At 41.4% G+C, this 115,343-nt stretch carries 121 protein-coding genes, 1 pseudogene and 3 riboswitches (2 of these 125 only partly in view); of the genes and pseudogenes, 91 read left to right on the plus strand and 31 right to left on the minus strand.

Annotated features, from left to right (window positions below):
• Positions 1-340, plus strand: the 3' portion of a protein-coding gene (locus tag ACUXV2_RS08440; RefSeq protein ID WP_446246566.1) for a DinB family protein. It extends 173 nt beyond the left edge of the window; the window shows 340 of its 513 coding nt (coding positions 174-513); its start codon lies beyond the left edge, outside the window; the stop codon is at positions 338-340.
• A 128-nt stretch (positions 341-468) separates the two neighbouring features.
• Here ACUXV2_RS08440 and ACUXV2_RS08445 read toward each other — a convergent pair whose 3' ends face one another.
• Positions 469-945 carry a hypothetical protein gene (locus ACUXV2_RS08445; protein ID WP_446246567.1) on the minus strand — a complete coding sequence of 159 codons (477 nt, stop codon included), beginning with the start codon at positions 943-945 and terminating at the stop codon, positions 469-471.
• Positions 946-1,216: 271 nt separating this feature from the next.
• Here ACUXV2_RS08445 and ACUXV2_RS08450 point away from each other — a divergent pair, with 271 nt between their 5' ends.
• On the plus strand, positions 1,217-2,221 hold the full coding sequence (locus ACUXV2_RS08450; RefSeq protein ID WP_446247026.1) for a helix-turn-helix domain-containing protein: 1,005 nt from the start codon (positions 1,217-1,219) through the stop codon (positions 2,219-2,221).
• 82 nt (positions 2,222-2,303) lie between these two features.
• On the opposite strand, the gene ACUXV2_RS08455 is transcribed toward ACUXV2_RS08450, so the two are convergent.
• The gene (locus tag ACUXV2_RS08455) at positions 2,304-2,621 is read right to left on the minus strand and encodes a hypothetical protein (protein WP_446246568.1); all 318 of its coding nucleotides are present in this window, start codon (positions 2,619-2,621) and stop codon (positions 2,304-2,306) included.
• A gap of 400 nt (positions 2,622-3,021) precedes the next feature.
• On the opposite strand from ACUXV2_RS08455, the gene ACUXV2_RS08460 reads away from it, so the two are divergent.
• From ACUXV2_RS08460 to ACUXV2_RS08485, 6 genes are all read left to right on the plus strand, one after another.
• Positions 3,022-3,690: a Type 1 glutamine amidotransferase-like domain-containing protein gene (locus tag ACUXV2_RS08460; protein ID WP_446246569.1), complete on the plus strand. Its 669-nt coding sequence runs from the start codon at positions 3,022-3,024 to the stop codon at positions 3,688-3,690.
• 40 nt (positions 3,691-3,730) lie between these two features.
• On the plus strand, positions 3,731-4,414 hold the full coding sequence (locus tag ACUXV2_RS08465; protein ID WP_446246570.1) for a copper homeostasis protein CutC: 684 nt from the start codon (positions 3,731-3,733) through the stop codon (positions 4,412-4,414).
• A 748-nt stretch (positions 4,415-5,162) separates the two neighbouring features.
• Positions 5,163-5,357, plus strand: coding sequence for a helix-turn-helix transcriptional regulator (locus ACUXV2_RS08470; protein WP_446246571.1), 195 nt, complete (start codon positions 5,163-5,165; stop codon positions 5,355-5,357).
• Positions 5,358-5,360: 3 nt separating this feature from the next.
• A complete protein-coding gene (locus tag ACUXV2_RS08475; protein WP_446246572.1) occupies positions 5,361-5,795 on the plus strand; it encodes a hypothetical protein in 435 nt (144 codons plus the stop codon).
• A 509-nt stretch (positions 5,796-6,304) separates the two neighbouring features.
• Positions 6,305-6,652 (plus strand): VOC family protein, encoded by a 348-nt coding sequence (locus ACUXV2_RS08480; protein WP_446247027.1) that lies wholly within the window; start codon positions 6,305-6,307, stop codon positions 6,650-6,652.
• A 193-nt stretch (positions 6,653-6,845) separates the two neighbouring features.
• The gene (locus ACUXV2_RS08485) at positions 6,846-7,277 is read left to right on the plus strand and encodes a VOC family protein (RefSeq protein ID WP_446246573.1); all 432 of its coding nucleotides are present in this window, start codon (positions 6,846-6,848) and stop codon (positions 7,275-7,277) included.
• Positions 7,278-7,527: 250 nt separating this feature from the next.
• Here ACUXV2_RS08485 and ACUXV2_RS08490 read toward each other — a convergent pair whose 3' ends face one another.
• A complete protein-coding gene (locus ACUXV2_RS08490; protein WP_446246574.1) occupies positions 7,528-9,048 on the minus strand; it encodes a glycine betaine uptake BCCT transporter in 1,521 nt (506 codons plus the stop codon).
• A 536-nt stretch (positions 9,049-9,584) separates the two neighbouring features.
• Here ACUXV2_RS08490 and ACUXV2_RS08495 point away from each other — a divergent pair.
• Positions 9,585-10,364, plus strand: a complete 780-nt coding sequence (locus tag ACUXV2_RS08495; protein ID WP_446246575.1) for an alpha/beta fold hydrolase — start codon at positions 9,585-9,587, stop codon at positions 10,362-10,364.
• Positions 10,365-10,518: 154 nt separating this feature from the next.
• Positions 10,519-11,046 (plus strand): DinB family protein, encoded by a 528-nt coding sequence (locus ACUXV2_RS08500; RefSeq protein ID WP_446246576.1) that lies wholly within the window; start codon positions 10,519-10,521, stop codon positions 11,044-11,046.
• A gap of 111 nt (positions 11,047-11,157) precedes the next feature.
• Here ACUXV2_RS08500 and ACUXV2_RS08505 read toward each other — a convergent pair whose 3' ends face one another.
• Together ACUXV2_RS08505 and thiC are read right to left on the minus strand one after the other, a co-directional pair.
• Positions 11,158-11,325, minus strand: a complete 168-nt coding sequence (locus ACUXV2_RS08505) for a serine protease (protein ID WP_446246577.1) — start codon at positions 11,323-11,325, stop codon at positions 11,158-11,160.
• Between the two features lie 21 nt (positions 11,326-11,346).
• Positions 11,347-13,131 carry a phosphomethylpyrimidine synthase ThiC gene (gene thiC, locus ACUXV2_RS08510; RefSeq protein WP_446246578.1) on the minus strand — a complete coding sequence of 595 codons (1,785 nt, stop codon included), beginning with the start codon at positions 13,129-13,131 and terminating at the stop codon, positions 11,347-11,349.
• 149 nt (positions 13,132-13,280) lie between these two features.
• Positions 13,281-13,395, minus strand: a riboswitch (TPP riboswitch).
• Between the two features lie 342 nt (positions 13,396-13,737).
• Here thiC and ACUXV2_RS08515 point away from each other — a divergent pair.
• Positions 13,738-14,607 carry an AraC family transcriptional regulator gene (locus ACUXV2_RS08515; RefSeq protein ID WP_446246579.1) on the plus strand — a complete coding sequence of 290 codons (870 nt, stop codon included), beginning with the start codon at positions 13,738-13,740 and terminating at the stop codon, positions 14,605-14,607.
• Positions 14,608-14,757: 150 nt separating this feature from the next.
• Here the strand turns inward: ACUXV2_RS08515 and ACUXV2_RS08520 are convergent, their stop codons facing one another.
• Entirely contained in the window at positions 14,758-15,642 is an 885-nt protein-coding gene (locus tag ACUXV2_RS08520) for an STAS domain-containing protein (RefSeq protein ID WP_446246580.1), read from the minus strand.
• Between the two features lie 450 nt (positions 15,643-16,092).
• On the minus strand, positions 16,093-16,419 hold the full coding sequence (locus ACUXV2_RS08525; protein ID WP_446246581.1) for an antibiotic biosynthesis monooxygenase family protein: 327 nt from the start codon (positions 16,417-16,419) through the stop codon (positions 16,093-16,095).
• 249 nt (positions 16,420-16,668) lie between these two features.
• Between ACUXV2_RS08525 and ACUXV2_RS08530 the strand changes: the two genes are divergently transcribed.
• The 18 genes from ACUXV2_RS08530 (at position 16,669) to ACUXV2_RS08615 (ending at position 38,152) form a co-directional block, all read left to right on the plus strand.
• On the plus strand, positions 16,669-17,199 hold the full coding sequence (locus tag ACUXV2_RS08530) for a GNAT family N-acetyltransferase (protein WP_446246582.1): 531 nt from the start codon (positions 16,669-16,671) through the stop codon (positions 17,197-17,199).
• A gap of 670 nt (positions 17,200-17,869) precedes the next feature.
• Complete coding sequence (locus tag ACUXV2_RS08535) at positions 17,870-18,787, plus strand: proline dehydrogenase family protein (protein ID WP_446246583.1); 918 nt, start codon at positions 17,870-17,872, stop codon at positions 18,785-18,787.
• 39 nt (positions 18,788-18,826) lie between these two features.
• Positions 18,827-20,458, plus strand: coding sequence for an L-glutamate gamma-semialdehyde dehydrogenase (gene pruA, locus ACUXV2_RS08540; RefSeq protein ID WP_446246584.1), 1,632 nt, complete (start codon positions 18,827-18,829; stop codon positions 20,456-20,458).
• A gap of 128 nt (positions 20,459-20,586) precedes the next feature.
• A complete protein-coding gene (locus ACUXV2_RS08545; protein ID WP_446246585.1) occupies positions 20,587-21,858 on the plus strand; it encodes a PucR family transcriptional regulator in 1,272 nt (423 codons plus the stop codon).
• A 564-nt stretch (positions 21,859-22,422) separates the two neighbouring features.
• Positions 22,423-22,944, plus strand: a complete 522-nt coding sequence (locus ACUXV2_RS08550) for an MgtC/SapB family protein (RefSeq protein WP_446246586.1) — start codon at positions 22,423-22,425, stop codon at positions 22,942-22,944.
• Positions 22,945-23,366: 422 nt separating this feature from the next.
• Positions 23,367-23,804, plus strand: a complete 438-nt coding sequence (locus tag ACUXV2_RS08555; protein ID WP_446246587.1) for an NUDIX hydrolase — start codon at positions 23,367-23,369, stop codon at positions 23,802-23,804.
• A gap of 4 nt (positions 23,805-23,808) precedes the next feature.
• Entirely contained in the window at positions 23,809-24,321 is a 513-nt protein-coding gene (locus ACUXV2_RS08560) for a nucleoside deaminase (protein WP_446246588.1), read from the plus strand.
• 68 nt (positions 24,322-24,389) lie between these two features.
• Positions 24,390-24,719: a MazG nucleotide pyrophosphohydrolase domain-containing protein gene (locus ACUXV2_RS08565; RefSeq protein WP_446246589.1), complete on the plus strand. Its 330-nt coding sequence runs from the start codon at positions 24,390-24,392 to the stop codon at positions 24,717-24,719.
• Between the two features lie 11 nt (positions 24,720-24,730).
• On the plus strand, positions 24,731-26,626 hold the full coding sequence (locus ACUXV2_RS08570) for a S9 family peptidase (protein ID WP_446246590.1): 1,896 nt from the start codon (positions 24,731-24,733) through the stop codon (positions 26,624-26,626).
• 515 nt (positions 26,627-27,141) lie between these two features.
• Positions 27,142-27,918 carry a 6-carboxyhexanoate--CoA ligase gene (gene bioW, locus ACUXV2_RS08575; protein WP_446246591.1) on the plus strand — a complete coding sequence of 259 codons (777 nt, stop codon included), beginning with the start codon at positions 27,142-27,144 and terminating at the stop codon, positions 27,916-27,918.
• Positions 27,905-28,033, plus strand: coding sequence for a hypothetical protein (locus tag ACUXV2_RS08580; protein ID WP_446246592.1), 129 nt, complete (start codon positions 27,905-27,907; stop codon positions 28,031-28,033). Before bioW ends, ACUXV2_RS08580 begins: the two co-directional genes overlap by 14 nt.
• On the plus strand, positions 28,023-29,192 hold the full coding sequence (bioF, locus tag ACUXV2_RS08585; RefSeq protein WP_446247028.1) for an 8-amino-7-oxononanoate synthase: 1,170 nt from the start codon (positions 28,023-28,025) through the stop codon (positions 29,190-29,192). The genes ACUXV2_RS08580 and bioF overlap by 11 nt, the downstream gene beginning before the upstream one ends.
• Positions 29,193-29,304: 112 nt before the next feature.
• Positions 29,305-30,495 carry a cytochrome P450 gene (locus ACUXV2_RS08590; protein WP_446246593.1) on the plus strand — a complete coding sequence of 397 codons (1,191 nt, stop codon included), beginning with the start codon at positions 29,305-29,307 and terminating at the stop codon, positions 30,493-30,495.
• A 658-nt stretch (positions 30,496-31,153) separates the two neighbouring features.
• The gene (locus tag ACUXV2_RS08595) at positions 31,154-31,417 is read left to right on the plus strand and encodes a heterocycloanthracin/sonorensin family bacteriocin (protein ID WP_446246594.1); all 264 of its coding nucleotides are present in this window, start codon (positions 31,154-31,156) and stop codon (positions 31,415-31,417) included.
• 148 nt (positions 31,418-31,565) lie between these two features.
• Positions 31,566-33,476 carry a putative thiazole-containing bacteriocin maturation protein gene (locus ACUXV2_RS08600; RefSeq protein WP_446246595.1) on the plus strand — a complete coding sequence of 637 codons (1,911 nt, stop codon included), beginning with the start codon at positions 31,566-31,568 and terminating at the stop codon, positions 33,474-33,476.
• The gene (locus ACUXV2_RS08605; RefSeq protein ID WP_446246596.1) at positions 33,473-35,419 is read left to right on the plus strand and encodes a TOMM precursor leader peptide-binding protein; all 1,947 of its coding nucleotides are present in this window, start codon (positions 33,473-33,475) and stop codon (positions 35,417-35,419) included. The genes ACUXV2_RS08600 and ACUXV2_RS08605 overlap by 4 nt, the downstream gene beginning before the upstream one ends.
• Positions 35,420-35,440: 21 nt before the next feature.
• Positions 35,441-37,009, plus strand: a complete 1,569-nt coding sequence (locus ACUXV2_RS08610) for a SagB family peptide dehydrogenase (protein WP_446246597.1) — start codon at positions 35,441-35,443, stop codon at positions 37,007-37,009.
• Positions 37,010-37,633: 624 nt separating this feature from the next.
• Positions 37,634-38,152 carry a GNAT family N-acetyltransferase gene (locus tag ACUXV2_RS08615; RefSeq protein WP_446246598.1) on the plus strand — a complete coding sequence of 173 codons (519 nt, stop codon included), beginning with the start codon at positions 37,634-37,636 and terminating at the stop codon, positions 38,150-38,152.
• 291 nt (positions 38,153-38,443) lie between these two features.
• Here ACUXV2_RS08615 and ACUXV2_RS08620 read toward each other — a convergent pair whose 3' ends face one another.
• Positions 38,444-41,476 carry an efflux RND transporter permease subunit gene (locus ACUXV2_RS08620; protein ID WP_446246599.1) on the minus strand — a complete coding sequence of 1,011 codons (3,033 nt, stop codon included), beginning with the start codon at positions 41,474-41,476 and terminating at the stop codon, positions 38,444-38,446.
• Positions 41,477-42,294: 818 nt separating this feature from the next.
• Between ACUXV2_RS08620 and ACUXV2_RS08625 the strand changes: the two genes are divergently transcribed.
• The 4 genes from ACUXV2_RS08625 (at position 42,295) to ACUXV2_RS08640 (ending at position 45,267) form a co-directional block, all read left to right on the plus strand.
• On the plus strand, positions 42,295-42,834 hold the full coding sequence (locus tag ACUXV2_RS08625) for a sigma-70 family RNA polymerase sigma factor (RefSeq protein ID WP_446246600.1): 540 nt from the start codon (positions 42,295-42,297) through the stop codon (positions 42,832-42,834).
• On the plus strand, positions 42,827-44,242 hold the full coding sequence (locus ACUXV2_RS08630; protein ID WP_446246601.1) for a DUF4179 domain-containing protein: 1,416 nt from the start codon (positions 42,827-42,829) through the stop codon (positions 44,240-44,242). Before ACUXV2_RS08625 ends, ACUXV2_RS08630 begins: the two co-directional genes overlap by 8 nt.
• Positions 44,243-44,439: 197 nt before the next feature.
• Positions 44,440-44,790 (plus strand): VOC family protein, encoded by a 351-nt coding sequence (locus ACUXV2_RS08635; RefSeq protein WP_446246602.1) that lies wholly within the window; start codon positions 44,440-44,442, stop codon positions 44,788-44,790.
• A 48-nt stretch (positions 44,791-44,838) separates the two neighbouring features.
• Entirely contained in the window at positions 44,839-45,267 is a 429-nt protein-coding gene (locus ACUXV2_RS08640; protein ID WP_446246603.1) for a hypothetical protein, read from the plus strand.
• A 558-nt stretch (positions 45,268-45,825) separates the two neighbouring features.
• Here ACUXV2_RS08640 and ACUXV2_RS08645 read toward each other — a convergent pair.
• Positions 45,826-45,972: a hypothetical protein gene (locus tag ACUXV2_RS08645; protein ID WP_446246604.1), complete on the minus strand. Its 147-nt coding sequence runs from the start codon at positions 45,970-45,972 to the stop codon at positions 45,826-45,828.
• Between the two features lie 118 nt (positions 45,973-46,090).
• Between ACUXV2_RS08645 and ACUXV2_RS08650 the strand changes: the two genes are divergently transcribed.
• Both ACUXV2_RS08650 and ACUXV2_RS08655 read left to right on the plus strand, forming a co-directional pair.
• Positions 46,091-47,092, plus strand: a complete 1,002-nt coding sequence (locus tag ACUXV2_RS08650; protein WP_446247029.1) for a S66 family peptidase — start codon at positions 46,091-46,093, stop codon at positions 47,090-47,092.
• 152 nt (positions 47,093-47,244) lie between these two features.
• Positions 47,245-47,649, plus strand: coding sequence for a hypothetical protein (locus tag ACUXV2_RS08655; RefSeq protein ID WP_446246605.1), 405 nt, complete (start codon positions 47,245-47,247; stop codon positions 47,647-47,649).
• A 765-nt stretch (positions 47,650-48,414) separates the two neighbouring features.
• Here the strand turns inward: ACUXV2_RS08655 and ACUXV2_RS08660 are convergent.
• Entirely contained in the window at positions 48,415-48,597 is a 183-nt protein-coding gene (locus ACUXV2_RS08660) for a hypothetical protein (RefSeq protein WP_446246606.1), read from the minus strand.
• Between the two features lie 982 nt (positions 48,598-49,579).
• On the opposite strand from ACUXV2_RS08660, the gene ACUXV2_RS08665 reads away from it, so the two are divergent.
• The 16 genes and pseudogenes from ACUXV2_RS08665 to ACUXV2_RS08740 all read left to right on the plus strand — a co-directional run bounded on the left by ACUXV2_RS08665 (position 49,580) and on the right by ACUXV2_RS08740 (position 67,634).
• On the plus strand, positions 49,580-50,185 hold the full coding sequence (locus ACUXV2_RS08665) for a YdcF family protein (RefSeq protein ID WP_446246607.1): 606 nt from the start codon (positions 49,580-49,582) through the stop codon (positions 50,183-50,185).
• A 44-nt stretch (positions 50,186-50,229) separates the two neighbouring features.
• Positions 50,230-51,144: a GNAT family N-acetyltransferase gene (locus ACUXV2_RS08670; protein WP_446246608.1), complete on the plus strand. Its 915-nt coding sequence runs from the start codon at positions 50,230-50,232 to the stop codon at positions 51,142-51,144.
• A 294-nt stretch (positions 51,145-51,438) separates the two neighbouring features.
• Complete coding sequence (locus tag ACUXV2_RS08675) at positions 51,439-52,434, plus strand: aminoglycoside phosphotransferase family protein (RefSeq protein WP_446246609.1); 996 nt, start codon at positions 51,439-51,441, stop codon at positions 52,432-52,434.
• A gap of 136 nt (positions 52,435-52,570) precedes the next feature.
• Positions 52,571-53,401 carry a GNAT family N-acetyltransferase gene (locus tag ACUXV2_RS08680; protein ID WP_446246610.1) on the plus strand — a complete coding sequence of 277 codons (831 nt, stop codon included), beginning with the start codon at positions 52,571-52,573 and terminating at the stop codon, positions 53,399-53,401.
• Positions 53,402-53,499: 98 nt separating this feature from the next.
• Positions 53,500-54,252 (plus strand): NUDIX hydrolase, encoded by a 753-nt coding sequence (locus ACUXV2_RS08685; protein ID WP_446246611.1) that lies wholly within the window; start codon positions 53,500-53,502, stop codon positions 54,250-54,252.
• A 75-nt stretch (positions 54,253-54,327) separates the two neighbouring features.
• Positions 54,328-54,864: a DinB family protein gene (locus ACUXV2_RS08690; RefSeq protein WP_446246612.1), complete on the plus strand. Its 537-nt coding sequence runs from the start codon at positions 54,328-54,330 to the stop codon at positions 54,862-54,864.
• Between the two features lie 523 nt (positions 54,865-55,387).
• The gene (locus ACUXV2_RS08695) at positions 55,388-56,560 is read left to right on the plus strand and encodes a processed acidic surface protein (RefSeq protein WP_446246613.1); all 1,173 of its coding nucleotides are present in this window, start codon (positions 55,388-55,390) and stop codon (positions 56,558-56,560) included.
• A 6-nt stretch (positions 56,561-56,566) separates the two neighbouring features.
• Positions 56,567-57,190 carry a class D sortase gene (locus ACUXV2_RS08700; protein WP_446246614.1) on the plus strand — a complete coding sequence of 208 codons (624 nt, stop codon included), beginning with the start codon at positions 56,567-56,569 and terminating at the stop codon, positions 57,188-57,190.
• Between the two features lie 869 nt (positions 57,191-58,059).
• Positions 58,060-58,953: an alpha/beta hydrolase gene (locus ACUXV2_RS08705; RefSeq protein WP_446246615.1), complete on the plus strand. Its 894-nt coding sequence runs from the start codon at positions 58,060-58,062 to the stop codon at positions 58,951-58,953.
• Between the two features lie 179 nt (positions 58,954-59,132).
• A complete protein-coding gene (locus ACUXV2_RS08710) occupies positions 59,133-60,029 on the plus strand; it encodes a phytoene/squalene synthase family protein (RefSeq protein ID WP_446246616.1) in 897 nt (298 codons plus the stop codon).
• The gene (locus ACUXV2_RS08715; protein ID WP_446246617.1) at positions 60,019-61,515 is read left to right on the plus strand and encodes a phytoene desaturase family protein; all 1,497 of its coding nucleotides are present in this window, start codon (positions 60,019-60,021) and stop codon (positions 61,513-61,515) included. The genes ACUXV2_RS08710 and ACUXV2_RS08715 overlap by 11 nt, the downstream gene beginning before the upstream one ends.
• The gene (locus ACUXV2_RS08720) at positions 61,508-62,899 is read left to right on the plus strand and encodes an aldehyde dehydrogenase family protein (RefSeq protein ID WP_446246618.1); all 1,392 of its coding nucleotides are present in this window, start codon (positions 61,508-61,510) and stop codon (positions 62,897-62,899) included. Before ACUXV2_RS08715 ends, ACUXV2_RS08720 begins: the two co-directional genes overlap by 8 nt.
• A gap of 78 nt (positions 62,900-62,977) precedes the next feature.
• Positions 62,978-64,504, plus strand: a complete 1,527-nt coding sequence (locus ACUXV2_RS08725) for a phytoene desaturase family protein (RefSeq protein ID WP_446246619.1) — start codon at positions 62,978-62,980, stop codon at positions 64,502-64,504.
• Positions 64,505-64,654: 150 nt separating this feature from the next.
• Positions 64,655-65,761 carry a glycosyltransferase family 2 protein gene (locus ACUXV2_RS08730; RefSeq protein WP_446246620.1) on the plus strand — a complete coding sequence of 369 codons (1,107 nt, stop codon included), beginning with the start codon at positions 64,655-64,657 and terminating at the stop codon, positions 65,759-65,761.
• 250 nt (positions 65,762-66,011) lie between these two features.
• Positions 66,012-66,655: pseudogene (locus tag ACUXV2_RS08735) on the plus strand (HAD family hydrolase).
• Between the two features lie 220 nt (positions 66,656-66,875).
• Positions 66,876-67,634, plus strand: a complete 759-nt coding sequence (locus ACUXV2_RS08740) for a serine hydrolase (protein WP_446246621.1) — start codon at positions 66,876-66,878, stop codon at positions 67,632-67,634.
• 374 nt (positions 67,635-68,008) lie between these two features.
• Here ACUXV2_RS08740 and ACUXV2_RS08745 read toward each other — a convergent pair whose 3' ends face one another.
• Both ACUXV2_RS08745 and ACUXV2_RS08750 read right to left on the minus strand, forming a co-directional pair.
• A complete protein-coding gene (locus ACUXV2_RS08745; protein WP_446246622.1) occupies positions 68,009-68,731 on the minus strand; it encodes an alpha/beta hydrolase in 723 nt (240 codons plus the stop codon).
• A gap of 311 nt (positions 68,732-69,042) precedes the next feature.
• Positions 69,043-69,498 (minus strand): DinB family protein, encoded by a 456-nt coding sequence (locus ACUXV2_RS08750; RefSeq protein ID WP_446246623.1) that lies wholly within the window; start codon positions 69,496-69,498, stop codon positions 69,043-69,045.
• Positions 69,499-69,730: 232 nt separating this feature from the next.
• Here ACUXV2_RS08750 and ACUXV2_RS08755 point away from each other — a divergent pair, with 232 nt between their 5' ends.
• Positions 69,731-69,853 (plus strand): hypothetical protein, encoded by a 123-nt coding sequence (locus ACUXV2_RS08755; RefSeq protein ID WP_446246624.1) that lies wholly within the window; start codon positions 69,731-69,733, stop codon positions 69,851-69,853.
• A 340-nt stretch (positions 69,854-70,193) separates the two neighbouring features.
• On the opposite strand, the gene ACUXV2_RS08760 is transcribed toward ACUXV2_RS08755, so the two are convergent.
• Positions 70,194-70,871: a DUF421 domain-containing protein gene (locus ACUXV2_RS08760; RefSeq protein WP_446246625.1), complete on the minus strand. Its 678-nt coding sequence runs from the start codon at positions 70,869-70,871 to the stop codon at positions 70,194-70,196.
• A 546-nt stretch (positions 70,872-71,417) separates the two neighbouring features.
• Here ACUXV2_RS08760 and ACUXV2_RS08765 point away from each other — a divergent pair.
• The 3 genes from ACUXV2_RS08765 (at position 71,418) to ACUXV2_RS08775 (ending at position 73,981) form a co-directional block, all read left to right on the plus strand.
• Positions 71,418-72,827, plus strand: coding sequence for a sodium:solute symporter family protein (locus tag ACUXV2_RS08765; protein WP_446246626.1), 1,410 nt, complete (start codon positions 71,418-71,420; stop codon positions 72,825-72,827).
• A 580-nt stretch (positions 72,828-73,407) separates the two neighbouring features.
• A complete protein-coding gene (locus ACUXV2_RS08770) occupies positions 73,408-73,587 on the plus strand; it encodes a hypothetical protein (RefSeq protein WP_446246627.1) in 180 nt (59 codons plus the stop codon).
• 181 nt (positions 73,588-73,768) lie between these two features.
• Positions 73,769-73,981: a hypothetical protein gene (locus ACUXV2_RS08775; RefSeq protein WP_446246628.1), complete on the plus strand. Its 213-nt coding sequence runs from the start codon at positions 73,769-73,771 to the stop codon at positions 73,979-73,981.
• A gap of 208 nt (positions 73,982-74,189) precedes the next feature.
• Here ACUXV2_RS08775 and ACUXV2_RS08780 read toward each other — a convergent pair whose 3' ends face one another.
• A complete protein-coding gene (locus ACUXV2_RS08780; RefSeq protein WP_446246629.1) occupies positions 74,190-74,702 on the minus strand; it encodes a DUF3189 family protein in 513 nt (170 codons plus the stop codon).
• Positions 74,703-75,045: 343 nt separating this feature from the next.
• Between ACUXV2_RS08780 and ACUXV2_RS08785 the strand changes: the two genes are divergently transcribed.
• The 8 genes from ACUXV2_RS08785 to ACUXV2_RS08820 all read left to right on the plus strand — a co-directional run bounded on the left by ACUXV2_RS08785 (position 75,046) and on the right by ACUXV2_RS08820 (position 79,283).
• Positions 75,046-75,420 (plus strand): DUF2089 family protein, encoded by a 375-nt coding sequence (locus ACUXV2_RS08785; RefSeq protein ID WP_446246630.1) that lies wholly within the window; start codon positions 75,046-75,048, stop codon positions 75,418-75,420.
• The gene (locus ACUXV2_RS08790) at positions 75,417-75,800 is read left to right on the plus strand and encodes an SHOCT-like domain-containing protein (RefSeq protein ID WP_446246631.1); all 384 of its coding nucleotides are present in this window, start codon (positions 75,417-75,419) and stop codon (positions 75,798-75,800) included. Before ACUXV2_RS08785 ends, ACUXV2_RS08790 begins: the two co-directional genes overlap by 4 nt.
• A gap of 3 nt (positions 75,801-75,803) precedes the next feature.
• Positions 75,804-76,076, plus strand: coding sequence for a hypothetical protein (locus ACUXV2_RS08795; protein ID WP_446246632.1), 273 nt, complete (start codon positions 75,804-75,806; stop codon positions 76,074-76,076).
• Positions 76,077-76,279: 203 nt separating this feature from the next.
• Positions 76,280-76,630, plus strand: a complete 351-nt coding sequence (locus tag ACUXV2_RS08800) for a YciI family protein (protein ID WP_446246633.1) — start codon at positions 76,280-76,282, stop codon at positions 76,628-76,630.
• Positions 76,631-76,781: 151 nt separating this feature from the next.
• Positions 76,782-77,699 (plus strand): Nif3-like dinuclear metal center hexameric protein, encoded by a 918-nt coding sequence (locus tag ACUXV2_RS08805; protein ID WP_446246634.1) that lies wholly within the window; start codon positions 76,782-76,784, stop codon positions 77,697-77,699.
• 103 nt (positions 77,700-77,802) lie between these two features.
• Positions 77,803-78,060 (plus strand): hypothetical protein, encoded by a 258-nt coding sequence (locus ACUXV2_RS08810; RefSeq protein WP_446246635.1) that lies wholly within the window; start codon positions 77,803-77,805, stop codon positions 78,058-78,060.
• A complete protein-coding gene (locus ACUXV2_RS08815; RefSeq protein WP_446246636.1) occupies positions 78,057-78,239 on the plus strand; it encodes a PspC domain-containing protein in 183 nt (60 codons plus the stop codon). The genes ACUXV2_RS08810 and ACUXV2_RS08815 overlap by 4 nt, the downstream gene beginning before the upstream one ends.
• Before the next feature lie 108 nt (positions 78,240-78,347).
• The gene (locus ACUXV2_RS08820; RefSeq protein WP_446246637.1) at positions 78,348-79,283 is read left to right on the plus strand and encodes a zinc-dependent alcohol dehydrogenase; all 936 of its coding nucleotides are present in this window, start codon (positions 78,348-78,350) and stop codon (positions 79,281-79,283) included.
• 166 nt (positions 79,284-79,449) lie between these two features.
• On the opposite strand, the gene ACUXV2_RS08825 is transcribed toward ACUXV2_RS08820, so the two are convergent.
• The 3 genes from ACUXV2_RS08825 to ACUXV2_RS08835 form a co-directional block, all read right to left on the minus strand.
• Positions 79,450-80,604, minus strand: a complete 1,155-nt coding sequence (locus ACUXV2_RS08825; RefSeq protein WP_446246638.1) for a cation:proton antiporter — start codon at positions 80,602-80,604, stop codon at positions 79,450-79,452.
• Between the two features lie 183 nt (positions 80,605-80,787).
• Positions 80,788-81,102, minus strand: coding sequence for a DMT family transporter (locus ACUXV2_RS08830; RefSeq protein WP_446246639.1), 315 nt, complete (start codon positions 81,100-81,102; stop codon positions 80,788-80,790).
• Complete coding sequence (locus ACUXV2_RS08835) at positions 81,102-81,443, minus strand: DMT family transporter (protein ID WP_446246640.1); 342 nt, start codon at positions 81,441-81,443, stop codon at positions 81,102-81,104. Before ACUXV2_RS08835 ends, ACUXV2_RS08830 begins: the two co-directional genes overlap by 1 nt.
• Positions 81,444-81,514: 71 nt before the next feature.
• A riboswitch (guanidine-I (ykkC/yxkD leader) is annotated at positions 81,515-81,614 on the minus strand.
• 636 nt (positions 81,615-82,250) lie between these two features.
• Here ACUXV2_RS08835 and ACUXV2_RS08840 point away from each other — a divergent pair.
• Positions 82,251-82,814 (plus strand): GNAT family N-acetyltransferase, encoded by a 564-nt coding sequence (locus ACUXV2_RS08840; RefSeq protein ID WP_446246641.1) that lies wholly within the window; start codon positions 82,251-82,253, stop codon positions 82,812-82,814.
• 385 nt (positions 82,815-83,199) lie between these two features.
• Here the strand turns inward: ACUXV2_RS08840 and ACUXV2_RS08845 are convergent, their stop codons facing one another.
• Entirely contained in the window at positions 83,200-84,123 is a 924-nt protein-coding gene (locus ACUXV2_RS08845; RefSeq protein WP_446246642.1) for a DMT family transporter, read from the minus strand.
• Positions 84,124-84,347: 224 nt separating this feature from the next.
• On the opposite strand from ACUXV2_RS08845, the gene ACUXV2_RS08850 reads away from it, so the two are divergent.
• From ACUXV2_RS08850 to ACUXV2_RS08860, 3 genes are all read left to right on the plus strand, one after another.
• Complete coding sequence (locus tag ACUXV2_RS08850; RefSeq protein WP_446246643.1) at positions 84,348-84,824, plus strand: Lrp/AsnC family transcriptional regulator; 477 nt, start codon at positions 84,348-84,350, stop codon at positions 84,822-84,824.
• 135 nt (positions 84,825-84,959) lie between these two features.
• On the plus strand, positions 84,960-85,229 hold the full coding sequence (locus ACUXV2_RS08855; RefSeq protein WP_446247030.1) for an autorepressor SdpR family transcription factor: 270 nt from the start codon (positions 84,960-84,962) through the stop codon (positions 85,227-85,229).
• A complete protein-coding gene (locus ACUXV2_RS08860; RefSeq protein ID WP_446246644.1) occupies positions 85,226-85,837 on the plus strand; it encodes a hypothetical protein in 612 nt (203 codons plus the stop codon). The genes ACUXV2_RS08855 and ACUXV2_RS08860 overlap by 4 nt, the downstream gene beginning before the upstream one ends.
• A gap of 312 nt (positions 85,838-86,149) precedes the next feature.
• On the opposite strand, the gene ACUXV2_RS08865 is transcribed toward ACUXV2_RS08860, so the two are convergent.
• A complete protein-coding gene (locus tag ACUXV2_RS08865) occupies positions 86,150-86,773 on the minus strand; it encodes a class I SAM-dependent methyltransferase (RefSeq protein ID WP_446246645.1) in 624 nt (207 codons plus the stop codon).
• Positions 86,774-86,894: 121 nt separating this feature from the next.
• Here ACUXV2_RS08865 and ACUXV2_RS08870 point away from each other — a divergent pair, with 121 nt between their 5' ends.
• The 11 genes from ACUXV2_RS08870 (at position 86,895) to ACUXV2_RS08920 (ending at position 95,092) form a co-directional block, all read left to right on the plus strand.
• Positions 86,895-87,794, plus strand: a complete 900-nt coding sequence (locus ACUXV2_RS08870; RefSeq protein ID WP_446246646.1) for a LysR family transcriptional regulator — start codon at positions 86,895-86,897, stop codon at positions 87,792-87,794.
• Between the two features lie 284 nt (positions 87,795-88,078).
• A complete protein-coding gene (locus tag ACUXV2_RS08875; protein WP_446246647.1) occupies positions 88,079-88,282 on the plus strand; it encodes a helix-turn-helix transcriptional regulator in 204 nt (67 codons plus the stop codon).
• Positions 88,279-88,656, plus strand: coding sequence for a permease (locus tag ACUXV2_RS08880; RefSeq protein WP_446246648.1), 378 nt, complete (start codon positions 88,279-88,281; stop codon positions 88,654-88,656). Before ACUXV2_RS08875 ends, ACUXV2_RS08880 begins: the two co-directional genes overlap by 4 nt.
• A gap of 409 nt (positions 88,657-89,065) precedes the next feature.
• Positions 89,066-90,142, plus strand: coding sequence for a 23S rRNA (adenine(2503)-C(2))-methyltransferase RlmN (gene rlmN, locus ACUXV2_RS08885; protein ID WP_446246649.1), 1,077 nt, complete (start codon positions 89,066-89,068; stop codon positions 90,140-90,142).
• 194 nt (positions 90,143-90,336) lie between these two features.
• Positions 90,337-90,813, plus strand: coding sequence for a DUF2975 domain-containing protein (locus ACUXV2_RS08890; protein WP_446246650.1), 477 nt, complete (start codon positions 90,337-90,339; stop codon positions 90,811-90,813).
• 15 nt (positions 90,814-90,828) lie between these two features.
• Positions 90,829-91,035 carry a helix-turn-helix domain-containing protein gene (locus tag ACUXV2_RS08895; RefSeq protein WP_446246651.1) on the plus strand — a complete coding sequence of 69 codons (207 nt, stop codon included), beginning with the start codon at positions 90,829-90,831 and terminating at the stop codon, positions 91,033-91,035.
• A gap of 9 nt (positions 91,036-91,044) precedes the next feature.
• Positions 91,045-91,731: an HAD family hydrolase gene (locus ACUXV2_RS08900; protein WP_446246652.1), complete on the plus strand. Its 687-nt coding sequence runs from the start codon at positions 91,045-91,047 to the stop codon at positions 91,729-91,731.
• A 24-nt stretch (positions 91,732-91,755) separates the two neighbouring features.
• Positions 91,756-92,241, plus strand: a complete 486-nt coding sequence (locus ACUXV2_RS08905) for a hypothetical protein (protein WP_446246653.1) — start codon at positions 91,756-91,758, stop codon at positions 92,239-92,241.
• Positions 92,242-92,861: 620 nt separating this feature from the next.
• A complete protein-coding gene (locus tag ACUXV2_RS08910; RefSeq protein WP_446247031.1) occupies positions 92,862-94,151 on the plus strand; it encodes an NAD(FAD)-utilizing dehydrogenase in 1,290 nt (429 codons plus the stop codon).
• A gap of 83 nt (positions 94,152-94,234) precedes the next feature.
• Positions 94,235-94,825 (plus strand): kinase, encoded by a 591-nt coding sequence (locus ACUXV2_RS08915; RefSeq protein ID WP_446246654.1) that lies wholly within the window; start codon positions 94,235-94,237, stop codon positions 94,823-94,825.
• Positions 94,826-94,843: 18 nt separating this feature from the next.
• Positions 94,844-95,092: a hypothetical protein gene (locus tag ACUXV2_RS08920; RefSeq protein WP_446246655.1), complete on the plus strand. Its 249-nt coding sequence runs from the start codon at positions 94,844-94,846 to the stop codon at positions 95,090-95,092.
• Between the two features lie 82 nt (positions 95,093-95,174).
• Here ACUXV2_RS08920 and ACUXV2_RS08925 read toward each other — a convergent pair whose 3' ends face one another.
• Both ACUXV2_RS08925 and ACUXV2_RS08930 read right to left on the minus strand, forming a co-directional pair.
• A complete protein-coding gene (locus ACUXV2_RS08925) occupies positions 95,175-95,603 on the minus strand; it encodes a GNAT family N-acetyltransferase (RefSeq protein ID WP_446246656.1) in 429 nt (142 codons plus the stop codon).
• Between the two features lie 64 nt (positions 95,604-95,667).
• Complete coding sequence (locus tag ACUXV2_RS08930) at positions 95,668-96,084, minus strand: VOC family protein (protein WP_446246657.1); 417 nt, start codon at positions 96,082-96,084, stop codon at positions 95,668-95,670.
• Between the two features lie 91 nt (positions 96,085-96,175).
• Between ACUXV2_RS08930 and ACUXV2_RS08935 the strand changes: the two genes are divergently transcribed.
• Positions 96,176-96,826, plus strand: a complete 651-nt coding sequence (locus ACUXV2_RS08935) for an RNA polymerase sigma factor (RefSeq protein ID WP_446246658.1) — start codon at positions 96,176-96,178, stop codon at positions 96,824-96,826.
• Between the two features lie 272 nt (positions 96,827-97,098).
• Here the strand turns inward: ACUXV2_RS08935 and ACUXV2_RS08940 are convergent, their stop codons facing one another.
• Positions 97,099-97,368 carry a hypothetical protein gene (locus ACUXV2_RS08940; RefSeq protein WP_446246659.1) on the minus strand — a complete coding sequence of 90 codons (270 nt, stop codon included), beginning with the start codon at positions 97,366-97,368 and terminating at the stop codon, positions 97,099-97,101.
• Positions 97,369-97,564: 196 nt separating this feature from the next.
• Between ACUXV2_RS08940 and ACUXV2_RS08945 the strand changes: the two genes are divergently transcribed.
• The 3 genes from ACUXV2_RS08945 (at position 97,565) to ACUXV2_RS08955 (ending at position 99,423) form a co-directional block, all read left to right on the plus strand.
• Positions 97,565-98,455: a diacylglycerol/lipid kinase family protein gene (locus ACUXV2_RS08945; protein WP_446246660.1), complete on the plus strand. Its 891-nt coding sequence runs from the start codon at positions 97,565-97,567 to the stop codon at positions 98,453-98,455.
• 112 nt (positions 98,456-98,567) lie between these two features.
• Positions 98,568-98,753 carry a hypothetical protein gene (locus tag ACUXV2_RS08950; protein ID WP_446246661.1) on the plus strand — a complete coding sequence of 62 codons (186 nt, stop codon included), beginning with the start codon at positions 98,568-98,570 and terminating at the stop codon, positions 98,751-98,753.
• 97 nt (positions 98,754-98,850) lie between these two features.
• Entirely contained in the window at positions 98,851-99,423 is a 573-nt protein-coding gene (locus tag ACUXV2_RS08955; protein WP_446246662.1) for a sugar O-acetyltransferase, read from the plus strand.
• A gap of 82 nt (positions 99,424-99,505) precedes the next feature.
• Here the strand turns inward: ACUXV2_RS08955 and ACUXV2_RS08960 are convergent, their stop codons facing one another.
• Positions 99,506-100,138: a glycosyltransferase gene (locus ACUXV2_RS08960; protein WP_446246663.1), complete on the minus strand. Its 633-nt coding sequence runs from the start codon at positions 100,136-100,138 to the stop codon at positions 99,506-99,508.
• Positions 100,139-100,231: 93 nt separating this feature from the next.
• Between ACUXV2_RS08960 and ACUXV2_RS08965 the strand changes: the two genes are divergently transcribed.
• Positions 100,232-100,513, plus strand: a complete 282-nt coding sequence (locus ACUXV2_RS08965; protein ID WP_446246664.1) for a hypothetical protein — start codon at positions 100,232-100,234, stop codon at positions 100,511-100,513.
• A gap of 338 nt (positions 100,514-100,851) precedes the next feature.
• On the opposite strand, the gene crcB (ACUXV2_RS08970) is transcribed toward ACUXV2_RS08965, so the two are convergent.
• Both crcB (ACUXV2_RS08970) and crcB (ACUXV2_RS08975) read right to left on the minus strand, forming a co-directional pair.
• The gene (crcB, locus tag ACUXV2_RS08970) at positions 100,852-101,211 is read right to left on the minus strand and encodes a fluoride efflux transporter CrcB (RefSeq protein WP_446246665.1); all 360 of its coding nucleotides are present in this window, start codon (positions 101,209-101,211) and stop codon (positions 100,852-100,854) included.
• Positions 101,211-101,621, minus strand: coding sequence for a fluoride efflux transporter CrcB (crcB, locus tag ACUXV2_RS08975; protein WP_446246666.1), 411 nt, complete (start codon positions 101,619-101,621; stop codon positions 101,211-101,213). Before crcB (ACUXV2_RS08975) ends, crcB (ACUXV2_RS08970) begins: the two co-directional genes overlap by 1 nt.
• A 106-nt stretch (positions 101,622-101,727) precedes the next feature.
• Between crcB (ACUXV2_RS08975) and mgtE the strand changes: the two genes are divergently transcribed.
• Positions 101,728-103,086: a magnesium transporter gene (gene mgtE, locus ACUXV2_RS08980; RefSeq protein WP_446246667.1), complete on the plus strand. Its 1,359-nt coding sequence runs from the start codon at positions 101,728-101,730 to the stop codon at positions 103,084-103,086.
• A 47-nt stretch (positions 103,087-103,133) separates the two neighbouring features.
• On the opposite strand, the gene ACUXV2_RS08985 is transcribed toward mgtE, so the two are convergent.
• Positions 103,134-103,373 (minus strand): hypothetical protein, encoded by a 240-nt coding sequence (locus tag ACUXV2_RS08985; RefSeq protein ID WP_446246668.1) that lies wholly within the window; start codon positions 103,371-103,373, stop codon positions 103,134-103,136.
• Positions 103,374-103,600: 227 nt separating this feature from the next.
• On the opposite strand from ACUXV2_RS08985, the gene ACUXV2_RS08990 reads away from it, so the two are divergent.
• From ACUXV2_RS08990 to ACUXV2_RS09005, 4 genes are all read left to right on the plus strand, one after another.
• Entirely contained in the window at positions 103,601-103,957 is a 357-nt protein-coding gene (locus tag ACUXV2_RS08990) for a hypothetical protein (RefSeq protein ID WP_446246669.1), read from the plus strand.
• Between the two features lie 26 nt (positions 103,958-103,983).
• Positions 103,984-104,478, plus strand: a complete 495-nt coding sequence (locus ACUXV2_RS08995) for a DUF1648 domain-containing protein (protein ID WP_446246670.1) — start codon at positions 103,984-103,986, stop codon at positions 104,476-104,478.
• Positions 104,479-104,725: 247 nt separating this feature from the next.
• Complete coding sequence (gene spoIIP, locus ACUXV2_RS09000; protein ID WP_446246671.1) at positions 104,726-105,886, plus strand: stage II sporulation protein P; 1,161 nt, start codon at positions 104,726-104,728, stop codon at positions 105,884-105,886.
• Between the two features lie 298 nt (positions 105,887-106,184).
• Positions 106,185-106,511 (plus strand): four-helix bundle copper-binding protein, encoded by a 327-nt coding sequence (locus ACUXV2_RS09005; RefSeq protein WP_446246672.1) that lies wholly within the window; start codon positions 106,185-106,187, stop codon positions 106,509-106,511.
• A 34-nt stretch (positions 106,512-106,545) separates the two neighbouring features.
• Here ACUXV2_RS09005 and ACUXV2_RS09010 read toward each other — a convergent pair whose 3' ends face one another.
• Positions 106,546-106,767, minus strand: coding sequence for a Fur-regulated basic protein FbpA (locus ACUXV2_RS09010; RefSeq protein WP_446246673.1), 222 nt, complete (start codon positions 106,765-106,767; stop codon positions 106,546-106,548).
• Between the two features lie 111 nt (positions 106,768-106,878).
• Positions 106,879-106,989: riboswitch (SAM riboswitch) on the minus strand.
• 343 nt (positions 106,990-107,332) lie between these two features.
• Between ACUXV2_RS09010 and ACUXV2_RS09015 the strand changes: the two genes are divergently transcribed.
• The gene (locus ACUXV2_RS09015; RefSeq protein WP_446246674.1) at positions 107,333-108,724 is read left to right on the plus strand and encodes a protoporphyrinogen oxidase; all 1,392 of its coding nucleotides are present in this window, start codon (positions 107,333-107,335) and stop codon (positions 108,722-108,724) included.
• Positions 108,725-108,907: 183 nt separating this feature from the next.
• The gene (locus ACUXV2_RS09020) at positions 108,908-109,378 is read left to right on the plus strand and encodes a YndM family protein (RefSeq protein ID WP_446246675.1); all 471 of its coding nucleotides are present in this window, start codon (positions 108,908-108,910) and stop codon (positions 109,376-109,378) included.
• A gap of 79 nt (positions 109,379-109,457) precedes the next feature.
• Here the strand turns inward: ACUXV2_RS09020 and ACUXV2_RS09025 are convergent, their stop codons facing one another.
• From ACUXV2_RS09025 to ACUXV2_RS09040, 4 genes are all read right to left on the minus strand, one after another.
• Positions 109,458-110,297 (minus strand): dimethylarginine dimethylaminohydrolase family protein, encoded by an 840-nt coding sequence (locus ACUXV2_RS09025; RefSeq protein ID WP_446246676.1) that lies wholly within the window; start codon positions 110,295-110,297, stop codon positions 109,458-109,460.
• Positions 110,298-110,365: 68 nt separating this feature from the next.
• Positions 110,366-111,745 (minus strand): amino acid permease, encoded by a 1,380-nt coding sequence (locus ACUXV2_RS09030; protein ID WP_446246677.1) that lies wholly within the window; start codon positions 111,743-111,745, stop codon positions 110,366-110,368.
• Between the two features lie 31 nt (positions 111,746-111,776).
• Positions 111,777-113,021 carry an MFS transporter gene (locus ACUXV2_RS09035; protein WP_446246678.1) on the minus strand — a complete coding sequence of 415 codons (1,245 nt, stop codon included), beginning with the start codon at positions 113,019-113,021 and terminating at the stop codon, positions 111,777-111,779.
• Positions 113,022-113,142: 121 nt separating this feature from the next.
• Positions 113,143-114,807 carry a ribonuclease J gene (locus ACUXV2_RS09040; RefSeq protein WP_446246679.1) on the minus strand — a complete coding sequence of 555 codons (1,665 nt, stop codon included), beginning with the start codon at positions 114,805-114,807 and terminating at the stop codon, positions 113,143-113,145.
• 273 nt (positions 114,808-115,080) lie between these two features.
• Here ACUXV2_RS09040 and ACUXV2_RS09045 point away from each other — a divergent pair, with 273 nt between their 5' ends.
• Positions 115,081-115,343, plus strand: the 5' portion of a protein-coding gene (locus ACUXV2_RS09045; protein ID WP_446247032.1) for a hemolysin family protein. The gene runs 1,033 nt beyond the window's last position; the window shows 263 of its 1,296 coding nt (coding positions 1-263); the start codon lies at positions 115,081-115,083; its stop codon lies off the right edge, out of view.

Genomic DNA, 115,343 nt, shown 5'->3' on the forward strand with positions numbered 1-115,343 from the left:
CATAGCAGCAATAGAAAAGGGATTTCAAATTGAGATTTTTGATGGCAGAACTCCGAATCAACAAGAGCTGGCTGAATGGGGAGATCCATATAGTCTTGGTGATAAGGGGAGAAAGAACATCAAAGGAAACTCCTTAGATTTTTACATCACTAAACTTGCAGAGGTACGGCAAAGAACGTTACAAGAATTTGCGAAACTCGATGATAGATGGTTGTACGAAAATAGATTATGGGATAATCATCAATCTAATCATTATTTTATTTGGTTCCACGTCTTTGAAGATGAAATTAATCATCGAGGTCAAATAAGACTTATTAGAAAAATGTTGTCAGTTAGATAAAGCGTGGTGGGGGTCTGACCCCCACCACGCTTTAGCGTACAGGGGGACAGAACCTAGTTCTCTCCCTTAATCAATCAACGATTAACTTCCTTCTTCAATGAAGGGGACTCAAAGCCAGTTAATGGTCATTAATGAGCTTCTCTTTGGGGTTTAAACACTTTCTCCTGCCACAGTTGATACATATAGATGATCAACGCAAAACCGACCATCATAGCAACAATCGCTATTGTAGGCAAAGTCGATTCACTCGAAACAATCCCCATCCGTTGCCATACCGGGTAAACGAGGTACATAAATAACCCGTCCAAAAGGATATTGACAATCAAATACCTCCAAAATTTCCTAAAAGTAAAGTGGAATATCCAGATAACGATAACGAAATATGCTCCATACACCCAGGGAACGGGGACGACTTTATCCCACCCGAACAGACTGGAATCTGCCTCATTCCACCATCCGTAATAGTAAGCTGCTTGATATGCCAAGGTATGAATAACGATCATAAATAGAGCGACCGGCATGTACTTGCGTATAATATCCATTTTCAGAAAAAACAAGGACGCCAAAGGCAATATCAAAAGTGACCAGAGAATAATCTGTTTCATGTCGTTAATCCCCCATATTTGTTTTATATGTAGTGTAACTCCCAGTTCATATATTTATCCGATAAAAGTACTGTCTCCCTCGAAACTAACACTTTAGTCGGAGGTCCAGACCTCGGTATTGAAGTCTACTCCGGTCTACTCCACCTTTTTGGGTCTTCAATAGCTGCTTGAGTCTTTTTTTACTTAACTCAAGCATCACTTGATAGGAAAAACAGTCCCCGGCACCTACACTTGATTTATACTAATGAAAGAGGTGATGGGTTTGTTTGATATGAAGAAAGTTGGGAAGGTAATAGCTGGGTTAAGGAAGGAAAAGAAGATTACCCAAATGGCGCTTGCGGATCATATGGGGGTCAGTTTTCAGGCGGTAAGTAACTGGGAGAGAGGGGAAACGATGCCGGATATCTCCAAGCTGCCCGATCTTGCCAGGGTATTGGATGTGAGCATTGATGAGATTTTGTCTAATGCCAAAGGGACACAGTTGGTTAAGAGTCTGGTTGAAGACGAGGTGAAAATGAAGGTCACATCAGTGGATAAGGAAGAACTTTTACAAGCGGCTCCGATTATTACGCAGGATCAAGCAGATATGGTGTATCGGAACCTGGATGGTGAACTGTCATCGAAGGAGCTTTCATTGATTGTTCCATATATAGGCCAAGACTTGATTGATCGTTTAGCAGAGGATGAGTTTGATAAGAACGGATTAAAAGGGCTGACGGCTATCGCTCCTTATATCGGCCAGGAAAAAATCGATTCGCTGGCGGAAAAAGAAGCCGAAAAAAATGATTTTTCAGCTATGGCTGTCGTTGCACCTTTCATAAGTCAGGAGATCATCGACAAATGTGCTTTGAGGGAACTTGAATCTAATGGACTTGCAGGTTTAGCTGCATTGGCACCATTTATCAGTCCTGAAGTGGTAGATGAATGTGCCCGGAAGGAATTTGAGCGATCTAGTGGAGAAGGGTTGTCTCCTTTAGTACCCTTCATTAGCCAAGGGGTCATTGATGAGATTGCAGTTGAGGAATTTAAACGGAAAGGGCTGGGAGCTTTATCGGCCATGGCCCATTCGATAAGTGCGGTTGTACTAACGGAATGTGCACAGAAAAGCTACGGTGAAAAGGGAATTCAATCGCTTTTACCTGTTGCCCCTTTTATTGATAAAGTCCTTTTGAATAAACTCGCTTTGGATGCTTTAAATAAGAAGGGACTCGGTGAGATCAGTCCTGTCATGCCGTTTATTGATTCGAAACTGTTTCAGGGTTCTTTTAGTAAATAACTAGTGATTTTGTTGGGGGCCTTCTCGATTTAATGAGGAGGCTTCTTTTTCGTGAAATAGTTTTAGGGGGACAGACATCCCCCTAAAACCTATGGATATTCGTAATCTGCGTAATCGGCACGCCGGCCATTGGAAGCAGCAGCTGCAGTTCATCCGATATGACACTGATATAATCGGCACCCTCGCGGAATCCATACCGTTCTTTTATATTGATGTCGAAGTTGCATTTGACCTGCAGGGCGATATCGCCTTCCCGGTCGAACGGGGGAGAGACGGTTTGGACGTCGAATCTATTGCCATTTTTGCTAAAAGAATTGATGGTTTTGATTGCTTTTGGTTTATAGTTTTTGACGGCTTTGGGTGTATAGGAAAAGGTCACCCAGCCGGTTGCATTAATCATGATGAACACATCCTATTTTATTGAAAGGTATTCTAGAAGTATAGCAAAAGAGTGGGGACGTGGATAGGGATGGAATTGGGAAGCACTGGGACGGCTCTCTCTGGATTCGGAAGCAAAGGAGCTGTCTACTCGTTTCAAGTTCCTTCCTCAATTAACCATGTAAAACCAACGGATTTAAAATTAATCTAAATTGCACGAAATTAATTTGTAACAATAATTAATGTTAAAAGAAATCATTCAACTAAATGGGCCGTTGATGCAAGAAGGATTAACGGCCCCTTTAGTTGAATTCCTTATCGAACGAACAGGAAAGATTACTATAATAAAGGAAATTCAATTTTGCTTTCTTATAAATATAAAAAATGATGACAATTAAACACAACCACAAGGAGATGAAGCCATGAAATTTCTACTCACATCTGCAGGCGTAAATAATAAAAGTATTCATGACGCGTTGCTTGACATGCTTGACAAGCCGATTGCCGAATCCACCGCCCTGTGCATCCCCACCGCGATGTACGGACACCCTAGGGTCGGCCCCGGCGTCAGAACTTGGGAGTTCATTAGCGGCAAATCCGAGAATCCCATGGTCGACCTGGGCTGGAAGTCGGTTGGCGTGCTGGAGCTCACTGCGCTGCCAAGTATTGACGAAGACCGATGGATTCCGCTGGTCAGGGAGACGGACGTCCTGCTGGTATCTGGTGGCGACGCCTTGTATCTAAGTTACTGGATGAAGCAATCGGGAATGGCAGAGCTTTTGCCGTCTCTGCAAGCAGTCTATGTGGGAATTAGCGCCGGGAGTATGGTGATGGCCCCTAACATCGGGGAATTCTTCGTTGGCTGGACTCCACCCGGCGGAGGCGATGACGCGTTGGGACTGGTCGATTTCTCCATCTTTCCTCACTTGGATCACGAGATGCTGCCACATAATACGATGGCCGCCGCAGAGAAATGGGCAGCCGGGATGCAGGGGCCGGCGTATGCGGTTGATGATCAAACCGCCATCAAAGTGATGGACAGAGAGGTCAAAGTGATCTCCGAAGGGAATTGGAAGCTGTTTTCGCCTTGAGGTAATTCTGTCGCAGCAGCATATAAGAAAGGTTGATACTATGTTCATAGAATTTATTGCGACAACGTTAGAAGATGCTGTATTAATTGAACAATCAGGGGCAGATTTGATTGAGCTGGTATCCGCTTTATCAGAGGGCGGCTTAACACCAAGTCATTCTTTGATCGAAGCTGTAGTTAACCGTGTAAGCATTCCAGTCAATGTGATGGTAAGGCCTCATAGCCAATCTTTTTGTTACTCTTATGACGACTTATTGATCATGAAAAATGATATAAACATAATCCGTTCATTAGGTGCAAATGGTGTTGTACTGGGAGTGTTGAATGAGAAACATGAAGTCAACCAACATATGCTTGAAGAGTTATTGATGGAATGCAGTGGAATGGAGGTTACATTTCATCGAGCAATCGATTGTTCAATCAATCCCGTTCAGGCGGCTAAAACATTAGCCCAATACAAAGAAATAACAACGATTTTGACTTCTGGTGGAAATGGTGAATTTTCCAGTCGCTTGCAAACCATTCAGCAAATGAAAACTGTATGCAAGCATATTTCAATTTTGGTTGGAAGTGGATTAAATGCAAGCAATATTCGTTCTGTTCATTCAACAGTAAATACAGGATATTATCATTTTGGTACAGCTGTGCGAAAAAATCATAGCCCGATCGAAGGAATTCATCTGGAAAAAGCGAAAGAAATTGTTCAACTATTAAAAGGTCAATAAGCTTAATGGCAACAGAAATGCGAGAAGCAGCATAAGAAGAGTAGAGGGGGACGGTTCCCGCTCTACTTTTCTCATTTTTATAAAAAGATGAACCACATCCTCTGAAAAACCTTACTAGACTGTTTGATTTACAAGTATAAAGTAGGATAAGAACTGTCCCAGGTTTACCAAATACCCTCACTATTAAAAATACATTCCACTTTCTGCGTTTACGTTCCACTTTTGAAAAATACGATCCACTTTTCGGATTTACGTTCCACATTTTTAAAATACATTCCACTTTTCCCGTTTATCAACCAACTTGTCGAAAAATCGTTGGAGATTGGGACAGATACATTTGGATAGAATTCGGACGCTTCCACTCAAACTTCTAAAAAGTGAACTACCTCATAAAAAACTACACAGCCCGGCTGTGTCCAACGTTTCTATTTAAAAAGTAGAATAAGTACCGTCCCCAGTAAACGGTTATGATAAACCAGGAATAAATGTGGCGATTATGAAGCAGAATTTGATTTAGATTCCCCACTTTTTTCTTATTCAGCCAGTTAAAACTCAAAAGTAAAATCACGAAAAAACGCGTCCCCAAGCGTTTTTTCTTTTGCCTGCAAATTGGACGGTGATTCCCCTCCTAACCGTTAAAATAGGAACATATAAAGCTTATCCTGTTTAAAATACATGACAATATGTAAAATATAATTGACATATCATAATATTCTGAATAGTATTAATTTAGGAGGAGTTGAATTTTTTGAAAAACAGAAAAATGAAGATTGCACGAGTTGAAGCGGATGTGTCTCAAGAAAAGTTAGCAAGTATCGTTGGAGTCACTAGGCAGACCATTAATCTAATCGAAGCTGGAAACTATAACCCGAGTCTGAAATTATGTACGGCCATATGTAAAGCCTTAAATAAAACCTTAAATGATTTATTCTGGGAGGAATGACAGATGAGTGCTGAAAAGATTGTAAAGGAAACAAAAGTAACCATTGGTGTATCTTTACTTGTTAGCATGGCTTTATTTATCACTTGGTTCATTTTCGAAATAGCGGAATTCTCATTCACTAACAACAAAGCCCTGTTAGCCTTATCGCTTATTCCTTTTAGTACAGCTATAGCTTCTTCTCTTAAACTTATGAAGATAAAAAAGAATCCTAAAGTGATTGTATCCGAGACGGATGAGAGACTGGTAGCCGAGAAAAATGAAGCAGATGCGAAAGCATTGAAGCTGCTTCAAGGGGTTTTGTTCTTATCGTATTTGGGATACACATTTATCATTCCGGAGGACACTTTCAAATCGATCGGGTGGTGGATAACGTTAGGTATTCTGCTTTTATCACTGTTCACTCCATTGATGTTTCGCCATATCACGAAAGAAACATGACAAAAGGATAAACATCAGAGGTTGGAGACAACGTGTGATGAATAAACTGGTTCCTAACAACCTGAAACGAATAAGGACACAATCAAACCGAATTTTTCCTTGTGATCGATCAGATGTAAACACTTGAAGAGGGGTGGAGGGCAAATGACTAGTGGTATGTTTTTACTCCTTATTGTATTGACTACAGTTATTATTTTAAGAAGAAAAAAGAAATAAAGAGGTGCCAGAATTCATCCAACGCTGATGGATTAGAAGGGGGAGCCTGGCACTTTATTTTATTCAAAGACAGAGTGGGCACGCGTGTTGTGGGGCCAGACCCCCGGTGCGGTGAAGCTTTAACGTACTGGGAGTCATGCCCGAAGTGCTAACGGACTGTTCGTTGAAGAAGGACTTTATCTCAATTATCAACAAATACTTATTGACTGATTACATGCGCAGAAGGAATATGTCTTTATTTCTTGAATTTCTAATTTAAACGAAAAATTTAAAAAAGGAGTGAGCTTAGTATGATGATAAAAGGTTTTGGAGGAATATTTTGGAGGACAAAAAACCTGGAAGCAGTAAAGAAATGGTACAGTGAAGTGTTAAAGATTGAAATTGAAGGTTGGAATGGGACTGTTATTCAACCCCAATCAGGAAATGAGACTATTTTTTCCTTCTTTACTGAAGACGATCCTTACTTCCCCACAGAACAGCAAGTGATGTTAAATTTCCAAGTTCATAATTTGGACGAGACGATTGAGCATTTTGAACGGATTGGAGTATCCCTTGTAAAGGAGAAAGAGGTTAGTGAATTTGGTGCGTTTGTTTGGATTAAAGATCCTGAAGGCAGATTGATTGAGCTTTGGGAGAAATAATTGGAGGCGATAGCTGTGGATCGGGAACCTGGTATTCAACTAACGAAAAATTGTGAGTGATCAATTATGTTTTCGTTGACGAACGTACGTTCTGTGATGTAGAGTGTATTTATAGGTAATAATGACGGTGGTTTCTGCACTTGGGAATTACTTAGTATTGAAAGAAGAATCAGAACTAAGGAGCTGTTGAAGGATGTCAATGAGTTTGAACCCGTATTTGATTTTTGACGGTAACACAAGAGAAGTAGTCCATTTTTACGAGAAAGCTCTAGGCGGTAAAGTGATGGGAATCATGACGTTTGGAGATATGCCGGCTGACCCGAATCATCCGTTGACGGATGATATGAAAGATCGCATAATGCATGCACACTTGCAAGTCGGCAACGCAGATCTCATGTTCAGCGATACTTTTCCAGGCATGCCTTATCAGCCAGGGAATACGATTCATATTGCCCTCCACCCTAAAGAAGAGGCTGAAGCCAGAGAAATATTCGCCGCTTTGGAAGACGGGGGACAGGTCATTATGCCCCTTCAGAAGACGGATTGGAGCCCTTTGTACGGGCAAGTAACGGACAAATTCGGCGTTACTTTCCAAGTGAATGTTCCAGGAGAGCAACCGCAGTAATAGCCAACAGATTTCCTCTCTCCAACAAACAAAGCCTCTGTTCGAATATAGACAGGAGGCTTAAAAGCAAATGTTGTGTCTAACGAAACAAGTAAATCACACGAGGTCAATGTACAGATGCAGGGCATTTATGATTTAACATAGATAAATAGAGACTCAACCCTATCTTTAGTCAACCAAGTTCCTTTTAAGACCGAGGGGATTTTCCCACAAAAAAAGACCTGCCCCTTTTCCGGGACAGGTCTTTTCCTTAGCCTACCTTTTTATCCTTTTCATTCGATTTCCAATGGTTCATTTGGAAATCGTATTCTTTTCCTAGCTGTTTGACCAATCCATAGCACATGACCAACACGACGAATGTAAGCGGAAGTGCACTTACGATGATGGCTGTCTGCAGTCCGGCCAGTCCACCAGATGCCATCAGAACAAGTGTGGATGCGACCAGGATGATTCCCCATATCACTTTCACACGGTTAGGAGGGTTCAATTTCCCGCCTGTTGTGAGCATTCCAAGAACAAAGGTTGCGGAGTCGGCTGATGTGACGAAAAAGGTCGTGATAAGTGCCACAGTCAATACCGATAGAATCGCGCCGAACGGAAGATGTTGATAAACAAAGAATAGAGCCGTCTCTAGGCTTTGTCCTGAAACATCCAAGCCCTTCGCCATCTCGAGGTTGATTCCCGTTCCGCCGAATACTGTGAACCATAAGGCACAGACAACCGATGGCACAAGTAAAACCGCGATCGTGAACTCACGGATGGTACGTCCTTTGGACACACGTGCAATGAACATCCCAACGAAAGGAGTCCAGGAAATCCACCAAGCCCAATAGAACACAGTCCAGCCTTGGGTCCACGCTGCTTCATCCGCATTGAAAGGAGACAAGCGCAAGCCCATCTGAACGACATTTTGCAAATAGCTGCCCATGGTAGTGGTAAACATATTCATCAAGAATAACGTTGGACCAAGTATGAGCATGGCAATAAACAATATGACAGCCAACGACATATTGATATTACTTAATAACTTGATTCCTTTCGAAATGCCTGTAGTTGCTGAAACAATGAAAAGTACAGTGATGATCATCATGATGATGAACTGGACGAAAAAGTTGTTTGGAATTCCGATCAGATATTCCAGTCCAGCATTGATCTGTTGAGATCCCAATCCTAATGATGCCGCAACGCCGAATAATGTCGCAAACACGGCGACAACATCAATTGTCTTACCGATTGGGCCTTTCACTTTTTCACCAATTACAGGATGAAGAGTCGCACTCATCAATCCAGGCGCCCCTCTGTTAAACTTCTGATAGGCCAGTGCCAATGCGACGATGGCATAAATCGCCCAGGCATGCAGTCCCCAGTGAAGCCAGGTATATCGCATTCCCATAATTCCCGATTGTGCCGTCCCGCCTTCTCCTGCAGGTGGCGAGGAAAAATGAGAGATTGGTTCAGAGACACCGTAAAATAACAAACCGATTCCCATTCCAGCCGAAAATAGCATCGCGAACCAAGTCGGTCTGCTGAATTCGGGTTGTGAATCTTGTTTCCCTAATTTGATTTTTCCATATTTACTGAAAATCATAAACGCGGCGAATATGAGGAAAAATGTGGCGACCAGCTGATAAAACCAGCCGAATTTCTCAAGTACGAATCCTTTTGCTACTTCCATTGCAGATCCCAATTGTTCAGGTATCAATACCCCTATCAGGACGAAAACCATTGCAATGCCTACCGAGATCCTAAAAACGGACCTGTCCATTTGCATCAATCCTTTACTACTTTAATAGATAATCCTTAGTACATAGTACAAATATCCATTAAACCATAAATTGAAAAATTAGAAAAAGAGCTGTGGCTTTCATATTTCGTCAAATTTCGCGGTATTCAACATAGAGAACAGTTCATCCTTGTTAGCTATACAATTACTAGGGGATGGTGGTGAATGCTCCTAGATCCATTACTTTGAAGCTCAACGCAAATAGAAAAATAGTAATTAAATGACTCTATTTAACATTACCCCTTAATATATTTCTTAGTATTAACTGGTTGGCAAGGTATCGTGAACAGACAAATTAATTGGATAGAGAATATCATCATTTGTTTTCTAATATTCCTGGTTATTATGTTTATCAATTGGTCAAACAAACCCATATGAATGGAAGAAATAGAAGGAGATTTATTGGTAATGTAGAAATTGATATTTATGTACTTTAATGTTTGTAGTGGCAGTATATTGATTGAAATGTTGACAGTTGCTTATTGGTGAAATTCATCGATTTTTTGAGGGGAAAGGTGATATATATGAAAACAACCCAGTCAAAAGACGGCACAACCTTGGCGTACGATGTCTACGGTAATGGTCCATCGCTCATTTACATAACGGGAGCAAGCTGCCATCGCTCATTTAAGCCCATAGTGCGAGATGCCGAAATATTTGCCACTGAATTCACTGTTTACAATTACGACCGTCGTGGACGAGGTGATAGTGGTAACACACTGCCTTATACGGTAGAACGTGAAATTGAAGATATCGAAGCCATGATTGATGCAGCAGGGGGAACGGCGCATTTGTATGGTCATTCTTCTGGTGCTGTGATTGCACTTGAGGCAGCTCTTAGACTAGGCAGCAAAGTGAAAAAAGTAATTATGTATGATGCGCCATATGTACATGACGAGAAAGAAAAAGCCGAATACAAACAATTAAGCAAAAAAATACACAAACTTCTCGATAACGGGAAAAATGGAGAAGCAATGCTTACCTTTTTGAAGGGTATTGGGATGCCCAAAGTATTTGTATTATTGTTGCCGTTACTTCCCGGCTGGAGAACTACGAAAGCTCTAGCTCCAACCCTTGCTTATGATATTACTCTAACTCAGGATATGCCACCTGTTGAACGAGCTACACAAATTTCCATACCTATGCAAATAATCGTTGGTGAAAAAAGTCCGGCCTCAATAAACAATGTCGGTCGCCAACTAACAAAGGCAATTCCAAACGCAAAGTTTGTACAACTTGCAAATCAAGACCACATGGTTGACGGGAAAACCCTGTTGCCAATACTTACGAGCTTTTTCAAGTAATAATGTCTTAACAATTACTTGGAAGTATGGGGACGGTTCTCTTGCTTCGGAAGCACAAGAACCGTCCCTATGCTTCTTTGATTGCTTAGGGAATTACGAGATGATTAAGATGTTAAAGTGCAGAAGTGAACGACATACAAAAGGGGGAGAAGCTATGCTGAGTAAACCAAAGGCAAACGAGTACGCTCCATACTATATGGAATACGTGAACAATGTACAAGAAGGAGATCTGTTGCATATTCTAGATGTTCAACTAAAGGAAACTATGCATTTGTTAAAAGATTTAAGCGAGGAAAAGGCCCAGTTTCAGTATGCTCCGGGAAAGTGGACAATCAAGGAAGTCATGGGCCACATAACCGATACGGAGCGCATTATGTGCTACCGCCTTCTCTGTATTGGCAGAGGAGAACAGGAGATGCTGCCAGGATATCATGATGATGAATATGTGAGAAGGGGCAATTTTAATCGACTCTCCCTATCGGAGCTTTTACATCATCAATCTCTTGTCCGTCAAAACACCATTCTACTTCTAAGCAGTATGGATGAAGAAGCACTGCTCCGACGTGGAAAAGCAAATGGATCCGAAATGACAGCCCGAGCTATTGCGTACATTATTGCCGGGCATGAGATCCATCATCGAACGTTGTTGATGGATCGGTATCTGAGTTCCGATAAAGGTTAGTGTAGACGCATCTTTAATATAGCAAATTAAACACCTTGCCCCAACTAAATAATTGAGGCAAGGTTTCTTATGAAATCTCTTAGCTTTACTTCTAATGAGGACTTTTATTTATTAATAATATAAAACATCAACTTTATTACACTTGATACATTTTTCATGATGTTGATTTCCTTTAAAATGATGATCACAATTTTGCTGGATCTCTTTTAACTTTTTCTCCAAAATAGCAAGGTGAGTTTTGAGTTGATTAATTTCCTCTTCATTTTTTTCGACCTTCACCCTAATAGCCCCCTAAGAAAGTTACTGATATATGTTGCCGCCAGTTCGCTTAAACTGCTCAGCTTTTTCCTTCATACCTGCTTCAATCGCTTCCTTTGTATCAAGTTTGTTTTCTTTTGCATAATTACGAATATCTTGAGAGATTCGCATACTGCAAAATTTAGGACCGCACATCGAACAGAAATGCGCTGTTTTTGCCCCTTCCGCAGGTAAAGTTTCATCATGATATTCGATTGCACGTTCAGGGTCTAAAGATAAGTTAAACTGATCCCTCCAACGGAATTCAAAGCGGGCTTTTGATAAGGCATCATCTCTCTTGTGGGCCCCGGGATGTCCTTTTGCCAAATCAGCAGCATGTGCAGCAATTTTATACGTGACAACCCCTACACGGACGTCATCTCTGTTCGGTAAACCTAAATGTTCTTTTGGTGTGACATAACAAAGCATCGCTGTCCCATACCAGCCAATCATTGCAGCTCCAATAGCAGATGTAATGTGATCATAACCAGGAGCAATATCAGTCGTAAGAGGTCCGAGTGTGTAGAATGGAGCTTCCTGACATACTTCCAGTTGTTTATCCATATTTTCTTTAATCATGTGCATCGGTACGTGCCCCGGACCCTCAATCATCACCTGTACATCATGCTCCCACGCAATTTTTGTCAGCTCTCCAAGAGTCTCTAATTCTGCAAACTGCGCTTCATCGTTTGCATCTGCAATAGATCCGGGACGCAAACCATCTCCTAGAGAAAATGCAATATCATACGATTTCATGATTTCGCAGATTTCTTCAAAGTGAGTATATAAGAAACTTTCTTTATGGTGGTGCAGACACCACTGTGCCATGATGGACCCACCGCGGGATACAATACCTGTCAAACGTTTAGCTGTTAACGGGACATATCGCAAAAGAACACCAGCATGAATGGTGAAGTAATCAACACCTTGCTCTGCCTGTTCAATTAAGGTATCACGGTAAACCTCCCAGGTAAGATCTTCAGCAATACCATTTACTTTTTCAAGCGCCTGATAAATCGGGACAGTGCCGACAGGAACCGCAGAGTTACGAATAATCCATTCGCGTGTTGTGTGGATATTTTTCCCTGTTGATAGATCCATAATATTATCTGCACCCCAGCGCGTGGCCCAAGTCATTTTTTCAACCTCTTCTTCGATAGAAGATGAAACCGCAGAGTTGCCAATATTCGCATTGATTTTTACATGAAAGTTACGGCCTATGATCATGGGCTCTGATTCTGGATGGTTGATATTAGAAGGAATAATTGCCCGACCTTTTGCAATTTCATCCCGAACGAATTCAGCTTTCATATTTTCTCTAATGGCGATAAATTCCATTTCCGGGGTGATGATTCCTTTTCTTGCATAATGAAGCTGTGTAACATTTTTCCCATTCTGGGCCCGTAGCGGTTTCCGCTTTAAACCAGGAAACACGTTATGATTCGTGCGAGGATCGTTTTCATCTTTATACCCATTATCCTCAGGCTTGATTTCACGGCCATCATATTCCTCCACATCGCCGCGTTCTTGAATCCATGATCTGCGAAGGGTAGGAAGACCTTTTGTAATATCGACATCATAATCTGGGTCTGTGTAAGGTCCGCTGGTGTCATACACGCGTACTGGAGGATTTTCCTCTTCTCCGAACGTACCGGTTGTCGGGCTTAATCCGATTTCACGCATTGGAACCTTAATGTCAGGTCTAGATCCTGTTACATATACTTTTTTGCTGCCTGAAAAATTAGACATAATGGAAATGTTTTGTTCGTTTAGTGAAGTTGAAGACATGGACATAATTTCTCCTTTTTTTGAATGTAAGGACAAGATATAGAACACAACAAGTGGAAAGCTAATAAAAGCTAATGAAGTACATAAAAAAGCCGGTGTCCAATAAATAATTGGACCCGGCTAATATGTATACAGAAGTAGTATGACTATCATGACGCTGCTAACTTCCCCACGCTGGTATGAACCAGATCAGGTCCCAAGAGTCAAGAAACTTCAACGTGTTTCTCTCTCAGCCCAACTTATTGGACTCCCCTAGTTATTTCTATTCAATTTGATATCAGTATACATGAGACTTCATTAAGATAAAAGGAAAAATTGGAAAATGAGACTAAGGGATGAGCTGGGGAAAAGGGGCACATGAGATTAGTTTCTTCATTAATCAGGCCGCTTTCTTGAGATTAAAAACCGCCTGGTTATTGGCGTTGGACCGATTTATTGAAAAAATTTGATCAAACATGTTCTAAATGAATGTCTTCTAAATAAGAACCTTGTTACACTAAAGCTATCCATTCGTAAATATGTGAATCGAACCTGCCACAACAAAGCATAAATTGACAGGATACGTTTTTTAATAGTTGCTAAGATGACAATAAGGAGTTGAAGGCCATGGCATGGGTGGAGTCAATACAAAAGGCAATTGAGTACATGGAAAATCATTTATTGGAAGATTTGGCGATTGACAGTATTGCTAAACAAGCCAATGTGTCACCGTTTCATTTTCAGAGAACATTTGCCGTTTTGACAGAAATGACGGTTGGTGACTATATAAGAAGACGGCGGTTAACATTGGCCGGAGAAGAATTGCTGGCAACAGATGCGAAGATCATTGACCTTGCCTATAAATATGGCTATGACACTCCCGAGGCTTTCTCCAAGGCTTTCCGCAGACAGCACGGGGTTTCTCCAAGTGAGGCGCGAAAGTATAAGAGGAAACTGCAATCCTATAACCGCCTGATCATCCAGGTAACTTTGAAAGGGGCAGAACCAATGAAGTATAGTGTAGTCGAGAAGAATGCGTTTCAAATCGTCGGGATTAAGCGGGAATTTGCTTGTGTGGCAGAGGAAGAAAACGTAGTAGGCATCCCGGAACTTTGGGAAGAGGTCAATCAAAATGGAACAACCGATAGGCTGTTTCAATTGAATGACGGGACAGTAAAAGGAGTATTGGGTGTGTGTGGAGAAGTCAGTGATGAGCAAAAACAGGCGAATGTGTTTGATTATTGGGTGGCCACTTCTTACGCTGGGAAGGTGCCAGAAGGGATGATGAGCTTAGAAATCCCTGCTTCCAAGTGGGCGGTTTTTGAAGTGCATGGACCAATGCCTGCTGCGATGCAACAAGCGTGGAAACGAATTTTCTCCGAATGGTTCCCTTCCACTGGGTATGAGCATGCGGGTACACCGGAATTTGAATTATATACGGATGAGGATCCCAATAGTCCGGATTTATACTCGGAGATTTGGATCCCGATTAAATAAGTTCATTATGTGTATACGGTCTTTGGCAAACGGGCGCTTTTCTGTAATAAGGAAAGCGTCTTTCTTCATGAATGGGCCATTTAATGGAAGACTCTATTACTTAAGAAGCAGCAAACTAAAGTAATTGATATAAAGAAAGGCTGTCGAGACTTACTCGACAGCCTGAAAGCGAAAATAATCCTCGCTCTTAACCTCTATTCTCTTTCTCGACTTATTCAATGCTTTTGCAAGAGTAGACGTGGTGGAGATGTTGTCAAATGCAATCCCTAATTGAACCGCTGTTTGTGCAATTTCGGGACGGATTCCGGAAAGGGTGCACTTCACACCGATCAAACCAAGACTGTCAATGATTTGGAAGAGCTGGTGGGCAACCATGGTGTCCACCATGATAACACCGGATAAATCGATGAATAAATGTTCGACGTTCTTTTCCGCACACTCAGCCAACGTATTTTCAAGAATATATTTTGCTCTTCCCGTATCAATATCCCCAATCAGGGGCAGGACGCCTGTTTTTTCATCTATAAGTATGATAGGAGAACTCAGTTCCTTGATCATTTCCTGCTGAGCACCAAGACGCCTTTGTGAGTACTCATAATTTTCTTCAGCAAATTTAGAGATAACGAGACTGAACGTCTGAATGATCAACTCACTTAAAAACTCGATTTCCTCTGGAGAAAACCTATTTTGATGTTCACGGGTGAAATCTTTTACAATCTCCAAGTATTGATCCTGGGTTCTGAAAAATTCCCTCAGTATATAATGTATGGGGGTTTGTAAATGTTCTTCATCTTTGGCGATTTGCTCGATCCAATTTTCGAAGTTCAGAAGCGTATCCTGTCCCACATCCTTAAAAAGGACACAAAATTGTTCGTGGAATTCGTGGTTTTGTCGCTTTAAGGTTTGGATTACCTTTGGATCCTGAGAATTATACACCCCAGTTGGATCACTTTTGTCTAATGATTCATACCAGCTCTCCGTCAGCTGCCAAGTTCGTTCAGTCATATACTCATAAAAATCTTTCGATACCTGCATGATAAGCCTACTTTCTATTAAACAAGATAAGGTGAATATTCCCACTATTTTCACTGATATCATATCAGCCTGCAACCATATTCTTGATACAATTGCTAATATGATAAATGTACTATGACCTTGTAAAAAAGTAAAAGGAAAAGTTGAACAAAAGATGTACAAGGGAAATAGGATTTATTTACATCTAATGACTTAATCATTTCCCGCGTTAAGTTGTTACATTATGAGTAACAACTAAAGGGGGGGTTAAATGTTTCATACTAGTAAAGATAAGAATCATTACTACATATTCCATTATAGTGGGTGATAGCTGAAGATCAGTCGAGAGTAACGGCTATTACCTTCTTCAATAAAGGTTTGTCAAATATGAGAAACTTTGACTGAGTTCACCCTTACTCAAACCGTGCGAAAAAAGGCTTCATGTTTAATCGAAGCTTTTTTTGAACAGTTTTACAATGAGTGGTAATCGTGATCTACTTTGCAAATTCGAGTTATGTATGCCGAGTACCAATCCTTTTTTCCTTTTACTTGAGCCTTTTGGTGTGACAAATTATTCTTCCATTGTTTAATAGATTCTAGCGAATCCCAGTACGAAACAGTTATTCCAAATCCATCTTGATCTCTTGAGCTTTCCACTCCTAAGAATCCACTTTGTTTAGAAGCGAGCTCAACCATTAGATCAGCTGTACGGTTGTAACCTTTAGCATCTTTTTCAGTTCTTCGAGAAGTAAAAATAACAGCATAATAAGGTGGGGAAGGTGTCTGTGCAAAAGACATATGATAACCTCCAACTATTTGTATATTTAGAATTTTATCATAAAATATAAAACTACCAGTAAGGGGTGAACGGTTTAACTGACAGAGATCCATGTCCCACGGTGGCAAACGTTCTACACTTGCTACAGTTATAATAAAATCATATACCGCCTTTACCATGAAAAAGCAGGTAAGAACCGTCCCCGATTAACAAGAGCATTGCTCAAAATCAATAAATTTGGAATAATAATGATTAAAAAAGGAGGGCCTATGAATACATACTTCATCAAATTAACTGAACCTACACTACCACTTGTAGATGTGTTAAATCGGTGGGAGAACGACCCCGCTTTGATACCGATGACTCGCCCTAACCAAAACAAGTCAGAACTGGAACGCCAGAGCGCCATTACTCTTGATAGCTTAACAGAACGCTTGGAACATCTTCATATCTACCTGATTTATCTGGATGATCAGTTGATTGGGGAAATGAACTATATGGTCGATCCGAACCATCTATACAAGAAAGAGCAAGGAACAGCCTGGATTGGAATTACGATTGGGGAGCCCGAAGGCAGGGGGAAAGGAATTGGCTATACGGCAATCCAATATCTTGAGGAACAGATTAAGAAGCAGGGCCTTAAACGTATTGAACTGGGCGTGTTTGAATTTAACACACAGGCACAAAAGCTGTATCAGAAGCTAGGGTATAAGGAGATTGGCATGATAGAAGATTTCACCTTTTGGCAAGATAAAATGTGGTCTGATATCCGCATGGAGAAGTACATAGGAGACGACTAGATTAATAAGAAACATGCGTGATAGTAGAGTGGGGACGTTTCCTGCTCTACTTTTCTTTTAATCACGAGGAAATTAAATGTGTGTGATGTTTTATAAGGGACCGTCCCTCAGCAAGGAGAAATGCCCACAACACATCTTATTGCATGATGCAGCGTTTGTCAGGTTTTATAGAATGGCAGATAAATCGAAAATATGGCAGATAAAATGGGATAATGGCAGATAAACCTTGTACTTGGGCAGATATACATTCAAATGCAGCATATCAAGCTGGAATATGCAAAAAATTGTTACCGAATATGAAAATCTAGAGGTTAATGTACGCAAAGGGTACGTTTTGAGAGGAGTCATGAACATTAGCATCAAAAATCGCAGCCATATTCGCCTCTCAATATGGGAACCGTTTCATTAACGGCTGCGACTGCCTTCACGACACGGAACGTTTTTACATACCAGTGAAAAATACAACAAGCATAAATTCCTAAATCGCTTCCATTACCCAGCCGACGCACCCAGCTTTTGTGTATACACCATAAATCAACACTCAAATGTTTGTGGCTCGAGCACGTTGTTTCCCAGCCAGTATTCTCGATATAATTTTCTTAAGATTTACATTCTTCGTTTAATCACCCTAAACTTGAGGTAACAGTCACTATAAGGAGGTGTTGTAATCATGGAAGCAATCAGTAAGCGTTTCTTCTTGTTTCTTTCCCACAATAAGGCGTTGGATAAGATGGCGAAACGGTGGGGTTCAAGATTTGGGGCTAACAAGCTTGTGGGGGGAGAAACCTTTGCCCAAGCGATTCCATTGATTACGCAATTGAACGAGGAGGGATTCCAGGTAACAGTCGATCATCTTGGTGAGTTCGTCGATTCCACAGAGGTGGTGCGGGAGAATGTCCAACGATGTATCCAGAGTATTAGTGCAATTGCCTATCATGGGCTGGACACTGAAATCTCTGTCAAACTGACTTCCCTGGGATTGGATATCAGTCAAGATCTTGTCATAGAAAATATGGAGTTGATTCTGGTCAAGGCGAAAGAGAGCGGAATCACGGTCACTCTCGATATGGAGGATTCCTCGAGGTGCCATGCCATCCTTGACATTTACAAGAAGCTCCGTCAAAAGTACGAAAATGTGGGGACGGTGATCCAATCTTATCTCTATGTTTCAGAGGAGGATGTGGATGATCTCAATCAGTATTCCCCCTATTTGAGGCTCGTGAAGGGTGCATACAATGAATCGGGTAAAGTGGCGTTCCAGGAGAAGAAAAAAGTGGATGAGAATCTGAAACATCTCATCAAAAAGCAGCTCTTGAACGGCCATTATACAGCGGTCGCAAGCCATGACGAAGCGATCATCGATTATACCATCGGGTTAGTGAACGAACACAATATCCCGAATGACCGCTTTGAGTTTCAAATGCTATATGGCATGCGAAACCAAATGCAGTCCGATTTACTGAAAAAAGGATATACAGTCCGCATCTACCTGCCATATGGCGAGGACTGGTTCGGGTATTTCATGCGACGCCTGGCGGAACGGCCGGCAAACATCGCATTTGCATTAAAAGGAATCTTCAGCAAGTAACATCCAGACAGAACGAAATCAGAAAGGAATGTGATGAACATGAGTAACGGAATTTACAACATCCCAAAACCTACAAACGAGCCTGGTAATACATATGCCCCAGGTACGAAAGAAAGAGAAACGTTAAAAGCTGAATTAGAACGCCAAGCTGGTATCGAGGTTGAGATCCCGGTCATCATCAATGGCGAGAAGATCAAAACAGATACAGTGAAGCAAGTGGTGATGCCACATGATCACAAACATGTATTGGCTACCTATTCACAAGCTGGAGAAAAAGAACTGCGTGATGCAGTGGAATCGGCAATGGCTGCGAAGGAATCTTGGTCCAATATGCCATGGCAGCACAGAGCATCCATCTTCTTAAAAGCGGCTGACTTGATTTCTGGTCCATACCGTGACGTGATCAATGCGGCTACGATGTTAGGTCAATCCAAAACAGCCTACCAAACGGAAATCGATGCGGCACAAGAACTAGCTGATTTCTTACGCTTTGGCGTTGATTATGCGAACCAAATCTATCAAATGCAGCCTGACAGCATGAAAAACATTTGGAATCGCTTAGAGTATCGTGCATTAGATGGTTTCGTCTTAGCAATTTCTCCATTCAACTTCACAGCGATCGGTGGTAACCTGCCATCAGCTCCTGCGATTATGGGGAACGTGGTTGTGTGGAAACCGGCAACAACGGCTTTACTATCAAACTACTACTTCATGCGTATCCTGGAAGAGGCTGGACTGCCTAAAGGTGTTATCAACTTCGTGCCATCACGTGGTTCACAAGTGTCAGAGGTTGTCTTAACAGACCCACGCATGTCCGGATTCCACTTCACTGGATCAACAAGCGTGTTCCAGACGATCTGGAAAACAGTAGGGGAAAACATCACAAACTACAAATCATATCCTCGTCTAGTTGGGGAAACAGGCGGTAAAGACTTTGTCTTCGCTCACGAAACAGCACAAGCAGACAAAGTAGTCGCTGCACTTGTTCGCGGTGCATTCGAATACCAAGGTCAAAAATGTTCAGCAGCTTCACGTGCCTACATCCCTGCAAGCATGTGGGAAGAAGTGAAAAATGGCGTCGTGGAAGAAACAGCTAAACTTAAAGTTGGGGATGTCAGAGACTTCAGGAACTTCATGGGTGCGGTCATTGACCAAGCGGCGTTTGATTCGATTACAAGCTACATCGACTATGCGGCCGATTCTGAAGAAGCTGAAATCATTGCCGGCGGTACGTACGATGATTCTGTTGGATACTTCGTACAACCGACTGTCATCGTGACAACGAATCCAAACTTCAAAACGATGACCGAAGAAATTTTCGGACCTGTATTAACGATCTATGTATACGAAAACGATCAATTAGAAGAAACACTGACTTCAGTGGATACAGCTTCCATGTACGCATTAACGGGCGCAATCTTTGCTCAAGATCGTGAAGCGATCATGCACTTGGAACGCCGTCTATCCGGTGCAGCTGGTAACTTCTACATCAACGACAAGCCAACTGGTGCGGTCATCAACCAACAACCATTCGGTGGTTCCCGCGGATCAGGTACAAACGATAAAGCAGGTTCTATTTTCAACATGATTCGTTGGACCAGTCCACGTATCATCAAGGAAAACTTTGCTCCAACGACAGACATTACCTATCCGTTCATGGATGAGGAATAATAAATAAAGGGTGAATCTTCACCCTTTTTCACAAAAGCTCTCCCGATATGGGGGAGCTTTTCATTTTTTATTGGGGGATTTCACGCTATAATAGGAATCATACTCATTCGTGGAAAGGTAAGATTCGTATGGAAGCAATAGATGTCATCCTCCAAACAGAAGACATACATAAAGCAACGGAATTGATCAGCGCAAAATTAGGCAACCCCGTCATCATAGAAAATAAAAATTTTGAACTGATTTCATACAGTTCCTCTTCAAATAAATTCGACCAAACACAGCAAAAGACGATCCTCACAAAAAAGTGTCCGGTCTTCATCATCGATCGACTGAAAAAAGAGGGGATTGTCCATCAGCTCGAAAATCATGCTGACCCAATCCGGGTACAAGCGATGGAAGAGTTGGGATTCCACCAGCGTGTCGTCATCGCCGCAAAGTACCTGGGAAACACGATGGGATACATCTGGGTTCAGGAATCCAGCCGTCTCCTTGAAAATGAAGAGCTCTCGTTCCTTGAAGAAATCTCCCCTCATCTTGGAAACCTGATCAATGATCTATACGCAAAGGTCAATATCAAAAAGAATAGAAAAGAAGAAGTTTTGTGGCATCTTCTGCAGCACGAGTACGGAAGTGAAAGCCAGCTCCGTCATGATGCATCACTAGTGAAGCTGACCCTGCCGGAACGGTTCACGGTAGCGGTATTTTCGATTTCATCATCGGAGTATAAGTCCATGCTTGACCAACTTGAGCGGCTGGTCCAGAAATCCAGCTTCCACACAAACATTTACACACTACGAACGGAATACCAAGTGATCCTCGTTCTCTACGGAAAAGGAGACGCACCGGGTTCTTCGCTGGAATTAGCCAGAAATCTCGTCGAAAAGGTGAAAGAGCAAACAGGTGAGGATGATTTTTATCACTTCCTGATCGGGATCGGGAAAGAATACACGACGTTATATCAAGCGAGAAAGAGCTTCTTGGAAGCATCAGAGGTCATTGAAACGGCTAACTTCATCGGTCCTCGCCCTGAATCGATGCCGCGGGAATTTGCTCAATTAGGCATTTACCGGTACTTGCCGACCTTATATGAGAAAAACACTTCAAAGGATTATTACAGTGATGATCTGTTGATACTGATCAAGAATGATGTGAAGAAACAGACGGATTTGCTAAGGACACTTGAGGTGTACCTGGCGAATGACGGGAAGGGGAAACAGACCGCCAATGAACTGTTCATCCACCCGAACACCTTGAATTATCGAATCAAAAAGATACAGGAACTGACGACCATTGATTTCAATGACTTCAATATGAAGGTGTACTTGTATACTGAATTACTGTTGTTGAATAATGTTGAAGCATATTATCATCGGTATAAGGATGCATTGAAAGGTCTGTAGGGACTAAAAAGAGGTTTCGAGGGGGATTCTCCCTCAATAACCGTTTCTTCATGGATAAATACTCACCTTTTTTCTTAATCTTTTTGTTAAATGTGAGTAAAAGACTGGTGAATCTAATGTAGGCTAACGATTAAAGGGGTATTTTTGACTTTTTAAAAATTATATTATCAAAAAGCGCCAACTTATTATCAAAAATCAGGATATATTATCAAAATCCAGCTTTTATTATCAATAATAGAAATATATTATCAAAACCAATAATTTCAGCCTTAGAATACCTAACAGTGTATCGTTCAAATTTTGGGGACCGCCCCTCATTACGGTGACGCTTTAACGAGTGAGAGCCTACACCCGACAAACCAGGTGCAAAACCGCCAAACCTATCATTGCTCAAAAGAAAACATTCATGTAAAATAACAGGAATATACTAAAGTACGAAACTTAGTAAATAGAGTAGAAGAGATCCACCTATGAAGCGAGCGGTATGTTTTTTTCACCATAAGTGGAGAAATCAGAGATTCGTTTCGTGGTGAGATCTCTTTTTCGTTTAAGGAGGTTGGAGACATGTCACATTACATGAATGGAATAGTGGATTTTTTCTGGCAGCATGATATTTATTTCCGGATTGTGGTGAGCGCGGTATTAGGCTTTATCATCGGATGGGACCGTTCATCAAAGAATAAGCCAGCCGGTTTGAAAACATATACTTACGTGTCGGTGGCATGTACCTTGATCACGATCGTATCGATTGAAGGTGCCGAGATGCTCAGTCAGCCGGATAGTGGAAAGATGATGGATCCATTTCGTCTTGCTGCCCAGATTGTTTCAGGGCTCGGATTCTTAGGTGCGGGTGTGATTCTGAAAGATGGACTGCGGGTGAAAGGCCTCACTTCCGCAGCGATGATTTTCTATGTGGGTGGCATCGGAATTGGAATTGGGGCAGGTTTTTATTCCATCGTCATCTTCGCGACATTGGTGACATCCATCATGACGAAGATCGGGAACATCTTTGAAGAACGGGAAATCAAAGCTGTGCGTCTGCCGAGGGTTCGGAAAAAGAGAGATGAAGAAGATACCAGAAAATGAATGATGGGGTCAAATCCTGGTGGGTGAAATGTATCCCCGCGGGGACTTGACCCCTATTTAAATAAAAGTGCTGCGAGCGGTTATAACGTAAATCATCTCGGGACTTGTACCAACTAATGAACAAAGTAGAGTGGGGTGTGTTCCCACTCTACTTTTCTTTTTAAAAAGGCTCTCTTCGTAAAGTTAGTTGCTAATGAATTTGATGAGGCATCATATACTTGTTAGGGTGTTATATATACAAAGGTGATTTTTAAGTTAAGAAGTCGTTGGGCTAAAAGGCGCTTTTCTGAAATAAGGAAAGCGTCTTTCTTCATGAAAGGCTATTTAATAGAATAAGAGGATTGCTCAGAATCAAAATATTTGAAATAATTGGTATTATGATAGTTGAAGAAGAAATTTAAAAAATGGATGTGAATGAATTTATGAAGCGAGTAGATGTCACATATGTGCTGCTGTTTGATGAACCGGGCGAGAATGTATTGATGGTAAAAAATACGGGAAAAAACGGTTCATATTATACACTTCCCGGAGGTGCAGTGGAGCCTGGAGAAACGCTTGAAGAAGCTGCTATCAGAGAAGCAAAGGAAGAGACGGGTTTTGATGTTGAAATCAGTGATATCATTTCTGTAAGTGAGGCTTTCTTTGAGGATAGAGGCCACCACGCCGTTTTCTTTACGTTTAGAGGGAAGATAACCGGTGGAGAGATGACTATATCTATGCCTGAAGAAATAGAAGAGGTTACTTGGATGAATGTTGAAGATGCGGAAGACTATATTCATATAACAGGTGATACAAAAGGATTGATCAAGCGTAACGAGTCTGCGCCGTATTTACTTAGAAAAAGAAGTGAAAAGGATTAACACTATGACTATTAATAAAGATAGATATTTTTTAGAGTTGGCTCTGGAAGAAGCAGAAAAAGCATTGAATGAGAATACATATCCGGTCGGGGCTGTCATTGTGGATGAGAATCATACCATCATTGCAAAAGGGAGGAATAGAGTACACCCCCAACAAGATGCGACTGCTCACGCTGAAATTGACGCTATCCGAAATGCTGGAGAAGCAATATTTAAAGCTAAAATTAATCGTGAAAAGTTTACCATATACACGTCATTGGAACCTTGTCCTATGTGCACAGGTGGAATCCTTTTTGCCAATATTAAAAAAGTAGTCTGGGTACTAAATGACGACTTAGGTTTTGGCGGTTATAAAAAAATCGAAGATACAAGAATATTTGATAAGAAATTCAATGAAATTGAATTAATTGAAGAACCTTATGAAGACTTGAAACAGAAACAAATGGAGCTAATGAGTAAATGGTCAACAAATCCTAATCATGTTATTAACTTAAGAAAAGCTGTTATTCCAAAATAGGGCGCGATCATTTAATGTGGCTCCTTTTTGCAGGATAGTTAAAGAAAATAGTAAAAGTGAGGATTCTTATGAAGCAATTAACATTCCATGAGTTACAGAGCTACTTACAACTAAAATATAAAGAAGGACGCACTTCATCTGCTTTGTTTATGAAACTAGTAGAAGAAATTGGCGAGGTGGCAGAGGTACTAAACCAGTTAGAAGGCCGAAAAACAAATTCAGGACATCCTTCTTTGGAAAAAGAGCTAGTGGATGTTATACACTACGCAGTGGCCATTGCGAGCATTAATGATATTGATTTATCAAGGGCCATTATTGAAAAGGATAAACTGGCTGCAATAAAATATAAACAATCTCCAAATTTAGAAGAATTTTTAGTAGTGCAAAATAAAGACTAGGGGTTTCATGAATGAATAGATTCGATAAAACATATCCAACTATAAAAGATCTCATCTCACTACCAACCATATCAAGCCTCCACATAAGTGACGACGGCAAAAACACAGCCTTCGTCAAACATAAAGCCGACTGGAATGACAATACATACAAGGATCACATATGGATCTATGAAAAAGATAAGGAGATAGGTTACCCATTAATTGAGGGGACGTCCCCATTATGGTCTCCGGATTCTAGGAATCTTGCATACCTTGGAGGAAATCAAATTTTTGTTGAGTCATTGGATGGTGATGGCAGGGTTCAAATCACGGATGAGAAAGAAGGAGTAAGTAGTTTCAAATGGGATCCTGCCGGCAAGGGTTTTTATTATATTGCGCCGTCAAAAGAATCCGAGGAGATCAGGAAACGCAGGGAGATCTATGGTGATTTCCATCATGTCGGCAAGGAATATCGGAATCATTGTTTATATTACATTGATTTTAGTAAAAATAGCGTGGCGCATCCACTGACTGCCGGCAAGGAAATTCATATTCTTGAATTTGATATTTCAATGGACGGGAAAAAGGTTGTCCTGATCGTTGCACCGAACCCTGATATGGGAGATTTTTTTAATCGGGATCTATACATACTGGAATCCGGCGATCTGCAAAAGCTGAATATCGATAAGCTGCTGGGAGGAAGCGTGTGCTTTTCCCCCGACGGCAGCAAACTATGTTACTCAGCAAGCATAAGGGAGAAGGAGTACTATCAAACACAAATACAGGACAATACACTGGAGATAGTCGATCTTCATACTGGAGAGAAAACTCAGCCTCTGACGGATGTTGATAGTACGGTTGTTCCATTGCGTTGGACAGCACAAGGGATATTAATAAAATGGCAGGATAGAACGAATTATCGTATTGGGATGTTATCCGAGGATGGCACGGTGGAAATGGTCAGCAAAGATGGCTTTATACTGGAATCATCCATAACAGGGGATGGAAGCCATCTAACCTATACCAAGGCCAAAAGGAATGAAACTTTTGAAGTTTATTTGGACGATAAAAAGATAACGAATGAAAATAGTTTTTTCAAATACAAGCTTAAAAGTAACAGGGAAATCATCTCATGGCAAAGTCATGATGGGCTAGAAATAGAAGGAGTTTTATCAACCCCGGCAGATTTTGAGGAGAATAAAACATATCCCTTATTGGTGATAATCCATGGAGGTCCGGCTTGGGCGTCTTTCCCTATCCATTCAGGCTGTTTCAATGATAAATATCCGATTGAACCGTTCATTGAAAAAGGATTTATCGTGTTAGAACCAAACTACAGGGGCAGCTCCGGTTACGGCAATGAATTTTTAAAATCGAACTATCGAAACATGGGAATCGGTGATTACCAGGATGTGATATCCGGGGTGGATGCACTCGTTGACAAGGGGGTTGCAGATAAGGACCGGGTAGGGGTCATGGGATGGAGCCAAGGGGGATTTATCTCAGCCTTCTGTTCTACCTATAGTGATCGGTTCAAAGCTGCTTCAGTCGGCGGCGCAATCACGTATTGGCGTCACCATTATGTTAATACTGATATCCCTTGGTTTATTAGGATGCATCTAGGAAATGATCCATGGAATGATGGGGAGATCTACAGTAAAACTTCACCGATGACCTATATCAAATCAGCATGTACGCCCACTTTAATCCAGCATGGCCAAGAGGATGCAAGGGTTCCGATTTCAAATGCATATGAGCTGTATCAGGGATTAAGGGATATGGGAGTGGAGACGGAATTAATCGTATTTAAAGGCATGGCCTATAGTTCTGACCAGCCAGGAATGAATGTGGCTGTTATGAAGCAGAATTTGATGTGGTTTTCGCATTACGTTCTTGATGAGAGTATGGAGGGTTTCAGGGATTTGTGATTGAGAAGTAGAGTGGGGATGGTGATTCCCGCTCTTTTTTTATAAAAAAATGTACCAGATCATCAAAAAACTTCATTTTACCCGAGAAAAGTAGAGAAAGGACTGTCCGCTGTTAACCCAATTCCCCCACAATTAAAAATACGATCCACTTTTCACATTTACGTTCCACTTTTGAAAAATACGATTCATTTTCCTCATTTACGTGCAACAGTTCAAAAATACATTCCACTTTTTCCGTTTATCAACCAACTTGTCGAAAAATCTTCGAATCATTATCGTTGAGACCAGTCCCCACTCTACTTTCTCTTTTAAAAGCAATCATCTTCCTTTTTTAATTATCCAGCTCTATAAAATAAATCTACCCCTACATTCTAACCTTTTGTTAACTAATCTAAAATTTAGGTTAACAATTTTACTGATCCATTGTAAACTAATAATTGTATCTAGTTAACAATTAATCAACCAGACTCACTTTATGAATGCACCAGTTATAACGAAGTTTAGGGGAGAGATGTATGGATCAGAGTAAAATATATAGTGTAAGGATGCGGGCTTCGGAAAAGGAATCACATGAAAATGGAGGGAAGCATATTTCTGGTGGTGAACTACTCTCTTCCTATAATGATTTACCAATGTCAGTGAATACATTACTGGAAAAAGCCCTAAATCACTCAAGAGGAAAACCGGATTTTTTTCAAATTCAATGTGAAATTGTCAATCAACCTATTAAACGCGTGAATCCTTTGACAGTCCAAACAAATGAAGTAACGACAGTGAAAGAAGGACAGGAGCTGGCGAGAACTCTTCTTAAGAAAACGGGTGTTTCTGAAGACATTATCGAAAAAGCCTATAAGCAAATCCCTGAATATGCAGTTAGAGGAGCGATCATCATTGATATTCACACGGGGGAGCGGATAGATGGTCGATCAGATAAAGGTGTTCGTGTCTCTAGAATGGATTGGCAGACGGAAAACTTTGAAAAGTGGGCTGAATCAAAAACAGTTCCGGCTAATCCGAGGTTAAAGGAAGCGCTGGCGCTTGCTACGAAAGTGTGTCATCACGAATCAACCATTGCAGAATTATGCTGGTCAGATGACCCTGAATACATTACAGGATATGTCGCTGGTAAACACATAGGTTATCAACGGATAACGCAGCTTAAACACTATGGTGACGAGAGGGGATGCCGTATCTTTTTTGTTGATGCGCTATCTACTATCGATACAAATATAACTTATTTAGAAGAGCAGCCAATCATGGTTCAATGGGAGGAAGATCATGACGGAAGATAGCAAAAAATATGTATGGTTACCCTTTACGCGAATGAAGGATGATGATGAAAATCCTATCATCCTTGAAAGTAGTGAAGGAATAAACGTGAAGGACATGAATGGCAATGAGCATTGATGAATGGTTAAGCCAAAGGATCGAAAAGACCAAACAGGCTGGCTTATATCGAGAATTACGGACAATGAGCACGGCACCCCAGCCAAACATGATAGTGAATGGTACACAACAGATTGTTTTTTCATCAAATAATTATTTAGGCTTAGCGAATGATCCAATGCTGATTGAAAAGGCATTAAACACATTAAAGGAATTTGGAATCGGAAGCAGCGGGTCCAGGTTAACCACTGGAAATACGGAATGGCATGAAAAGCTGGAGCAAAGGCTTGCCCGTTTTAAAGGGATGGAGGCTGCCCTTTTATTCTCAAGCGGGTATTTAGCCAACGTTGGTGTTCTTTCATCCTTGCCGGAAAGAGGGGATGTGTTGTTAAGCGACCAGCTTAATCATGCAAGTATCATCGATGGCTGCCGGCTTTCAAAAGCTGAAACTGTCATTTACAAGCATTCGGACATGAGTAATCTAGAGGAAAAATTAAATGAAACACAATCATATACTCGTAGATTTATTGTCACAGATGGTGTTTTTAGTATGGACGGAACGATTGCTCCATTAGATGAAATAATGAAACTATCTAAACGATATGATGCGTATGTCATTGTAGATGATGCACATGCTACAGGTGTTTTAGGAGAAGGCGGAAGAGGAACAAGTGATCGTTTCGGAGTTTCTCCAGACGTAGTCATTGGAACGTTAAGTAAAGCAGTAGGAGTTGAAGGAGGTTTTGTAACGGGGTCTAGAATTTTGATTGATTTCTTGATTAATCATAGTAGAACGTTTATTTTTCAAACTTCTCTCCCTCCGGTAAGTTGTGCTGCAGCCTATGTCGCATTGGATATCGTCGAGAATGGCCAGGAATTAAGGGAACGATTACATAGACAGATAAAATTAATAAAAAGCTCACTGGAAGCAATGGGGTTCACCGTATATGGACAGGATACACCTATCATCCCTGTGATCATTGGTGACGCAGCAAAGTCGGTTCGATTTTCAAAAAGGCTCCAGGATTATGGGATCTATGCCCCTGCGATTCGCCCTCCAACGGTTCCTGAAGGAGAAAGCCGTATCCGACTAACGGTTACTGCGGTTCATAATGATTCACAAATTGAGGATTTGCTTACATCATTTAAAGAGATTGGTAGAGAGTTGAAGATTATTTAAGGGTTGAGGTTAATCGTGTTGAAGAAATGAAATCAGAATCTAGGTGCAGGAAAATGACAGATGCGGAAAAGCGCATCTGTTTTTAACCTTTTAACAGTTTAGGAGGCAGAACATGATCAATCAAAGTAAGGATCGATTTACATATAAAATAACAAAAAACCCGTATTCTTTTTATGAGGAAATTCGTTCCATTCATCCGGTGTATAAAGGGAGTTTTTTAAAATATCCTGGATGGTACGTAACGGGATATCAAGAAGCATCAACCATCCTTAAAGATAACCGCTTTCAAACTCGTATTCCACTACCCGAGACAACGAAAAAATATGAAGCCATAAAACATATTCAAAGCCAAATGATGCTTTTTAAAAATCCACCTGATCATGGAAGATTACGTAAGCTTGTCAGTCATCAATTTACTCCTGCCAGAATTGAAAAGTGTCATCCGTTTATAGAAAAAATAGCAAAGGATTTATGGAATACCCTAAAGGATAAGAAGAAAATAGATGTGGTTTCCGATTTTGCATTTTCTTTTGCCAGTCTTGTGATTGCAAAAATAATAGGGATACCAGATGAAGATAAACATATGTTTCGTAAATGGGCATTGAATTTGATTCAATCAATCGACTTTACACGTTCAAGACGATCCATTGTTGAAGGAAACCATACAACATTGGAGATGCTGTCATTTTTTAAAGATCTGATTGAAAAAAGGAGGGAATCTCCTCAGGATGATCTAATCAGCGATTTATTGCACCAAGGAAAAGATAGGAAACTAACGGAAGAAGAACTTTTAGCAACTTCTGTGTTACTAGTGATTGCTGGACATGAAACAACCGTCAATTTAATCAGTAATTCACTCTATTGTTTATTAAAAAAACCAAAAGAATACCATAAGTTGATTGAAAATCCTTCTCTTATTGAATTGGCAATAGAAGAATGCTTACGATATGAAAGCCCTACTCAAATGGTGGCCAGGATCGCATCAGAAGATGTTGAACTTAACGACGTTCAGATTAGAAAAGGTGATCATGTGTACGTCCTTATCGGAGGAGCTAATCGAGATTCTAAACAATTCTCAAACGCGGATGTCTTTGATATTACAAGAAATCCAAACCCTCACCTTGCATTTGGGTCAGGTATTCATTTCTGTTTAGGTTCTGCTTTAGCGAGGGTGGAAGCTCAAATTGCGATAAAGACGATTTTACAATACGAAGGGAATATCCATCTGGAAACTGAAGAGGTCGAATGGAGAGAACTCGTTGGGTTTAGAGCTATGAAGGAAATGCACGTGCATCTTAAGTAGAGTGGGGACGGTGCCCTCTCTTTTTTTACAAAAAATGAACCAGATCACCAAAAAACTTCACTGGACGGCTGGGTTACCCGTGAAAAGTAGAGAAAGGACTGTTTACGGTTAACCCAATTCCCCCACTATTAAAAATACATTCCACTTTGGAAAAATACGATCCACTTTCCGCATTTACGTTCCACTTTTGAAAAATACGATCCATTTTCCACATTTACGTGCAACATTTTAAAAATACATACCACTTTTTCATTTTATCAACCAACTTGTCGAAAAATCTTCGAAACAGAATTGAGTGGGCCAGGTACTCGGGGTTCATCGTAAGGAAGCGCGGGAACGGTTCTGCTGCTTCTTCCCAATTAAAAGGAAGCATGTGAACCGTCCCCTAGCTTCCATAAAGCTGTGTGTGACTATTTCCATCCTGCTTTTTTCTTTTTCAGAAAATATTATTTATAAACTGAAAAGTAGATGAATAACCGTCCGGAGATAACACACCCCCTGTAAAATAGGCTTTTGCATCAGTAACAATACCCAATAAAATGACATAAGTTGTTTGGGAGTGTTTACATTATTGTGATTGAACCTATTACAGGGATTTTTTTGAGTTGTTCCTTAGATGACTGCCATTGGGTAATTTATTTGGGAGGTAATGTAGAAGATGAATAATTTTCACCATGAGCTTCAAAGTCTGAATATTGGTGATTTCCAGGCAACACAGCCTGTTTCCTGGGATCAACAAATGTATGATCCAAATGACGAACGGATTTTCTTCGGAGGCTGTTTTGGATTTGGATTCGCATGTTTCTTTAGTTGTTTTGGCTGCGGTGGATGCTTCCGATGCGGAGGCTGCGGCGGATGTGGTCGTTGTGGCGGATGTGGCAGATGCGGAGGCTGCGGAAGATGCGGCCGCTGCGGGCGTTAATCTGCTTTTAGAATATCGTTTTAAAAAGGCCCCCTGTATGAGTCTGTACAGGGGTCTTAATTTATACATAAGGGACAAATTGACATTCATACGATGATAATGACGGTCAACAACCAATTTGATAGTAGCGGGGGGAAGGAGGAGCGATATGGAAAAGTTTGAGCCTTCTATGCGCTTGAAACTAAAGAGGGATACGTTTTACCTCCCTGAACCAAATAGCGGTGTATATTTTAGGAATAACCAATGCTCTTTTCGGATGGAAGGAAGCGGGATTGATCAGTGGGTTGAGAAGCTTCTGCCAATGTTCAATGGGGAGTACTCGCTTGAGTACTTGACGAACGGACTGCCTGCCCCTTATAAAAACAGGGTCATGGAAATTGCAGAGGTGCTGCACGCAAATGGATTCGTGCGAGACGTAAGCAGGGACCTGCCGCATCAGCTGCCCCAACATACATTGAAAAAATTTGCTTCCCAAATCGAGTTTGTTGATAGTTTGGCAGATTCGGGGGCATCAAGGTTTGAAGCTTACCGCCACTCAAATGTCCTGGCAGTGGGGTCTGGTCCTTTTCTGACTTCACTCGTTTCATCGCTGATTGAATCCGGACTGAAAAAGCTGCAGGTGCTTATCACCGATGAGGTGCCTACAAATAGAGGAAGGCTGCTGGAGCTTGTCGACCAAGCCTGCAAAACAGATCCGGAAGTTGAGCTTCAGGAAGTCGGATTCAGTGGAGACGGATGGCGGGATACCGTGAAGCCCTTCGATTCGATTTTATATGTAACTCAACGAGGGGACCTTGAGGAATTGGAATTCCTTCAAACCGTTTGCAGGAAGGATAAAAAGCTGTTTGTTCCGGCGATTTGTCACAAGCGAAAAGGAATTGCCGGACCAATTATCCATCCCGATTCCGAGGCTGGCTGGGAATCCGCATGGAGACGGATACACACCGCAGCGTTAAGAAAAGAAAAGCAGTTCCCTGTACAATCTGCGATCCCGGCAGCGATGCTTGCGAACATGATCGTTTTTGAAGCATTTAAAGAAATGACAGGGGTGAACAAACCAAATCAGAGAAATAGAATCTTTCTGCTGGATACAGAAACGCTTGAAGGGAGCTGGCATTCCTTTTTACCGCATCCGCTGGAGACAGGAAATGCAGCAGCTGAAGCTGTTCAAAGTCTGGAAGCGAGGCTGGATCAAGGTTCAGAAAGAATGGATAGGGAAAAAATGCTGTATTTCTTCAGTCTGCTGACGTCAAAAGAGACCGGGGTTTTTCATGTATGGGAGGAAGGTGATACGAAGCAGCTCCCACTCGCTCAATGTCGTGTTCAGCCAGTCGATGTATTGTCTGAAGGTCCGGCAGAACTGCTGAAGGAGATGATCTGCAGCGGCTTGACCCACGAAGAGGCACGACGGGAAGCGGGACTTCACGGAATAGAGGTATATGCTTCAAGATTGGGCCGTTCGATCGTTCCTTATGGGACAGGTGAATGTATGGCCATAGGGACGGGAGCGACGTTTGCGGAATGTGTTGGACGTGGTCTTCTAACGTGTTTGACTGATGAGCTGAGAAAAAGAGAATGTGTTCAACAGAGTACGATCTCCCATATTACATTAGATGAGGTTGAGGATGAAAAATGCCGGTTCTATATAAAGGCGCTTACCACGATGAAAGGTGAGCCTGATATCGGGATGGGTGAGGATGTGGCCGGATTCCCTGTCGTCTATGTCCGTGGTGGTAATGACTGGTATGGAAATACCGGTTTAACCCTCACCATGGCGCTGCGAAACTCTTTGCAGCACGCACTTTTTTATGCTCAGAACGATACGGATGCTTTTGACGCAAATCCTGTTGCCGCTGTGTTAGAGGAAGGAAGTGCGGAGAGAATAGCCATTTCAGCCGATGAAGACAGTATCCACCCTGAAAGCCTGAAAGAAGCAATCGATACCTTGAAGAGGAATCAAAAGCAAGTAACGGTGTATGAACTGGTGATGGAACCCGTATTTAAACAGGAGCTCGAAGGCGTGTTTGCTGTGCTGCTGCGAGAGGAGGAAAAGCATTGAGTTCTTTCGTGGTGATTGTAGGGGATGGGAAGCTTGCGGACCTCGTATGTGCGCAAATTTCGGCCCGGTATCCCGTGTTCAGGCAGAGCAGCTTTGAAAAAAGATTCCCAGCACGTACGGATTTGGTGCTGTCGCTTCAGGATGCGTGGGACCCGGCCGTTCATCAGGAGGCAGAAGAAGTGAAGAGGGGGGCACAGATTCCATGGCTGAGAGGCTTCGTTTCGTTCGGCGAGGGAGTCATCGGGCCGCTCGTCCGTCCCGGCACCCCGGGATGCTCGCAATGTGCCGATCTGCGCCGTCTTCTTGGAGGAAAGGAACGCCATGAGATGCGGGAGGTACAGGGGAAGCTTGCTGAAGTCGGTGGAATGACGAGGGACCCGTGGGCTTCGAATACAGGTTTGATGCACATGGCTCACATCATCGCCGCAGAATCTCGCAGGTTCCTCGAGGGTGAAAAGCCTCATTCGGAAGGAAGGGTATGTTTAACCGAATTGAAAACATTGAATAGTTCCTGGCACTCTTTCGTTCCCGACTCTTTATGCGGGGTCTGCAGCCGGATTCCGGAGGACTCGCCGGAATTGGCCAGTGTTTCCCTTCAGCCGAGCCCGAAAATTAGCAGAGGCAGTTTCCGGTGTACGCCCCTGAATGAATTGAAAAACGTTCTTGTAAAAGACTATCTGGATAATCGGACCGGACTTTTTAACTCGAAGATGTATGACCTGGTGACGCCGTTCGCGGATGCGAGTGTCAATATGCCAATGTTCTCCGGGGATGAAGGAACGGCCGGCCGTACACAAGCCTACTCGGACAGCGAGCTGACCGCCATTCTTGAAGGATTGGAGCGTCACTGCGGTCTGCAGCCGCGCGGGAAACGGACAGTCGTCCATGACAGCTACCGGAATGTAAAGGAACAGGCACTGGATCCTCTGAAGGTCGGCGTACACACCGACGAACAGTACAGCATGCCGGGTTTCCCTTTTGGTAAATTTGATGGGGACAGGGCGATTGACTGGGTGTGGGGGTATTCCCTCATCGAAGAACGGCCGATTCTTGTCCCTGAGCTCCTTAGCTATTACAGTCTGGGCTGCGGCTCAGCCGGTTTTGTCTATGAAACGTCCAATGGCTGTGCACTTGGAGGAAGCAGGGAGGAAGCGATTTTTTACGGGATTATGGAGGTCGTCGAACGGGATTCGTTCCTGTTGACCTGGTATGCAGAGCTCAACCTGCCGCGCCTTGATCCCCTTACAGCAGGGGACGAGGAGCTGGAATTAATGATTGACCGGGTGCGGGCAGTCGCAGGGTATGATCTCTATTTGTATAACGCCACCATGGAGCACGGGATCCCAAGCGTATTTGCGATGGCAAAGAACAGGAAGGATTCAGGCTTGAATCTGATCCTCGCGGCAGGTGCCCATCTGGATCCTGTAAGAGCGGCAAAAAGCGCGATCCAGGAGCTCGCTGGGATGATGCTGAATCTTGATGAGAAACTGGAGAAGAACAAGGCGAAATTTGAAAAAATGCTGTACGATGACTCGCTGGTGAGGCAGATGGATGATCATGGCATGCTGTATGGATTGCCGCAGGCTGAAGAACGATTAGGGTTTTTACTGAATGACAACCGGCCGTTGCGAAGCTTCCGGGAAGAATTCAAATGGACGTCCAATCACACCGATCTAACGGATGACCTGAAGGATATCCTCGCAGCACTCCGAAGCCGGGACCTTGATGTCATTGTCGTTGACCAGACCGCGCCGGAACTTGCAAAGAACGGGCTGCACTGCGTAAAAGTCTTGATTCCCGGCATGCTGCCTATGACATTCGGGCATCATCTTACCCGTCTGACAGGACTTGAACGGGTCCTTAACGTCCCGGCGGAACTGGGATATGCCGACCTGCCATTGACATTTGAGCAGCTCAATCAAAAACCGCATCCGTTTCCTTAGGGTACTCAGGAGGTGAGGAGGATGAATCTGGAAGAGTTCCTGCACAATCTGCAGTTTGATATCAATCGGGCCAATCAGCCAAACTGGGAAGTGGACTGGGAGGATGCCCCCCTTCCCTATAAACTGTATCGGGGACTGCAGGGGGTGCCACTTTCTGCAGAAGTACCGCTGTCACTCACCGGGAGCCGGCCGCCGTTAAAACCTGATGCAGAAAGGATTGGTCATTTTCTCTGGTATGTCTATGGCATCACAGGGGTAAGTCAGTCGGTGGATGTGAATGATTCCGGGGAGCAGGAGTCTTACCCCATCCACTCGTATCGGCGGTTTGCTCCATCCGGAGGGGCACTGTATCCGAATGAACTTTATATCTATCTGAAGTTGGATGATGTGCCCGATGGAATCTACCATTATGATGCTGCCAATCACCGCCTTGACTTACTCAGGGAAGGGAATTTCGATTCGTACGTAGAACGGGCACTCGGCAATCGCTGCGACATCTCTTCCTGCTTCAGCACAGCCTTTGTTTCCACACGTTTTTGGAAAAACTATTTCAAATACAATAACTTTTCCTACCGGCTGCAGGGACTGGATGCCGGCGTCCTGGTGGGCCAGCTGCTGGAAACGGCCAAACGGTTCGGGTTCGAGTCGGGGGTATATGTTCAGTTTATGGATTCAGCGATCAACCAACTGCTTGGACTGAATGATGAAGAGGAAAGCGTCTATAGCGTCATACCGCTTTCGGCTGCTGCAACGAATTGGGCTGGAACCGGGATGGGGATGGAACGAGTCAGCTCTGAAGAATTGTGCCGGGAGCTGCCAGCCATTTGTGCAGAACACTGCGAACGCTCTGAAAAGGTCAGAGAGTTTCCAAGGTTACTAGAGGTGAATGAAGCTTCTAAACTAGATTGTACATGGGATTTTCGCAAGCTCGGGAGACCGCCGAGGGTTAGTGGAAGTGAAAAAGAAATCAATCTGCCTGAGGTTGAGTCACTGGCGTATGATTTTGCTGAAGCATGCAAAAACCGTCATTCCCCAGAAATGGATTTTGTCATGGGGAAGGTCGGCCAGCATCAGCTGGCGGCTTTATTGAAACGTGCAGCTCACTCTTTTCGAAGTGACATAGATGATATTACTTACAATGAAGAACACCGTGTTACGATTTACGGGTGTTTATATAATGTAGAAGGCATACCAAACGGCGCTTTCGCTTATCACAGTAACCGCCATTCATTGCGGCAGATCGGTACAGGGGATTATCGTCTCCAACTGCAATCAGGACTGTCACTTGATAACGTAAATCTGCTTCAGGTACCGCTTTGCCTGCATATCGTAGCGAACAAAAATCACTATAAAGACACCCTGGGCTACAGAGGCTACAGGATCATGCAAATGGAAGCTGGCATACTTGTACAGCGCCTGCTTTTGGCTTCGGCCGCCTCAGGGTTAGGCGGGCACCCGCTGCTTGGGTTTGATACGAAATTGACTGATGGAATTTACAAACTGGATTCAGAGAGCCAAACCACACTGATTCAAATACCGATCGGACCTTTTCGGGAGCGGGCTTGGATGAGGGGGAGTTTGTTAAGTTAGGGTAGAGCGGGAGAGTGGTGTGGGGACGGTTCCTACTCTACTTTTCTCGCTTTTAAAGAATAAATGAACCACATCTTCAAAAACCTTCACTCTTCATGGCTGGACCCCAGTGAAAAGAAGCATAAATACCGTCCTCGGTTACTCAAATTTCTCCACAATAAAAAATACATTCCACTTTGAAGATTTACGTGCCACTTTCCACATTTACATTCCACTTTAGAAAAATACAATCCACTTTCCACATATACGTGCTACATACCAAAAATACATTCCACTTTTCCTGTTTATCAAGCAACTTGTCGAAAAATATTTTGATCAACAAGGACAGGCACTCTGGGTTCACCGTAAAAAGTAGGGTAAGAACCGCCGCCGATTTCTCCCCGGCGTTGTAATGGGGCAAGGATTAAGCATTCCTCATACTTGATTAATTATTGGCCAATGGAATTGAACAACTCTTTATTACTGAGTAGACAAATAATGTGCAACGACAATTTCTATATTAGAGAACTTAAGCATTTAACATAAGCTACTCGTACTGTTAAGAAGGAGTTTGATTTTATTTTATAGAATTACATGAGTGAATGGTTAATGGAGAGAATCACACTAACGAAAGCAGGGTGTAGTATGGAAGTGATTGCAGAAACGGAAAGGTTGATATTAAGGGTTTTTAAAGAAACGGACGTAGAGGATGCAAAGGCATTTTGGGGAGATCAGGAAGTGATGGAACATTGTCTCGGAGCTATTCCTCACGAACACTTACAGAAAGTGTTGGCTGCATATGAAGCTTGCCATCAGGAAAAAGGTCTTTCTATGTATGCGGTTATAGAAAAGGAGTCAAGCAGGGTGATTGGTGCTGCTGGATTTAATGTAAGAACTACGATTGAATCGGTAGAATTGCTTTACCATTTTTCTAAAGCTGCATGGGGGAAGGGATACGCAACAGAAGCTACATCAGCATGTGTTGATTTCGCCACTAAAAATCCTGCTGTAAAGTTGATTTACGCATCAGCTGATTCAAAAAATGCTGGTTCTTTGAGAACTTTAGAAAAAGTTGGGTTTGAGTACAAGGGCATGAAATGGTTTGATGATACCAATCAGGAAGAGCCGTATTATGAATTGAATATTAAAGTTGAAAAACAGTAGTACCCAATGTGAAATTGGATATTGCAAGTTTTTTAGAGTTGAAACAATACAATTACTTAATTCTTTAATAAACAGTTTATGGTCAGCTGCGGCTGATCATTTTTATATTTAATAGGGGAGTAAATATGACACACTTTCTTGAAATAATTGAATGGAGTCATTATTGACTAAGACTTGAAAACCCTACAGATCCTTAACTTATGAATATGCTCCAGAGTTAAAACGTTTCTATAATAGTAGTAGATCAGGCAGCCGAAAAACCTTCGGCGGCCTGAATCCTTATCTATATTCCTACTGAGCTATTTTTTCTTCACCCTCCAATTGCTGAGCCCGTTGGCGCTTTGATTTTCTGAAGTAAAGCAATTCGTAAAAAACAGGAACTACGACGAGCGTCAGCACGGTTGCTCCGGCAAGACCGCCGATGACGACCACTGCAAGAGATTTCGATACAAGACTTCCATCTTCCGTATGACCGAATAGAAGGGGAAGCATGGCGCAGATGGTGGCAACCGCGGTCATGACGACAGGGCGGAGCCGGGTTCCGCATGCTTCTAGAATCGCGTCGCGGATGATCATCGTTTCTTCGTTCTGTTTGACGCGGTCGATCAGGACGATTGCGTTCGTGACAACGATACCGATCAGCATCAGCGCTCCGATGAGAGCGGTGGCGTCTGCAGGTACCCGGGCGATGAGCAATCCGAGGACGGCTCCGATCGAGGCGAGCGGCAGCGTAATTAAGATGGCCAGCGGCGCTCTCAAGGTCTTAAAGGTCAGGACCATGATCAGGTATACAATCAGGATGGAAGCAAGCATGGTCATCCCAAGGTCCTTGAAGTCATCGGCCTGCTGGGCGGCTGCTCCGCCGGTATCCAGGGAGACGCCTTTCGGAAGGTCGATATCCTTGATCTCGGCAGCGATATTTTTCGAAATGACTGATAGTTCTTCCGGTTCCACCTCTGCCGTGATCCGGACATATAAGTCACCATCTTTATGCAGGACGGTGCTTGGTTTCTCTTCTTCCGTGATGGAAGCCACCTCAGTAAGCGGCTGGATGCCTGAACTTGTTGCGATCGTCAAATCCTTCAAATCGGACAAGGTATCCGGATTGACGCCGGCGTCCAGGAACACAGGAGTTGGTGCATCATCCAGGTGGATGGACCCGATCGGCTGCGGATTCAACAAGGAGCGGATCTGCATGGCCGTTTGCTGGGCATTCGCTTTCTCCGTGTTGACGTTCACTGTGAAGACAGGTGACGTTTTCTCCTGATTGCTTGAAACCTTCTTCACTCCGTCCACATCGCTGATTTTTTCCATAATTGTTTTGGAAGTAGTCAGAAGTTCGTCAGTGTCATTCCCGACGACGTCATAGGTAATACTGGAGTTGGATGATCCACCGAAAATGGACGATGGTGACGCGGTGATGGTCACATCCTTCTCCTCTTTTTTCGTTTCATTCACCTTCTCGATGAAGGCTTCAGCATCCCCATCTTCCTTCATAATGACGGTATAGAACACGGTGTCTGAATCACTTATGGCTCCGTATTGGGCATTTACTTCACTTGAGCCGTACTGGGTAATCAGATGGTCGTACCCTTCAAACGTAGACATTTTGTCCTCAAAATCTGTCATACGCTGATTCATGGTGTCTACCGGCGTATCACTCGGGAATTCCATCGTGACGGCGACAAAGGAAGCGTCATTTGCATTTGTTGCAGCTTTCGGCAGTGTGATGTAGAGGGCAATCGATCCCCCGAACACAAGAATGGCCAATAGGATGGGAACGAATTTATGATTTAATGACCAGCGCAGCACGTTCACATAGCGGTGAGGTGTGCGATGGGCCGGCAAGGTTGTATTTTTTAACATACCTCTGCTTAACAATGGTACGACGGTCAAGGCTACAAGCAGGGAAGCAAGCAGCGAATACGTAACCGTCAATCCGAATGGAAGCAGGAACGCTTTTAACGAGCCATTGACAAGTCCCATCGGCAGGAATACAGCCACGGTAATAAGAGTGGACGACGTGATGGCACGGGAAACCTCCATGGTGGTTTGAACCACATTCTGTTTCGTGATCTTCTCATTCTGGCTGCGCCGGAAAATATTTTCGACGACGACGATGCTGTCATCGACCAGACGGCCGACCGCCACTGCCACTCCGCCGAGCGTAAGGATGTTCAATGTGACTCCGGATAACCAGAGTAAGAAAAGCGTGATGCAGAGTGATAATGGAATTGAGACGGCTGTCACGAGCGTCGGCTTGAATTTTCTTAGGAAGAAAAGAATGACAAGCGTCGCGAACAATGCACCCAGCGCTACTTCACGCACCATGCTGTTTACCGAGTTCTCTACCATTTCCCCCGTCGTGAACAGTGTGGTTGCTTCGACCCCTTCAAAGTCGCTGTTGATTTTATCGACTGTGTCTTTCACTTGTTCCCCTGCAGTAACAGCACTGGCGTCACTTTCTTTGAACAAGACGACGGCGATGGCTTCTTTTCCGTTTACCCGTGTGATGGTGTCTTCAGCCTTCACCTTTTCAACGGTTGCGATGTCTTTCAGTTTGACAGCAGGAGCATTCGGCACCTGCATCGGAACGGGCAGGATCTTCAGGGCGTCCACGGATGTCAGATTGTCCGTGACGTTAATGGTACTCTTTTGACCATCGATCGTGGTGGTGCCGGCAGAGGCGGAAACATCCTGCCCTTGGAGCACGCCCATCACCGCGTTGACCGGGATATGTAACTCTTCCAGCTTGTCGTGGTCAAGGTTAATTTGAATACGCGGGCTGTTTACTCCGGCGAATGTGACTTGCGACAGGCCGGATTGCTTCTCAAACAACGGCTTGAACTCATCGTTGGCAAGATCAAGGTTCTGCTTCGTCAATCCGTCATCAAATGTCACCGACACCTGACCGATCGGGATCATAGATGTATTCAGCTGCGAGATCTGCGGTTCTCCGACTCCTTCAGGAAGGCGGATTCCCTTGATGGCATCCTCGACTTTATTTTTGGCTTCCTTCATGTCGGTTTTCGAATCAAAGTTGAGTGTAACCTGTGAATATCCTTCCCCAGTCGTGGACAGGATCGATGTTTTTCCAGAAATGGATGCGACCGCCTGCTCCACGGGTTCTGTGATATTCGTTGTCATGGAACCGGCGTCATAACCCTGCGCCAGGGTGACGACCGTAACTTGCGGATTGTCCGCTTCAGGCAAGAATTCCATAGGCAGACGGAAATAACTGATGATACCGATAATCAATGTGATGACAATCAAAAGGCCCATGGCTGCCTTATTGCGAAAACCCCAATTTATTAAAGCTTGCATGTGTTTCCCCCCTAATACTGTTGGATTATTTTTCCTTCTTTCTAAAGATAACGGATTACTGACTGATTCACAGCCTCCGCAAGGCCAATATTCACCTAGGTCCTGAGGCGTAGTTCATCCTCCTTTACTTATGGATTGCCACAAAGTTCATTTTACTGAGCAGCAGGGCCTGGTATTCTTAAAAACGTGTAAATTTTGTAAAAATCCGGCCATTCCCTCTGTTAAAATATTCCTTTTACAATGTAGTATTATAGACCTAATGGTTAGGAGTGGGAATATATAATTGTTAGATTTTACAAAAATAGTAGAGGAGGGGGCGGTTCTCTTTTTAAAAGAAAAATATGGACCCCATCATCAAAAAGCTTCACTGTTTGGCTGGAATCACCGTAAAGAGCATCAGAAGTACTGATTCCAGTTATCATAATCCATCTACGATTAAACACTTTCAGCCTTTACGTGCAACATTTTAAAAATACATTCCACTTTCCAGATTTACGTGCAGCATTCAAAAAATACATTCCACTTTCCAGATTTACGTGCAGCATTCAAAAAATACATTCCACTTTCCACATTTACGTGCAGCATTTTAAAAATACATTCCACTTTTTCTATTTATCAACCAACTTGTCGAAAAATCATAGGGAGACCGGAACAGGGGAGAGTCGGGGGTGGTTCCCTGAAGGTTAGCACTGACTCTGAAACTGCATTTTTTGAACCTGGAAACCGGCTTACATGATATGCTTTTTAATAAAAATACATAAATTTGAAACTTTTCCTAAGAATAGATTCCACTAATGTGTAAAAGGGGGGCAAAACAGTTGCAGAAAGAAACCGAACGTTTAGTTAAAAAAGCAATCAAAGGAAATAAAAATGCTTTTGAAAGATTAGTTCAGCAGCATTATGAACAAATCTACAGGACTGCTTATCTGTATGTACACAACGAAGAAGATGCATTGGATGTCGTCCAGGAAGCAGCCTATCAGGCTTATAAATCGATCCATTCGTTGAAACATCCGGAGTATTTCTTGACCTGGCTGACGAGGATTGTGATTCGGTGCTCGGTGGATGTAATCAGAAAACGAGGCAAGGTGGTTCCGATGAACGATGACTATTTTTCCAACGTGCCGGATGAATCAACGCCAGACTATGAAGAGTCTTCACAGCTGTTACATGCCATTGGACAGCTGAAAGTGAATCACCGTACCGCCATAATTCTATTCTACTATCATGATTATTCGATCAAGACGATCAGCACTGTGATGGAAATCCCGGAGAACACGGTAAAAACGTACTTAAGCAGAGGGAAAGCGGAGTTAAAAAAGGTGTATGAAAAAGAGGAGGAAAGGTCTCATGGATAACAAGGAACTTAAATGTGCAGCTGAGAAAATACCGGTGCCGAAAGAAAAAGTATTGAGTGCCATTTCCAAAGGGATCAACAGAGGTGAGAGTAGAGGGCATGGAAAGAAAAAGAAAATTCTTGCCGGTGCTTTGTCTACAGCCGCTGTCCTCGGAATCACCATTGCCTCCGGATTTGTAAGTCCTGCCATGAATCATGTATTGGCAAATGCTCCGTTGATCGGCGGAATTTTTCAAGAATTCAACGATCAAATGGGTGTGGATCTCGCCAGTCAGAACGCCGTGACCGAGCTGAACCAAGCCGTTACGAAAAATGGCGTGACGGTCAAATTGACAAGCGCTTACTTTGATGGAAGCGTCGTGTCCATCACCGGATTTGTAGACGACGGGGTTGATAATGGACGGAACGAAGAAGGCGAAGTCAGTTTTGATGTGAACTTTGAAGGTAATAATGGAGACAATGATCCCTGGCTGAACGGCCAGTCAAGGGATGTAAGGAAAGTGGATAATGGGTATAACTTTCAATGGAAAATGGACTATCCTCATGAATCATTCAAGGAAAATTTCACTCTTCCCGTAACGATTCATAACATAAACGGGATCAAGGGAGAATGGAATTTTGATATACCGGTTAAGCAGGATCAGAATAGCAGCGTTGCGATTGAACAAGGGCATGAGTACCCGGACAAGGGGGGCAGCATCCGAATTAAAGAGATTCTTACTGCAAAAGAATCGTCTTCCCTTGTTTATGAAACCACGCAGAAATATAAGGGTGATGACATAAGGATTTCAAAAGCGGTGGATGAGAAAGGGAATGTATATAGGTTTGGAAATCGAACGATACTCGAGGAGTCGGAACAAGAAGGTGGTTATCAAAGTGCCGTTCGGACAGAGATGACCAAGCTGAAGGCCGGCATCACTTCCCTGACTTTTTATCCGCAGATAAATGTAACAGCTCCAAGAGAAGAGCAGCTGCTGGATAAAAGGACATTTACGTTAAAAAGCGAACGCCTTGGTTTAGGTCTTCAGGTAAATGATGTTGTACAAAAAGGCGATCAATTAGTAATTGATTATCAACTTACAGGGCTTCCGAAGAACATAAGTGAACATAAACAGGAATTGATCGATCATAACCTGGAATACGCTTTCTGGCTGGTCGATAAAGATTATGTATCAGAAATTGATCCAGACAATCCGTTTCCTCCTAAAAATCATGGAATTACCTTAAATAAGGTAAAGGTGATCGATCAAGCTACTGTACATTACCAATCTACATTCGATTTGAATGGAGAAGAAAAAATAGAGGGGTTTAGCCTGGAAGATACAATCTTGCAGTTTGAATTTTCATCATTTGTTTCTTCGGAGGAGTTGAAACCATTTACGGTTGAGTTTCCGGTGGAGGAAGAATAGCGATAGGTTGGTGAGTGGAGCTGATTGGAGGTCGTATGATGTGTAGTAGTGGGGCGATGACTTATGGGAGTCATCGTCTTTTTTATGAAGTGACTTAACCTGGATCTTGTGAAAGTTCATCTTGAGTTAGCGGCCGGATTTTGAAATAATTGGTAGTAAGTTGAGTTGTGATTCAATTAAAAAAGGGGGAGATGTTGATGTCAAAACCAATCGTAAATCAAATCGGAGCTGCCTTCATTCCTGTGAGTGACGTTGAAAGGGCACGCGACTGGTATTGTGACATATTGGGCTTACCGGCAGATGGAGAGATTTTATTCGGTCATCTATACATACTGCCGATGAACGGAACGGATATCGTATTGGACAGCAAAATATATTCAAAGGAAACCATTTATAAAGCCCCGCCTTTTCATTTGAACACACATGATATCGAAGAAGCTTATGAATATATGAAAAGTAAACGTGTAGAGATCACCACAAACATTGAAGGGAACTGGTTTAATTTTAAAGATTTGGACGGGAACCATTTGATGATTTGTCAGTGTTAGTTGGTTTACTAACGGGGATACAGCACAGAAAAGTTTAGGGGGATATCATTGCATCCAATAACTGTAATAGAGATTTTAATGTCTGCTGCTTTAATCCTTATTCTTTTTGTTACCGCCTTTCTTTTGCCAAAAAAGATTAGGAGAGTGAGTATCATTGCTGCATCCTCAACCACTGTCCTAATCCTGTTATTCTTTGCTCTTCGGCCCTATTGGATTGATTATCAAGTAGCCAGGAAGACTGAACAACTCAATCAATTTCTTGAGGTAAAGTACCCTGGTCAAGAGTGGGAGGTCAGCCCTCAAACAGGGAGGCAGTACAATCCTTATCACCTGAATGTCCAGTTTGCAAACGAAAAAGGATGGACGTATACGTATTCAGTAGTAGATGAAGAGAATATCTGCCAAAGCGTATGGACACCGCCGGAAGGTATTCTCCCCAGTGAAGGGAGACATTTTGAACACGGAGATTGTGAATGAAGTAGAGCGGGGATGGTTACCGACTCTACTTTTCTTATTTTAGAGTATTGGTGACGGTTATCTTGCTTTGGAATCATCCCTCGTTGGTTGGTGTGGATTGGTTACTTTTGTAAAATTCAGCATAAACTCATTTTTTCAGCATAAATCCAAATAATTCAGCTTAAATCCTGAAAAGTCAGCATAAATCGTAATGTAAGCCGGGCCTAAAGGGAAATGAGAGCCGCAGAGGCGGTTTTTATAGCTGCCAATCAAACGATTCAATCCATTTAGTACCTTTTTCAATCCACTTATAAAAATACATTCCACTTTCCAGATTTACGTGCAACATTTCAAAAATACATTCCACTTTTCAGATTTACGTGCGACTTTTCAAAAATACGTTCCACTTTTCTCATTTATCAACCAACTTGTCGAAAAATCTTGATTCAGAATTGATGGGTCCAGTCCCCCAGTGCGGTGATACCTTAGCAAACTGGGGGGCAGACCTCAAATAGAAAAAAGCCCTAATCGTTGAATTATTGTATGACGTACTAAGAACAACAAATCCATAATCGATTCCTACAGATTATCTGTACCAATCCTCGGGGTTTCTTGTTCAAGAGATGCTGCTGCCCTTGCATTCTCGTTGTGTCGATCATTATGTTGTCTATTATCTGATGTACTATGTTCTTCTATGTTTTTGAATGTTTCCTTTTTGTCAGCCATCCTATCACCCCCTATCAATAATATGTTCCATTTATATGGTGAACATTAACATGATTTTAATGACATATTTCGGAATATTCGTTATAAATAAATGGAAGCCATTAGAAGGAAGGAATAGATCAATATGCCACAATTATTGAAAAAGGGAGATAAGATTGGGATTTTTACTCCTTCTTCACCTGCAACGGTTACAGCCCGGCCCCGTTTTGAGCGAGCCAAATCTTTCTTTGAAGAAAAAGGGTTTACCATTGTAGAAGGAAGTTTAACGGGAAAATCAGATTTTTATCGTTCAGGTACCCCTAAAGAGCGTGCATCGGAATTTAATGAATTACTTAGAAACCCGGAAATAAAAATGATCATGTCCACGATTGGTGGAACGAATTCCAACAGTATGCTGCCTTACATCGATTATGATGCATTCGAGCAAAACCCAAAGCTCGTCGTTGGGTATTCAGATGCGACAGCCATTGTTCTTGCACTATATGCTAAAACCAATATATCAACCTATTATGGTCCCGCTTTAATCCCGTCCTTTGGTGAATTTGAACCGCTGGTACATGATACATATCGTTACTTTGAACATTATTTTACAAAAGAAGTATCACTCCCTTATGAAATACCAATGCCTTTCTACTGGTCTGACGAACCTGTAAATTGGCTGGAGAAAACGACAGAAAAGACACTGTATAAAAATGAATGGATAACGGGAGTGAATGGTGTTGCAGAAGGTCGATTGATAGGTGGAAATGTGAATGCCATGTATGGATTCATCGGAACTGAATATTTTCCCACTATCAAGGAAGGAGATATTCTGCTCATTGAAGATTGTGCAAAGAATGCTTCAATAGTGGAGAAGAATTTTGCCATGTTGAAAATGCACGGCATCTTTAATAAAGCTTCAGGAATTATTCTAGGGAAACATGAGGGATATGAGGATTCAGGAACAGGAAGGAAGCCGTTAGACATACTCTTAGAACAGTTAGATGGTGTGAACATACCTGTACTAGCTGATTTTGATACTTGTCATACTCATCCGATGCACCCATTAGCAATAGGTAAAATGGTGAAGTTGGATGCAAGTGCTAAAAAAGTTCATTGTATGGAGAATTGGATAGTGTAAGAATGAAGATTATTTGCAGGGGGGAATAGCTGAAGATCAACTAATAGTTTTAGGCTAAAAGCTATCATAAACTGATTGTTGCGGGGTCTGGTGCGCGGTATGGTGAAGCTTACTGGGACCAGGCCAGAGTGGCTGTAAAGGGGCTGAACGAAGTGTTTATAAGAAAAACGATAATGGCGAAAATGAGCCCTATAAAAAAATCATTCTTGCAAACCACGAATATGATTTTATGGATCCTCACTCTTTTCATCCTCATCCTGCTGGGAAATCTAATCCTGAAAATAAGTACATACGGTGTCGAAACAGGAATAAAAAGTACGGCCTTTACGTATGAACTATTAGTAAAACCACTTTACTCACCATTGAAGTGGACATCCGATCCCAAAAGTTCCTTCCTCCATTTAGTAATGAATCTAAGTGTGTTTTATGTCGTATTCACTTTTGGATTCTGGATTAAGCATTACTATAAGATGGCCGGCATGCTCCTATTGCTGACTTTCATTATTTTATCGGGGATTTGGTATTATGTTTATGTGTTGAGTGATGCGGTGATTTAATACAAGATTTGTTCTAATTCTTTTATTAGAAGGAATGGTGAAATAATGTTGGATAAAATAAATGAATTACCTGAGAAAGTGGCATTCTTAATCGGCTTATCTATAATCATATTGAGTCCGGTCATATTTTTTTTCGTTTCGTTCGGGATATGGATGAGTTTTATTATTCAAGGGATTATATGGGCTGTTGCGTTCCTGTTTATTTTAAGTGCTTCTGATAAAAGGCATTCACGGTTAGGAAAGAATAAGTGAATATGGAATGTAGGAGGCTGTTTAGATGAAGAAGCATAATCCAAATTTAATTTTTTGAATAGTACTAAGTGAGTCGATAAAGAAACAACTAAAAAGTTGTGGTGTGAAAGTATATTATACTTTTTAAAAAAGTAAATCAGAGGTGGTTCTTCCGGTCATGATACCCCCCCTTAGCCCCAGGTATAGCTGTCGCTCCCTACTTGCAAGAGAGAAAGATTGACATTGTCATTTTTAAGGACATACAGCTTTCTAGAAATATAAGATTATGTAGAAAAAGGGAGTTGAATTCGCCCCGGCAGCGATAAATTTAATAAACTTGATTTTACAGGACAGGAAAGACGAAAGAGATGAATAATCTTGTAATGCATATTGTATTCATTAGGGTAGAGCGGGGACGGTTCCCACTCTACTTTTTCTTTTGAAAAAGATGAGCCCATCTTCAAAAAAAGAACCCCAGCCCGGCTGACTTCACCGTGAAAATTCGGGGTAAGAACCGTTAAAATCGTTATCTCTCTATTGCTCTTCTACTTCCTCTTGTTCTTGACGTTCCCTGTTGAGTTGCAACTTTATCTTTTCCAGCTCTAGCTTATTTTGTTCCAGCTCTAATTTCTTCTTTTTTAGATCATAATGGATGACGAAATACAAAAATATAAAAGTCAAACCGACAATCGCTGTAATAAAGAAAAATAGGTCCAAACGTATCTCCTCCTGGTTTAAAGATTCACATAATCAAGCTTGTATCTTCGTTGATTCAGTATACGAATAAGCCTGATGATTATGTTCCTTTCTTTTTTTAAAAGAATTGTGTTTTTCTGTTCATCATCATAAAATAGTTCATTTGCACGGTCTTATCTCCACTCATAACCTTAAGCAAAACACGCAGCCCATGTCATGCGGCAAGAGAAAAGATGCTGCTTTCTGCTCCATGTTTTGATCCGTATCTCCAATATGATAAACCTCCTCTAACTTGGTTTCATTATGATTGTAATGGGTCTGAGGAAGACTCTCATTGACTTAAGTCAAGTAATGCAGGTCTTTAGAAAAATGAACTAGTTAATTTTTGAAAGTGGAAGCAAATAAGAGGGTCTGAATGAGATACTCCTGTAAAATGGTTTGCTGTGAGGCAGGGACCGAATATTCTTCGGGGCAATTTATATGTAGAGTAGGGACGGTTCCCGTTCTACTTTTACAAAAAAAGTACCTTATCTCGATTAAAGCTTCAACGTATGGGTGGATCCACCTTAAAAAGTGAGAGAAGATGCGTCCCTAGTGATCCCATTTCATGAAAAATTGAAAATACACCCCACTTTCCGCATTTACGTGCCACTTTGGAAAAATACGATCCGCTTTTCACATTTAAGTGCCATATTTTAAAAATACAAACCACTTTTCCCGTTTATCAACCAACTTGTCTAAAAATCTTCGAGTCATCGTGACAGGTGCATTGGATTAGAATAAGGACATTCCACTCTAATCTTCAACCTGTACAAAGTGAATCACGTCCTCAAAAAACTTCACTGAGCGGCTGTGTCTATTGCTTCTCTTCAAAAAGCAGAGTAAGAACCGTCCCCGAATTGAGACCTGTCCATTAGGAATAGGGAATTTATGTTAAAATGTATATAAACAAAATCCAAAATGGTTCTGTGAAGCATTATTAAGGAAAAATTAGAGGTGACGAGTGTATATTTCTAAATTGGATTCTGAAAATCTGACATATAATCAAATGACAAATCTCCTATTCTCAACTATTGAAGATGATAACGAAAATGGGGATTGTATCTTTGTAGTTGGCAGCAGCAAGGCTATTCAATACCGACTGCCTAAAGCAGTGGAGCTATATAAACAAGGAAGGGCGGGGAAGATTTTATTTTCTGGAGGTGTCAGATGGCAAGGAAGTGAGCTTACAGAGGCTCAGGAATTAAAAAGAGAAGCCATTTCATTAGGAGTTCCGGAAAGAGATATATTAACAGAAGAAATGTCCTTACATACGCTTGAAAATGTACTCTCCTCCATGCTTGTACTGGATAGGGAGTTCCACTTACACACGATTAAAAGGCTGTTAGTCGTCACAACTTCATATCATATGAAAAGACTAAACCTGACACTGAAAACGTATATGCCTGATTGGATTTCATTCACTTTGTGTCCAGCTGAAGACACTCATACAAGAGAAGATAATTGGTTCTTGAATGAAACAGGCATTAAGAGAGTGAAGAGTGAGTCTGCAAAAGTTATAAAGTATGTGAAGCAGGGTGCTTTAAATGATGAGGAAATAGTGATTTAGTTTGAGAGATTAAATGGAAGTTTGGTTGAAGGAGAGGGAGAACCATGAGTGAACAAGGTCAATCTTTAATAGAGCGTATTGATTTAGGAGATGGATTAAGATTAGTTTATCAAGAACCCAAAGAATACATAAGATTCTATTCAATTTATTATGGACAAAAATATGCAGACTACTATTTTAGAAGGTCCTCTGCAACTTTAATAGAAATCGCATCCATATTTGACTGCGGTTATTTCATCATGAAGGATGAAAACGTCATTGGCGGTGTATTCCTGAAACCTAATTTTATGTCAGATTTATTTGTTGTTCCCCCTTATGACGATTATGAAGGGTTAGTCCATAGGCTTTTAAACCATTTGAAAAAGATATCGAAGTCTGAAGAAAAAATCATCATCAGAGAAATTGTAGAAGAACACGTTCCAAATTATGAACAACAAGAATGCCAGGTTCAGGAAGTGAATTATTGGATGATCCGTCCTACACAATCGATGATGGCAATCCTTCCTGAAGGTTATAAATCAAAAGCTGTAATAAGCGAAGATATAAATGATATAGCCTGTTTAATTATGAAATCCTATAAAGCAAATCCAGTCTACAAACAAATCGCAGCCAAAGAGGATTACATTCAACATGTGAAGGAGTTCATAGAAAACCATAAAACCAATACCATCATGGATGAGTGTTCAAGAGTGATTGTAGATAATAGCACGAACAACATTGTTGGTGTCTGCCTGCACATGGAGTTCGAAGACTATCCGCTAATCATGAGTTTGGCCGTTAACCCTGAACATCAACACAAAGGACTTGGCCGATTTCTGTTAACCCATTCTATCAACATATCCAGTAAAGAGTACCCGGCTACCCGTTTGGCTGTACTCAAAGATAATACAGCGATTAAGCTTTATGAAGACCTTGGATTCATTCGGAATAAATCTATAACGGATATGTATGTAGTGTGATTTGATTGAACAATTCTATAATAAAACAACGCTAAAAGGGGATAGAAAAATGGGTTGGTTAATCATTGCTGCTGTTGCATATCTTCCAATAATATATCGGATTCATAGACGCTTAGATTATTTAGAAAAAGAAGTGAAAAGGTTAAAAGGAGAGAAGGATTACTGAACATAGCAGCCCACTGTCTTATTCCAGAAAAGAGCAGTTTAGTGAAGAAGGGTTTTGTTTCAGATTGCAGAAGATCTATGAAAAAATATGGGTTCACAAATGAATAGCAAAAGCTGGGGGCAGCGATATTGAACGAAGAAATTTATATAACTGCAGAACAACTGATAAAGAAAACAAAAAGAAAAGAGACTGTAATTGAGATAAATAACTTACAAACAAATAAAGATGGATTTAGTAACGACATCACAATGTTCCATCTTACTTACTCTCAAGGTGGAGATATATTTTCCAATGAAGTTGTCTTAAAAGAATTTAGTGAAAATGAGAGATTTAATAAAGAATTAAATATTCTAAAGAGTAAGGCTGTAAATTCGAACATTAATATTCCGACTGTTTATTTTGAAGATAAAGAAAAGAGAATAATGTTGATGGAACTAGTTAAGGGAACTACTTTGGATAAATATTACTTAGCAAATCCAGAGGATATGCAGTCAACATTTAGAAGATTTGGTGTTACGCTTGCACAAGTTCACTCAATTTGCACTGATACGGTTCGTGACTGTTTTACGGATAACGATTTACGACAAGATGATTATATCAATTTTTATATTGAAAGTTTAAAAAAAAGAGTTGAGAAGTTTGAAGACCCTGTATACATAAATTGCCTTCATAATATTTACGATATGTTCAAGTCTGTTTCATTTACTAAAGTTTTAAATCACGGAGATTATCATTTTTGGAATACAATAATAACTAATGAAAATACGTTGTATATTTTGGATTGGGAAAAAGCTTATATAGGAGACCCTCGTTATGATATTGCAAATACCCTTGTTTTGGGATATTCGTGGTTCGGGACTAGCTTCAAAGAACCTATGTTAAATGCTTATCAGAACATAACAAACAAGAGAATTGAACATTTGGATTGCTTTGAAGCTTTATTAAGTTTTGACTCATTCACTAAGATAGTTCCCTTAATACAAGGTGCAGATGACTCACATATTCGTGACAGGTCGTTTGAGTGGTTAAATAGACGTTACGAACTTTTTGTAAGACATAGCGGAAAGAGAATCAATGAAGCTGAAGAATACTTATTTTCTAAAGGTGTACCATTCAAAATTTAGTATTTTTCCTTCTTCAACTAACGGGGGCAACAGTTGAAAATCCAAAAGAGGATCTTTAGCTGCTTTTCTTCCTCTTAATGGCAGATTCGCTTAATAAAGAATATTTACTAGGTTTTGGGAGAGGGGATGACCACGGATGATTTCAGAGCTTAATAAGTCTGAATATTATAAATGTAAAGCATTAATAAATGAAGAAGGACTCTTAGAATCAAAAGCTGTCATTGAAGGTGAAAATCACGGTCGCATATTTGTAAATGATCCGATTGCGCCTTCATCTGGTTTTATTTGGTTGGGGAGTAATAATGGTTTTATTTTTATTGGTAACGAAGATAATGAGGAATTTAATTTAGAACTAAACCATTTTTTTAATACGATCATTAAAACAGATGCCCTAAAAGTTGATATGACAGCATTTGAAGCGATAGGGAACCATTCAAAATGGAATAAAACGATCAAAAAAGTATTCGGCGAAAATGTGAATGGTTACAATCAAAGGGTGTATGAATTACAGAAAGATGATTATCGAAAACAAAATGAACCAGTTATCGAACAAGGATATGAGGTTAGAAAAATCACAAAAAACATCTTGGAAAACAAAGGTCATTTAACATATGAAAACATCGGATTTTTGCATTCTAAACTATTGGAATTCTGGACTTCATTTGAAAGGTTCTTACACTATGGTCACGGGTATATGGTTTTCTATGAAAACGAAATTGTAAGCGTTTGTTTTTCAGGTGTAGTAGCTGGGAATGTACATGGTATAGACATTGAGACGTTAGAGCATCATCAAGGGAAGAAGCTTGCTCAAAAAGCGGCTCATTCTTTTGTACAAGACTGTATAGATAATCATATTACTCCTTATTGGGATTGCATGGAAATCAATGAATCTTCTGTTTCTGTTGCAGAAAGTATAGGGTTTAAAAATACATTTAATTATAGTTGGTATAGTATTACTTTTGAATAGGTTATAAAGAACCACGGGGACAGATACATCGGTCCGATGATTCGAATGAGCCAAGGTACCTGTCCCCGTGGACCTTTAACGAACTTAAGGGGGGGGATATGAATATGGTGACACTCCATACAATGCCGACAGAGGTTGACATAACTGTCTCAGAGGATGGTATGCCTTTACCGCATTTTCTTAAGGAATCCATCAATTCATACTGGGATTCTCTTATTGAAAATGGCAAACCATTTCATAGGGGAGAGGTATTTTCCATAAAAGAACTGACTGAGACTAAGAATGAATTACGCGTTACCCTGCAAAGAACGGATTTTGCTCATTTTATATACGACAAACATTTCGATCTGCCGGAAGAGTTCAATTGTCGTGTGATTGTGGCGAACGCGCTTATCTTAACAAATGATAACCATTTTGTTCTTGGACAGATGAATAGCCGCACTGCAAATCCTGGGCGTGTGCAGTTCATTGCCGGCGGCATAGACGCCAGCGATGTAAAAGGGAATAGAGTCGATATCATGGGCTGCCTCATTCGTGAAACAAGCGAAGAAGTTGGAATTGATCTACATGACCGTACCCTTGTATGGAACATCGACCCCCTGTATATCGTACATTGGGGGAATATAGCCCTTGTTTATCTGATTAAACTAAAGATTGATTCGTCTGAATTTCAAGCTCACTACGAAAAATTTGAAAGCAGTTTAAGAGAAAAAGAGATGACGCCAGTATTTTCATCGATTCAACTCTTGTCAGCAGAACCAGAATCAGTATCTGACTTCCTTGAACATGATGACCGGCCGAGAGTGGATTTCCTTGGTGCAGTTTTGAAAAAAGCAATCGAAACGGTGTAACTTTGTTCAGGGGAGGATCAGACGGTTCCAGCTGAACGGTTCAATCTTCAATTTGAGGTGAGGGGGAGAAGGCAAATGAGCATCGGACTGATGGATATTTTTCGCATGGAATTTGATTTTTGCTGGGATACCGAAACTTGGTTTTTACCTTTGGAATCCGCTCTTGAGGGGTTGAACTCCACACATGCAAGCTGGCAGCCCCCAGGGGGTGGGAATACAATCTGGCAAACGGTGAACCATCTGAATTATTACAACGCCATTCTTGTCAGCCAACTCAATGACCCAACACATGGTAAAAAGGCATCTGGCGGCAAAGCTGCATTTGGAGATATCGGAGAGCCCGAAAACCCTAAATGGGAGGCGATTTTGGCAGAGGATACATTTGGAGATAGCGGGGACCCGGCGGATACTGAAAAATGGGAAGTAGTCCTGGCTGAAACACGTCTGATCTGTGAGGATGTGCGAAGATCTCTGGCACAAGTTGATGACAGTCAGCTGGATGAGGAACGTGTTGGGGGAATGGCCCGTCAAATTTTGCACAACGCTTATCATATAGGGCAAATTGTGTTCATCCGCAAACAGCAGGGTTCGTGGCCGAAGGAGCGGGGATGATTTGTGTGTTCAGTGGTAGGTAATGCGGGGATCTTCGTAAAGTTTGGCTGATTTTGATGTTTACTGGGCCGGAAACACCTCTTTATGTTTCCCGTTGACAAGAGTTAAGGTTGTCATCGGGGGTATAACCGGTACAGGACTTCACTTTATTATCAAAAACGGCCTGCTTATTATCAAAAATCAGGATATATTATCAAAACCAACCCACTTATTATCAAAAATACAGATATTTTATCAAAAACGTATATTCACCGCTTTTTATACCCGTAAGTGTATCGCCTGTTCTTGTCCATAATCTTTAGTCGCCAACCTCTCTTTGGCAGCCTGATTGAAACCGATTCATTCATAAACTAAATTGCATAAATTCTAGTAATCTAAACAACAAAACGAATTAGTCAAAGAGCTGCCTATTTTTAGGAAGCTCTTTTGTAATTTTATAGAAAAAAATACCTATATCCAAATTCACCCTCTGAGATTATACTATTCTAGATATGAAATACATAGACCCTTTGGAGGATAAGTGATGAAGCGTTTACTTTCGCTAGTTTTGGTATTGGTTATGGTCTTGGGAATTGTACCGGGAATGACGTACGCGATTGAGCCTAATGAACCAGAGTTTGAAGAGTTTTTAATGAATATTGGGTGGGATAAGCAGGATTATATCGATTATCTTGAAAGTAAAGAATGGTATTTGGAAGATTATGAGTCTGTGGAAGATCTCGGCACACCACTTTCGAAGGAATCTGTTCAACTGGTTCTACAAGAATTTGACCTGACTCGTGATGAGTTGAATGAACTTCTAGTTGAATATGGAGATATAGAAGAGGGACAAGATGTGTTGGAAGGCACATGGATCATCTTTTCGGAAGAACTTCATGAGTATGTCGATTTTTATTTGAACGGCTGGGAAGGTACTCCGATTGATGAAGAAAACCTTAAGCAGCTATTAAGTGATTATGGTTTTGACTCAAAGGAAGCCCTGGAGCAATTTTTAAAAGAGAATGACGATTCCATTGAAAACTATGAGTATATTGAAGATCTTGAGCTCGCTGTTGATATCTATATGAACGGTGGAGCGGATTTCGATGAAGTATATGGTCTTTTCACAGAAATCGGCCTGACGGATGAGGAACTTGAGAGACTGTTTGCTCATTTTGAAACTCTTGCCTTTGAGGATTCTGCTTTCCTGGATCAATTAATCGAGCTGAGCGAAAGAATGATGGCCTTTGAAGAATTTGAAACCGCTGAAGAACTTACAGCAGGACAAATTGCAGAGCTTTTGGATATCTTTCATGACTTGCTTCAACTCTTTGAGTTGGAAACTTCGTATTACCTTGTAAAAGATGATGAAAAACAAGCCGTATCATTTGAAACTCTGATGACGATGGACACGACAAATGGATATAATCTCTTGATGGAATTATACAACAAGCAAGGGGATTTCCTGGCTGATCTGCTGCTGACGGCAGACATGTTTGGCTCTGAGCTCATTCAGGAGACAGGGAAGGACATGAAACAGGCAGAGGAAATTGTGACGGCTGCAGCACCAAGTGGATCGAAACCACTTGTCAAAACCGTCAAAGGCGGAAAACTTCCGAAGACAGCTTCTGATTATGTTGGCAATACATTCGTTGGCCTGGCATTTGTTTTAGTGGGTGCTTTCTTATTCAGGCGTTTTAGAGTCAAAGGGATTTAACCTCAAATGAGAAAGGTCAAACGCAGCAAGCGTCTCGTACCCCTTATATTGTCTGTTAGTCTCATTGTATTTGGTGCATGGTTTGCCGGGACGAATGCCTATACCTTTTTAAAAGGATATCTGCTCTTTAAAACAGGACAAGTAAATGCTGAAGACTATACAAGAAAGCCTGAGTTGAAAGAGAAGGAACAAGAGAAGGTTCCCCTTTACTCCGAACGTCCTGAAAAGGGAGAAAATATTGGTGAACTCATCATTCCGAAGCTGGAGGCAAAGCTGCCGATCTTTCACGGGACACATGAAGATGAACTGGATAAAGGAGTGGGACATTTCGCCGGCAGTGTCCTGCCTGGTGAGGAAGATAATACAGTTCTGTCTGGTCATCGTGATACTGTCTTTCGTCAGATGGGTGAGGTGGGGGTAGGCGACCTGCTTGTTGTTCAAACATCTGCGGGGGAATTTACGTACAAAGTCAAAAAAGTACGCATCGTTGACAAGAATGACAGGACGGTCATCGTACCTAAGCCAAGGGCGACCCTGACTGTTTCCACATGCTACCCGTTCAATTTTATCGGGGCATCACCAGAGCGTTATATCCTTGTAGCGGATCTGATTTCGTCAAAAAAAGAATGAAGTGTAAACGAGTAGTGGATACCTGTTAGGTGGTCCACTACTCGTTTTTTTTTGATAATGTGAGCCGCCGGTACAGATAGAGTGGCTTTTTTGCCGAGGCACCTGTCCCCTTGGTCCTTTCGTGCAGAAGGGAGGAGATCCCGAATCGCTCCGGAATGGATGGATTCCGTTCTTTTTTGTACAATTTCTCTTCTAAAAATAAGGCAAACCCCTATGGAAGCCCCTGAAGTGACTGCCAAACAGATCCACTTTCGGCCATATTCAATCCGTGATTGAAAATACATGCAACTTTTTACATTTACGTTCCACTTTTAGAAAATACAAACCACTTTCCACAATTACGTGCAACATTTTAAAAATACATTCCAGTTTCCCCGTTTATCAATCAATTTGTCGAAAAATCTTCAGGCCATCTGGACAGGTACATTGGAGTTGAATAAGGACGGTCCACTCTAATCTCTGCCTTCTACAAAGATGAAACACATCTTCAAAAAAGCTTCACTGCCCGGACTGTTCCACTCCCATCTCCAACTTTTACAAAACTGACACATACCTTCAAATAAACCCGGCAGCCCTGCTGAGTCAACGTTTCTATTCAAAAGTCGGTCCTGTGTTCATCAACAGTGCGTAACTCCAAAGCAGGGATATGCCTACTTTTGTGGAATAGATAGTAAATCCCACAACTTTGATATCAAACTACACGCGACCTCAAAACATGTTTCAACAATCGCAACTATTAACTGGGAAACAAATATGGAATGAATAGAGACTGACGAAATACTGCTCCGTTGCAATAATGAAGCAATGAGATTCGGAGTATAGAAGTGTCTCATTCCTGGCTAAAATGGTAAAAAAGTGAGGTTACCCTTATGTTCACTCTCATCATTGCAAAATTGCTACGTCTCCTCCCCAATCAAGCAAAGAAAACACCTATGATTCCCTTGCAGGACGTAAAAGTGAAAAAAGATATATTAGTGGAAACATCTGTTGAACCCACTCCCATCTCCATCTATTATCCATTAAAAGCAAATCATGAAAAGCTTCCTGTCTACATCAACTTTCATGGAGGAGCGTTCATCATGAATGAGAAGGAGATGGATGATCCTTATTGCCGCTTCCTGGCCAATGAGGCAGGATGTGTGGTGGTGAATGTCGATTATGTGAAAGCACCGGAGTTCCCTTTTCCAAAACCTATTGAACAGTGCTATGACATTCTTCAATGGATGAAGGGAAGAGCCGATGAGTTGAACATTGATGCTGAGAAAATCATGGTCGGCGGACAAAGTTCAGGTGGGAATCTCGCAGCAGCGCTCTGTCTCTACCTTGAAGAGAAAGGGGAAGACCAGCCGCTGCTTCAGGTGCTGTCCTGCCCGATGCTCGATTTTGTCACCCCGCATGGGGATAAACCGGAACCGGATAAGTGGCGTGCCCGCTATCCTCAAGTCGCCCATTTTTTAAACATGTGTTACGTACCGCAAAAAGAACAAGCGGAGCATCCTCATGCTTCCCCTGTTCGTGCTGAGGTGAGTGACCGTTTGGCTTCCGCACTTATTCTTATAGCGGAGTACGACGCATTCAGACCGGAAGCCGAGTTCTATGCAGAGAAACTAAAAGCAGCAGGGATAAGCATTCAAGATGTGCTATTCAGAGACTGTTCTCATGCGTTTACCCATCTAGGTCCAGAAGATAGAGCGGAAGAGGCTTGGAGATTGATTGCAGCGAAGATCAAAGAAGTGGCCAGATCCGATGGCGATGGAAATTGAAGCATCTCCTCTCTTGTATGATGTGTTTGAAAAGCACATTCAAGTTTTTGAGGCGGGGAACGAGGGTATAAAATAAGCTCTGAGGTTACAGACTTGGTGGCAGTAGAAAAAGGTAATCAAGCCAATCGATGGTTTAATGATATTTGAATGATCTGGACATGGATCAGAAGGAGATGGATATGGACAAAGAGCAAAGGCAAGCGGATTTTGATTATTGCGAAAAGATCATAAAAAAACATTCCAAAAGCTTTTACTATGCATTTTCACAACTGCCAAGTGAAAAAGCACATGCCGTTTATGCCATCTATGCTTTTTGCAGGACCGCAGATGAGTGTGCAGACGGAAACCATTCATCCAAGAAAAAGGTTCAGCAGCTGAGACAATTAAAGAAAGAACTTGATTTGTTCAACGATCATGAGGAATTGGATAAACCACTATGGCGCGCACTCAGACACGTATTCAACACGTATGAGATGGACATCGGCCCGTTCTATGATCAACTGACGGGGCAATCCATGGATTTAACATTCACCACCCCGAACACAATGAAGGAACTGGAACGATACAGTTATTTTGTAGCCGGGTCTGTCGGATTAATGCTTCTACCTGTCATTGCTTCGGAATCTTCTGTTGATTTGCAAGCATCAGCGATCAGTCTTGGCGTTGCCATGCAACTAACGAATATCCTGCGTGACATCGGCGAAGATTACCATGATAAAAACCGCATCTACCTTCCAAGCGCTGAACTACGCCATTTTCATTATTCAGAGAAAGATCTACATAACGGCATCATCAATGAACATTTCATCAGCCTATGGGAAAAACTTGCTTCGCGGGCTGAATCATTATATAGCAAGTTTTTATTAAACATAGAGCTGTTCGATCCCGACAGCCGCGTGCCCGTCTATCTGTCAGCCCACGTATACAAAGGCATACTTGATGCTGTCAGAAGCAATGGATACCAATGTCTAACGAAACGGAACTATGTGACAAAAGAAAAAATGACCCAGATCAATGCTGCAGTCAAAAGCGCCTTTGATTTGCGGGAAGGAGATGCATTAACCGTTGAAAAATAAATCCGTAATCGTCATCGGAGGAGGACTCGGTGGACTGTCGGCTGCGATTTCACTTGCGCAGGCAGGGTACGACGTTTCCTTATATGAAAAAAACAACCACATCGGCGGAAAGCTGAACCGCCTGGATCAAGATGGTTTTGGCTTCGATCTCGGCCCGTCCATCCTGACGATGCCGCAGATTTTTGAAAAAATGTTTGCCGCCAGCGGGAAATCGATGAAGGACTACGTCCGGATCGAAAAGCTGGATCATCAGTGGCGCTCCTTTTTCCCGGATGGAAATATCATAGACTTATATGAAGATTTGACCGACATGCTGGAGAAGAACCCATCCCTGACTGAAAAGGATATCCGTGAATATCAGAATCTGCTGGACTATTCGAAAACACTTTATGATATGACGGATAAAACCTATTTTCAGCATGGTGTCGACCGAACGAGGGAAATCATGAAGCATACGGGCCTGTTCAGTGCGATTAAGAACTTTGATCTGTTTTCGACGGTTCACGGCGCCATTGATAAACGAATCAGCAATGAGCAGTTCCGCGATATGCTTTCCTATTTTATCAAGTACGTCGGTTCGTCCCCTTACGATGCACCGGCCGTATTGAATATGATGATCTACATGCAGCATGACCAGGGTGTGTGGTATGTACCCGGCGGTTTGAACAAACTCGCGGACGGCTTGGTGAAGCTGGCTGAAGAAGTGGGCGTCACCTTCTATCTGGGAAGGCAGATCGTCAAGCTTGAAAAAAAGGATGGCGAAATTACAGGAGCCGTCATGGCAGACGGGACAACTCTGACGGCGGATTATTTTGTTTCCAATATGGAAGTCATCCCGGTCTACGAGCGATTGCTGGAGGAAGACAGCCAGTATATAAAAAAATTGAAAAAGAAATTCGAGCCGGCCAGTTCCGGTCTCGTTATGCATTTGGGTGTGAAAAAGAGCTATCCGCAGCTGCGTCATCATAATTTCTTTTTCGCAGAAAATATGAAGGAGCAGATGCAATCGATCTTCCATCGCCGTGAGCTGCCGGAAGACCCGGTCATTTATCTGGTGAACGTCAATAAGACCGATCCGACACAGGCTCCTCCAGGGCATGAAAATATTAAAGTACTGCCCCATATTCCGTTCATCCGGGATAAAAACCCATTTACGCAACAGGACTATGAACAATTCGCTGAGCGGACCCTGATTAAATTGGAAAAAATGGGACTCGACGGCTTACGGGAGAATATCGTCACCAAGGATATGTGGACACCGGAAGATATCAGACGGACGTACGGCTCCGACCGCGGTGCGATCTATGGAACCGTGTCAGACAAAAAGAAGAATAAAGGATTCAAGCATCCGAAACAGAGTGAACGCTATGACAATCTTTATTTTGTCGGCGGGACGGTGAACCCAGGCGGCGGAATGCCGATGGTTACGTTAAGCGGCCAGCTTGTAGGGAAGAAAATTGTGGAGAGGGATGCATCCCATGCCTGAGGATGATTTTCTGCAGGCATTACCTGAAAGGCAGAGGGAGGACCTTTTTTCTAAGGGCAGTCCCTCACTTGAAACACGTAAAGAACAGCTGTTGAAGCTGAAAACTGTCCTTTTGAAGAATGAAGAGGCATATATGACGGCCCTTCATACCGATTTGGGAAAGCCGGCATTTGAAGCCTTTTCTTCTGAGATTGCTGTGTTGTTGAATGAAATCGATTATGTATGCAGGCATCTGGGAAAATGGATGCGGCAGGTTCGGTCACGGCATCTGAAAATGGGATACGTGGAAACGATCAACAGAACGAGGCATCAACACGGAAGTGTCCTCATCATCGGTTCGTGGAATTATCCGCTCCAGCTTTCCTTGATGCCGGCCATTGCGGCAATCGCGGCCGGAAATCGCTGTGTGATCAAACCATCCGAGCATGCACCGGCCACTGCCGGTCTGCTGAAAGAGGTCATGGATGGAGCTTTTCCCCCTGAACAACTAATCGTTGTGACGGGAGATGCTGGGACTGCGAGAGAGTTGACTTCATCTCCTTTTGACCTGATTTTCTTTACAGGCAGTACGCAGACAGGAAAACTCGTGGCCGAGCAGGCGGCGAAGCAGCTCACCCCGGTGATACTGGAACTCGGCGGGAAAAACCCCTGCATCCTTGATGAAACAGGTTTTTCAAAAGCGGCTATCAGGGACATCGTCTGGGGGAAGTTCCTTAATGCGGGACAAACCTGTATTGCCCCGGATACGCTGTTTGTACATGAGTCCATTTATGAGAAAACGCTGAATGAAATTTCTGCATCAATCTCGGCTTTTTACGGGGAGCGGCCCCAGGAAAACGGGGATTATGGCCGGATTTGTACGGATGCCCATTTTGAGAAGGTGGTTGAGTTTATCTGCCAGGGTGATGTCAGGCATGGAGGGACGCATGCTCGAAACGATCGGTTCATCGCCCCGACAGTGGTGACTGATTTGGAGCCGGGAAGTTCGATTTTAGAGGAAGAAATATTCGGCCCGGTCCTTCCCGTCATTCCCTATACGGATTTAAACACGTTATTATCCAGTGATGTGATTCAACGGGATGCACTGACGGGTTATATGTTCAGTAAAGACAAGAATGGGATCCAACTGTTCAAGGACCACATGCAGTCACCGACCGTCAGCGTCAATCAAGTGATCCATCATGCCGCGAGTCCCCATATCGCATTTGGCGGGAAGGGAAGAAGCGGTTATGGTGCTTATCATGGAAAAACCGGTTTTATGGCGTTCAGTTATGAAAAGACGGATTACAGGGCGCATTATTTTATGCGCGTTCCAGGGAAATTCCCGCCGTATTCCGATCGAAATATGAATGCTTTGAAGAAGTTGAGAAAGTGGCTGTTGTAATGGGGAAAGATTGGCCACAATGATAAAGGTTGAAAAATAAGAGGTTTTTTAGGGATCTACTGAAATGAGGGAATTCACATGAGTAAGAAGGTGATTGTCATCGGTGCAGGTGTTGCCGGGCTTGCCAGTGCGATCAGGCTGCAGCATGCGGGGTATCAGGTGGAGATTTATGAAAAAGGATCAACGCCCGGGGGCAAAATGAATCGGATTGAGCTGGATGGCTACACATTTGATTTGGGGCCGAGTATCGTCATGATGCCGGAATTATATCGGGAAATCTTCGAATTATGTGGCCGCGACCCGGATGATTATATCCCGATGGAAAAATTGGACCCGATTTACCGGGCTTATTTTAGTGACATTCCCGACAAGCCTGTTGATATCTCCTCAGACCTCACACATTTGACGAAGACGATTGAATCGATCAGCGAAGAGGACACGGCTGGATTTTTTCAATATATGCATGAAATTTACAAACGCTTTGTCATTGCAAAGCATCACATCCTTCAAAGGCCTTTCCGCAAGAGATCTGATTTTTATAACCTCCCGATGTTGAAGAAAGCGTTGAAACTGAAGCCATACGACACGGCCGATACGTTTATCGGAAAATACATCAAAAATGAACGGCTGAAGCAGCTAATCAGTTTTCAAACGTTGTACATAGGCATCTCCCCAATTAAAAGCCCGTCTTTTTATACCATGATCCCGATGATCCAATTTTTATATGGAGTGTGGTTCATCAAAGGCGGGATGTTTACGATGGCACTTTCGATGGAGAGGCTCTTCAAGGAACTTGGAGGTACCATTCACTACGGCCAGGATGTGCAGGAAATCAGCATTCAGCATAAGAAGGCGGACGGGATTACCGTTGACGGCCAAAGAATTCCTTCGGATTATGTCGTTTGTAATGCGGACTTCCCGTATGCGATGAAGCACTTGGTCAAAGACAAGGCCGCCAAAGGGAAATATACCGATAAAAAGATAGACAGTATGAAATACTCCTGTTCATGTTTTCTCATGTATCTCGGTATGGACCGGAAATATGAAGAGATCGAACATGTACATAACTTTATTTTCAATGAAAAGCTGGATGAGAATTTAGAAGACATTTTCGACGGAAAGAAACTGACAAATGGCTCCTTTTATGTGTACATTGCTTCAAAAATGGATCCTTCCCTTGCACCAGAGGGGAAGGATGGATTGTATATCCTGATGCCTGTCTCGAATGTCGCATCTGCAAAGTATGAGTGGGACGAGGAGACCATTTCATATTATCGCAGCTACATTTTAAGTGAATTAAAAAAGATCAGTGGTTTTGAAAACGTTGAACATGAGATTGTCACCGAAACGTATACCACCCCACGTGACTTTGAATCGAAATTCAATGCCTATAACGGCGCCACGTTTGGGTTGCAGCCAACCCTGGACCAAAGCAACCACTATCGCCCGCAAAGCAAGGCAACGCATTGCGACAATCTGTATTTTACCGGAAGCAGTACACACCCCGGCGCCGGCGTCCCGATTGTGCTGTTATCGGCGAGGATCACGGCGCAGGAACTGATACAGGATGATACAGGTGAGTTGTATGATTATTCGGTAAGGTAAAGGCTGATCACGGTTGTGTGCTGACACGTAGAGGAAGGTTGATCACGTTTGTATGTTGACAAATAGTTAAGGTGAGTGGGAAGTTGTATCCACACACGTAGATAAAAGATGATCTTGTATGCTCACAAGTAGAGGAAGGGGGTTGGTTTTATGACAGCTTCAGAAGTGATTAATCTCGCTATTGGTATTGGGGCAATTGTGATTGGCATCATCATGTTCTGGTCTTTGCCCGTTCCCGGAGTCACCTCCCGAAATGCATCAAGTCTTCCGTTTCTGTCCATTATTATCCCTGCGAGGAATGAAGAGGGCAGGATAACACCGTTATTGCAATCATTGCAGGAGCAGCGTTTCAAGCAATTTGAAATACTGGTTGTGGATGACGATTCATCGGACAATACTGCGGCTGTTGCAGAAAACTACGGTGCAACGGTCCTGAAGAATAATGGGTCAGGAAAGTCTTCGGCTTGCTGGCTTGGTGCCGAGCATGCAAAAGGGAGCTGGCTACTTTTTTTAGACGCAGATACGCGATTCACGAGTGTGGACGGCATACAAAACCTGCTTCATTTCTATCAGGGGAATGGAGCCAGGGGGATAGTTGCATTACAGCCATTTCATACAGTTGAGCGCCTTTATGAATACCTATCCGTTGTCTTTAACATCATTGTCGTTGTCGGTATGAATCTGTTTACGATCTGGGGATCGCGGTTTAAAACCGCCGGCTCATTCGGTCCATGCATCCTATGCAACCGGGACGATTACTTTTTGTCTGGAGGGCATAAAGGGATTGAAGGAGCCATCATGGATGATCTCGCACTGGGCCAGGCATTTCTTGACCAAAATCTCCCGGTCCGCTGCCTCGGCGGCAAAGGCATCATCTCTTTACAAATGTACCCGGAAGGCTTGGGAAGCCTTATAGAGGGCTGGTGCAAAAGTTTCGCCGTCGGTTCCAAATCTACCCATCCAGTCGTTATGCTGATGGTCATCATTTGGATTTCCGGAAGTTTAACGACTGCGGGGGCATTGATCTCTTCTGTAATTGAACGGGACCCCGCCATGATGATTCTTAGTGGAGCATTGTACATCCTTTACACGTTTCAAACGGCATGGTTTGCCCGCAGGGTCGGTAATTTCAAATGGGCAATTTTCCCTTTTTATCCGATATTGTTTTTATTTTTTGCAGGGATCTATCTATACTCCTTCATCCGGGTGAATGTTTTTCATTCGGTCAGGTGGAAGGGCCGGAATATTAAGGTCTGATGGCTTTTTGGAAGCACGGGGGTGGGCCCCGTGCTTTTTTAATGTGGGTGGGACGTGGGGGCAGGTACCGTGTCCCAAATCAACTATCAGATTTACTGTTTTTCATTAATTGAAACAATTTCCATTCCAATATCGTCTAACAAAGAGAGAAAACAAGGTTTCTATAGTAAGTACATAAATAGGTTGGGTCCACCAGAATGAATCATGAATGACAAAGAAGAATATAAAATTTTTGTGAAGGCGGGATAGGATGAAAGCCATTATTTTTGACTTTGACGGAACGCTGGCAGATACTTTGCCGGTTTGTTTTTATGCATTTCAATCTGTATTCAAGGAGTTTGATGACATCGAAGTGTCTTCTGATGAAATCAAGTCCATGTTTGGGCCATCAGAAACTGGCATCATTAGAGAAAACCTGAAGAACTCCAATAAGGATCAAGCAATTGACATGTATTATGACAAATATAGGGAAAAGCATGCAGATTTGGTCATGGCCAATGAGGAAGTGAATGACTTGCTTCAATCATTAAAAAACAAGGATACAAATTAGGCATTGTAACAGGAAAGGCAAGAAAAAGTCTTGTCATTTCACTGGATAATCTCAATATGAACGAACTATTTGACATCATCATCACCGGTGATGACGTGTCAGTGCCAAAACCTCATCCCGAGGGGCTGAATCAGGCATTGTCATTACTTAACGTTACCAGTGACGAAGCCCTATTCATAGGCGATAGTGATGCGGATATTATAGCCGGTAAAGAGGCAAAGGTAAGTACTGTCGGTGTCCAGTGGCTGCCGAATTACCAAACAGAGGATTTTAGTATTCAGCCAGACCAAACATATAATCGTGTAGGGGAATTCATTTCATCACTTGCAGGTGGACGTTCATAGTTCAATTACCGATGTAAGGTAGGAGTAGGAGAGTCATGTAAGAAACAAATATGAGACAGTTTATGTTCGTGTAAATAATTGGAACGAAGTGAGAGCATATTTTCTTAAATAGTTTTTGATGCGCAGAGGATAAGGAATCGTGCTCCTATTACGGGAGCTGACCCCCAGTGCGGTGAAGTAGATAAGGGTGAAGCTAAGGAAACGAAGAAGGTGAATAGATGTGGATAAGATTTTAGAAAAACTTGAAGAAATAGATGGTGGAGAAGTAGGGATCACGATATATTCCACTAAAGAAAAGAGACAAAAATACGCATTAAATAGTGAACTTAAAGTACCTCTTGCATCGGCAGCAAAAGTAGCTATAGCATTTTGTGTAGCGAAATGGGTAGAGGAAGGGTTCATTCATTGGGATGACATAGTTGAAGAAGTCTCATTTAATCCCGCAGAAGATAGCAAGGAACTTTATCCTCATTTCCAAATCAGAAAATCGCTCCCTTTAAGGGAGGCTGTTGAAGTGATGATTGCTTGTCATGATAGCTATGTTGCTAAATGTATTGTTGATAATTGTGGTGGATGGGAAAAGTTAAACAAGTCAATTCAGTCTGATTATCCTACAATAAATGTAACTGAAAACCCAAGGGATATGGAAAACATGGCTCAGCTAAACGAGATGCTTGATATGATGATACATATCTATGAAGGGTACAAAACACAACCGCTCTTATGGACACCAATTCTTAATGGGCTGGTTAGACAAAAGGGCGATATAAACCAAATACCGACACACCATTTAAATCATATGACAGGTGGTTTAGAAAATGTTGTGGTTGATATCGGTATAATGGGTGATTTCAAGGAAAATCCATATATCTTTGCATTAGGCGCGATTCATTTACCTAACAGGTTTACAAGTCAGGCTGCTGACAGCAAAATTATGGATGCGATGGATTTGCTTTATAGTGAATATTTAAAACAGTAACAGTTTAATTCAATACTAGGGAGCGCATCCAGATCAGGATACGCTTCCTTTTTTGCTTAAAGTTTGTATTGAGTTAAAGGGCACGAGTGTTGAAAAGGGGAGGGGATATATATGGTGATTTTTGTGAAGTTACATCCTGATTTCAGAGTACTGGGTGGAGACAGGTCAGGATTTAATATTTAGAGGCTGGGACAAAAGTGTTTTAGCCTAAGTAAAACCCGAATTAATTTGTGTTATAAAAATACAAATTAGTTCGGGTTTTTAATTTGATAAAATGGACATTTAAATTTAGCTCTTTCTAGCGGTTGATTGGAGTGCAAGACGAAGACTAAACATTAACTTTTGGCGTTGCATGAAGAGAAGGGGAACGTTACTCACTTTTCCATCCATTCAACCATCGTCTCCACAATCAGATCCTGCTGATCTTGCGCAGAAATCTCTGCTTTGTTGTCACCTTTTTGCGGCCCATACATCCCGAATTGGCCATGATTCCCCCCATTTATTTCATGAAAGACGGTGTCTTCAGGCAATATACGCTTGGATTCTTCAATATCTTCCGCAGATGTAAGACCGTCATTCTCTGCATAAATGGAAAGGATGGGAAGGTTTTTTTGCGAGAAGTCATCTCCACCCGCTGGATAGGATGCAAAGAAAAATAGGCCATCGATCTTCTTAAGATTGTTATGAGCGAACGAAGCTGCTGCTACGCCGCCGAGCGAGTGACCGCCAATATACCATGTATTTGCAGAAGGATAGCGCTCCATCATTTCTTCTGCTTTATTGATGTTAGTGAACGCCAGGTTCAGCGTCACGTCAGGAACACCGACCACATACCCCTGTTCGGATAATTGTTGACCCAAGTAACTGTAAGCTTCCGGTTCAACCTTGGCCCCGGGATATAAAATGACTCCTTCTGCCTTGTTCCATTCTTCGGGTTCATAAATGACCCAGCCATCCTCTTTCTTAACTTCACCCACTAAGTTTTTGAGTTCATCAGATGGCTCATACGTTTGTTGAGTCCATATGTAAAACCCTGATAATCCGACAATCAAAAGAGCCCCTAACGTCAACAGGGAGTATTTAATGAATTTTTTCATTGTTGTTTACCTCTGTAAGTTTTTTTAAATGATACTTCACAAACCTCAGTAATGTCCAACATCTATGTGTCTTCTGGAAGCTTATAAAAATGATCTCACGCATTTACTTGGTGAACTGACTTCCGGGGTTTTTATGTTGGGGATGTCTTGTTTTCAATATACTTCCTGGTTCATCCTGCGTTGAGGTCATGATTCGATTAAAGGCAAGTGCCAGTTGCGAGGAGAAGGGGAATCCTGCACTATACTAAAAAGCTTAAAGCACAGCTGCTCTAAGCTCTTTTTGCGTATCCCATTTAAGCCCCTGAAGGAGGTTACCCAACGACTCCTTCTTCAGGGTTCCAGATTCCTTGTAACTTTCTGTTATAGATAATCTGTCCGGTATGGTATGTCGTATGGATTGTAAGGTGGGCAAGTACAGGCGCTTTTTCATCAAGGTTCTCCTCATCCGATTCCTTCACTGCTTTCGTCCATTCAGTCGTAATCTCTGTGATCTTCTTGACGGCTTCATCCCAACTTAAATCTTTCCTGTTCCTGAAAGTGTTGTCGTCCTCTATTTTTTCAACGGGTATGTTTTTAAATCGGTTCAAATGGCGTTCATTATAGAAAATTAAGTGATTGACGATTTCAAAAATGGAGTTGGTGGTTTCGTTTGGCTTCCAATTTGCCTGCTTTTCAGTAAGTCCGTCCACTGAGTTTAGTAACGATACAAACCATGTATTTTCATGGCAGGCATCTAATTGCACTATGAATACATCTTTAGTGTTCATTAGTCTACCTCTCCTTTATTTGGAAATGGATTTAAGATCACTATGAATGTATTCAACAAAAAGGAATAGTACCCTCTATTTTTCTAACCTTCCCTGATGCAGGTCCAGGCCCCGGGCTTTAAGGTCGCTTATAAAAAAGAGGAGGATCAGCATTCACCAGACAAAACAATTACCTCATATTTACCGCTATCCATGCGCACGATATAAACAAAACCTAAAGGGTGGTGAAAGAATGTCTAAACAGAAGAATAAGGACCGTCAGAATAATAAAGCGATGCCGAAGACAGATGTGGAATTTGCTCACAATGGACTTGAGAAGCTGGCATTGAAGACGGAGGAAAGAGAGAATAAGTAAAGACTGAAGAAAGTTTATTCCATCAAGTCTAAAAACAAAAAGAGATGGTTACCGGTAGAGTGGGGACATTCCTACTCTACCCCTTTGCATGTCAACAAGAAGAATCCATCATCCTTTAATTATTCAAAAAGTAAAGTAAAGACCATCTCAAGTCAACTAGAAGCCAGACATTCTCTTTTTGGTAAGTGTAACAGCAGGTATTAGAGCCTCAGCAAACATTTTATTATCAATAATCAGGATATATTATCAAAAAACCAATTTCCCAAGCGATGAAAGTGTTGGGGGTCAGGCCCTTGTTGTCGACGGGAAGGGATTTTGTAATACCGGAATGTCATGGAGTTCATTCATACGTTTGTACAAAAAATCCGTCATCTTCCAGCCATTCGGCTACAAATATATCTCTATAATCAACAATACCTTGTGACTTGAGTTGTTTTTTTAACCAAGACTCATTAAAACCTAAATCATTTAGTTCATCCCATAAAACTTCCCCATCGCGAATTAACGTAACCGGAACATAAACAGATTTTGCAGGCATATTGAAATCTTCTTGAGTCGTTTTTTGATACTTTGTCTTTTTTAATATGCTAATGGAGCCGTTCGATTCTAAATAACAAAATGCAACCTCTCGGATCGAAAACGTTTCGCTTTGCCGAAGCAGGCTTTGCAGCTGGTTGATATTCATTCGGTTTTTTTTCAATTCTTCTCGATCAACTATTCCATTTTTTATAAGAGCAGACGGTTTTCCTTCAAAAATGCCACGAAACGCTAAAAACTTTTGTCCAAGATATTCGACCAAGAAAAGTAAGCATCCCCATAATGCCATTGAGTATATGATATAAAAAATACCGATCTCATGGTCGTATAATGCGTTACCAAGTAATTCTCCCAATACAATAGCGGCAATAAAAGTGAATGGGGTAATTTGATTAATGATTTTCTTCCCAACAAGCTTAACGATAATAAAAAGAAGGAAAAATCCAATGATAAGTTCAGCAGTAAGGTATATGACTTTCATATTATAAAAACTCCATTCAAGCAAACCCATGATTGTGTTATATTTCTAATCTTTTTATGTTTGACAATACAGGTTAAAAAGATTCTTGTTTCATTCAAGAAAGGGCGTTCTTGATTAAAGATATTGGGGCCTGACCCCGACACAGTAAAGCTTTAAAGTGTCGGGGGTCAGGCCCTTATTTTGGTTAATGACAAGTACTATAATCCTATATAGTGAACTTCTAATTAAGGACTATATGACTATTTTCCGTGCTGGTGAATTGGAAGTTGTCAGAATTTTAATAGTCTTTTTATAAATGAAATTAGATTGATAAGATAAGGGCCTACAAAATTTTTTTAATAATTTGAAATCAGCATCTAGGGGTGAAATAACGTCAAAAAACCGATAAATCAGTATTTTTAAGCATGTGAAAATTATGTTACAGTGTTTTACGTCACGCAAAAAGCTATCACAAAGCTTTCAATTGCATTACAAAAATCGACGTTGCAACGTAAAAATGTAATGGTATAAAAGGTAGCAAAAGAATGAGGAGATGAGAGAAAAGAAATGGAAATTCAATCAAATCCACAATTATTATGGTTTATTGGTATATATGCAGTATTGATGGTAGGCATCGGCATTTATATGTCTAAAAAAGTGTCCGATTCAAAGGACTTTATCCTTGCGGGTAAAAGTTTAGGTCCCTTTGTGTTAATGGGTACATTGTTAGCTACGTGGACCGGAAGTGGAAGTATTTCTGGCGGAGAAACTTCCATGGCTTACAGCTATGGTATTGTTCCCTCCTTACTATTGATGATCCCTACACTTGTAGGAATCGGAATATTATATTTTGTTGCGCCGAAAATTCGCGCATTTGGCAAGTATACAGTATCAGGTATTCTCGAAGAAAAATACGGTAAGCATTCACGAAACTTAGCAAGTGTCATCATCATCCTGGCGTATGTTGGGATTGTCAGTTATCAGATGAAAGGTTTTGGGTTCATTTTGAACCTGACGACAGGGATGAGTGTAGAGACAGGTACGATGATAGGTGCCGCTTTGATCATTTTCCTAGCGATGATTGGCGGACTTCGTTCTGTATCTCAAACGGACGCCTTGAGTGGATTTTTAATGGTCGGCGGCTTGATCATTACCGTTCCAACAATTTTTATTATTGCTGGTGGATGGAGTGAAATCGTTTCAAATGTACCCCAAACGCATATGTCAGCAACGGGAGAACTATCAACGATTCAATTAATGGGGTATCTATTGCCTTCATTATTCTTACTGCTTGGTGACCAGAACATGTATCAGCGTTTAGCAGCTTCAAAGGGAGATAAGGCTGCGAAGAAGGCTCAAATCGGTTGGCTGATCGCTATGTTATTGATTTCCCCTGCGATTTCATTAATCGCTTTTGCATCACGTTCACTATTCCCTAACATCGACCCGGGAATGGCTCTAATGGCCACAACGGTTGTGATGCCATTGGCAGTCGGTGGGATCTTAGTTGCAGCTGCAGCATCATTTATAATCACAACAGGGAATTCATACCTACTGTCAGCAGCAACGAATTTATCATACGACATCTATAAAAATTATATCAATCCGAATGCTACGGAAGAAAAGCAGCTCAAAATAACGAAAGCATTCATTGTGATGCTGGGTGTTATGGCTTTTGTCATCATCAGTTACTTCCCAAGCGTATTAAGTGTCCAAATGTACGCGTACACTGTGTACGGAGCAGGAATCACACCAGCTGTATTAGCAGTATTCTTCTGGAAGCGTGTAACGAAAATCGGTGGTATTTCCTCAATGGTTACAGGTGTTGTCACAACTTTGACTTGGGAGGTCCTCCTTCAAAAACCATTCGAATTGAATAGTGTTGTCATCGCGGTGCCAGCTGCCATCATTGTTCTTATTGTCGCAACACTTCTTACACAAAACGATCAGGATATGAAATTAGAGAAAACAGCTTAATAAATTGATCTGCTTATCGTGGCGGAGAAAACATAAATAAGAGAGCGTGTTCCAAAGGTGTTTACCTTTTGGTGGAACACGCTCTTTTTTTGTATTGGGGCAGGTCCTGTGGCCCGTTTTGTGACGTATAGCTTAGGTTGGGGTTAGAGCTCGGGAATTCGGCATTTTTTGCATTAGAAGCAAGAAATTCTCCTTTTGGTTATCGGAGGAGGGGGTATTAATGGTTAGGAGAATCTTTTTATTATCAAAAATGGACAATTTATTATCAATAATCAGAATTTATTATCAAAAACCCCCCACTTATTATCAAAAATAACAATTTATTATCAAAAGCCAAATTCCTATGAGGTGAATACCTGTGTTGGTATCAATAATCATCATAAATAAATCCATCTTATTGAAATAAACCGCACAATCGTCCAGAAAAAGGAGCATACAAGCTAAGACTGACAGAATCAGCTAGTACAAAGTCCCAAGATCTACACTAACGCATCGAAAGGCAGACTCCAGCATCACTTACAGCGTGTATTTCAACGGAATCTGGAGAATGATAAATGAGAATAAACGACCGAAGGGATGAGTGACTTTGAACTATAAAAGCGAATTGCAAGAAGCTCAGGATATAATCCATAAAGCACATCTTCATTTGAAGCAAATAAACTCAAACAGCAGTGAAGCAGAGGCTTGTCGCTTCGCTATTGGCGAACTTGAGAAAGCACAACAGAAAATTCAGCAGGTTCAACAAGGAATCCATCAGTGATGAAGTGGCTTGGGAGTCTTCCCCAAGCCATTTTTTTATTTTGTAAGTGGGAGATCTCGTATTAATCAATATTCCTGCTAGCTGAGTACGAACTCATGGTCCATTTTATGGAAAAAAGGATTGTGGAAGGGATGGTCTTTTGAAATAATTGATATAGTCAAGAACAGCAAGGAGGGTAATAGTGGACAGATTATTCGGGGCATTAATTCTATCGTTAGCACTGTTAACAACTGCAGTCGTAGCAAGCATCCTTTCTGAAGGTTTACTGATTGTTTCAGTTATCTGTATCGGACTGGCAGCTTTGATCGGGTTGATCCTGTTGACGAATACCAAGGAAGAAATCATAAGGCCGGAAGCCAGAGAGGAAATAGAAAAGGGATTAGATGAAGATTAGCATGTGCTCTTGAGGATTGTGGAAAGAAGCTTAGTGGTTTCTTTCCAGTTTCGTCTTCCCGGATTTGCGTATAGCTAAGGTGACTCTTCTCCCAACCCTGTGTTTATTAGGCCATTGAAGATAGGGAGGGATGGAGAAGTTTTAAAGGTTAGTGTGAAATTTGAAAGCATCGCTGTGAAATGAAACTGCTCATGCTCTTCTTATTGTTTTACTTGTAGATTTCATTTTCTAAAATTATCACATTTTCATTGGTAGGGTTCTTAGCCACTTGTTTCGTGTTCTCGACTAAACGATAAATATTGTCACAGCATTGTTGTGCACCCTTTAATAATAACGGTACCCCTATTGAATCAATTTTCAATCCTCTCGATAAAAACCCCCCAATAGACATTACCATTGGAACAGTTGGTGAGGTATTGGAGAAGACGAACTTTTCATTTATTTGAAATCTATTTTGCAGTAATAAAGTTAATTCTTTTAGTGCTGGAACAACGAGTTTATTCCTTTTCCTTCCGATTGTGTACACGGAGTGACCATCTTCATCAATCCCATGAAAAATAAGCTTTCCGAAATCTTTCTTAGTCAATTGATTAAAATAGTTTACATTCATTATTTCTTCCGGTGTTAGCTTTCTTTCTGATTGAGGTAATTGCTTTAAATGATAAGCGGCAGCCAAAGAGGTAGTATGTGTTCCGCCATAATCATTATAGATATAAATCATAGGAAATCTTCCTTATCCATTGTTTATGTATCGATCATTTATGTTTCTTCCCAGTTTTTTATTATTTGAATGACATGCATTGATTATTCAGAGTGTTTATGGGTACCGTGAACGGTTTATTATCCAGGCGTGGAAACAGAAGTTCGGAACAGTTGGATCAGTATATATTTAATTTAGAAGATAAACTCTGATATTTATCAAAGTCAACAAATTATTCAATAATTTAATTCATTGATTAATATATTGAATAAAAATAATGAATTTATATAAATAATTTAAATTTATATTTAAAATTTGTAAAATATGGTGTATGATATGAATAAATAATAGAAAGGGGAACCATATGGCGTATCCTTTACTCACGAATTGTCCTGTTTGCAGCAAGCAGCTTAAGATTACGAAACTGCAGTGTAACCATTGCCAGACAACGGTAGAAAATGAATTTGAAGTGTCAAAACTGGCCGCTCTTGGTCAGGAACAGCTCCATTTTGTTGAGATTTTTCTTAAGTGCCGTGGAAATATCAAGGAGGTCGAGAAGGAACTCGGAATTTCCTATCCGACTGTCAGAGGGAAATTGGATGACATCATCTCTGCTCTCGGGTATACCTCTCAAAAGAAACCGGAAGTGGATAAGAAAAAAATTGTCTCGTTATTGGAAAAGGGTGAAATCACTACAGAGAAAGCCATCCAATTATTAAAAGAGGGGGAAGAATCATGAAGGACGAAATTTCAAGAGTCTTGACGCTGGTGGAAGAAGGAAAGATTGATAAGGAAAAAGCAAGTGAATTGATCAATGTTTTACAGAGTAAGCCGGAGCGGGAGACGTTTAAGAAAGAAGTCCCATATGGTAACAAAATGCTAAAGGTGCGCGTGAATTCCGAGGAAGGCGATAATGTAAACGTGAATGTACCAATTAACCTGGTAAAGGCTGTACTGAAAGTAGGAACGAATATTGCTGAAAAAATACCTGAGGCCGAAAAATATGTGAAAGATATTAACATTGACCTGCTCATCGAAGCGATCGAAAACGAATGGGAAGGGCAGATTGTTGATATCACCTCTGCCAATGGTGATAAAGTTCTTGTGGTCATTGAATAGACCATGTTAAAAGTCAATGTGAAAGTACAGAATAAACGATACTCCATACCCGTTCCCTATGCGATTTTACATGTGGTCGGTCTAATTATTACATCCAAGAGGATCAATCGTTTGATCAATAAAGCGATTAAAAAGGGTGGCAGCAGTACATTCACCTTCCCTGAAATCAAAAGAAACGAGCTGAAGCCGCTGCTGAGGGAACTTTCTAAGTACAGGGGGTTGATCCTTGTTGATACGAGATTGAAGGATGGAACTGAGGTAGTGGTGAAGCTTTAGATTCGTTCCTCTATAAACAATGAGATAGCCGAAGGTCGGGCAGCTGAGCTTTGGCTATTTTTTTGTTTACTCAGGACTTTATTCGAAGCAGCGCCTTTGCAAGCAAGAACGTTTTAAAAGGAATGTCGTCAGGTTTTATAGAATAGTAAAAGGATAGATGTTGAAGATACCGATGCGTTTGAATAAGAAGGAGGTGGTTTTTCATGCTGTTTATGTTGATCGTCAAAGCCTCGAAGAATTCAGCAGCCGGAAACCTCCCGAGCTCTGAGCTAATGGGAGCCATGACGAAGTACAATGAGGCATTGGTTGAGGCGGGCGTGCGGGTTATGGCTAAAGGACTTCATCCAAGTTCAGATGGGATCCGCCTTTCGTATCCGATACCAGGGGGAAAGCCGGAGGTCACGGAAGGTCCATTTACGGAATCGAATGACCTCATTGCCGGGTTCATCCTGATTGATGTGGAGTCCAGGGAAGAAGCCATCGAGTGGGCCATGCGGATGCCGGACCCGCAAGGACATGGGGAAGGCCAGATCGAACTGCGTCAGGTATTTTAAGCGCATGAGCAAACCACTTTTGTTAATCGATCAAAAAAGAATGCCGGGAAAGTGATTTCGTCAACTAATGGGCTGTGGGCCGCATGGTGGATCTCCTGATTTTTTATCCGGTATTTAGTAGTTTGTAAGTATCTATAGGAGGGTGAGATTGATGGTGAAGCTGGATAAGGTAGTCAATGCGTTAGATCGAGAGTTTCATATAAAATCATTTGGAAAAGACCCTGCTTTTAGCCGGTTCATCCCACAGGTTTATGACCCGATAGAATTCGATTGGAAACGTGTGTTTGAGCATGATTTCACTGCATTGTTCAATGGGCTTATGCTGAAAGGTGCTTCAGAAATGAAAAATGTCTTTCTGGCTGTCTTTCCTACAGATTCTGTATTGGAAAGATTCATTCATGAAAGTAAGGAGGGGGATTTTTTATTCATGCACCACCCCTTACTGATGGAATGTGGAGATCCAAATGGAAAATGGGGCAGGGGGTTCGTGCCCATAAAAGAAGAATACATAAACAAAATGAGGGCTAAGAACCTATCTGTATACACTTGCCACGTACCTTTGGACTATCATAAACAATTGGGTACAAGCGCCGCCATCGCGAAGGCTTTGAATGCAACGATTGTTGATGGATTATTGCCAAATGAACAGGGTGATCATCTTGTTTTGGTATGCTCGATTGATGAGACAACTACTGACGAAATCGAACAAGAGTTGAAAGAAATCTTCCAGCTTCCCTATGTTGATTTTGAAGGGAAACGTCTGGATGACATCAGCAAGATTGCCATTGTTGCCGGGTGTGGCGATAAAGTTGAGTGGATGAAGGAAGCGGAAGAAAAAGGGGTCCAAGCTTACATTACAGGTGAAATTCATTGCCATATCGATAACGATTATGGGCGACTTAAATATGAAAAGATGATGGATTATGCTAAAACCACATCGATGTCACTCATCGGTGTCTCCCATTCTGCTTCGGAGTATCTTGTTAAAAAGACACTGATGAAAGATTGGTTTGAAAAGAATTTTGATCTGAATACCGTTTTATTGCCGCAAGAGTATTGGTGGTTATAGAGATAGTGGCCATAGGTATATGACTTGCAGCTTCAGGTCTATTAAGTTGTCTGATGGGAATATGAAGCTGCAGGATGGATCCTTTTTTTTAAGGAGGGAGTTCGTGGAGCTCAGATTGACTAAAGATATCAATAAAAGATTCTGGTATCTATTCCCTTGGGTCTTGTCATTGGTGAGTTTGGCCAATTATTTTACCGGCTGGGAATTCCAATACTTTGTGTTTAATGAACTTGAAGACTATGGAGAGTTACTTTTCGTTCTTCTGGTCCTGGCTTGTGAAAGTGCCCTCATTACAGTATTTATATTGTGGATGATTCATAAAGTTATGAGTAAGTATGGGATAAAGGGGAAAATGCATTGAATACCAAATTAAGAAAATCTTCAACAGATAAATCAATAGCTGGAGTATGTGGAGGCATAGCTGAATATTTCGGTATTTCTTCTTTCGCGGTAAGACTCCTTTTTATTTTTTTACCTGCTAACATCATCATTTATTTAATCCTTGTTAATACGATGTCTGATAGCCCTCCGTCATTATGAACGTCTTTATTTTTATATTGAGATTTCCTATTATGCAATGATCCGGAAGTCAGTATATCTTGGGCTGTTATCAGAAGGAGTTCCCAAAAAAGAAAGGAGGTCTCTTGCATGAAACAAAACTCGCTTGTATTGTACGGAAGAAAAGAATTGAAATGGACTGCAAAAGAAATCCTCCCGCTTGAACATGGTGAAGTATTAGTTAAAACAAGTGCCGGATCCATTAGCATAGGGGCGGAACTGCCGCAGTATCTGGAAACGGATAAAACGGAAAAGTCCCCGAACTATCCTAAAGAAACGGGGTATGAAAGCTATGGTGAAATCATAGACATTGGTGCCGGGGTTGATAAGCTGAAAAAAGGTGATAAAGTCGTCGCATTTTACGGCCATAAAGACTATGGGATCATCCAGGAGCATAAGGCCATCCCAGTGCCAGTAGATCTTGACCCCACGGATGCCCTTCTCATCATATTATCGTGTGACGCAGCAAAGGGTGTCCTGAAACTGAACCCTGACATAGATGACAAAGTATTGGTGACGGGCATGGGGACCATGGGGCTTCTGACCGTTTATTTTCTCAAAGAGTATATGAACGTTCAACACATAGACGTTGTGGAACCGAATCCTTCGAGGGGAAACTTAGCCAGGCGATTAGGCGCACAGCATGTATTTACGGAAACATCGGCGTGTCCCAGAGATGAATATCAGTATGGGTTAGAGTGTTCGGGGAAAAAAGAGGCCTTTCATTGTCTGCAAACCTCACTGGTAGCGGAGGCTGTATTGTGCATCTTGTCAGACGGAAACAAGGACATCTTTGACCTGAATCCGGAGTTTTATGAGAAGGAATTAACGATCATCGGTTCGAGTGACGGCTGGGATTATAGGAAGCATGCCCAGTGGTATTTTGAGCATGTAAGAAGCAGAGGCTCGATATTGAATGAGATATTCGAATTGAAAATCGGGGAAGAGGACTTGATCCGGTGCTTTGAGGATTTGGGGGAAGGGAATGTTAGTCCTTTGAAGGTGTTGGTGGAGTACCGTGAGTGATGTCAGGTTATTTTGAAACATGTCAAACCTTGTAGAGTACAGTTCCAATTGGTTTACTTCTCATACAAAAACGAGTTCTGCGCACTCTTTTTAATAAGCCGATTACAGAATAAAAAAGGAAGCAATTAATTAATTAATTAAATGCTTCCTTTTCCTGTGAGTTATTTTAGCTCGCTTTTTTTTGAGTTTGCATATTTGAATTAAAAAAACACTTCATCATAGGTGGAGTGACAATTGTGGTTACAATAACTACAACAATGATCGTAGCAAATAATTCTTGCGGTATTAGGTTTGACCCCAAGCCCATTGAAGCCACGATTAGTGCAACTTCACCTCTTGACACCATTGCTGATCCTATTCCCATTGAACTATTCCAACCAAATCCAGCTAGTTTGGCACCCGCACCAGAACCAACAAACTTAGTGAATATAGCTAAAATACTTAGCAAAATAATGGGAACTAAATTATCAATAATACCCGTAAATTCAGCAGAAATACCAATGTACGCAAAGAATATCGGAACAAATATAGAGTAACTAATCGTTTCAACTTTTTCAAAAACTTCGTGTTTGAATTTTGTTAAACCTATTGCTATACCAGCAATATAAGCTCCAATGATAGTAGCAACTCCTGTATATTCTGCCGCATATGCGTACAAAAAACAGATAATTAACGCAGCTGAAATAACAGATTCACTAATAGGCAAATGAGTGAATCTTTTCATGAACCAAGGTACGACTTTCCATGCTGCCCAAATGGCTGCTGTAAAGAATAAGACTTTCTTTAATACCAATGTTGTTAAAGCAACATCTCCACCACCGGCAAAACTCATTAAAAAGGCCAAAACAATCATGACAACGACATCATCAATTACAGCAGCACCTAAAATAGTAGTTCCTTCAGATGTTTTTAGTTGGTTCATTTCTTTAAGTGCTTGTACTGAGATACTTACACTCGTTGCAGAAAGCACAATACCTAAAAACCAAGATTGGAGATTCGTTAAATCCATCATCAACCCTGTAAAATATCCTAAAAATAACGGAACAATTATTCCACCAAAGCCAACAAATGTTGATGATTTGCCAGATCGTTTAAATTCATCTAAATCAGTTTCTAACCCCGCGATGAACATCAGCAAAATGACACCAATTGTACTGAATGCAGATAAAGTATCTGATGCACTAATTAGCCCAAAAACAGATGGCCCTAACAAAATCCCAACAATAATTTCTCCAAGAACGGATGGTTGACCAAATTTCACACTTAAACTTCCTGCAAGTTTCGCTGCAATAATAATGAGTGCTAATTGAAGAATAAACATATGATTCCGCCTTTCAAAATTCATAATTTGCTTCAAAAATGCATACCAAAAAACCTGTTACCAAGACATAGTTATCCCTTGGTGACAGGCTCCTCCTAATGTTCTTTTTATAAACTTGTATAGATGATCTATTAAATGGCACTGGAACTTGGATAAGACAATAAACAAGCTAAACTAAACATATTATGAAACGAGTTTTAATCCTATTGCAGCACCTAACACCATGCCGATAAAAATAACTCTTCGCCAGTCTTTTGATTCACCATATAAAACCATGCCTAAAATGGCTCCACCAGAAGCCCCAATTCCTGTCCAAATTGCATAAGCTGTACCCATAGGAAGTGTTTCCATTGAATAAGCAAGAAATATAAAACTTGCTCCAAATCCGAGAATCAATAGGACTAATGATTGCCAATTGCGGTCCTTATGCAATTTATTTATCATAGTAACGCCGAACACTTCACATAAACCTGCTAAGATTAAAGAAATCCATGCCATTAGGATTCATCTCCTTTCTGCACTTTGTCCTTTGTCACTAATTTCAAGCCAATTACTCCTGCTAATAACAGTAAAATCAACAGTACTTTTTCCACTTTAAATGGTACTCCAAAGAAAATGGTTTCAGAAAAGACAGTTCCTGCAGTACCTAATCCAACAAAAACTGCATATACAGTCCCTACTGGAAGTTTTCGTCCGGCCATTATCATTACATAGAAGCTGATGATGATAGCAATAATCGTTCCAGCCCAGGTCCAAAAGTCATTGGCGTGTTTTAAACCAATTACCCAAAAAACCTCAAAGAAAGCTGCAACGAATACTTTAATCCAGTTTTTATTCATTTTACCAACACCTCCAATTGTAGTATTACCAAAAACACAAAAAAGCCCGGGAGAAATCTGTTTATACAGGTTTCTCCCGGGCTTTTATCCCTCCGTGACACAGCAATGCTGCTGTGAGTTTTCTCTCGGACCAGACCAACAACTTGTTGCGGAACCCTAGAAAACATTTACGTTATTTGGTTACCTTTAATTATACATGCATTTGAAAATTATTCAAGATTAACAGAGTGGAATATAATGGTGAACTTTATGAGACTGAGTAAAGTTGAATATGAATCCTTCTATAGATTAGATGAATTTGCATTAAGGAAGTAAAGTTTATACAAAACATCCATATGCATAATTAGACTAAAGTTTTCAGAAGGGAGTTTTACAGTTGTGCAACGTATAAAATTTATGATTAAACAATTCCAAAGTGAGCCCTTGTGGTTTAAAACTCTGATCATGACCACTTTGCTTTTTTCAATAATTTTTAGCAGTTCCTTTGTTTCGAATAATGATTATGTTCAAGGCTTTTCAAAATTAGCTGCTGCTATCTTTTTTTGTGCTTATGGAATAAAAATGAGAAAAAACCTTCGAATTTCTATTATCTTTTTTGTTTTAACAGTTACATGTGTTTATTTATCCATTCTGTCTATATCTTAGATAGATATATATTTTGCTTTTGAATTAAGACACCGAAAAAAGGAAATAAAGTGTAAGCAGTTTTAATAACAAATATAAGTACATTGATCCCTTGGAGGATTAATGTACTTTTTTGTTGAATTACATTAACAGAAATTTAAAGTTTTAGAGAGGGGAAATGATATGGATCCTATTTTAATAGATGTTCCGTTAAAAATAGAAACAGATAGACTAATTCTTCGAGCACCACAACAAGCTGGTGACGGGAATGTAGTACACCAAGCTATTAAGGATTCAATTACTGAGCTAAAGCAATGGTTGCTTATATTCCAGGCAATTCCTACTGTTGAAGAAACAGAAATTCTCCTGAGAAACGCCCATATAGATTTTTTGAAAAGAGAAGGCTTTCGCTATCTTATCTTTCATAGGGATACTAAAGATTTTATTGGAACTGCTAGCCTTCACAGAATCAATTGGAAGATTTCCAAATGTGAAATTGGATACTGGATTAACTCGCAATTTAGTGGCAATGGATATATGACAGAAGCAGTAAGTGAGTTAACTAACCTTGGTTTACAGAAACTCAAATTTAGAAGGATTGAAATAAGATGTGAATCAACAAACGTTAAAAGTCGTTCGATCCCAGCAAAACTAGGTTTTGAATTAGAAGGAACCTTAAGGAATGATGATTTATCCGCAGATGGAAGCAAGCTAACTGACACTTGTATTTATTCAATAATAAAGTAAACGTTGTGAAAGGGGATTCCATTTAAAATAAATCAATAAGGATTTTAGCACGTTCTAATTTAAGAATAGGGGAGTTTAACAGAGTAAATGGATTCGGCAGATCTTCAACAATCGGGGGCTTTAATGAAATAAGAAGTCCATAAAATTTTCTAGAACCCAGTACCATTTAGGTCTGGGCTTTTCTGATTAAATACCGTGCTTATTTTGACTTAAGGTAAACTAGGTTGAAAATCCCTTATACAGCTTGTTATGTAGGGTGCAATATCTTTTCGTTTTGGCACTGATTTTTACGTTTTCTAACTGAAAACTGAACCTGCTATGAATTAGCAGGCTTTTTTATTTAAAATAAGTTCTCTGTTTCCGATTTAAATGAATGTACCTAGATTTACTTAAGTGGCTGCCCTGATAACAGTGGTGACCTGATGATCAACCGCTTTCGGCCAGGTTTGGTTTTCATAACGGAAAAAAGGACGCAACCCGTGATGACAAGGAGACTGCCGGCAGCTTGGACTCCGTTCATTTTTTCACCTAGAAACATGAACGCCAATAAAGCTGTAAACACCGGATTGAAGTTCAGGAACAGACCGGATGTGCTCGGCCCGAGGTGATGGACGCCGACATTCCAAAGCACCATGCACACGACCGTTGAGATGACTCCTGTATAAAGAATTGACCATAGAAAGGATGCATCCACATTGGTTACGGTCATTTCCTTTAGATTAAACGGAAGGAGTACCAGAAGACCGAAGATGCCAGAGTAAAGGATGGACATCATCGGGGTCACGAATGACATGGCCCATTTGCTGCAAACGGAATAGATGCCCCACATGCCGACGGCTGCCAGCATGTACATGTCTCCGTGATTGAACTGAAGGGACAGAAGCAATTCCACATGTCCCCTTGAAAGGACAAGCAGCACCCCGAATAGCGATACCATCATCGCCATGAGCTGGTATGGATTGATTTTTTCTTTAAGAAAAATGAACGAACATGCGGCAATGGAAAACATATTTATTGTAGAGATTAGGCCGACGTTGGTGGCCGATGTTTCTTCCAGCGCCATGAATTGTAAAGCCTGAAACAGGGCTACTCCGGAGATCCCCATTAAAAACAGCGGAAGGATGGATTGCCTTGGGGGAAGAAGCTTCTTCTCTTTTCTCCATACCAATGGAATCAGACAGATAATCGCAATCGTCCACCTCAGCATCGTCAGCGTTATCGGTGATGCGTGATCGACGAGCGTTTTGCCCACAATGAAATTTCCGCCCCAAAGAAAGCTTGTTAATAACAGCAACAGATGATACTTCACGTCATTTAGCCCCTTTTCTTTTTAATCAAGAAATAAAGAGCCATTGTGCACAATGACATTATTCATATGAATTATTTTAACATTTTTCTTATTTAACAGAAGAAGATTTTGTATAATGATAGTAATTCAAAATATATAAAAGAATTATAGACAAATAGATTATTTTATTCATTTTTAATAATAAAATTGAAGTGTTTTTGGAACAATCGAAAAGGGTGATAAGGATGGAATCAATAGTAAGCAGGGTCCTGGATCAAATGGATTTAACCATTTTGGATTTACTCCAGAAAAATGCACAAATCAGTAATCTTGAATTGTCCAAGCGCGTGAACTTATCTGCGCCGGCCGTTCATGCCAGAATTAAGAGGCTGGAAGCGGAAGGCTACATAAAAAAACATGTCGCCATCTTAAATCATGAGAAACTGGGCTTTGATTTATTGTGTTTCGTCTTTATGAGCACAGGTTTGCATCAGGCGGATCGATTGCATGTACTTGAAGAAACGCTGGAGTCCATGACTGAAGTATTGGAATGTCATTGTTTAACCGGGGAGTACGATTATCTGCTGAAGGTGGCCTGCAAAGATCGCAAGGGTCTTGAAATATTTATTCGGAAATTGAATGAAATGGGTATATCCAAAATCCAGACCAGCTTAGCGTTAAGGGGGATCAAGGATTCGACGGTGCTGCCGCTTCAGGGGTAGATGGATTTATTAGAAGCTGGTTCTCTATTTTTTCAGGAAAACATTAACAATAATAATTGACATTTCATTCCAATAACTTATAATTTAAGTAATTAAGTAAACACTTAAATAATAAAAGGAGGGACGGACTTGTCGATCAACGAGCTGTTTAAAGCCCTGTCTGATGAGAATAGAAGAAAGATCCTGGACCTGCTGCGTAAGGGGGATTTGACGGCAGGAGAGATTGCGGAGCATTTTGACATCAGCAAGCCGGGGATATCGCAGCATCTATCGGTATTGAAACACGCTGAATTGGTATATGCGTTCAAGAAGGGGCAATATGTGTATTATTCATTGAATTCATCGGTTTTCCAGGATGTCATGAAGTGGATCATACAATTTAATTCTAAGGGGGAGAACGAGTGAATAGTAAATTCTTGATTAGTTTATTGACGATTTTATCATTTGGGGTAAGTGTCTATCTTTATGTCACCAAGAGCGAAATGATGGATTCTGCGTATGGACCTGGGGAAGTCATCTTGTTTGCGATTCCGGTCACGATGATGGTAGTGGTGATTCAACTCTTCACTGTACCGATCCTGATGAATCAGGGGGCCTTCTTTTCCCGATTTAAAAAGGGGATAGATCACATCTTTGTATCTCTCACTGTCATTTTATTCATTCTGCACATGGGGCTACTGCTGCTTGCTTCTGGAACCCAATTTGACATATTGAGACTGCTGCCGATTCTAGTAGGGACGGTCTTGATCACCACCGCCAACGCACTTCCACGATTCCAACTAAACACCTCAGACCAACCCACATCATTAATGAATTCAACTCATCAAGTATGGAACATCACCCTGCGTCCGTTCGCCTATCCACTGTTTTGGGGAGGCATCCTCATGTGTCTCTGTGTATTTCTTCAAGGAACATTCATGCTGATCAGCTTCTTTGGCATCTTATTGATTACGCTGCTCGCGGCTGTAGCTCGTGCATACAAAGCCTATCAGCTGCATGTATCAGGACGATGAAAGGGGGATTCCAATGAAAGAAGGAAGAACGTGCCCAGAATGTCAGTCTCAGAGACATGCTACTGGAGAATTTAAGGGGTACGGTGCACTGTTTGGAAAGAAGTCCATATTGAAACATTCTCCAGTGGATGCTTGTTTTTGTTTGGATTGCGGTACGATAATACTCCTTAGGGTTCGGAATACGGAGAAGTTTGTGTGATGGGAGTGATCCCGGAAAGGGACATGGGGACAGGTACCTTGACCTGTTTTTTGACAGAAGAATTGAGAAGGGTGGTTTGAGATGGAGGGAAAGGGCAGCTTTCAGGGAGACAATTATTTATCTCCTCTGACAGCTACTGTGTGATATCCCCGCGATACCGGACCCTTCAAAACTCTGACATGCTTAAATTTCAATTGTTCCATGATTGGGCGCAGTTCAGATTCAATCAAGTGTTTTATCGTCTCCCAGGATTCCCCGTTTTTCCCATCGCAAAGTGTAATCGTTACGCTGCCTCCAGGTGTTAACACCCTGTGTATTTCCTCTATGGCTTTGGATAGATCACCCCAAAAATACACCGAATGGATACTGAACACGGTTGAAAACTGCTCATCATGAAAAGGCAGTTCTTCAACGCTGCCGTGGACTAAGTTCATCCGCTTGTGTCTTCGTGCTTTTTTGTTGCGGATGGCTGCGGAATGGAGGAGGGTTGTTGAGAGGTCTAAGCCTGTGACGTTGTGGCCCTCTTTTCGATTTAGAATATGTTTTAATGCAAATCCCGCACCACATCCGATCTCGAGGATCTGTTCATTCTTCTGAAGGTTCAGATGTTGAACGGTCCAGAGTGTCTCGGGTTTATGCTGGCGGATCATTTTTTCGCCAATCAACCATCCGATCACCCCTTTTGGGTGCTGATATTGGGAGTCCAGGATGCTTTGGAGCTTTTTTGCCAGAATCATTTATGTCCCTCCTTTGGTTTCAATCATTGTCTAGTTCCACTATAATTTCCTTATAACTATTAAACAACCTGATAATACTTATAGTTGTTATTAAATATTTTTATAGGATTGAGGGGTTGGCGTGGAAATCAATCAGCTTAAAGCATTTGAACTTGTTGCAAGGCTTGGATCATTCAGCAAAGCTTCGAGACACCTCGATGTATCTCAGCCTACAATCAGTCTGCGGATAAAAGAGTTAGAGAAAGATATTGGCGGATTTCTTTTTGTCAGAGCCGGTAAACAAATGGAGCTGACGGATTTAGGAAGAGGGTTCCTTCCTTATGCAAGACAGGCACTCGACACATTACACAAAGGGCAAGAAAGGGCTCAGTCGATAAAAGAGGGCAAGAGAGGGGAAATCACGATCGGGACGCTTCCGACTTTTACAACCGGCCATTTCACCTCGGTTGTAAGGGAAATGTACAACCGTTTTCCGGACATCGACGTAACCATTCATACCGGTCATAATCAACAGATTATCGAGATGCTTTATGATGGGTTCATAAACCTCGGGTTGATCACTTCCCCGTTTTTCAATAGGGACTTAAAGAGGCTTCATACCATAAAAGAACCCTTGGTATTCGTTGCTCATCATGCTCACAGATTCAGTCAAATGAGAGGCGGGAGTTATACGGTAGAGGAAGTGTTTGCTGACAGTGAGCCCTACATCATGACGGATTGGAGTGAGGAGAGCAAGCATTGGCAAAGAACGAATATGTCATTCGGCTCCGATGCACTTGAACTGCCGCCGGCCACGGCGCTGGAATTCGTTCAGCATGGCCAGGGGACAGCGCTCTTAACAGAGTCAATGGTGAGTTCCCTCATTGAAAACGGAACAATTGTCAAACTCGAACCAAGTAATATGCCGGCATTGTATAGGGAAATCGCCTTGGTAAGCTTGGATCGTGAACAATCGCTGGCTCCTGCTGCCCGGAGTTTTTTGGAGACGTTGAGGTCCGGGGGATGGGGGCGGGTTCCTTGAGCAGATTGATAAAACCTACTTGTTAAAGGGATTTCCAGTCGCGGAAATCCCTTTAAATTTAGGATGTATGGGGTATCGGGCACGATTTATGTGCGGGACTTTTCATTGAAGGGCGAACTACCGATTTTCCGACAAATTCTGCCATACACCAAACCTTTTATACGCGCGCGGGTATAAGCTGACCACCTGAATTGTGCCCAAATAATGTAAATCAACCTTGACTCCCACTAAAAATGTAAAGTAAACTATACGTAAAGCTAGCTTTACACAAAGAAGGTGAATGGATGAAAAATAAAATAAAAGAGCTGCGTGCTGAAAGAAAATTGACCCAGGACCAGCTGGCTGACCGTCTCGGGGTTTCAAGACAAACCATTATTTCGCTTGAAAGAGAACGGTATAATCCATCGATCAATCTGGCCTTCAAGATTGCGCGTGTTTTTCAATGCAGCATCGAAGATATCTTTATTTATGAGGAGGACAGCGAATGAAGAACAATAAAACGGCTTTTATCGTTTTAGGCGTCATCCTGCTGGTGAATGCATTCTTTGTCAACTATGCATATCTATCCGCCGGTAAGTTCCCGGAAGGCATCATGGCTGTGTCGATTACCATTATGAGCTTTTGCATGGCTTACCTATCAGATCACTTTGCCGCAAAAGATGAACGAGCGCAGAAAATCAGGGAACGCGGTGTTTTCGTCAGTTACTTTTGGATGCTCGGCATCATCATCATCCTGATGGCACTCGTTAATCCTTATGTGGGGCCAGTACAACTGTCTGCATACCATCTATTGCTCCTTATTGCTTCCCTCTACATATCGGTTGTGTTTTTGAATATGGTTTATTATGCGAGGAAATATTGAGTGCTGGATTGCTGCTGGAGACGGGATCAATGCCGATCACTTCACACGGAGCAGGTTACTAAGTTTCAGAATCAAAGAAATCTTCTCAAGGAACATATGTGGAAAAAGGAAATTACATCTGCCATGATAGTATGGGAATACAACGGTAAACTGAGGGACTAGGAAAAGCTCCGAGATTTTATTAAAAGAGTCAATCAATAAAATAGTCCGGGCATATTCCCGGTCTATTTTATTTTCATCTCCATAAGTGAATTGCAGCTGATTAAAACATGCTGTTGAAGCAGGTTCTTTTACTAAGATACGGAATTCCAATATTGTGTAAAGTTGATAAATCCCTTGAAACATGGCTACACTTTAAGTAGTATAGATAAGTAGAAAATTTGTAGAGTTTCGAAATGAGGGTTTTTAAATGGAGAAAACATCCATATACGGATTAACATTAGATCAACTGACCTCATGGCTGGTTGAGCACGGTCAGAAGAAGTTCCGTGCCTCTCAGGTATGGGATTGGCTATATAAAAAAAGAGTGACTGACTTCTCACAGATGAAGAATGTAAATAGTGAATGCATTGAGCTTTTAGAAGAGCATTTTCATATCCAAACGCTGAAGCAGGAGATCAAACAGGAATCGAAGGACGGAACAATCAAATTTCTGTTCAAACTCGAGGACGGCAACCTGATAGAGACTGTATTGATGCGTTTCAATTATGGGTTGAGTGTGTGTGTAACCACACAGGTCGGGTGTAATATCGGCTGTACATTCTGTGCAAGCGGATTGTTGAAGAAGAATCGTGATCTATCGAGCGGGGAAATTGTAGAACAAATTATGAATGTACAGCATCATTTGGATGCACAGGGCAAGGATGAGCGTGTGAGTCACATCGTTGTGATGGGAATCGGAGAACCTTTCGATAACTATGACAATATGATGGACTTTTTCCGTGTGGTTAATGATCAGAAAGGTCTTTCCATCGGTGCCCGTCACATTACGGTATCGACAAGCGGTTTAGCGGATAAGATTTATCAATTCGCTGACGAAAATATCCAAATAAACCTGGCAGTATCCTTGCATGCACCGAACAATGAACTTCGTACGAAGATTATGAAGATCAACCGTGCATATCCGCTGGAAAAGCTGATGCCGGCAATTGATTACTATTTGGAAAAAACAAACCGGCGCATCACATTTGAGTATATCCTTCTGAGCGATGTGAATGATCATAAAGAAGAAGCACTCCAGCTTGCTAAACTATTAAAAAATAAGCGTCATTTATCCTACGTCAATTTGATTCCATATAATCCTGTTGACGAACACAATCAGTATCAGCGCAGTACGAAAGATGCGATTGTAGGTTTCTACGGCACACTGCTTGAACACGGAATCAACTGTGGTGTCCGCGTAGAACAGGGAACGGACATTGATGCAGCATGCGGACAGCTGAGAAGTAAACAGATTAAGAAGGATAAAGAAAAAGTGAAATCCTGATAACTTTAATGTAAACACACGAATTCTGATGAATTCGTGTGTTTTTTTTATGGAAAAATTGATTTCAAAGATAGTAGGGGGAATTTGATTCGTATTGAATTAAATCGGTTAAAAGTCATGAAAATTGATAATTATTTATTGAAAAACAATAAATATTACGATATGATGAAAAAAATGGAAATGAGAGGTGCATGATGAAACTAGGAACAATCTTCTTTTTAAAGTCGGCCGTCATCTTCATCGGTCTGATTGTATTATGTCTGAGTGTGTTCGTACTGCCAGGACTGGCAGAATTCTCTGCGTCTGCCAATCCTGAGTTCGCCCATTTAAAGTGGCCTGTTCTGCTGGGAATGTACATGACCCTGGTCCCTTTTTTACTTGCACTTTATCAGGCGTACAAACTATTGGGACTCATTAAAAACAAACATGCATTTTCTGAAGGCGCAGTTAATACTTTAAAACAAATCAAGATGAATGCCATTATCATTGCTTTGCAGTATCTAACTGGAGCCGTACTTCTGCTGACACAAAAGGCTCTTCATCCCGGGGTGGCCATTCTCGGAATGGTCATCATCTTTGCTTCAGTGACCATTTCGATGTTTACGTCGGTTTTGCAGAAGTTGCTGAATCATGCACTTGATGCGAAATCTGAACATGATCTGACCGTGTAAATGAGGTCATGGCCAATGTCATTAATATTGATGTCATATGGCAACATGAAAATACGTATGACTGAAATGATTGAGAAACGAGGAATCACGAAGGCGAATCTGTCTATCCTGATAAAAGGAAAACAAGGGCAATACGGTTTTCAACAATTGGAAGCCATTTGTAAAGCGCTGGATTACCAGTCCTGGGATATCCTCGAATATAGAAGTGATACAGAAAGGTGATAGAAGTATATGAAGATAGATGCAGTGATTTTCGATATGGATGGGACTCTGTTTCAGACAGATCGAATTTTAGAATTGTCACTTGATGATGCATTTGAACGATTGAGGTTGAATGGATTATGGGAAGGAAAGACTCCAACGAGTAAGTATCGTGAAATTATGGGAGTGCCGCTGCCTAAGGTATGGGAGACTCTGTTGCCATGCCATTCGGCTGAAGTGAGGGAAAGTGTGAATGAACATTTTCTGGAAAGGCTGATTGATAATATTCAATCGGGAAAAGGTGCGTTGTATCCACATGTGAAAGAAGTATTTACTTATTTAAAAGAAAAGCAGTTGAAGTTATTCATTGCCAGTAATGGACTGCCGGCATATTTAGAGTCCATCGTGAATCACTATGGCTTGGATCGCTGGGTGGATGCTGCATTCAGCATTGAGCAGGTTCATTCACTGAATAAATCAGAATTGGTCAATATGATATGTGATAAATATGACGTGAAAAGGGGTGCTGTTGTGGGAGACCGGCTTTCAGATATCACAGCAGCAAAGGATAATGGATTACTGGCAATCGGATGTCGATTTGACTTTTCTCAAGAGCAGGAGCTGATTCAGGCTGATGCAATAATAGAAGACTTAATGGAACTAGTGGACCTTTTTCTTGTTGTAGATGATCTGAATCCATCGCCTGCATGCAAATGATTTTTAGAATTGGGGAATCGGGATATGAAAAAAATTGTGTGGATCATAATGTTTGGAATGTTTATACTTGCCGCAGGGTTTGAGATGAATGTCAACGATCAAGAAAAGCTCTACGAGAATATAAAGAGTACTGATTTATCGAAGGAGAACATCAATTCAGTATCATTGTCTTCAAAAGAGGAAATCGTTTTCATGCATTTTGGAGAGACGAAAAAAATTCATGAAATTCCCAGTCCGAAGACTGAATACTTTATATACAATGATATCGAATTCGGACTGAAAAATAATAACGTTTTCCGTTACTTTTTTACAGGCAATCATCGGACTTCAAAGGGGATAGGTATGGGAGATTCCAGTAATCAGGTGATTGAAACATATGGAGCGGATTATTATGTAAGGACCGACACTGGCGCTGACATAATAGGGTATATTGATAAACAACACGGGATCAACATCGAATTCAGCTTCCATGAGTACAAATTGACCGGTGTCATCCTAAAAAAGATATGAATACATTCAAAAGCTCGTTCCTCCAGTTCATTAATGAAAGGGAGGGACGGGCTTTTGGCGTATTGGGAGTTTATGTTAATATGTAGAATAGATTGAATGTTTTGTACTTTAACGGAATGGAGTTGGTGAAAGTACACAAACAATTGTTTTGGCTAAGTGTGAAGAATATGGTGCATAATGTGTTGGGAGGCTTGCTGCTGTCATCATTTGTGTTTCCAAGCTTATTGTCTTATTTTTATTTAATGAGGGAACAAAGTATACCCCATGAATTCTTGAAGTGGTGGAATGTATGCATGGCACCTGTGGTGATATATTTCTTACTAAGAGCATATCGAAAAAAGAATATGATTATGACCGCATTTTTGTTGATGTATTTTTTATTCCTTGTATCGAATTACATTTGGGTGTAAATGATCACAAGCTTTAAGCTATATCCACAATAAATAGAAACAATCCTATTTTAATGATTTAATAGAGTGGTAATCTTGCAGTATCCGGACATTCAGAAACTAATCAAAAATAACGAAATACACTAGAGAGGTGTCACAGTGAACGTAAAACATCAAGATATTACGATAATAGGTGCAGGCGTAAGCAGTATTTTCTTTGCTTACACATTAATGAAAATGAATCAGGATGTACGAATACATATGATTGATATCGGCAAAGAGCTGAAGAAGCGGAGTTGCGGCCTCGATGAAGGGGAGGAATGTTCTTGCAGTGGGACATGCAGTAAGTATGCAGGGTTTGCGGGTCTAGGAAAATCAGAAGGTAAATTTAATTATACGAATGATTTTGGAGGAGAGCTCCATAAAAAAATCGGAGAAGAGAATTCACTTCGCTTGATGAATGAAGTGGATGAGATTCTATGCAAGTTTGGTGGAAGTGAAAGGGAAAAATATAGCACTAAGAACATACTTCTTTACGAGGAAGCAAAGAGCCATGGCCTGCATGTTTTATCGACAGAGGTAAGGCATTTAGGGACAGAGTTAGCGCATGAAGTCTTTCAGGGGATGTATGAATATATGCAGGGACGGATCACCTTTACATTTGAAACAAAGGTGAATGCGATAAGAAAACTAGACCATGGATTCGAGCTTAAAACGAACCGGGGGAATTTCAAGACCGGTCGAGTGGTCATTGGCACTGGAATGAGCGGCAGTCTGTGGCTTAAAGACTTGATGAAGTCTTTTGGTGTCTCTCCTGGTGAAACGCGTCTGGATATGGGATACCGGGTGGAAATGAAAGGGGATCAGCTGCAGTCTATCCTCAAAGACACTTTTGAAACAAAGCTGAAAATCAAGAACGATCATTTCGAGGCAACTACGTACTGCATGAATCCTCGTGGCCGGATCATCCGTAAACATCAACATGGACTGGTCATGCCTGATGGACAAAATGCACTTGAAAAAGATACTCCCAGTGCCAATCTGAATTTTACCTTGTTCGTCCCTCGAACCTATCCTTCATACGATGATGCAATGAATCAAGCAATAGACGTCATTGGAAAAATCAACAACGGCAGTGACAGGATTGTTGTTCAGAGATTGGCTGATTTCAAGAGGAATAGAGGGACAGAATCACTCCGGTGCAATGAAGTGAAACCTTCCATCCAAGCAGAATGCGGAGATGCAAGAAATTCTGTCCCCGTCATATATGGGGATGCATTGCTCGATTTTTTAGGCGCATTGGAGAATTTATTAGGTGAAGAGATTCATGGAGATACGCTTATTTACGGCCTGGATGCTAAATTTTATGAACCGAAGTTATATACGGACGAATTCATGGAAAGTGAGATCCCAGGCATATATCTGATCGGTGACTGTTCGGGAGTCACACATTCACTTTCTCAGGCTGCTGCAAGCGGCATATATTTAGGAAAGCACCTGGCACTCATTAAAAATAGTTAGTGAATGGGATTGAGGGAGATGTTAACTCATTATTGGGAAGTCTGACTCTAAACATCACCAATCATTCGAAGAAGGAGAAAACTATGCAGGAAGAGAGAAGTATTGTAAGAACAATTTTAGATAAAGACAGGGATAAGCTTATCGTGATTGGTGTTGATGGATTGAGCCGGTCGGGTAAAACGACGTACGTGAAAGATGCGGGGGATCTTCTGAAAGAAAATCATATAGATTACGTGTGCCTGCATATGGATGATTTCATAGAACGACGAAAAAAACGATATCATACGGGTCTGGATGAATGGAAAGAGTACTACTACTTACAGTGGAATGTAGAAAACCTCCGCAATGACATGTTCTCTAAACTTAAAAGCTCTACCCGGCTGACACTTCAATATTATGATGATGAATCAGATGTTCATACTACCAAAGAACTGAAGTTGCCTTCCAGCGGGGTGATATTGATTGAAGGAGTATTTCTTCAGCGAAAAGAGTGGAAAGGATATTTTGATTATCTCATTTATTTAGATTGTGGGCGAGAGGCCAGGTTTAGAAGGGAGAATGAATCTACGCAAGCACAATTGGAAAAGTTTAAAAAACGGTATTGGAAAGCAGAAGATTATTACTTGCAAAACATTCAGCCTTTGGAAAACGCCGATTATGTAATTATGACATAAAGGAAGGAGAGTTTTCAGATGGGTTGGTTATTCATCATTGCGCATGCGATTAGCATGACTTTGGCATTGGCCATTTTCATATCAATCTTCCGGAATGATCCAGTAAAGGGAAAGTTATTTCTGACTGCCATCATTGTATGGGCGGCATTCAGCCTATATAAATTGTTTCATTTCTCGATTATTATCGGGCTTATGACAGTTCTGATGTATGTGTCATTTTCCCTCATTACCTTCCGTTCAATTAAATACAGGAAGCCTGCTGCATGATGAACATGCAGCAGGTTGATGTAGTAACTGCCTATTTTAAAACATGTGTACCCTGGATCTGACGAAATAGGATGTTCCTAGTTCAAAGTTCTTTCAAGAATACAAAACTCTTTTTCTCGTATTCCATTTTATCTTCATAAAACCGATGCGCATCCTGACGCTGCAGACCGGAAGAGAGGGAAATGATATCATAACCGTGATCTTTTGCCCACTTCTCCACATAACTTAGCAGTTTTTCACCATAACCTTTAGAGCGCTCATTAGAGTCGGTTACTAAATCACATACCCAAATGAATCTTCCATTATACAATGTTAGCATAGGCATGAACCCCGTGATGGCGACAATTTTCCCCTCCTCATAGAGAGCGGCAAGTCTATACCCTTCAGTGGCAGCAGCTTCTTTTACTAATTCAAGAAATCGTTCCGGTGTCAGATGATTCCTGAGCTGTTTCATTACAGGGTAGGCTTCAAGCCAATCTGCTTCTGTACTCAAATCCCTAATCGACGACATGATCATGCTCCTTCTTTTTATTAACTATGCAATGCTGAATTTTTACAATTCCTACATTGGGTAATCAATACTTTTCCTGCATTTTTTTTACTTCATCCCTGTGAAAAGGGGAACCCTCGACCTCGTCCACTACGCTGAACGGGTTCCCGTCGGGATCGATGAAATCAAAGAATTTCATGCCGCCAAACTCTTCAATTTCAGATGTTTTAACACCATTTCTGTTAAAATGTGAATATGCTTTGTCGATATCATCCACGAGAAAGTTATAATATGAATTCTTCTTGTTTCCCTTTATTGTAAATTCTGAAGGCTGAGGTTTCTCCACCTGTACAAGTCCAAGCTGAGTCTGGCAGGTTGGAAAGTAAAAGCCTGCTCCGCCTTCCCATTCATCAATTAGTCTTACATCTAATAGCTCTTCGTACCATTTCTTTGCCTTTTTTAAGTCTGTCACGGGAATGAATACGCTTCCTACTTTGAACATACAAAACACTCCTTATTTATTTGACTTCACATTACTAACGAAGATAACGGCAGAAAAGTTACATCTTCTATAAAAAAATCGGAGGGATCCTGTGGTTTTCGATCATTTAGAAAATACAATGTCACAACTGTACCGGTATTGCTTAAAATTGACGGGATGCACATGGAGAGCAGAAGACATCGTGCAGGAAACATTGATGAAAGTGTACTCTATTAAACAAGCTGAACCACACAGGGAGTTCACTATTAGTTTTCTGTATAAAACTGCAAAAAACCTTTTTATCGATGAACAAAGAAAGAAAAAGTCGTTCATTTCTTTCAGGGAAGAACTACTTGCATATGAATTGGACCTTACCTCGTGCGAGGGTTCAGTTGAAGAACTGATCATGAATTTACCGATCCGTCAGGCGATGCTCATCCTGCTGAAAGACGTATTCGGATATCATTCACAGGAAATCGCAGACATGCTCAGGGTGACTGATGAATCGGTAAAAACGGCACTTTCACGTTCAAGGCACCGTTTAAGGAATATATGTGTTGATGTCCCGCCGTTTCATCATCAACCGACTGATAAAGAGCTGATGGTTGAACTGACACGAGCGATTAAAATGAGCCGTCCATTCATGCTTTTTGCTCTCTGCCGGCTTATGGAATCGAGGAATTTTGATGTGAAAAGAGTTTCAGGAACCAGATATATGCATGTGATTGACCCAGACGGCAATGTTTTAGAAGTCGTCACTTAATATTTGATTGTCTTCAAAATCATTCACATGTACGATTAAGCATTTTATGTAGGATACTATTGTTCAGCGATTACAATAAATTTGAAGATGAGCGATCCCCCTGCATTTTCCGATATTTTCAGCAGGGAAATCAGAACATTTGGCTGGATGGATGGAAGCAATATGGAGTGTCCAGGAAGTTAAACCTTGGCAAAAGGGAGCAAGCAACAAATGAAAAGAGTGTGGTACCAACGGTGCACACTCTTTTCACGCATATGGGAGAATGGTTTGTTTCAAAACGAACCATTGGTGTCATTCAGTTTCTTTAACTTTTCTGTAGAGGAGTTATTTTTATAGTAATTCTCCATGATTTCAAGTATTCTCTCTTCTGATAACCCTGAAAAGTCAACCAGCATTGAGATGGTGGGCTTGATGGAAAGAGACTCACATGTCTGGATTGTTGATAGAATCAAATCATGATAGTCTTGATCCCTGGATTTTGTTCTTCTTCGCTTGTGCTGGTTATGCTCATTCATTTGATGTTGATCGTCTGATTGTTTCATAAAGGTGAACCTCCTAATCTTAAAAAGGAATTGTTTAAGGTTTATCCGTAAATATGGATAGGTAAACATTTTTTGGCGTGGAAGATGTTTTGTTTAGTGATGGTGGCAGGTATTCTAATACTTTTCACAAATGTTTCCTTACATATCATATGAGGTATACATACATTTAATGGGAACATACATAGGAGGAAAAAGTATGAAAAAGGCGATGGTGATTGTTAATCCTTCTTCTGGTAAGGAAGAAGCACTTAATTATGTTGAGAAACTAGAGGAGATTCTGCAAGGGCAAGGATATGAGGTCAATGTCAGTCAGACTGAGAAAGAACTGGATGCAACCAAGTTTTGCGAGTCTGCTTGCATGGAAGAATATGAACTTGTCGTTTCGCTTGGCGGAGATGGTACTCTCCATGAAACGATTAATGGATTGATGGATGAACATCATCGTCCCAAACTGGGAATTATTCCGATGGGAACTGTGAATGATTTCGCGAGAGCCTTGAATATTCCATTGGACCCCGAGAAAGCGATCGATGTTATTCGAGACCATCAAACCCGTAAGGTCGATATCGGTACTTATAACGAAGGCTACTTTGTCAATATCGTTGCAGTGGGAGCGGTAGCTGAAGCTGCATATGATGTTTCACCTGAAGAGAAGACGAAGCTTGGTCCACTTGCCTACGTGGTTGAAGGCATGAAAACTCTTGCATCAAATCCTTCCTATCCACTGACAATTGAACATGATGGACAGCATTGGGAAGGCGATTCAATATTATTTCTGGCGGCCTTGACCAATTCAACAGGGGGCTTTGAAAACCTCGCTCCCGATGCCGAAGTCGACGATGGTGTGCTCCATTGCTATATCATTAACGACATGAATGTATTGAAACTTCCTGCGGTATTGACGTCCATCCTCACAGGAAAGTTGAAAAAGAATAAGGATGTAACATATTTTAAAGCTAAAGAAATCAGAATATCTTCACCAGAAGATCTTATAACGAATGTCGATGGAGAAGAAGGCAGAAAACTTCCGATTGAACTGGGAGTCATGCCGAACCACATAGAAGTGCTGGTTCCTCATAAGGAATGATTATATATATGAATAAAGAGATCAAAATCTTACGGGAATTTGATCTTATCCATCATTATCATTGGAATTTTATGTTAATATAAGATAGGTAATAAATGATGGAGGCTGTGTCATGAATAAGAAGGTGTTGAAAGACTATACGACGGTTATCGGGTTTATATCAGCGATTTGCTTAAGCATTGCGGGGATCGTTAGTGCTGCAAATGATAGTCAGTATTGGGTCCCATTTATAGTGGTGGCATTCATCTTGTTATTGGTCAGTGTGAGAAGAGCAGACCGGTTGTTTCGGGAAGGCTGAATCGAGAAAGCATTCACTAAGTCTATTTGAACAATTGGGAAGATGAGGCTGGGAAAATCATCATAAGAAAGACACTTTGTAAAAAGGAATGAAAAGAATGAAATCAGAAAAGCAGAAGATGATTGACGGGGAGTTATATGAACCGTGGGATGAGGTGCTGGTCAGGGAGAGAGAACTTGCCAGGAAATTGGTAAGGCAGTTTAACTCAACCATTGAAACAGAATATAATTTACGAGTGGAACTTATAAAGCAACTCTTCGGTTCCACTGGAGAAAAAGTCTACATGGAACCTAATTTCAGATGTGATTACGGCTCTAATATCCATGTCGGTGACAACTTCTTTGCGAATTTTGATTGCGTGATCCTTGACGTGTGTGAGGTGAAGTTTGGAGAGAATTGTATGCTCGCACCGGGAGTACATATTTATACTGCAACACACCCTGTCAATCCTTATGAACGAATCAAGGGACCTGAATATGGTAAGCCTGTTACCATTGGGGATAATGCATGGATTGGAGGCGGTGCAATCATTAATCCGGGGGTGACAATCGGAGACAATGTGGTGGTTGCTTCTGGAGCCGTCGTGACAAAAGATGTACCTTCGAATGTAGTGGTTGGGGGAAACCCTGCCAGAGTACTGAAAGAAATCGATCTGAACGATCCGAATTAACGGTAGATACCAATAATATATATAAGTGACAGTAAAAAACGCTGAGTGATCAATAGTCATTCAGCGTTTTTTTAGCCCTGCCCTAAAATTTTTGAGGGAATTGTTTTATTATTCCTTTAGTAAGAGCATCAGCTAAGTGGAAGATGTGAGCCCTGCCTTTATCGAATGATTCAATATTCTTATCCCAGTCCTTATTAATACGGGCTGCTGCTTCATTGGTTACGAATTCGAGGTGCATATATAAGAGGTCTTTCAACTCTTTTTCAGACCAGTTCGGGTTCGCTGCAGTCAAAAATGAGGTGATATCATCCGCATTCCGATACCATTCTTTATTTAGTTTCTCTACTTCTGCCTGATTACCGGCTTTTGCAGATTCGACGATTTTCCCGGCAATGACAATATGCTCCGTCAATAAATCAGCCAGTTGATCCCCTGCTTTTTCTCCATAGAGGGGTTTGATGGCATTTCCGATATCCTTTTGATTTTGAAGCAGCCTTTCAAGCACTTTATCTTGATCTTCCAGACCGTCAACCGCACTGACAATATAGTTGTGCGTCCAAATCACGTGATCATTCCAAAGGGTGCGCATGTCTTCTTTAAGGGTCAGGGAAGCTTTACTCACACATTCTTTGTTAACTGCCTGAGTTTTTGGAAGCTGTGAAGTCATTGTTAACGTCATGAGAATGACAGTAAATACAATGAAATGTTTTTTCATTTTCATCTTCTCCTTTATTCGTCATCATGTTGTAGTATTTACGAATGAATGAGAGTTGATTCCAGAAAAATCTCATGAGAGAGGAGGGCTTATATGGAAAGTTCCCTTGTGATGTACGTAATAGGAAGCGCCATTTTACTATCACTTATCCTGCATTTCCTGAAGTGGAAAGGAATCCTGAAGAGCTATCTGCCTTTCAGGATATTATTCGGTCTAATGATTGTGGCTGTTTTAAGCATTCCCATATCCATTTTCATGATTGGAGGATGGACCGGTCTAGGTATATCAGTGATGGCTGTGTACCTGCTGCTGTTTTGTATGACTGGATTGATCTGTATGTTTCTGTTGAACGTACTATTTCATGGAAGGGAATAATGGGGGAGTGACCATTTTTAGAAAAATAAATGCTTGTCTGCACACAGGGGGAGGGTTGTACATATAGTGAAGTAGAGAAACAGAAAATCGGCAAAAAAGAATGCGGCTGTTCCAAAACGGCTTATAAAAATCCTTTAGTCACCGTAAATGAAAGCTTCATTCGGTTTTGCCCATGAACAAGATTTCTCGTCTATATACTTCCGCCGTATAGACAAGAGTACCTCCTTATTTGTTCGTTATGCAAAAGTGTTCCTGACCCAGGAACACTTTTGCTATTTGTAGGGATACTACTTTTTCATGATAGGCATTGAGTGTTGTTTTTTTATTTCATTAAGCTCTTAAATTCCGCCAGCTTTCATACCGGCGAAAGCGAGGAGGATGCCGAATGTATAACTTGCGGAAAGGTATACGGCAAGCAGTTTGAATCTCTTCTTTTCAATCATAAGGATGTTTTCAAGCTTGAAGGTAGAGAAGGTTGTAAAAGCACCGAAGTATCCGATACCTATGAACGAATAGAGTGGACCATCCAAACCGTAACCAATTGTGAATCCCAATAAAAATGAACCGATTAAATTGACTGTTAACGTTGCATAAGGGAATTGAGCCGACGTATGTTTGTCAAACCATTTACTGACCCAATACCGGGACATCGCCCCCAAAAACCCTCCAAATGCGATCATGATTCCTTGAGTAAGCATTAAACATCATCCTCCCACAATGAAATTTTCCGCTTCCATTGATGGCTGCCGGTCTTAAACCCTGCCCATGACATGAAGAGTCCTCCGGTCATGCTAACGAACATGTATAGAAAAGCTGAGAGCCATTCTGAAAGTCGTATCAATTCAATGGTCTCCACACTGAAAGTAGAGAACGTCGTGAAGGAACCTATTAAACCAGTCCCCAGGGCTGTCTTCATGGAAGGGTGAAGTTTATCAGATCGGAATAGATACGAAGTCATCCATCCTAATATATAACTGCCTAACAGATTAACTAACAGTGTGCCTAGAGGGAATGGGTACTGCCAATGGGAATGAACGTAGGCACCCAGAACAAACCTTAAAAGAGAACCAATGGCACCGGCCAGTCCTACAAGTAAATAATTTTGCAAACTAAAGCATCTCTTTTCATTAGTATTGTTTTCATTAAACTATGTTCATTATGGGTGATTATGGGTATTATATCAATGACATTATAAGCAGAGAGAGTTGAAAGCAATGGGAGTTTCACCTTCAGAGTACGAATTGACACTTGAACTTATTCAAAGCTTAAAAGAAGGAAAGAAACGGGTTTTTCAGGAAATCGTGGATGAACTGCAGCCATATGACATGGCCCAGCAGTATCAGAATCTGCCTGCAAAACATAGAAATAAATTTCTTCTATATTTGAACATAGCTCAACTTAAAGAGCTGATGAAGGAACTGGAAAAAGAAGATCAGTTAGAGGTCCTGCAGAAAGTAGGAATTGAAAAGTCGACAAAAGTACTTGATCTGATGGAAAATGATGATCTGACCACTCTTTTATCCGACCTTCAGCCAGAGCAGATGGAAGAATTGTTGTCTGAAATGAAGCAGGAAGAATCGGATATGGTTCAGCACATGATGAACTATCCACTAGAATCAGCAGGGCGCCTCATGAATAACCGATTTGTGTGGATTTCAAAGCATTATACGGTAAGAGAAGCGGTTGATAAATTGAAGGATTTTGCAGAACTGGCCGAGTATTTAAATTACCTATATGTAATAGATGAGGAAAAAAAACTGGTCGGGGTTGTTTCGTATAAAGACCTGCTTCTTGGGGAAATGCAGGATAAGATTGAAGATATCATGTTTACACGAGTGGTTAAAGTCGACGTTCATACCGATCAGGAGGAAGTGGCGAAATTGATCAGCCGCTATGATTTCGTTTCAATTCCGGTCATTGAGGAAGATGACAAACTGATGGGAGTCATTACAGTAGATGATATCATTGATGTAGTTATTCAAGAGGCAAACGAAGACATTGAAAAGCTATCTGCTTCCGGTAAAGCAATCGATTTCAATACGAAGCCGTTCGTGGCTGCGTACAGGCGATTGCCATGGCTCATCCTCTTGTTATTGATCGGACTCGTTTCAGGAAGCATCATAGATGGATTTTCAGATACATTGCAGTCTGCTGTAGCTCTCGCATTCTTCATGCCAATGATTGCCGGTATGACGGGAAATACGGGTACACAGTCCCTTGCAGTCGTTGTAAGGGGGTTGGTTTCACAAGACCTGGATGTCAAGCAGGTGGTGAAGCTGATCATTCGTGAATTGTGGGTAGGTATCATCATCGGTCTAAGCTGTGCGGTTTTGATATCAATCATTGCTTTCGTCTGGCAGGGAAGCTTTACACTTGGAATCGTAGTTGGAAGTTCACTATTGATCACACTTATTATTGGAACACTTGCAGGTACCATCATTCCACTCGTTCTCTATAAATTTAACATTGATCCCGCGGTAGCTTCTGGACCGCTCATTACAACCATCAACGATATCTTTTCACTGTTCGTTTATTTCGGAATTGCTAGTATGTTCATTACAAAGTTATCCTAAACCAAAACCGCCCCGTTACAGTGTGCAACGGGGCGGTTTATCTATATTCATATTTCCAGTGGCTGTTGGTTAAGGTATCGTTCGATATTGTCTGCCAACTTATTAATATCTGTGTACCTCTTGGCTTGCTCAGTTTCTTTATAAGTTAACAAGAACGTTTCAGTGTCAAAGTGGTATATGACAGAAAGCACGGGCCTCTGATCTTCCGAATAGAATGTGTGAATAATCTCACTTTCCTTGAAATCCACTTGAGTTTTCAGCATTCGCAGAATAGTATCGAATGACATAAAACCTCTCCCTTCTATTATAGAGGGATTGACTAAAAACAGTCTCGTAGACCCAAAATAATTTAATACTTGATTAAGTATACATTATATCATAAAATAATAGTTTTATATATCTAACAAGCATTCTGGTTTTGCTTCATGATGAGAACAACTATTTGATTAACCATAAAAAGAAATTGAATCTTTTTCCTCTTCCAAGTCGTAAAGTAAGGGGGAGGGTTGCCGTCATGGGTTTTCCAGTGATGAGGGAAGGTGTCGAACCGAAGAGAGAGACCGACCATGTCTCTTCAAAACAATTAAATATATTGATGAACATTGTCGGAATCTCTTTGTTAACAGGGTTCAGCTTAATGAGCATAACTGTCCCCCTTGATTTAAACGGGGCGGAAGTGGTTGTCCTCGAAAAAGCAAAGCTTCATGGAGGAAAGGAACTATACTCGTTCGTGATAACAGTGGTCATCATCAGCATCATATATTTTTCACTTGTGAAGCTTTATTTTGCTGAAAATGGTAAAAGGCTTTTCATGGGTGCGATAACAGTATTGGCCTTCCTGACAGTCCTGTTATTCTTTATTGTATTGTAAAGAAAGTGTTGTTGGAGGTGACTGCTATGAAACAACCTGATCTTCGATTGAAAAAAACATTCTTGCAGAAAGTATTCACTTTTGCAGGGGTTATTGGATGGTTGAGTGTGGCAGTATACATATCATCGATTTTCGGTGAGCTGCCGGATCGTGTCCCGGTGCATTTCAATCTGCTGGGGAATGTGGATTCATGGGGCCATAAAGGGTTTATATGGATTGTACCTTTAATTGGTTTCATGGTTTGGGGGGTGCTTTCTCTCATGGAATCTGCACCGCACCATTTCAATTATCTTGTGGCGATTACGGAAGGAAATGCAGAACGGCAATATAGAAACGCAGTGTTAATGATTTCTGTTTTGAAAACGGAAATCATGGCATATTTGGTTTTCACCTCCTGGCAAATGGCCCAGTTTGGATCAGTAGGGGAGCCTGCCAAGCCGATATGGGATATCCCTCTCTTTCTCGCTGCCATATTTGGAACGCTCGGAGTATATATTTATAGGATGATAAAATTGAAATGAAACAGTCCTGCTTTATCAAGGACTGTTTTTTTGATGGGTGAATACACTCCTTGAAAAAAAGTGGTGATATTCCATATTTTCAATAACGTTCCACATTAGAATAGGCATGTGTAGAATGTGATAGGTGCTCCCTTCATGAATTGATCTCTCCCTGGTAAAGAAGTATGAACATTTGACTTGCCATTCTATATTCTTACAGTTACGCATATAGTGAATTAGTAAATCTTATAAGTATAGGAGCTCATTCATGGCGTACAAATCCAGAAAAGATAGCACTCTACCCCTACTAGTATTCGTGACGGTGAAATCGCTGGCAAGAATGATCGTTCTCGGGATTATCCTTCTTTATTTATCCGTCTGGCTCATTTCAGCGACGGCGATCAAATTGAAGGTGGACACGCTGTTTTACTCAACAGTATCAGATATGGTGCCGAAAGAAACCCTTTTGAAGCTGATTTCCGAAGAGATCACTCCGTTAAGGGTAATGAATGAAGAAGAGTTGCAATCAGATTTTGACTGGCTAGAAAGTGTGACGAATGTATCACTGTTTGATCCCAGAAGTTTATTTGGGAGAGAGATACCCGGAATCGAAAATTATCATACCCAGATTGCCGTAGCAGGGAAAGGGACGGATATCACAAACCTGCCTGTTGAATCTCCTGCACCGACTGAGGACCAATTGAAGAATCAGGAAATCGATCAGAACCAGATTGACCGTGCAAATGGCGACAATGGAGAGAACATTAAAGAAATTGATAAAAAGTCTGTCTTCATCTATCATTCTCACAGCTGGGAGGCCTTCAGCCCACTGATTAAAAACAATCAAACTGAAAATCCTGCCAGTACAAATGAAAAAGTAAACGTTATTGCAATCGGATCAAAGCTTCAACAAGAACTTGCCAAAAGAGGGATAGGGGCCGTACAGGATAAGACAGATACAACGCAGGCATTGAAAGAAAAGAACTGGACCTATTATGAATCATATAAATTATCAAGAGAGCAGGTACAAGAGGCAATTGCAGGGAATCAAGACCTAAATTACCTGATTGATATCCATCGTGACTCGCAGCCAAGGGAAATCACCACTAAAACAATAAACGGCAAGCAATATGCGCGCCTATTCTTTATCGTAGGAAAAGAAAACAAGAACTTTGAAAAAAATCTGGCAATCGCAAAAGAATTGAATAGTGCACTAGAGAAGAAGTACCCTGGTATCAGCCGCGGGGTATTTGTTAAGACGAAAGCTGAAGGTAACGGTGTCTATAACCAGGACCTGACCGAGCGGGCGATGCTCCTGGAATTTGGGGGAGTCGAAAATAATCTGGTCGAGCTATATAACTCGACTGAAGCATTTGCCGAGATTTTTGCGGAATTTTATAAAGAAGATGTTGTAGAGGTAAATGGATAAGCATCAAAAGCTGCTGTTATTAGGCAGCTTTTTTTATTAGTCGGTTGTTTAGCGTGCTTGAATGATTTTCAAGTCTGCATTAACAAATTACTGGAAGTAATGTTAACAACTTACGTAAATTTAAGTAAAATCTGATCATTTCCCTGATATGCATAATTTCTGCAAAAAAGGTGGGAAACTATAGACCATCCGGGTAATTATTCCAATGTATGATCATAAAACAAATGCCAATACTGCTTTAAAAAATATAAAACCTGGATAAAGAATGAAAAAAACTAGTACAAGGAGGAAGAAAGGAATGTCACACGAAAAGTATCAATCTTTAGTTAAAACATTACATGAGTGTATGGAGGCTTGTAATCATTGTTACGATGCATGCCTTGGGGAAGACGATATCAAAATGATGGCGGAATGTATCCGTTTAGACCGCGAATGCTCAGACATGTGCGGATTTTTAGAACAGGCTCTGGTAAGAGGGACGCCGTTTGCAACAGAACTTGCTTCGGTATGTGCAGCCATCTGTGAAGCTTGCGGAAACGAGTGCAAAAAGCATGACCACGATCACTGTCAAAAATGCGCAGATGCCTGCTTTACGTGCGCAGATGCCTGCAGAAACATCGCATAAGAGTATATCATGTGAAGGTCCATCCTGCATCGCTTTAACGCGTCGAGGGACGGGCCTTTACATTTCTCCAATGGATGGAGGAAGTGCTGCTGTGTGGATGGCAATGTGATTTTACTTCTTGATATTCATCTTCGAGTTCATGAAGGGTCAATTCAAACAATTGCTTGTCGTTCTTCTTAAAAATGTTGTAGGTGATCAGTTTGTTAATAAGTTCCTCCCGTCGTGCTTCTAAAGTCTGATCTAAGATTTGTCCCATTGTGTTGCACTCCTTTTTTTATTTATCCGGCAGGAGAGAAGGTATTGATCCCTATATGACAAAAAACCTTCTTCCAAAGATAAGAAGAAGGTTTTAACCGATTTATACTTCACCTTATCTTCTCAAGCTTTCCGCTTGATGGAATTAGCACAGTGTCCCACTACCGTAGAATCTGTTGCTGAGGTTTCATCGGGCCAGTCCCTATGCCTCTCTTGATAAGCTATATAATGATTCGTTTGTATTAAGTATACTTTAATACATAGTATTCTTAGTTGTCAAGTAGGGATTAGTTGATGGAAGCTGATTCCATAGGTGGATGAGATGTTGCAATCGAGGTATCTCAAAAGTGAAAAGCAAGGCTCCTTTTTATAATTCATATAAACCCAATCGCTTACACCGCAGTTTTTTAAGGTGCAGTTTGAATCAATAGCCTATAGCTAAATCTTCCTGAAGCACGTACACACAACTTTCAATAAAAGGACACAATAATTTCCCTATTTGTTTATGATTTCACAAGAAAAAATGATAGGCTAATGGTATAAACCTGCATTTGGAGTGAAGTACGATGAAAAAGGTTGTTGTAGTGGGCGGGGGCGTTACAGGACTGACCACAATGTACCATCTCGATAAATTAAAAAGAGAACAGAAAATTGATATCGAATTGACCCTGGTTGAGCGTGATCAGGAGCTGGGCGGAAAGATAAAATCCGTGAAGGAACAACCATTCATTATGGAAACGGGTGCTGATTCGATTGTTGCCCGTAATGAAGGTGTGCTCCCTTTTATAGAGGAATTGAAGCTTGAAGATGAGCTTGTTTATAACGAAACTGGAACATCTTATATCTACACAAACGGGGAGCTGCATAAAATTCCTGAGGATACCATTTTCGGCATCCCAATGAGTATTGAATCGTTAATGGAAAGTACGCTGGTTTCAGAAGAGGGAAAACGTGAAGCATTAAAGGATTTGGAAACTCCCAACAAGATGTTTACAAAAGACAGTTCGGTTGGTGAATTTCTGGAAGCGTTCTTCGGCCGTGAGCTAGTCAAGAACCAAATCGCTCCTGTATTATCTGGTGTTTACTCAGGCAATCTTCATGACCTGACGATGTCGACCACACTTCCATACCTTTTGGATTACAAGAACCGATATGGAAGTATTATCAAAGGTCTTGCTGAAAATAAAGAGAAATTCAAAAGTTCCTCCAAAGGAAAATTCATCTCTTTCCGAGGTGGATTATCTACACTGATCGAGCGAATGGAACAGGTCATAAAAGATGCTGACATTGTAAAAGGTGCTGAACTTACAGGATTAAAGAAGCAAAACGACCGCTACGAGCTGACTTTTGCAGATGATAAGAGTTTGTATGCCGATTATGTAGTATTTTCTACAACGCATGATATTACGCAAAAGATTATGAACGATCCTCTAATGGATCAACATTTCTGTCAATTAAAAAATTCTTCCCTGACGAGTATATACGTCGGGTTTGACGTCAAGGATGATATTCTTCCCGCTAACGGAACCGGCTTTATCACGTCTTACAACAGTGATGTTCTGTGCGACGCTTGTACGTGGACAAGTAGAAAATGGAAACACACGGCAGAGGATCATGAGTTATTGGTAAGATTATTTTATAAAAGTACCAACCCTCATTACCAAGAATTAAAAGAACTTAGTGAAGAGCGTCTTACAAATGCAGCACTCAATGATATTTCAAACAGTCTTGGTATCACCGAGAGACCGGTATCTGTTAAGATTACAGACTGGAAGAACTTGATGCCGAACTACCATTTGCAGCACAGCCAGGCAGTGGATGCACTTCAACTTACCCTTCAGGAGAATTATCCGAATGTGTTATTGGCAGGCTCCTCTTATTTCGGAGTGGGGATCGGGGCCTGTATGCAAAATGGAAAAGAGACGGCGGAAGCCATCATTGAAAACGTGGTTGGATAAGTGGTTATGGGCTTGGATTTCTTATCGGAATTCCAGCCTTTTTATTATGGAATCTTTTCAACCTGATGCGGCGCTGAATAAAATTCGATATGGCAAATTCTTTCCAAAACATAGGTGCCCATCCTCCATTCCTAAGAATAATCTTATTTAAAAAGAGAAACCTAAGCTTAGGAGGGATTGCATATGAAACATGTTAAGGCATTTGCCATTAAATTCGTGGCTGCATTTGTCCTTTTATATTTGATTCTTGCAGGTGTTCAAGGCATTACGTTTGGAGATGTCTTCATCATATCATTAGTGTTGGGATCAATTGCTTATGTGATTGGAGACTTGTTTTTGCTTCCAAGGACAAGTAATACAGTAGCCGCTCTGGCTGATTTCGGTCTTGCATTTATCTTGATCTACTTTATGACTGATGGTATGACGGATGGCGGAACTTACTTAACAAGATCGATTCTTGCTGCACTGGCCCTGATGGTGTTTGAGCTGTTTTTCCATCGGTATGTAGTTCGCAACACTTTACCAAACCGGTCAAATGTCAGAAAAGCTCCGGTCAATCTACAATATCAAACCGAAGCTTCGGAACAAATTCATCCTGAATTCCCTACCAAACTAACTGATGAATTTCATCTGAAGAACAGGGACAAGGAATAATAGATGAAAAAACCTGGTGACGCAGTCACCGGGTTTTTTTACGGAATGATCAGCGCGCAGGAGCGGGAATAGACAACAATCACATCCGCAGCAGCGGCAGGGTACAGCATCTGAACGAACCGCCCGATTTGATGATTTCATCGAATTCTACTTCGATAACGTCATAGCCCCGTTCACGAAGTTTGCCGTTGACTTCCTTATTTATCGGCAGGCTGATGACTTTCTTATTCCCGATTGAAAGAACGTTCACACCCATTGTGAATTGTTCCTCGCGTGAGACGTCGATTAAGTCAAATTGAGAAGCAAGCCGGGCAACATCTTCTTCCTTTAATCCTTTGCGGTATATGAGTGCGTCCTTTTCAGAAAGAATGTTAAAAATACAATCCAGATGCAGTATATCTTCATGAATAGGCAGAGAGATGACGTCGTAGTCCGGAAGGTATGATTGAATTCTTTCAACTGCACCTGGTGTCGTCCTCTCGCTCAAGCCTATAAAGACTGTTCTCCCGTGTACAAGAACATCACCGCCCTCTGTTTCATCTTCAACAAGATCGATATATGTCTGACCCCGGCTGGACAGCCATTTTTTTAATGTCTTTTCTTCGCCTTGCCTGACTGGCATTTTCATATCTGAGATGAATAATGTTTCTCCCACCGTGAATCCTATATCCCTTGTAAAGACTTGCTCAGGAAATGCGTCGTTTGGAGTCAGTAAGTGGGTTTCGATACCGTTTGATTTTAATACTTGCAGAAATCTTGCGTGTTGTGATAAAGCTTTTTCTACATCGATGTTCTCGTTTTGGTAGCGCCGTTGAGTTTCATTAATCACGTCAAGAATCTTCATATATGTCGGGGGACATAATAGAACTTCTTTTAATGGAGCATATTCATTGTTACAGCATACTTGAATTCGGTTCATTTGATATCCTCCCAAGTGCAATGTGTAAGTGCTTTAAAAAATATGTTGCTCATATCGGATGGAACCATTCATGAAGGGGACATTTTGCCTCTCTGTTCCTTTTTCCATTTCTTATTCATAAAAAATGTGACGAGAGCAATCAAAGCCACCAACATCATGGAAATATAGAAGCCGAATCTGATACTTTTCTCCATGATTGTGCCGGTGACAGCGGAGAGCAGAAGAATCAAACCCATTATTCCAAGAATGATGCCCGATCGCTTTTGTCTTAAGATTTTGAAAGCAGACAGGATGATAAAGGCCCAGTTATAGAGGAGCAGGATTCCTGCGGCTGTGGTGAGATATTCATACACTTTTCCCGGTAAAAGGAGAGCGGTGACGACTGAAGCGATCAGACCAGTTGCAGCCAATCCCAAGGATGGAAGGGGAAGGTCCTTGGGCTTCCTCAATTTCTTTTCGAAGATTTTTGGGGCATCGCCGTCTTTGGCAAGAGTAACTAACAGATTTGTCACTCCGAAGAGTGCAGCGGTCAGTGCTGAAAACCCGGCAATGATGATTGCACCGTTGAATACATGGGGGAAGAAAGGGAGATGATACATACTCAGTGCCGTCACAAAAGGACTTTCTTTATCGTTGAACGCATTTAAAGAAATCAGTAATACCGCCATTGTCAACGACGCAACATAGATGAATGTCAAGATGATAAGCATTACATTACCTGCTTTTGGAGCTTCCTTTTTATCCTTTAACTGCATTGCCATGAGCCCGATGACTTCGATCCCCCCGTATGCATAAAACGCATAAATTAATGATGACCATAAGCCGTTCATCCCTTGGGGTAAAAGGTCATTTTGCCTCATTGAAAATTCTGGAAGCTCCCCATTGCCATCAATCACCCCAAAAAGAGCAAGTGCCGCAATCAGGATGAACATAAGGATGGCAGATGTCTTGATGATGGCGAAAAGGTCTTCCGCTTTGTCAAAGCCATTATTTCCGAGAAGAACAATTAAAAGAGAAAGAATGGCATAAACGGTCGCAAATATCCAAAGTGGAATTTTCGGAAACCAAAATTGTGAAAGAATGGCCAATGCTGTCAACTGACTTCCCATTATCAATATGTTTGAACTCCAATAGTTCCATCCGCAGCTAAATCCAGCCCATTTGCCGAAAGCTTTTGCAGCATAATAGCAAAAAGAACCTTCCTGGGGATCTTCCGCTGTCATTTTCGCAAGAAGGTTATAAACAATGTACGTTCCGATTGCCGCTAACATAAATGAGAATACAATGGATGGGCCGGCATATCTTATTCCAATCGCAGAGCCAAGAAAATATCCTGTCCCGATGGTACAACCGACCCCGATAAGAGAAAGATGCCACCAGCTCACGCTGCCATTACCGGTTGATCCTTTTCCTTTTGCATTATTGCATCCTGTAGATTGATCTGGCATCCGACCTCTCCTTTCATCCATTTCCAACGGATTATATGACCGCTTCTTTCAATCGAGGTTTTTCCTCTGTTTTGATAAAAAAATATACCAATGCCACTACGGCGATTGATATGATTCCTGCGCCAATGAAGCTTTCGTTAAGGTAAGTCTTCATGAAGATCGACATCAATGGCGGGCCTGCAGCAACTCCGATAAAACGAGAAGAACTATAAAAGGAAGAAATTGTCCCGCGTTCTTCTTTTTCAATATTTTCGGTAATGATCGCGTCCAGGGTCGGAAGCAGTGCGCCTATTGCCAACCCAAGAAAGCTAGTTACAGCAAGTAGAAAAATCAAGCGATCACTCACGAAACCGACAAAAGAAACACTTGAAGCAATTGATAACAGGCTGACAATCATGATTCTTTTCATCAATTTTAAATCGCCTTTTATCTTCCTTCCTGTAATAAACGAGGAAAGACATAAAGCAAGGAGTGGCACTGCCAGCACGAAACCTTTTTTTACGCCATACAGATTATGTGTTTTTTCAAGAACATCAGATAAGAAAAATAAGACGGCAAATAGTACATACATGATGAAGATTCCCATGGTGAAAACGGTGAATATCCATTTGCCTTCATTGATAAAGATTTTTCTGGTGTTCTTCAGAAAGGCCACCAATGCAGGCGGGTCTTCTTTCCTCTTTGGTATCCTGATGAAGAAAAGAACCAATACTATCGAAATCAGGCTGAAAAAAGATATTGAGAAGAAAGGGAGGTACCATAAAAAAGCAGCAAAAGCCGCACCAAGGATAGGACTAAGGACCTTTCCGAACGTATTTGACGTTTCGATGATCCCGAGACATGAACTGGTCTTCTCATCATCATCCTTATAAAGATCTCCAACGAGAGGGAGAATGATCGGAGCTGCACCGGCCGCACCTATTCCCTGCAGAACCCTCCCTGCAATGATCCACGTAAAAGGATCATTGATTTTCCATGAGGCAAATCCTGATATAAGTCCCCCAATCAAGGCAAGGATCAAGCTTGGCAAGATGACGATTTTTCTCCCGAATCGATCCGACAAGTAGCCAGCCACTGGTATGAGAAAGATGGAAGCAATTGAATATGATGTGATGATCATACTTGTTTGAAACGAAGATATACCAACCTTTTTCTCAAAAATAGGAAGTACAGGAATCAACATTGAATTCCCAAGAGTCATGACCAAGGGAATAGATGCCATGCTGATGACGCACCAGTTACTGACCTTGTTACTATTCTTACATTGTTCGTCCATAGTGCCACCTCATAAATGATGATTTACAAATTAAGTATTTGGTCATTCTGCATAATTCATGCACAGGCGGCATTGTCAAATTAATTCCATCATAAATAAGAAGAAAATAGAGCCTTAACAATCAAACCTCGATAATGATAGGGAGTATCATCGGTTTCCTTCTTGTATGTTTGAACAAGTACTGACCAACCGATTTTTTGATGTTTTGTTTTAGGACACTCCATTGCCGACGCTCTTCAGGAAGTAATTCACTGACGGTTTTTTCTATCAGTCTGTTTAGGTCATGAATAAGGTTTTCAGAACTTTTTACAAATACAAATCCGCGGGTAATCGTGTCTGGGCCTGATAGGATTCGGTGATCGGATTTATTTAAGGTCAAAACGATGACAACCATCCCATCTTCGGAGAGCTGCCTGCGATCCCTCAAGACGATGGATCCTACATCTCCTACACTGATTCCATCTACGTACGTGTCACCTGCTGGTACATCCCTGGTCTGCCGGGCAATGCCGTTTTCAAGATCGACGACTTTCCCATTTTTAAGGATAAAGGTGTTTCCTGTTTCAACACCTACGCTTTCAGCCAGCATGCGATGATGATGGAGCATCCGGTTTTCACCGTGTATCGGGATGAAGTAGGTTGGCTTGATCAACGTGAGCATCAACTTTAAATCTTCTTGATACCCATGGCCTGAAACGTGCATACCTGTCGTACTTCCAGTCCCATATATGACATATGCCCCCAATTGGAACAGGTTGTCGATAATTCTTGAAACAGCCTTTTCATTGCCTGGTATGGGTGATGCCGCGAGAATGACAGTGTCGCCTGGATGGATGGACACATCGCGATATTGACCAGATGACAGCCTGCCAAGTGCCGCCATCTGCTCACCCTGACTGCCCGTACAAAGAATGGCAACACGGCCGGGATCCAGTGTATCGACTTCCCTGGCTTCAATCAGCATTCCATCCGGAATCGTCAGATAGCCGCGTTCCATTGCTACCCCCACGACATTCACCATGCTGCGCCCGAGCAAGGCCAATTTCCTGTTCGTAAGGATGCAAGCATTGACTACCTGTTGGACTCGATTCACATTTGAAGCAAAAGTAGAAACGAAAACCTTTCCATCTGCTTTCATAAATGCTTCATCCATATGGCTGCCGACCATCTGCTCAGATGGAGTAAGTCCAGATCGTTCAGCGTTCGTACTTTCTGATAAAAGTGCAAGGACCCCATTCCTTCCGATATCCGCAATTTTATGCAAGTCAGAGCGTTGATGGTTCATCGGTGTAAGGTCAAACTTGAAGTCTCCTGTGTGGACAATATTTCCCTGAGGAGTATGAAATACAATTCCGAGGCAGTCAGGGATACTATGACTGACACTGAAGAAAGAGATGCCTATCGAGCCCAGCTGAAGATCGGAGTCTTGGTCAATCGTAACCAAGCTGGTATCTCTCATCAGATGGTGTTCTTCCAGTTTCAACTCGATCATGCCAAGGGTGAACCTTGTGGCATATATGGGTATGTTAATCTTTTTCAGTAGATAAGGGATGCCGCCGATATGATCTTCATGACCATGTGTGACGATCAGTCCGCGGATTTTTTCCTTGTTTTCTTCTAAGTACGAAATATCAGGAATGATCAGATCGATGCCCAACAGACTTTCGTCAGGGAATTTGCCTCCGCAATCGACGATGACAAGGTCTTCATCGTATTGCAGTACATACATATTTTTGCCAATTTCATTAATGCCTCCAAGGGCAAAAATAGAGAGTAAATGGGTCATGTTATGCCTCCTGTTGAAATGATGTCTATATTATTCCCGACTTACCGTGTTTCATGAGCATGGAGAAGTCTGGAATGCTGAAAAAAAGTGACTTCATATCTTCGTCATCCCGTCACTGACCATCTTTCAATTTGAGCGTTTTTCTTTTGGACTTCAGGGTATTGTATTAAAGCAAACATTTAGTGGAATGAATAAGGTTCAAATGAACTCTTATGATATTTTCTTCTTTACTTGTATACCAGGAGGTGAACGTCTTACTCAGTAGGACGATACATAATGGCACTCAATCTCTTTCTGCTAGTATTATTGATTGCGCTGACAGCATTTTTTGTGGCAACCGAATTTGCAATTGTAAAGGTAAGGACGTCAAAAATCGATCAGCTTATTACAGAAGGAAGGAAAGGGGCAGTTTCAGCCAAAAAGGTGATTTCGCATCTGGATGAATACTTATCTGCTTGTCAGCTGGGGATTACTGTAACGGCACTGGGTCTCGGTTGGCTGGGGGAACCCACCATAGAAAAACTTCTCCATCCTTT

The organism is Rossellomorea sp. NS-SX7 (genome assembly GCF_052828565.1).

Excerpts from the sequence above, each read along its gene's own strand:
- ACUXV2_RS08840 (WP_446246641.1), top strand. The coding sequence starts at position 82,251 with ATGGATCCTATTTTAATAGATGTTCCGTTAAAAATAGAAACAGATAGA.
- ACUXV2_RS09030 (WP_446246677.1), bottom strand. The coding sequence starts at position 111,745 with ATGCCAGATCAATCTACAGGATGCAATAATGCAAAAGGAAAAGGATCA.
- ACUXV2_RS08785 (WP_446246630.1), top strand. The coding sequence starts at position 75,046 with ATGGCGTATCCTTTACTCACGAATTGTCCTGTTTGCAGCAAGCAGCTT.
- ACUXV2_RS08600 (WP_446246595.1), top strand. The coding sequence starts at position 31,566 with ATGGAAAAGTTTGAGCCTTCTATGCGCTTGAAACTAAAGAGGGATACG.
- ACUXV2_RS08565 (WP_446246589.1), top strand. The coding sequence starts at position 24,390 with ATGAAGCAATTAACATTCCATGAGTTACAGAGCTACTTACAACTAAAA.
- ACUXV2_RS08890 (WP_446246650.1), top strand. The coding sequence starts at position 90,337 with ATGAAACTAGGAACAATCTTCTTTTTAAAGTCGGCCGTCATCTTCATC.
- ACUXV2_RS08445 (WP_446246567.1), bottom strand. The coding sequence starts at position 945 with ATGAAACAGATTATTCTCTGGTCACTTTTGATATTGCCTTTGGCGTCC.
- ACUXV2_RS08475 (WP_446246572.1), top strand. The coding sequence starts at position 5,361 with ATGAGTGCTGAAAAGATTGTAAAGGAAACAAAAGTAACCATTGGTGTA.
- ACUXV2_RS08530 (WP_446246582.1), top strand. The coding sequence starts at position 16,669 with ATGAATACATACTTCATCAAATTAACTGAACCTACACTACCACTTGTA.
- thiC (WP_446246578.1), bottom strand. The coding sequence starts at position 13,131 with ATGTCTTCAACTTCACTAAACGAACAAAACATTTCCATTATGTCTAAT.
- ACUXV2_RS08710 (WP_446246616.1), top strand. The coding sequence starts at position 59,133 with ATGGACAAAGAGCAAAGGCAAGCGGATTTTGATTATTGCGAAAAGATC.
- ACUXV2_RS08790 (WP_446246631.1), top strand. The coding sequence starts at position 75,417 with ATGAAGGACGAAATTTCAAGAGTCTTGACGCTGGTGGAAGAAGGAAAG.
- ACUXV2_RS08590 (WP_446246593.1), top strand. The coding sequence starts at position 29,305 with ATGATCAATCAAAGTAAGGATCGATTTACATATAAAATAACAAAAAAC.
- ACUXV2_RS08705 (WP_446246615.1), top strand. The coding sequence starts at position 58,060 with ATGTTCACTCTCATCATTGCAAAATTGCTACGTCTCCTCCCCAATCAA.
- bioF (WP_446247028.1), top strand. The coding sequence starts at position 28,023 with ATGAGCATTGATGAATGGTTAAGCCAAAGGATCGAAAAGACCAAACAG.
- ACUXV2_RS08795 (WP_446246632.1), top strand. The coding sequence starts at position 75,804 with ATGTTAAAAGTCAATGTGAAAGTACAGAATAAACGATACTCCATACCC.
- ACUXV2_RS08925 (WP_446246656.1), bottom strand. The coding sequence starts at position 95,603 with ATGTCGTCGATTAGGGATTTGAGTACAGAAGCAGATTGGCTTGAAGCC.
- ACUXV2_RS08570 (WP_446246590.1), top strand. The coding sequence starts at position 24,731 with ATGAATAGATTCGATAAAACATATCCAACTATAAAAGATCTCATCTCA.
- ACUXV2_RS08695 (WP_446246613.1), top strand. The coding sequence starts at position 55,388 with ATGAAGCGTTTACTTTCGCTAGTTTTGGTATTGGTTATGGTCTTGGGA.
- ACUXV2_RS09040 (WP_446246679.1), bottom strand. The coding sequence starts at position 114,807 with ATGACCCATTTACTCTCTATTTTTGCCCTTGGAGGCATTAATGAAATT.
- ACUXV2_RS08955 (WP_446246662.1), top strand. The coding sequence starts at position 98,851 with ATGAAATCAGAAAAGCAGAAGATGATTGACGGGGAGTTATATGAACCG.
- ACUXV2_RS08690 (WP_446246612.1), top strand. The coding sequence starts at position 54,328 with ATGAGCATCGGACTGATGGATATTTTTCGCATGGAATTTGATTTTTGC.
- ACUXV2_RS08720 (WP_446246618.1), top strand. The coding sequence starts at position 61,508 with ATGCCTGAGGATGATTTTCTGCAGGCATTACCTGAAAGGCAGAGGGAG.
- ACUXV2_RS09020 (WP_446246675.1), top strand. The coding sequence starts at position 108,908 with ATGAAACATGTTAAGGCATTTGCCATTAAATTCGTGGCTGCATTTGTC.
- ACUXV2_RS08560 (WP_446246588.1), top strand. The coding sequence starts at position 23,809 with ATGACTATTAATAAAGATAGATATTTTTTAGAGTTGGCTCTGGAAGAA.
- ACUXV2_RS08945 (WP_446246660.1), top strand. The coding sequence starts at position 97,565 with ATGAAAAAGGCGATGGTGATTGTTAATCCTTCTTCTGGTAAGGAAGAA.
- ACUXV2_RS08830 (WP_446246639.1), bottom strand. The coding sequence starts at position 81,102 with ATGGCATGGATTTCTTTAATCTTAGCAGGTTTATGTGAAGTGTTCGGC.
- ACUXV2_RS08930 (WP_446246657.1), bottom strand. The coding sequence starts at position 96,084 with ATGTTCAAAGTAGGAAGCGTATTCATTCCCGTGACAGACTTAAAAAAG.
- ACUXV2_RS09015 (WP_446246674.1), top strand. The coding sequence starts at position 107,333 with ATGAAAAAGGTTGTTGTAGTGGGCGGGGGCGTTACAGGACTGACCACA.
- ACUXV2_RS08685 (WP_446246611.1), top strand. The coding sequence starts at position 53,500 with ATGAATATGGTGACACTCCATACAATGCCGACAGAGGTTGACATAACT.
- crcB (WP_446246665.1), bottom strand. The coding sequence starts at position 101,211 with ATGCTTACTCAAGGAATCATGATCGCATTTGGAGGGTTTTTGGGGGCG.
- ACUXV2_RS08950 (WP_446246661.1), top strand. The coding sequence starts at position 98,568 with ATGAATAAGAAGGTGTTGAAAGACTATACGACGGTTATCGGGTTTATA.
- ACUXV2_RS08495 (WP_446246575.1), top strand. The coding sequence starts at position 9,585 with ATGAAAACAACCCAGTCAAAAGACGGCACAACCTTGGCGTACGATGTC.
- ACUXV2_RS08960 (WP_446246663.1), bottom strand. The coding sequence starts at position 100,138 with ATGAAAAAACATTTCATTGTATTTACTGTCATTCTCATGACGTTAACA.
- ACUXV2_RS08700 (WP_446246614.1), top strand. The coding sequence starts at position 56,567 with ATGAGAAAGGTCAAACGCAGCAAGCGTCTCGTACCCCTTATATTGTCT.
- ACUXV2_RS08525 (WP_446246581.1), bottom strand. The coding sequence starts at position 16,419 with ATGTCTTTTGCACAGACACCTTCCCCACCTTATTATGCTGTTATTTTT.
- ACUXV2_RS08730 (WP_446246620.1), top strand. The coding sequence starts at position 64,655 with ATGACAGCTTCAGAAGTGATTAATCTCGCTATTGGTATTGGGGCAATT.
- ACUXV2_RS08915 (WP_446246654.1), top strand. The coding sequence starts at position 94,235 with ATGCAGGAAGAGAGAAGTATTGTAAGAACAATTTTAGATAAAGACAGG.
- ACUXV2_RS08580 (WP_446246592.1), top strand. The coding sequence starts at position 27,905 with ATGACGGAAGATAGCAAAAAATATGTATGGTTACCCTTTACGCGAATG.
- ACUXV2_RS08630 (WP_446246601.1), top strand. The coding sequence starts at position 42,827 with ATGGATAACAAGGAACTTAAATGTGCAGCTGAGAAAATACCGGTGCCG.
- ACUXV2_RS08680 (WP_446246610.1), top strand. The coding sequence starts at position 52,571 with ATGATTTCAGAGCTTAATAAGTCTGAATATTATAAATGTAAAGCATTA.
- ACUXV2_RS08485 (WP_446246573.1), top strand. The coding sequence starts at position 6,846 with ATGTCAATGAGTTTGAACCCGTATTTGATTTTTGACGGTAACACAAGA.
- ACUXV2_RS08725 (WP_446246619.1), top strand. The coding sequence starts at position 62,978 with ATGAGTAAGAAGGTGATTGTCATCGGTGCAGGTGTTGCCGGGCTTGCC.
- ACUXV2_RS08670 (WP_446246608.1), top strand. The coding sequence starts at position 50,230 with ATGAGTGAACAAGGTCAATCTTTAATAGAGCGTATTGATTTAGGAGAT.
- ACUXV2_RS08615 (WP_446246598.1), top strand. The coding sequence starts at position 37,634 with ATGGAAGTGATTGCAGAAACGGAAAGGTTGATATTAAGGGTTTTTAAA.
- ACUXV2_RS08905 (WP_446246653.1), top strand. The coding sequence starts at position 91,756 with ATGAAAAAAATTGTGTGGATCATAATGTTTGGAATGTTTATACTTGCC.
- ACUXV2_RS08820 (WP_446246637.1), top strand. The coding sequence starts at position 78,348 with ATGAAACAAAACTCGCTTGTATTGTACGGAAGAAAAGAATTGAAATGG.
- ACUXV2_RS08895 (WP_446246651.1), top strand. The coding sequence starts at position 90,829 with ATGTCATTAATATTGATGTCATATGGCAACATGAAAATACGTATGACT.
- spoIIP (WP_446246671.1), top strand. The coding sequence starts at position 104,726 with ATGGCGTACAAATCCAGAAAAGATAGCACTCTACCCCTACTAGTATTC.
- ACUXV2_RS08910 (WP_446247031.1), top strand. The coding sequence starts at position 92,862 with ATGAAAATGAATCAGGATGTACGAATACATATGATTGATATCGGCAAA.
- ACUXV2_RS08635 (WP_446246602.1), top strand. The coding sequence starts at position 44,440 with ATGTCAAAACCAATCGTAAATCAAATCGGAGCTGCCTTCATTCCTGTG.
- ACUXV2_RS08620 (WP_446246599.1), bottom strand. The coding sequence starts at position 41,476 with ATGCAAGCTTTAATAAATTGGGGTTTTCGCAATAAGGCAGCCATGGGC.
- ACUXV2_RS08865 (WP_446246645.1), bottom strand. The coding sequence starts at position 86,773 with ATGATTCTGGCAAAAAAGCTCCAAAGCATCCTGGACTCCCAATATCAG.
- ACUXV2_RS08920 (WP_446246655.1), top strand. The coding sequence starts at position 94,844 with ATGGGTTGGTTATTCATCATTGCGCATGCGATTAGCATGACTTTGGCA.
- ACUXV2_RS08465 (WP_446246570.1), top strand. The coding sequence starts at position 3,731 with ATGTTCATAGAATTTATTGCGACAACGTTAGAAGATGCTGTATTAATT.
- ACUXV2_RS09005 (WP_446246672.1), top strand. The coding sequence starts at position 106,185 with ATGTCACACGAAAAGTATCAATCTTTAGTTAAAACATTACATGAGTGT.
- ACUXV2_RS08965 (WP_446246664.1), top strand. The coding sequence starts at position 100,232 with ATGGAAAGTTCCCTTGTGATGTACGTAATAGGAAGCGCCATTTTACTA.
- ACUXV2_RS09010 (WP_446246673.1), bottom strand. The coding sequence starts at position 106,767 with ATGGGACAAATCTTAGATCAGACTTTAGAAGCACGACGGGAGGAACTT.
- ACUXV2_RS08940 (WP_446246659.1), bottom strand. The coding sequence starts at position 97,368 with ATGAAACAATCAGACGATCAACATCAAATGAATGAGCATAACCAGCAC.
- ACUXV2_RS08555 (WP_446246587.1), top strand. The coding sequence starts at position 23,367 with ATGAAGCGAGTAGATGTCACATATGTGCTGCTGTTTGATGAACCGGGC.
- ACUXV2_RS08995 (WP_446246670.1), top strand. The coding sequence starts at position 103,984 with ATGAAACAACCTGATCTTCGATTGAAAAAAACATTCTTGCAGAAAGTA.
- ACUXV2_RS08755 (WP_446246624.1), top strand. The coding sequence starts at position 69,731 with ATGTCTAAACAGAAGAATAAGGACCGTCAGAATAATAAAGCGATGCCG.
- ACUXV2_RS08545 (WP_446246585.1), top strand. The coding sequence starts at position 20,587 with ATGGAAGCAATAGATGTCATCCTCCAAACAGAAGACATACATAAAGCA.
- ACUXV2_RS08875 (WP_446246647.1), top strand. The coding sequence starts at position 88,079 with ATGAAAAATAAAATAAAAGAGCTGCGTGCTGAAAGAAAATTGACCCAG.
- ACUXV2_RS08610 (WP_446246597.1), top strand. The coding sequence starts at position 35,441 with ATGAATCTGGAAGAGTTCCTGCACAATCTGCAGTTTGATATCAATCGG.
- ACUXV2_RS08645 (WP_446246604.1), bottom strand. The coding sequence starts at position 45,972 with ATGGCTGACAAAAAGGAAACATTCAAAAACATAGAAGAACATAGTACA.
- ACUXV2_RS08850 (WP_446246643.1), top strand. The coding sequence starts at position 84,348 with ATGGAATCAATAGTAAGCAGGGTCCTGGATCAAATGGATTTAACCATT.
- rlmN (WP_446246649.1), top strand. The coding sequence starts at position 89,066 with ATGGAGAAAACATCCATATACGGATTAACATTAGATCAACTGACCTCA.
- ACUXV2_RS08900 (WP_446246652.1), top strand. The coding sequence starts at position 91,045 with ATGAAGATAGATGCAGTGATTTTCGATATGGATGGGACTCTGTTTCAG.
- ACUXV2_RS08985 (WP_446246668.1), bottom strand. The coding sequence starts at position 103,373 with ATGTCATTCGATACTATTCTGCGAATGCTGAAAACTCAAGTGGATTTC.
- bioW (WP_446246591.1), top strand. The coding sequence starts at position 27,142 with ATGGATCAGAGTAAAATATATAGTGTAAGGATGCGGGCTTCGGAAAAG.
- ACUXV2_RS08825 (WP_446246638.1), bottom strand. The coding sequence starts at position 80,604 with ATGTTTATTCTTCAATTAGCACTCATTATTATTGCAGCGAAACTTGCA.
- ACUXV2_RS08450 (WP_446247026.1), top strand. The coding sequence starts at position 1,217 with ATGAAGAAAGTTGGGAAGGTAATAGCTGGGTTAAGGAAGGAAAAGAAG.
- ACUXV2_RS08490 (WP_446246574.1), bottom strand. The coding sequence starts at position 9,048 with ATGCAAATGGACAGGTCCGTTTTTAGGATCTCGGTAGGCATTGCAATG.
- mgtE (WP_446246667.1), top strand. The coding sequence starts at position 101,728 with ATGGGAGTTTCACCTTCAGAGTACGAATTGACACTTGAACTTATTCAA.
- ACUXV2_RS08535 (WP_446246583.1), top strand. The coding sequence starts at position 17,870 with ATGGAAGCAATCAGTAAGCGTTTCTTCTTGTTTCTTTCCCACAATAAG.
- ACUXV2_RS08880 (WP_446246648.1), top strand. The coding sequence starts at position 88,279 with ATGAAGAACAATAAAACGGCTTTTATCGTTTTAGGCGTCATCCTGCTG.
- ACUXV2_RS08515 (WP_446246579.1), top strand. The coding sequence starts at position 13,738 with ATGGCATGGGTGGAGTCAATACAAAAGGCAATTGAGTACATGGAAAAT.
- ACUXV2_RS09035 (WP_446246678.1), bottom strand. The coding sequence starts at position 113,021 with ATGGACGAACAATGTAAGAATAGTAACAAGGTCAGTAACTGGTGCGTC.
- ACUXV2_RS08835 (WP_446246640.1), bottom strand. The coding sequence starts at position 81,443 with ATGAATAAAAACTGGATTAAAGTATTCGTTGCAGCTTTCTTTGAGGTT.
- ACUXV2_RS08805 (WP_446246634.1), top strand. The coding sequence starts at position 76,782 with ATGGTGAAGCTGGATAAGGTAGTCAATGCGTTAGATCGAGAGTTTCAT.
- ACUXV2_RS08990 (WP_446246669.1), top strand. The coding sequence starts at position 103,601 with ATGGGTTTTCCAGTGATGAGGGAAGGTGTCGAACCGAAGAGAGAGACC.
- ACUXV2_RS08500 (WP_446246576.1), top strand. The coding sequence starts at position 10,519 with ATGCTGAGTAAACCAAAGGCAAACGAGTACGCTCCATACTATATGGAA.
- ACUXV2_RS08750 (WP_446246623.1), bottom strand. The coding sequence starts at position 69,498 with ATGAACACTAAAGATGTATTCATAGTGCAATTAGATGCCTGCCATGAA.
- ACUXV2_RS08760 (WP_446246625.1), bottom strand. The coding sequence starts at position 70,871 with ATGAAAGTCATATACCTTACTGCTGAACTTATCATTGGATTTTTCCTT.
- ACUXV2_RS08550 (WP_446246586.1), top strand. The coding sequence starts at position 22,423 with ATGTCACATTACATGAATGGAATAGTGGATTTTTTCTGGCAGCATGAT.
- ACUXV2_RS08800 (WP_446246633.1), top strand. The coding sequence starts at position 76,280 with ATGCTGTTTATGTTGATCGTCAAAGCCTCGAAGAATTCAGCAGCCGGA.
- ACUXV2_RS08480 (WP_446247027.1), top strand. The coding sequence starts at position 6,305 with ATGATAAAAGGTTTTGGAGGAATATTTTGGAGGACAAAAAACCTGGAA.
- ACUXV2_RS08460 (WP_446246569.1), top strand. The coding sequence starts at position 3,022 with ATGAAATTTCTACTCACATCTGCAGGCGTAAATAATAAAAGTATTCAT.
- ACUXV2_RS09025 (WP_446246676.1), bottom strand. The coding sequence starts at position 110,297 with ATGAACCGAATTCAAGTATGCTGTAACAATGAATATGCTCCATTAAAA.
- ACUXV2_RS08745 (WP_446246622.1), bottom strand. The coding sequence starts at position 68,731 with ATGAAAAAATTCATTAAATACTCCCTGTTGACGTTAGGGGCTCTTTTG.
- ACUXV2_RS08765 (WP_446246626.1), top strand. The coding sequence starts at position 71,418 with ATGGAAATTCAATCAAATCCACAATTATTATGGTTTATTGGTATATAT.
- ACUXV2_RS08520 (WP_446246580.1), bottom strand. The coding sequence starts at position 15,642 with ATGCAGGTATCGAAAGATTTTTATGAGTATATGACTGAACGAACTTGG.
- pruA (WP_446246584.1), top strand. The coding sequence starts at position 18,827 with ATGAGTAACGGAATTTACAACATCCCAAAACCTACAAACGAGCCTGGT.
- ACUXV2_RS08455 (WP_446246568.1), bottom strand. The coding sequence starts at position 2,621 with ATGATTAATGCAACCGGCTGGGTGACCTTTTCCTATACACCCAAAGCC.
- ACUXV2_RS08780 (WP_446246629.1), bottom strand. The coding sequence starts at position 74,702 with ATGATTTATATCTATAATGATTATGGCGGAACACATACTACCTCTTTG.
- ACUXV2_RS08595 (WP_446246594.1), top strand. The coding sequence starts at position 31,154 with ATGAATAATTTTCACCATGAGCTTCAAAGTCTGAATATTGGTGATTTC.